The organism is Streptomyces malaysiensis subsp. samsunensis (genome assembly GCF_024519315.1).
Classification (GTDB): Bacteria; Actinomycetota; Actinomycetes; order Streptomycetales; family Streptomycetaceae; genus Streptomyces; species Streptomyces malaysiensis.
Map to the genome: position 1 here is coordinate 1 of NZ_JANIIC010000046.1, position 95,378 is coordinate 95,378.

Consider the following 95,378-nt stretch of genomic DNA (forward strand, 5'->3'; position numbering starts at 1 on the left):
GCGCGGGCACCGGATGTGCGGGTGGTCGGGTGGGCCGGGGTGGCCGAAGAGCAGGCCATGGCCTGCGGGGAGATTCGGCTTCGTCGCTCCGGCGGGGGCGGAGGGCGGGCGAGGGGGAGATCGGGTGCCCGTCCTCCGCCGCTGATCGGCCCCTGTCGCCGAGGTCAGCCGGAGATCTCCTTGCGGGAGGATTCCCCGCCGATGGCGATCTTGCGGGGCTTGGCGCGCTCGGCGATCGGGATGCGCAGGGTGAGCACCCCGGTGTCGTAGTCGGCCTTGATCTTCTCGGTGTCCAGAGTGTCGGCCAGCACGATCTGGCGGGAGAAGACGCCCAGCGGCCGCTCCGACAGTTCCATGTGTACGTCGTCGGCCTTCGCCACGGGCCGGCGCTCGGCCTTGACGGTCAGCATGTTCCGCTCGACGTCGATGTCGATCGCCTCCGGGCTGACGCCCGGCAGGTCGAACGCCACCACGTACTCATCACCCTCGCGGTAGGCGTCCATCGCCATGGCGGACGGCCGCGACCAGGTGCCCGGGCCCGTCAAGTGCTGAGCCAGCCGGTCGAGTTCACGGAAGGGGTCGGTGCGCATCAACATCGTGAAACACCTCCAGAAGGTTTGGGCAGTACCTGCCAATGCGCCTCACGGAAACCGTTGCAGCATGTCATCCAATGGATGACAAACATGGGGTCATCGAAAGGATGACGCAGCGGAAGGAGACGCCCATGGCAGCAGCCGATCAGCCGGCCTCTTCCAGCACCGATACCCAGAGCCCGGCATCGTTTCTCGCTGCCGCGGCAGCCCTGGAGGCCATCGACAACGCCCTGCGCGCCGCCCAGGACGAGGCGCCCAGGGCCCCCCACGGCGAGGCGGCCGGGCCGCAGCAGGCCCTGGCCTCCCTCCTGCTGCTGCGGCAAGTGCGCGAGCAGCTCGCCGGCTGGGAAACCGGCCTGATCGAAACGGCACGCGACGCGGGAGCCAGCTGGGCCGACCTCGCCCACCCCCTCGGGGTCGCCAGCCGCCAGGCCGCCGAACGCCGCTACCTGCGCAACCGGCCCGGCCCCGCCGGAACCACCGGCGAACAACGCGTCCAGGCCACCCGCGAACGCCGCGCCGCCGACCGCACCCTCACCGCCTGGGCCCGGAACCACGCCGCCGACCTGCGCCGCATCGCCGGCCAGATCACCACCCTCACCGACCTCCCCACCGCCGCCCGCCTTCCGCTCGGCCAACTCGACGAGGCCCTCGCCCAGGACGATCCCGCCGCCCTCATCCGCCCCCTGAACGCCACCCGCCCCCATCTGGCAGCCACCCACCCCGACCTCGCCGCCCGGCTCGACACCCTCAGCAAATCCGCCGAAGCCACAAGTGCCGCCCCCGGCTGAGACCGATGTCTCCGACGCGCTGCGCGGGTTCCGTCGTCATCGGCACCGGTGTGACCGTTTCCGTCAGGGTCGATCAGGACCAAAGGGAGTGGCCCCCTCTGGTCCTGCCCGCACTGATCGGCCCGGCGGCCTCCCGCTGAGCACGGCTGCCGCAGATGCCAGGGCATGGACTCCTGTCCCTTGCATAAGCCAGTCCATCAGCCTGATGGCATGGCATATGCGTTTGTACGGGGATAGGTGTTCGGGTACGGATCAGCCAGGAGGTGGTACCCCGTGAGACAGTCCCTCGCCGCTGCCGGCACGACCACTGGCCCGGTGGCTGAACTCGTGCTCACCGGCGATCCGACTCGTCCGGCCCGGCGGGCGGTGTCCGATCTGCCGGCCCGGCCCCAGCACCGGGCCCCCGTTCTGCTCGCGGTCACCATCGACGACACCCCGCTCGACCGCCGGGGTCCCCAGCCCGTGCTGCCCCAGGACCGCTGCGGAGCCCGGCACATCAGCGGCATCGACGCGGCGCATGTGGACGGTGGCTACACCGCGTGGACGTGAGGAGAGCAACCGAGTGAGCCATGCTTCCACCGTGGACGTGCTGATCGTGGAGCACGTGCCGCAGGAAGGCCCGTATGCCATCGGTGCAGCGCTGGGGGCGGCCGGGCTGCCGGTCCGGGCGTGCCGGACATGGGCGGGGGACCCGGTGCCCGACTCGCTGGGCGGCGCCGCGGCGCTGGTGGTGATGGGCGGTCCCGCGGCGGCGCACGAGGACTTCCCCGGCCGTACGGCGGAGCTGGCTCTGCTGCGGACGGCGCTGGAAGCCGAGGTTCCCGTGCTCGGGGTCTGTCTCGGCGCCCAGCTCCTCGCGGAGGCGGCCGGCGGCCGTGCCCTCCCGGGGCGGGTGCCGCGGATCGGCTGGGGCGAGGTGCGAACCGCACCGGCCGCGCACACCGATCCGCTGTTCGCCGACGCCCCGGAACGGCTGCCCGTCCTGCACCGGCACGGCGACGGCGACACCGTGGACCTGCCCGCCGGGGCGACGTTGCTGGCCTCCTGCGACCGCCATCAGGTTCAGGCGTTCAGGATCGGCGGCTCGGCGTGGGGTCTGCGGTTCCATCTGGAGGTCGACAAATCGGCCGTGGACGCCTTCGCCGCGGCCTTCCCCGATGAAGCGGATGAGGCGGCCACCGCCCCGGGCCTCATCGCGTCCGCCCCCGGCCACCTGGCCGACCTCGCCCCGCACCGCGACGCCGTGTTCGCCCGCTTCGCCGCACTCGTGGCGACCCGTGCCGCGCGGAGCGCGACCCGGACCTTCTTCACACCGATGGCGGCGACATGGGAAGAACGCTTCGCCGCCGACACCCCCAGGTACGCGGCAGCCGTCGCCCGCATGGGCCTGCGGTCCGGCCAGCGGGTCCTGGACGTGGGCTGCGGCAGCGGGCGTGCGCTGCCCGCGCTGCGCGCGGAGGTCGGCGACGAGGGTGCGGTCGTCGGTGTGGAACTCACTCCGGCGATGCTCACCGCCACCGCCGCCGTGGAAGGGCGCGCGCGCCTCGCCCGGCTGCTCATGGCTGACGCCTGCCGACTGCCCTTCGCGGCCGGGGCGATGGACGGCGTCTTCAGCGTGGGCTTGATCAATCACGTGTCCGACCCCGCGGCCGCGCTGTGCGAGTGAGCCAGGGTGACAGCCCCGGGAAGCGTGCTGCTGCTCTTCCACCCCTCCGGCCGCGCCGAGCGGGCCGCCCGTCACGGCCGTCCGCTCGACCCGGACGACCCGCTGGCCGAGGAGAACCTGCGGCCCGCGCTGCACGCCGCCGGATGGGCCCTGGATTCCTACGAGGACGCCACTCGCCACTTCCTGGCGCGTGCGGTCCGCGTCCGCTGATGCGTGGACGGAATTTCCGGCCATGAGTTGAGAGGAAGACCGCATGCCGCACGTGACGGGCGATACGGACTACGGGCCGGTCGGCGCGGGTTGCACCCGCGTCCGCCGTACCGACCCGCGGACCGCCGCTCTGGTCCACGCCGCCCTCGGCGACGCCCGCACGGTCGTCGACGTGGGCGCGGGAGCCGGCTCGTACGAGCCGGCCGAGCGGCACGTTCTCCCCGTGGAGACGGTCCATCAGTGGCCGGACCCGGTGGCCGGGCTGCGTGAGACGCGCCGGGTCGCATGCGGGCCGCGGTCCGTCTGGCCCAGCCGGCGTGGGGGTTCATCGAGCCCGGGGTGGCGGAGCGCGCGATGGCCACGCCGGCCGCCGACCTCGCCTCGGGTGCCTGGGACGAGCGGTACGGGCACCTGCGCACCGAGCCGGAGTTCGATGGGGCGGTGCGGCGGATCGTGAGCGGCTGACCCGCGGTGCGTGTCTCTGATTCCTGGAGTATCTGACGTTGCCTATGAACGCTCCGGCGCGCCGAACGGATGCGGTGCGGAACCGGACCCGCATCGTGGAGGCCGCCCGTGCGGCCCTCGCCGAGTCCCACCTTGTCCGCCTCAACGAGATCGCCAAGCGCGCCGGTGTGGGGCAGGGGACGCTGTACCGGAACTTTCCCAACCGCGAAGCGCTCCTCGCCGAGGTCTACCGGCGCGATGTCGAAGAGCTCGTGGCCGCCGCCTCCGCCCTGCTGGTGGAACACGAGCCCGTGGAAGCCTTGCGCCACTGGCTCGACCGAGTGATCGACTACGCCGCGATCAAGCGCGGCGTCCTGGCGGCGCTCGAGCCGGTGGCGTGGCAGGACGACCTTGTCGCCCACAGCCACAACCCCGTCGAAGGCGCCCTCGCCCACCTGCTGGACGCCGGGAAAGCGGCTGGTTCCCTCCGCACGGACGTGGACGCCCACGGGGTCCTCCTGCTCATCGCCTGCCTCGGCCGACTGGAACGGGATGAGTGGGAATCAAAGGCACGGCTTCTGATGAACGTCATCCTCGACGGTCTCCGCCGACAGGACGCGGACCGGTGAGGGCGGAGGAACGGACGATGTGTCTACGGGCCGACGATCAAGGAGCTGATCCATGAGCAGTGCGGCGACGGCATCATGAGCGCGATCAACTTCCGGCTCGACGTCCAGCGCGTGCCCGACCCCGCGGGCGACCGGGTCGTCATCACCCTCGACGGGAAGTACCTGCCCTACCAGTGGTAGTGAGCGTGGCGCAGCAGCCCGATGAGTAGCGCGAGGCCATGTCGCACACGTGCCGGGGGAGTGGTCCATGGCCCGTCCGGGCGCGGGTGGCGTGCCGGCTGACGAGGGGGCTCACCGGGCGGCCGAGGCCGCGAACGGTGCGCAGCGGCTGTGTGAAAACCGTGAGAAGCATGGTGAACAGATGAGGAAGGAACGGACTTTGGGGCACCCCGGGGCTGGTCGAATTGTCTCTACGCGCGTAACTTTCACCTTCCCCTCACCTGCCCATCCGCACCTGACGGCAAGACCAGGAGAGTCCTCGTGTCCCCATCCACCCCCTCGCACCCGCCACGGCACAGATCCGGCCGCCGCAACAGGCTGATCGCACTCGGCATCCCGGTCGGCCTCGCCATGGCCGCCGTCCCCTTCGTGGCGCAGGGCACCCCGTCCGCCGACGCGGTCATCTCCGAGGTCTACGGGGGCGGCGGCAACTCCGGCGCCGACCTCACGGGCGACTTCATCGAACTGGGCAACGCGGGCGGCGCGTCCTTCGACCTGAGCGGCTGGTCGGTCCAGTACCTGAGCGGCTCGCCCGGACCCTTCTCCACATGGCAGGTCACCCCGCTCAGCGGCTCCATACCCGCGTCCGGCCGTTACCTCGTCGCCGAGGCCAAGGGCGCCGGCGGCACCAACGCCTCGGTGCGCCTGCTCCTGTCGCACTCCCGGCTCGCCGGGCGGACGGGGTCGCTCGCGGACAGCGTCGACGTCCTGCACCTGGACCGGGTGCGGGCGAGGGTGGCCGAGCAGTTGCCCGGTCGGCTCGGTCCCCCGGCCGTCGGGGAACCGGCCGACGACCTCTGCTACGTCATCTACACCTCCGGCACCACCGGCAGACCCAAGGGCGTGGCCGTCGGCCATGCGGCGGTGTGCAACTTCGTCCGGGTGGCCTCGGAGGTCTACGGCATCACCGGCGAGGACCGGGTCTACCAGGGCATGACCATCGCGTTCGACTTCTCCGTCGAGGAGATCTGGGTGCCCTGGATGGCCGGTGCCACGGTGGTGCCCAGGCCCGCGGGGCCCGGTCTGCTGGGCGCCGAACTGGACGCCTTCCTGCGAAACCGGCGGGTCTCGGCCCTGTGCTGCGTGCCCACCCTGCTGGCCACGCTGGACGAGAACGCCTCGGAGCTGCGTTTCCTGCTGGTCTCCGGGGAGCCGTGCCCGCAGGACCTGGTCACCCGCTGGTCCCGGCCCGGCCGCCGGTTCCTCAACGTCTACGGACCGACCGAGGCGACCGTCACGGCGACCTGGACCCCGCTGGCGCCCGGGCGGCCGGTGACGATCGGTGTCCCTCTGCCGACATACTCGGTGGCCGTCCTCGACCCGGAGCGGGACACGGTACTGCCGCCGGGGGCGCTGGGCGAGATCGCGATCGGCGGCATCGGGCTCGCCGGGGGCTATCTCAACCGGCCCGAGGCGACCGCACGCACCTTCGTCCCCGACTTCCTCGGCATCCCCCAGAACCCGTCCGGCAGGATCTACCGCACCGGGGATCTGGGCCGGATCAACGCCCGCGGCGAGGTCGAGCACCACGGCCGCATCGACACCCAGGTCAAGATCCGCGGTTACCGGGTGGAGCTGACCGAGATCGAGTCGGTGCTGCTGCGCGTGCCCGGGATCGCCCAGGCGGTGGTCAGCGACCGGGAGACCACCTCGGGGACGGTGGAGCTGTGCGCGTACTACACCACCTGCCGGGGCGCGACCGTGGATCCCGGGCGGGCCGTGGCCGAGCTGCGCGAGCGGCTGCCCGGCTATATGGTCCCCGCCTACGTCGAACGGCTCGCCTCTATACCGATGCTGCCCAGCGGCAAGGCCGACCGCCACCGGCTGCCACCGCCGGCCGGGCCGCGCCGCCACACCGTGCGGGGTGACGGCGCGGCTCCGCGTACCGCCGCCGAACGGGCGCTGGCCGAGCGGCTGGCCGGGGTGCTGGGGGTCGAACGGGTCTCCGTCGACAGCCACTTCTTCGACGACCTCGGCGCCAACTCCCTGCTGATGGCCCGGTTCAACGCGGAGGTGCGCGGGTGCGCCGGGCTGTCCGGGGTGTCGATGAAGGACGTCTATCTGCATCCCACGGTGCGTCGGCTCGCCGCGGCCCTGACCGAGGCGCCGGCCCCGGCTAAGCGCTCCGCTGGAAGTGCCCTGACCTGCCGTCGATCGTCCGCGGCGCCGTCGTGGCTGGTCGCGCAGTTCCCCGCGCCCCTTCGGGGCGCCACCGAACCGCAGCCGACTTCCGCCGATCTGCTTAGGGACACGCCAACGGAGCGTGCCGCACCGCCGCGGTTGGCCGCTCCCGACGCTTCGGCCACTCCGGTCGTCGGCACGCTCCGGTACGCGCTGTGCGCGGTCCTCCAGCTCCTGGCCTTCCTGGTGTACGTGTGCCTCGCCTCGGTGGCGCTGGACGTCGGAACGTCCTGGATGGCGCGCGGGCAGGGATGGCTCGGTGTCTACGAACGCGCCGTCGGTCTCGGCGCCGTGGCGCTGATCGGCGCGAGCCTGCTGCCGATCGCGGTCAAATGGGCGCTCGTCGGGCGGTGGAAGCCGCGGCGCATCCGGCTGTGGAGCCTGGCCTACGTCCGCTTCTGGTGCGTCAGAACCCTCGTCGCAGCCAATCCGCTGGCCCGGCTGACGGTCGGCACACCGCTGTACACCCTGTATCTGCGGGCGCTCGGCGCCAGGATCGGGCCGCGTGCCCTGGTCTTCACCCGGTGGGCGCCGATATGCACCGACCTGCTGACCGTCGGGGCCGACACGGTGATCCGCCAGGAGTCCTTCCTCAACGGCTACCGGGCGTGCGACGGGGCCATCGAGACCGGCCCGGTCACCATCGGCGCCGGCGCCTTCGTCGGCGAGCACAGCACGCTCGACATCGGGGTGCGCCTCGGCGACGGCGCCCAGCTGGGGCATGCCTCCTCACTGCACGAGGGCCAGTCGGTGCCCGCCGGGGAGCGCTGGTACGGCTCTCCGGCCCGGCCCGCGCCGGAGGGGTACGAATACCTCACCGTTCCGCCGGCGCGCTGCGGCCGTCTGCGGCGCGTGTGCCACAGCGTCGTCATGCTGCTGGTGCTCACGGCCACCGTGGGTGTGGCCGAGGTGGTCGTCGCCGCGCTGCTGGAGTCCCGGCCCGCGCTGGTGCACACCGTCACCGGAGCGGTCGGCCCGGACAGTTGGCGGTACTACGCCGACGGCCTGGAGATCGCGGCGGGCATGGTGCTCGGCCTCGCCCTGCTGGGCTCGGTCCTCGTACCGGTCCTGTCGCGTCTGCTGTCCCGCCTCCTCGCGGCCGGCACGGTCCACCCGCTGTACGGGGTGCGTTTCGCGCTCCAGCGGACCGTTGCCCGGCTGGCCAACATCCGGTTCTACATCTTCCTGTTCGGCGACAGCTCGGCGATCACGCACTATCTGAAGGCCCTGGGATACCGGCTGGCGCCGGTCGAGCAGACCGGGACCAACTTCGGCACGATGCTCAGGCACGAGGTCCCCGCGCTCAGCCGCGTCGGCACCGGGACCATGGTCTCCGACGGACTGTCCGTGGCGAACACCGAGTTCTCCAGCACCTCCTTCCGTACCGCCCCGGTCGCCATCGGCCGCCACAACTACCTGGGCAACAACATCGTCTATCCGGCCGGCGGCAGGACCGGCGACAACTGTCTGCTGGCCACCAAGGTCATGATCCCGGTCAGCGGTCCGGTCAGGGAGAACACCGGACTGCTCGGCTCGCCCCCCATCGAGATCCCGCGGTCGGTCGAACGCGACCACCGCTTCGACCACCTCGGTACCGGGCCCGAGCTGCGGCACCGCCTCGCGGCCAAGAACCGCCACAACGCCGTGACCATAGCCCTGTTCCTCGCGGTGCGGTGCCTGTACGTCTGCGGCCTGTTGCTGATCGCCATGTTGCCGCTGGCGGGCGATGGCGCGCTGTACTGGCCGGAGACGGTCGGCACGGCTCTGCTCGAACTCGCCTTCACGGTCGGGTTCTTCGTCCTCGTGGAACGGGCCGTAGTGGGCTTCTACGCCCTGCGGCCGCGCTTCTGCTCCGTCTACGAGCGGTCCTTCTGGCGGCACGAGCGGTACTGGAAGGTGCCGTCCATCGTCTACCTGCTCCTCTTCAACGGCACCCCCGTCAAACCCCTTGTCTGGCGGATGCTCGGCGTCCGTATGGGACACCGGGTCTTCGACGACGGATGCCGGATCCTGGAGCGCACCCTCACCCGGATCGGCGACGACTGCGTCCTGAACGCCGGCAGTGTCCTCCAGGCGCATTCGCTCGAAGAAGGCGTCTTCAAGTCCGACCACATCGCGATCGGCGACGGCTGCACGATCGGCACCAGCGCCTTTGTGCACTACGGCGTCGTCGTCGAGGACCACGCCCGCCTCGACGCCGACGCGTTTTTGATGAAGGGCGAACACATCCCGGCGCACGCCCGATGGCGCGGCAATCCGGCGGCAGCACTCGTTCGCCCGCCATGACGGCCGAACCCGGCGTGGACGGAGCGGAACACCGGCCCGAGCGGGGCTGCGGCAGGCGGTCTAGCCGTGCGTCTTGGAAGGTGGTCGTGGCCGGGATCGCACCGGCCCCGAGCTGGTCCGTCGCAGCGGCAGCGCGACCAACGCCGTGAGGACGAAGACCGCGGCCTCGTAGGCCATGGCGTGGCCGAACGCCGCGTTCGCACCATCCGCCGGCGCGAAGTAGGCCAGCCCGGCCGTCGTCACCCCGAGCGAGCCGCCGAGTTGCTGGGCCGTGGGCAGCAGGCCGGAGACCGAGCCCGCCGCGGCGCCCCGCACCCCCGCCAGCACCAGAGCGAACACCGCGGCTGTGAACAGGCCGAACGCCGCGCCCCCTGCCGCCAGCACCGGCAAGGCCACCAGGCGCCCGGGCCCGGTGCCGATGAGCCGCGCGAGCGCCAGGGCCATACCCGCCAGGACCAGCGCCGCGGCCGTCAGCACCGTCGGACCCAGACGGCGGGAGAGGGCCGGAGCGGCATGGCTGCCCAGGACGGCTGCGGCGGCGAACGGCGCCGACACCAGCGCGGCGGACAGCACCGGATACCCGAGGGCGGACTGCAAGTGCAGGAACAGCAGATAGGTGAACGACGGCACTCCGGCGTTGAACACGAACACCAGCAGCACACCCCGCCGCGCGGTTCCGTCTCGCAGGACCGACGGGTGAACCAGAGGGGCCGGCCGGTGCCGGAGGGTGAGGACGAAGCAGGCGAGGGTCGCCGCGGCCACGGCGAAGGAGGCCCATGTCCACCAGGGCCAGCCGGCCTCCCGGCCCAGCGCGCACGGCAGCACCAGCGCGCCGAAGCCAATGGTGGTCAGAGCCGCCCCGGCCCAGTCCACGCGCTGCCCGTCCGCACCGCGCGTACGGGGCAGCAGGACGGCCCCCGCCAGCGAGACAACCGCCACCGGCACCGTGACCAGGAAGACCGCACGCCAGCCGAGGCCGAAGAGGTCGGCGCCGAGGAGAAGTCCACCGACGAGCGGTCCGGCCAGTGAGGCCACGCCCATCGTCGCGCCGTAGAGGGCGAGGGCTCGTGGGCGACGCTCGGGGGACACGCCGGTGCGGATGAGCGAGAGGACCTGCGGGGCGACCAGGCCACTGCCCGCGCCCTGCACCAGCCGGGCCGCGACCAGCCATCCGGCGCCGGGCGCGGCGGCGCAGGTCAGCGAGCCGACCGTGAACACCGCGGTGCCCAGCACGAACAGCCGCCGGTAACCGTAGCGGTCGCCCAGCCGTGTGGCGGTGATGAGCAGACACGCGTACGCCAGGGTGTACCCGGACAGGACGAGCTGCACCGCGCCGGGGCCCGCGCCCAGGCCGGACTGGATGGCCGGAGCGGCGATCTGCCCGATCGTGACGTTGAGCAACTGCACGAAGGTCGCACTCAGCACCACCGGCAGCAGGAACCGACCGCCGTTCACCGGACCAGGGCCCCGGCGAGCCACGACCTCCCGGTCAGCGGACCGGGCCGGCCGGACAGCGGGTACTCGCCGGGCAGGGGAGTGCCGAAGCCGTGCCCGTACAGGTCGCCGGCCCCACTCGCGGCACCGGCACCGGCACCGGCGCCGTGGACGAGAACGGAGACCGTGTTGTTCACATCGGTGTTCAGGGAGGGCGTCATGGCTCCCATCCCAGTCGGCGACGGCAGCGTCATCCACTGAAAGATGTGACAGGCTGGGTGGCGATACTTCTCAGGTATGGAAGGCTGGTCATGGAGGCGCGGCATCTGCGGTACGCGCTCGCCCTCGCCGAACACGGACACTTCGGCAGGGCGGCCCACGCGCTGGGCATCGCGCAGCCCCCGCTGTCCAAACAGATCGCCGATCTGGAGCGCGAGGCCGGGGCCCGGCTGTTCGACCGTACGCGCCAGGGCGTGTTCCCGACCGCCGCGGGCGAGGCGTTCCTCAGCCGGGCGCGGCGGGCGCTGGAGGAAATGGCGGCGGCCACGGTCGACGCCGGCCGGGCGGCGCGCGGTGAGACGGGCCGGCTGCGCCTGGGGTTCATCGCCTCCGCGCTGCTCGACCCGCTGCCGGACGTCCTGGGCCGATTCGGCCACGAGCGGCCCGATGTACGGCTGGAGCTGCACGAGATGGCATCGGGCCGCAGCGTCGCCGCCCTCCTGGCCGGAGAACTGGACGTGGCCATCACCCTCGGATCGCCACGGGGCGCCGGGGCCGAGCACCTGGTGTCCGTCCCGGTCGGGCACGACCACCTCATCGCCGTCGTCAGCAGCGCACACCCCTACGCGGGCCAGGCGTCGGTGAGCGCGAACCAACTGCGGCGGCAGCCGCTGATCGTGGCCCCCGGGGAGGACGAGCCCGCGGTCGCCGCCGGACTGCGCACCCTGCTCGGCGAGGACGCCGCCGCGCTGGACGGTGCGACCGTCGCCAGGGACGTGCACACGATCATCGGCCTGGCCGCCTGCGGGGTCGGCGTGGGCCTCGGGCCCTCCCGCATGCTGGCGGCCCCCCGCCCAGGCATCTGGTTCTGCGAGGTGACCCCGCGCACGGCACTGCCCGACCTGGTCCTGTCCTTCGCCGACCGGCACCGCTCCCCGGTACTGGACGCCTTCCTCGACACCGTCCGCAGCAACTGCCCCGACGTCGGCGCCGCGCTCGACCGGCGGTTCGGCGGTGTGCGTTAGCGTCAGGGCCTGCCGTGTTGTTGTGGCGGTGGCGGTTGTTCCGGGGAGGGGACTGGTAGTGCAGACGGCGTTTGACGAGTCCGAGCGGCGAGCATGGACGGGGCAGGCTGACGCCTATGCCGCGAGTTTTGCCAAACTCTGTGCGTATCCGGTGCCCGGGCTCCTCGACGCTGCCGGAGTCGGAAGGGGCGTGCGGGTCCTCGATGTGGGGACGGGCACCGGTACTGCCGCCGCGGCCGCGTGCGAGCGGGGAGCGAAGGTGACAGCGGTGGACGCCGAACCCGGCATGGTCGCCCGGGCGGCGCTGGCGGCCCCGGAAGCTGACGTGCGGGTCGCTGCCCTGCCTCGCCTGCCGTTCGCCGACGACGAGTTCGACGCCGTGGTCGGCAACTTCGTCCTCAACCATGTCGGACGGCCCCGGGAAGCCCTGAGGGAACTGCGCCGGGTGACGCGGCCTGGCGGGCGGATAGCCGCCACCATCTGGGGGGTACCCGCGGCTGCGGGGCAGGCCCTGCTGGGCAGGGCTGTTCAGGCGGCGGGCGTCACCCGTCCCGCTCACCTGCCGACTCTTGCGCCAGAGGAGGACTTTCCGCGCACTGAACAGGGCTTTGCCGCGTTGCTGGGCGAGACGGGTCTGATGGATGTCGTCTGCGAGCCCCTGTCCTGGGACCATCGGACAACTGCCGAGGAGTGGTGGAGCGGGCCGGCCGCCGGAGTGGCGACGATCGGACAGATCGTGGCGAGTCAGGATCCGGCGGTCATCGCGGTAATCAAGGACCGTTTCCAATCGCTGTGTGCGGAGTTCGCCGGTCCGGACGGCGTATTGATGTTGCCTCACATGGCCCTGATGGCGCATGGCCAGGCATGACGTTGCCCTCCCAAGGTGGGCAGGGTTGGGCAGGTGGGGGTGCTTGAGGGCACCGTCAGGGAATGTCGTAGGTCAGGTGCGTCGCTGTCGATGTCGGGGTTACTGTCCGCTGTACCAGTGTGTGCCGCGCTGTGCCGGTGAACAGTGGTGTCCCGGCGCCCAGGATGACGGGCGCGAGGTGGAGTGTCAGCACGTCGGCCAGCCCGGCGTCCAGCGCCGAGCCGACCGTTGCGCCGCCGCCCATGAGGACGACGTCGAGGTTCTTGCCGCAGGCGGACGATGCCGCCTGGGCACGTTCGCGAGCCGTGGTGATGGCGTCGGGCAGTCCGGTGGTGACGAATGTCCAGTCGAGGTCGGTGAGCCGCACTGACTCCGGTGGTGAGCTCGTGACGACGACGAAGGCCGGTTTGCCGACCTCGGCGGCTCCGTAGCCGGTGGTGTCGTTCCAGCCGTTCGGCCCGTCGACCAGGTCGAAGAGCCGGCGGCCGAGAACGACCGCGCCGGAGCGGGCGGTCGCCTCGCGCAGGACCCGGCGGTCGTCGGGGTCGTCGGAGAATGCCCAGGTGTGCAGGGCTTCGCCGCCGGTGCCCAGACCGTTGTCGGGGCCGGGGTCGGGCCCGGTGACGAAGCCGTCGAGGGAGACCGAGATGTCGGCGATGATTCGTGTCATGCCAGGGCAGACCCGATCCGCCGCCCAAACTCATCGCTCCCGCGAGAGCGTTCGTTGCTGTGGTGAGGGATCGGAGCGTTCCCGCGGCCGGTTCTCGCTCCGGGCTGATCGGTGTGATCGTTGTACGCGCTATCGCAGCCTCGGGTCCGGTGGCGGTGCTACATCCTTCGGATTCGGATATTCGGGGTCTTCCCGGCAGTTCAACTGGGACGTTACCTTCTTCGCTGAGGCGATGAGCAGTTTGGCGTGTGAGTGGTCGCTGAGGGTGAAGTAGTCGCGCATGTCGAACTCCAGGGAACGGCCCCCTCCCGATTGCGTCCCGCTGCCGCTGTCCATGTCACATGTGACGAGGAGTCTGCCGGCGTTCTCCGGACCGGTGGTGGTCGTGTAGTGCACCGACCGGGCCGACGGGGGCGAGTGGGGAGTCCACGCCACGGTGATGGCGAGCAGCTCTTCGCCATCGGCCTTGTCCGTCAAGGTGCAGAGGTGCTCGGGCGCGCCTCTCCTGGCCGACTCCTCCCGTAGGGCCTTCGCGGCGTGACTGGTGGGCTCGGTCTTGACCGGATAGACCTTGCTGGGCCCGTTCGGCTCCCGGGCTTCCTTCGCGATGGCTTCGTCGAACAGGCCATCGCAGGCTTGGGTGACGGGTATGAGCCCGGCGTTGGCGGTCGGTTTCCGAGTCTCGGAGTCGTTGTCGCCGCTGCCGCAGCCTGTGAGGGCGATGACGGACGTGCAGGCAAGGGCTGTCAGTCGCCCCAGAGTCAGGCGAAAGTCACACGGCACGATCTCTCCTGTCGGCTTCATCAACTGCCGCTCCTGGCCAACTGGGTGTCCCCCACGCCGCATATGTAGTCGGCCGTTACGCGCTTGCTGGCCTGGTTATATCAAGCGCTGCCGTGGAGTTCAGGACGGGCGGCGGTAGCGGTATCGAGTGGGTGACAGTCCCGCGCTCGGTCCCGGACGGCGAAGGCGCCAACCTGGCCATGTGGATTCACCCCTGCGAGACCGCCGGTCAGGGAAGGCCACTGTGGAAAACCCGACTTTGAGCCCTCGGGCTGGCCGGATGGTTGTCCGGCATGCCCATTTCTACGCTGGGCGCATGTCGATGACTCGTCGCAGGACCACGTGTCGGGCAGTGACCGTCGTCGCTGTCGCGTCCCTCGTCACACTCGGCCCGGCGGGGGCCGGTTTCGCGGCCACCGCCCGCACACCGCCGGGTGGAACGTCCCAGCTGCAACGGGACACCGATACGCTTCATGACGATGGTGTCACGGGGGTGTCGGCGACCGTGGAAACGCCCCGGGGAGTGCGAACAGCCCGCAGCGGGGTCGGTGACCTCAGCACCGCGCGGCCAGTGCCTCGGAACGGGTATACGCGGATCGGCAGCACCACGAAGACGTTCGTGGCGACCGTGCTGCTCCAACTCGCCGGTGAAGGGCGGCTGTCGCTGGAGGACCCGGTGGACAGATGGCTGCCGGGTCTCGTCGACGGCCAGGGCAACGACGGGCGCCGGATCACCCTGCGCCAACTCCTCCAGCACACCAGCGGGCTGCCCGACTACATCAGTGACGTCGTCCCGGACCTCAGCACAGCCGGGTATCGCAAGAATCGCTGGACCACCTATAGCTCCGAGGAACGCGTTGCCTTCGCCATGCGGCACCCGCCGTCCTTCGAACCCGGTGCCGGCTGGGAGTACTCCAACACCAATTACATCCTCGTGGGCATGGTGATCAAAGCGGTCACGGGCCATTCCTGGGCGCAGGAGGTTCAGACCAGGATCGTGCGTCCGCTGCGGCTCGCGCACACGCTCATCCCCGGCAACCGGCCGTTCCTTCCCCGCCCGCACGCCCGCGATTACCAGCAGTTCGAGCCGGGTGGTGCCATGACCGACACCACGGTCGCCTACTTGCCTTTCGACGGTGACGCCGACGGGTCGATGATCAGCACGGCGGAGGACACCAACAGGTTCTTCACCGCGCTGGCGGCCGGCGAGCTCCTGGCCCCTGCCCAGCTGGCTGAGATGCGGCGCACGGTCGAAGTACCCGCCGACCACGGTGCCCCGCCGGGCACGCGCTATGGCCTCGGCCTCGAGTGGACCCCACTGTCCTGCGGCGGCGGGTACTGGGGACACAGCGGCAATGGATTCGGCTATACGGCGTGGCCCGCCTCCGACGGGCGAAGCGCCGTCACCGTATCGCTGCACAGCCGACCGGGCGATGAGAACACCGAGGCGCGACAGCTCCGGGATGTCGCCACCCTCGTGGACCACGCTCTGTGTTCCTCACATGACGAGGGAACCCCATGACATCGGTGGGTGCCGGTCAGTGCCGATGCGGATCAGTGCCGATGCGGATCAGTGCCGATTCGGGTCGAACTCCAGCACCTGCGTGAGCCGGATGTTGTTGCCCGACGGGTCCCGGAAGGACGTGTCGATCCCGTACGGCTGCGCCGTCGGCGGGTCGTTGAACTCCACACCACGGGCGGACAGCTCGTTGTAGGAGGCATGGCAGTCGTCGGTCTCCAGGAACAGCGTGCCGCCCGCGCCCTTGGCCACCAGCTCCGACAACTGGGCGCTGCTGGTCTCGTCGAGCATCGGCTGCCCCGGCACCGGCATCAGCACCAGCGCCGGGCCCCCGCCGGGCGGGGCGACGCACAGCCACCGGAAGTTCCATGCCTCCATGCTCACATCTGCCCGGACCTCCCAGCCGAGTTTCTTGGTGTAGAAGTCGAGCGCCTCGTTCTGATCGTGCACCCAGAACTGCGCATTCGCGATCCTGATCGTCGTCATGGTCGCTCCTCGTCGCTCCTTGGCCGGTTGCCTGGAGTCGACGCTAAGCAGCCGGCGAGGCCGTGTCTTCTCGAAACGTGCGGTTCCGCGGCCGTCCGTAGGTCATCGCCACGCAGCGGGGGATGCGTACATGCCGTGCGGCGGGCGGGTGCGCCGCACGGTACGCCTGCGGGGTCATCCCGTACATTCTGCGGAAACTCGTCGTGAACGACCCGATGCTGTGCACACCGACGGCGACGCCGATCGCGGCCGTGGTCCAGTCGGTGGCGAGCAGCAGGGCGGCGGCCCGCTCGAGGCGACGGGTGAGCAGGTACTGGTGCGGCGACTCGCCGAACGCGGCTTTGAAGCGGCGGCTGAAGTGGGCGGGGGACAAGGCGGCGGCCGCGGCCATGTCGGCCACCGTGAGTGCCTGGGAGTAGCGGGCGTCCGCGAGATCCCTGGCGCGCACGAGATGGCGGGCGATCGGAACATGGGCCATGGGACCCATTGTGCGGTCACCGGGGCCCGCCGCTCCGGGAGGCTCGGTGGCCACGTCCTTGAGGGTGACCGCTGACATCCCTCGCCGCGTGAAGAGCCGAGCCGCTGCGTCGCGGATCTCTCGTCTCATCACCGCCTGCCGGGGCGCCGCAGGCGGGAGATCACCAGCCATTCATCAGTGGGCCCCGCTCACGCAAGGCCCCACGACGGGATCAGATGGTCAGGACGAGCTTGCCCTGGAGGTGACCACCGTCGAGCAGCCGGTGCGCGTCGGCGACGCGCTCGAACGGGAACGTCTCCTGCACATGGACCCGGAGCCTGCCCTGTTCGACGAGTTCGACGAGACCGCGCAGGGCGACCGGATCGGGGTCGACCGCGATGCCGCTGAAGCGCATGCCGGCCGCCTCGTACTTGGCGACGAGCTCCGTATCCCCCTCGGCGACCGCCGTCACCAGGTGACCGCCCGGCCGAAGCACCTCGAGCGACCGCTCGACGGTGTCGCCGCCGATCGTGTCGAGCACGACGTCGATGTCACGGACCGCCTCGGCGAAGTCGACCGCCGTGTAGTCGATCACCTCGTCGGCGCCGAACCCCTCGACGAACGTCCGCTTGCTCCCACTGGCGGTCGCGATCACGTGCGCGCCGAGCGCCTTCGCGATCTGGATCGCGACATGGCCGACCCCGCCACCACCGCCGTGGACCAGGACGCGGTCGCCCTCCCTCACGCCGCCGAGGTCGACGAGGCCCTGCCACGCCGTCAGCCCGACGACCGGCAGCGCCGACGCCTCGACGTGCGAGAGCGATGCCGGCTTGCGTACCAGGTGCAACGCCGGCGCCGACACGACTTCCGCGTACGCGCTCGCCGCCCGCGGGAACAGCGGCATCCCGAACACCTCATCGCCGGGCCTGAACCGATACGTCAGCGACCCCTCCTCGACCACGCCGCTGATGTCCCAGCCGAGGACGAACGGCGGCCGACCGAGCAGCGGGGGGAACTCGCCGGCGCGCACAAGCGCCTCCAGCGGGTTCAGCCCGATCGCCTTGACGCGGACGAGAACCTCGGTCGGGAGGGGCTGGGGCTCGGGCGCGTCCACGATGGTGAGCACCTCGGGACCGCCGAGCCTCTGCTGGGTGATGACTCGCATGACTCTCCTGGCTTTGGATGGGGAGAGCACCCAGGCTATGTTTCCGATAGGAACCAGCAGGTACCTTTGGCGCCATGAGCGGTTTCGGTCCCGGTGGGCCCTTTCTCGCCGACTGCCCGGCGCGTCTGGCGGTCGAGCTGATCGCCGACAAGTGGACGGTGGTCGTGCTCTACGGCCTCAGCCAGGGCCCGGTGCGCCATGGCGAGCTGATCGAGCTGATCGGCGGCATCTCCCGCAAGATGCTCACCCAGACGCTCCGACGGCTCGAGGCGCACGGACTCATCCGCCGCCACGCCTACGCCGAGGTGCCGCCCCGTGTCGAGTACGAGCTCACCCCGCTCGGGGCGACGCTGATCGATCCGATCCACATGCTGACCGAGTGGGCGAGGGCGAACGGCGACGCGGTGCTCGACGCGCTCGACGCCGGTCCCGAGCCGGTCGCCCATGGCGACTGAGGCCCCGCCAGGGCACTGAGTATCCTCTCGGCCGCTGCCCGGTATCGGCCCGGCCGTGCTCGGTCCGAAGGCTCTCGACGCGTTGGACGATCTGTCACATCGGGGTGGTGGCCCTGGCCACGACCACGAGCGTGTCGCCGATCTCACCCCAGGTGCGGTGCACGAGGTCAGCCGCGTGGTCCACGGCGGACGTGACATCTCCGTCGGCGCCCGAACGCGGCCAGGTGCGCAGTCCGTCGACGACGCTGCGCACGGCACGGGGTCATAGGCCCACGTCGGCGGGGCGGTATGTCGGGGCTCTGCGGACCCGGCCGGCCTGCTCGTAGGCGTAGGCCAGGCGGAGCAGGGTCGGCTCGCTCCACGCGGTGCCCATGAACGTCAGGCCGACCGGCAAGCCGAAGGCGAAGCCCGCCGGGACGCTGATCGCGGGGTACCCGGCGAGTGCGGCGGGCGTGGACGCGCCGCCGCCGTAGCTGTCCCCGCGGACCAGGTCGATCTTGGCCGGTGGTCCGGTGGTCGGCATCACCAACGCATCGAGGCGGAAGCGCCGTAGCACCGCGTCGATGCCTTCGGCGCGCGACAGCCGGTGGTTGGTGGCCAGCGCCTCGCGGTACTCGCTCTCGGTGAAGTCCAGCTGATGCACCGCCTCCAGCCCGTCCTGCCGCACATAGCGGAGCTCGCGGTCGGCGTGTGCGCGGTTGAACGCGATCAGCTCCGCCAGGCTGCGCGGGTGGTCGCCGGGGGCGTCGGCCAGATAGGCGTTCAGCGCACGCTTGATCTCGTACACCTGAACGATCTTCGAGCTGGGGAGGTCCTCGAGCTGCTCGGCCTTCGGGATGTCGGCCGGGTCGACCACGGTCGCGCCGGCGGCGCGCAGCGAGGCGATCGCCCGCTCCGCGATCTCGTCGGCGTGGTCGCTGTAGCCGAAGTACACGGCTCGCGGTATGCCGATCCGCGCGCCGCGCAGTCCATCGGCATCGAGGAAACGGGTGTAGTCACGATGGAAGTGGCCACGGCTCGCCTCGGTCGCCGGATCACGGTCGTCGATGCCGACCAGGACGCCGAGCAGAATCGCGGCGTCGCGGACCGTGCGCGCGATCGGGCCGACGCTGTCCTGGCTGGGCACGCCGGGGATCACTCCGCCGCGCCCGACCAGCCCGACGGTCGGCTTCACCCCGACGACGCAGTTCGCCGAGGCGGGGTCGATGATCGAACCGTTGGTCTCGGTACCGATCCCGGCGACACACAGGTTGGCCGCGGTGGCGACCGCCGTACCGGAGCTGGACTCGTTCGGAGACCGATCCAGCTTGTACGGGTTCCGGGTCTGCCCACCGCGGGCGCTCCAGCCCGCGTGGTGGGTGAGCGACATCCCACCGGCCCACTCGCTCAGATTGGTCTTGCCGAGGATGACGGCACCGGCCGCGCGCAACCTGGCCGCGACCGTGGCGTCCCTTGCCGGCCGGAGGCCCTCCAGGGCGAGGGATCCGGCGGTCGTGTGCATGCGGTCCGCGGTTTCCACCAGGTCCTTCAGCAGCACGGGCATGCCGTGGAGGGGCCCGCGGCGACGTCGTCCGGCATCCAGGCGCCGGGCCTCCCGCAGCGCCTCGGGATTGACCTCGATCATTCGGTACGGCGTGGTCATAGGTCGGCACGCTAGAGGTGTCACCGATGTGGCGCGCTCCGACTGCCCCCCGGCTCTTCGCTGGTGATATCCCCCTGCCGCACCGGGGGAACGCCGGAGACCGGGATGTGCCGGCGGGAATTCCCCGCCGTGATGGCCGTCAAGAGTGGGGATCGCTGCCGCCCAGCGCGCCGACCACGGTTCGGACGAGCAGGCTGACCTTTGCCTCGACCTCGTCTCCGGCGCCCGGGGAGGCCAGGGTGGGAGACCCCACGGGCAGGTCGTGGACCTCGTGCAGAAGGGCCAGAAAGACCTGGCGGCCCCAGACCGGATCCGCCGCGGTTATCGCTCCTGCGTCTCGCAGACGAGCGAAGAGCAGGTCGAGGCCGTCGAGGACGGCCGGCGTGATGGCCGCGGAGAGCTGGACGGCGAAGCGGTGGCTGAGCTTGAGGTCGAAGACGATCTCCGTGAGGCGGTGCAGCGCGATAAGGGGCGGCGCGGTCTCCACCCGTGCTTTCGCCAGTCCGAGCAGATAGCGCTGACTCAGCTGCTCGGCCAGGGCGTCCAGAAGCGCGGTGCGCGAGGCGAACCGGCGGTGGACGGTGACGCGGGCAAGCCCCGCGGCGTCCGCGATCCGCTCCAGGGACGCGGCTGAGTCCACGGCGAGCACGGCCTCGGCTGCCTCCAGGATGCGGGCCGTACTGCGTTCGGCGTCTGCTCGGATCCGCCGCGGAGGACTGTCCCCGCCCATGCCACTTCCTCCGTCGGTGTCACCCTGCCGGCAACAAGTGAAACAAGTATGTCACAGTTGACAGAAATGATGCAGCGCTGTTTCACTTGCGGCGCTTGAACCTCTCTCCCCGACAGGAGCGCGTCATGGATCTTCAGCTCGCTGACAAGCGTGTCCTCGTCACCGGTGCGAGCAGGGGCATCGGTCTCGCGATCGTTCGGGCGTTCCTCGCGGAAGGGGTGTCGGTGACCGCGACGGCCCGGCGCGGCACGCCCGAACTCAAGGCCACCGGAGCCGCTTTCGTTCCCGCCGGCTCACCGGACCGGGCGGCGAGCGGCTGCCCTGGGACGGCGAGCGGTCGATCTGGAGAACGCCCTGATGTCCCACCCGGATGTCACCGAGGCCGCCGTGGTGGCCGTACCGGACGACAAGTGGGGCGAGCGCCCCTGGCCACAGTGGAATCCCGTTTTGCCGACGAGGGCGCTTCTGTGGTCTGAGGAGAAGGCAATGGAGTGGTCCGACGAATCCTGCCCGCACGACCCTCCCCATTTGACGCTCATGGGAAGTTTCGACTTGCGCTGTGAGGGAAAGTCCGTGCCGATTTCCCCGGGGGGTCAGAGGCTGCTGAGCCTGCTCGTACTGAGTCGCCGCACGCTCACCCGTGAATACACCGCCGAGAAGCTATGGCCGGACGCCACTGGGATCCGAGCCGCCGGCTGCTTGCGCTCGGCCCTGTGGCGGTTGCCCAAACTGAACCGGCCGCTGGTCATCGCCACACCGAGCACCCTTCAGGTGTCACGGGACATCGAAACGGATCTGGTGTCGACCGAGGACATTCTGTACCGGGCAATTTCCTGGTCGCAGCCGTCGGGTCGGCACAGCCCGCAGGAAATGCCGCTCCCGGACGTGGAGTTGGCGGACCAAGCGCTGAGCAGCGACCTCTTGCCGGAGGCTTGGGACGAGTGGGTCATCGTCGAGCGGGAGTGGCTGCACCAGATGCGCCTTCACGCTTTGGAATCGCTCGCCTGTATCCACCGATCGGCGGGCCACTTCGGCCAGGCACTGGACGCGGCACTGAGGGCGGTGGCCGGAGAACCACTGCGTGAGAGCGCCCATCGGCAGGTCATCGAGACCTACCTCGCGGAGGGGAACACCGGCGAAGCCATTCGGCATTTCGAGGAACTGCGACATCTTCTTCATGCCGAACTCGGACTCGAGCCGTCACCGCCGCTCTGCCGACGCGTTGAAAGCGCGGTCGGCGCCATCCGCATACGGCAGTGACGTTCAGGTGGCGGGGGTCCGGGACGCTGGGGTCATGGCTGTTCATGACACTCGCACTGGAGTCCTCATACTTCGCGTGTGGTGGGAGCCGGAGCAAACACCGGCTCTACGGGCACGCTTGCTGGTCGCCATAAACCCTCAGCAGGCCCCTGCCGTGTATTCAGTCGCGGCGGGCCTGGACGACGTCTGCGACCAGGTACGTGCATGGCTTCAAGAGTGGAGTCGGAGTATGGAGGCCCCGGACAAGTGACATCAAATGAGGACCACCAGTGGATCCAGGTCGACCTCGGATCCTCGCAGGCGTTCGACCGCGTCGCCGTCGTCTGGGAGACCGCGTACCCGAAGACGTACGTCATCCAGGTGTCCGACGACGGCGAGAACTGGACCGATGTGAAGTCCGTGTCCAACGCTCCCGAACCGCTGAAGATCAGCGTCAATGGTGTGCGCGTGCTGGCCCGCGGCGGTAACTGGGGCTGGGACGAGCTGCTGCGCCGCATGCCGGCCGAGCGCATGGACGTGGCCGTGCGTATGCACCGCGACATGAACTTCACCGTGATCCGTAACTGGGTCGGCAGCAGCGACCGGGAGAAGTTCTTCGCCGCCTGTGACCGGCACGGCATCCTGGTGTGGAACGACTTCCCCAACGCATGGGGCATGGACCCGCCGGACCGCGAGGCGTTCATCTCGCTCGCGCGCGACACCGTGCTGCGCTACCGCATCCACCCCTGTGTGGTCATCTGGTGCGGGGCCAACGAGGGCAACCCCCCGGCCGCCATCGACAAGGGGATGCGCGAGGCGGTGCGGGAGCAGGTGCCCGGCCTGCTCTACCAGAACAACTCGGCCGGAGGAATCGTCACGGGCGGCGGCCCGTACGGCTGGGTGGAGCCGGAGAAGTACTTCGACCCCATGACGTACGGCAGCAAGGACTTCGGCTTCCACACCGAGATCGGCATGCCCGTCGTCTCCACCGCGGCGAGCACCCGCAACATGACGGGTGACGAACCGGAGTGGCCGATCAGAGGCGCCTGGTACCACCATGACTGGAGCGAGCGCGGGAACCAGGCACCCCACGTCTACAAGGCGGCCATCGAAGCACGCCTCGGCGAGTCGGGGGACCTGGACGACTTCGCCCGCAAGGCGCAGTTCATCAACTACGAGAACACCCGCGCCATGTTCGAGGCGTGGAACGCCAACCTGTGGGACAACGCCTCCGGCCTGATGCTGTGGATGTCCCATCCGGCCTGGCACAGCACGGTCTGGCAGACCTACGACTACGACTTCGACGTCAACGGCACGTATTACGGTGCCCGGTCGGCCTGTGAGCCCCTGCACGTCCAGGCCGACCCGGTGAAATGGCAGGTCGTTGCGGTCAACCACACTGCGACCGACCTGCGTGGCGCCACTGTCACCGGCCGGCTGTTCGACCTGAGCGGCCGGCAGCTCGGCACGGCCAGGACGGCCCGGGTGGACGTCGGGCGGGCCGACACCGCGAAAGCCTTCACCGCGGAGTGGACGAACGGCCTTCCGGACCTGCATCTGCTGCGGCTCACACTGACGGACGCCAAGGGCAAGGAAGTGTCACGGAACACGTACTGGCGCTACCGCGACACCTCGTCCCTGCGGGAGCTGAACAAGGTCAAGCAGGTGAAGCTGACCGGCGACATCACCAAGGTGTCGAGCTCCGGGGACCGCCACGAGATGACGGCCGTGATCCACAACCGCGGATCGGCGGTGGCCGCCATGGTCCGGCTGTCCCTGCTGGAGGAGGCCCACGGCCGGCGGGTGCTGCCGACGCTGTACAGCGACAACTACCTGTGGCTGCTGCCCGGAGAATCCCGCACCGTCGGTCTGTCCTGGCCGTCGGAGGCCGGCTCGTCCCGGCGCCCGGTGCTGACGGCACAGGCATACAACAGCCCGGTGACCACGCTGCGCGGCTGAGAGCCCCGTGCCCCGGTCCCGGCCCCGCCCACACCGGGACCGGGGCACGGTTCCGACCACCGTCGAGGGGCCGCGTCCGGCCTTTGCCCCCGATGCCGGAGCCGAGATTCTGCCCGGCAGAACCTTGAGTGGCCGCGCAGGAAGTCATGGAGCACGGCCGGGTTGTCCCGGGCGGGGGCGACGGTGATGACCTGGCCGTGTGCCGGTCAGCGGCTCAGCGCAGCGCGGCCACCAGTGCGTCACCCGCCGAGCACCAGACCTGCCGCGCCTCGGCGAAGCCCTGCTCACGCAAGGTGTCGAGATGCCAGCTCGTGGCCGTGGGGCGGTCAGGCTTCGTACCGGCGGGCCGGGGCTCGCGCGGGTCGCCCAGCAGAGCGAAGCGGCGCGCCGCCGGTTCGGCGAGGGCGGGGTTGTCGGCGACCCGGCTCCACCAGTCGGTCCAGTCGAGCGCGCCCTCCCGGCGCTGCCGCGCCTGGCGTTCGGTGAGCAGGGCGTTCATGGCGGCGTTGAGTCGGGGAGCCGACTCGTCGTACATGTGGTCGGCGTTGAGGAACACGCCGCCCTCGCGCAGCAGCCCGGCCAGCGTGCCGTAGAGCCGGCGGAGCGGTTCGGTGTCCAGCCAGTGCAGGGCGGTGGCGGTCACCACGGCGTCGAAGGACGTGACGGGGAGCCGCTCGGTCCAGTCGGGGCCGGTGAGGTCGGCCTCGGCGAAGGTGACGCGTTCGTCACCGGCGAAGTGGCCGCGGGCGATGGTCAGCAGGACCGGGTCGATGTCCACGCAGACGGTGCGGGCGCCGGGGAGCCGGCGCAGTACGCGGTCGGAGATGCTGCCCGTGCCGCAGGCGAGGTCGAGGACGAGCGGGGTGCGGCCCGCCACCGCCTCGACCGCGTCGATCATGACGCGGAAGCGTTCCTCCCGGTCCGGCATGTACCACTCCTGCTGGCGGTCCCAGCTCGTCTGCCACTGCTGCCAGTCGGACGCGGTCGATGTGGTGGTCATGGGCGGGGGTGTTCCTTTCACTGGATGCCGGGCGGGGCCGGTGCGGAGGGCGTCGTGGTGGCGCCCAGGTGCCGGGACCGCAGCAACAGGCGGGTGGTCTCGGAGCGTGGGCAGGAGAGGACGGTAGCGGCGGCGCCGCTCTCCACGACCCTGCCGGTGTCGAGGACGACCACGTCGTCGGCCAGCCGCTCGACGAGCGCGAGATCGTGGCCGATCCACAGCACGGCCGTGTCGCTCTCCGCACGGAGGCGGGTGAGCTCGGCGGTCACCAGCTCCGTGCTGACGGCGTCGAGCGCGGTGGTGATCTCGTCGCAGATCAGCACCTCGGGCTCGGCGAGCAACGCCCGTGCCAGCGCGGCCCGTTGCAGTTCGCCGCCCGACAGCGAGGCGGCGTGCCGCGTCGTGTGCTCCGCTGTGAGACCGAGCCGCTCCCACAGCTGCCGGGCCCGCTCCTCCGCCTCCGGCACTGTGAGGCCGCGCAGCCGTACGGCGGTGCGGGCGACCTGTTCCAGAACGGTGCGCCGCTCGTCGAAGGAGTTGCGCACCTCCTGCCAGACGTACTGCACGCCCCGGATCTGCCGGGTGGTGCGGTGGCGCAGCACGGGCAGTGGCTCACCGCGGAACGTGATGTGTCCGCGGTGGCGTTCATGCAGCCCGGCGAGACAGCGCGCGAGGACGGTCTTGCCGCTGCCCGAGGGGCCGACGACCGCGGTGCAGCCCCCTTCCGGCACCCGTACCGCCACGTCGTGCAGGATCTCGCCCCGGCCGCCCGGGCGCAGCCATGCGGTCAGGCCCCGTGCGTCCAGGAGGGACCGGGAGCCCACGGGCGCGGCTGCCGCCGGGGGAGGGGGCGGCACCGCGGGGGGTGGCAGTACCTCCGAGGTGCGGCCCGTCGCGGTCACCCGGCCGCGCTCCAGCAGCACCGTACGGGCGGCCACCGCGCGGACCAGGCCGTGGTCGTGGCTGAGCAGCAGGAGGGTGTGTCCGTCGGAGGCCAGCCGGGTCAGCTGCTCCGCCAGTCGCCCTCGCGCCACGGTGTCGAGGCCGGTGCTGGGTTCGTCGAGCACCAGGACGCGGGGTCCGCAGGCCAGTACCTGGGCGAGGGCCACGCGCTGTCGCTGGCCGCCGGAGAACTGGTGCGGGAAGCGGCGCCGGGTCGCCGTGTCGTCGGGCAGGCCGGCGGTGCGCAGCGCCTCTGCCGCGTGTTCCGTGGCGGCGGACCGGCCGCGGGCGCCGTCCGGCCGGTGCAGACGGGCGAGTTCGGTGAGGACCGAGCCGATCCGCCGGGCGGGGTTGAGGGCGTGGGCCGGGTGCTGGGGCAGGTAGGAGACGACACGGCCACGGACGTGCCGGGCGGCGCCCGTCTGTCCCTCGTCGCCCACCACCTGAATCCCGGCGACCCGTACCGTGCCGCTCAGCCGTACGCCGGGTGCGGCCTCACCCAGCAGGGCCAGCGCGGCGGTGGTCTTGCCGCTGCCGGAGGGGCCCACCAGGGCGGTCACCTCGCCGGGCGGGACGGTGAGGTCGACGCTGTCCAAGAGCCGGGCCGTTCCGGCGTGTGCCGTCAGACCGCTGACCTCGATCACCGGTTCCACGCCATCGCCTTCCCTCCGGTCCGCCCGGCGCGCGGCAGCAGGCCGTCCGCCAGCAGATTGACGCCGACGGTGAACATCACCAGCATCAGCGTCGGCGCCAGGACCGCCCACGGCTGCACGAACAGCGCCTCCCGGCTGGCGGCGATCATCACGCCCCAGTCCGGGGAGGTCGGATCGAGGCCGAGGCCGAGGAAATTGGCGGCGGCCACGGTGAAGACCGCGCCGCCGACACGGGTGCCGGCGTCGGCGGCGGCGACCGGCAGTACGGCCCGTCCGACGTGTCCGAAGAGGACCCGTGCCGAGGACTCGCCCTGGAGGCGCATCGCCTCGGCGACGGGTCCGCTGGCCGCGTCCAGCGCCGCGGCCCGCAACAGCCGGGCCACGGCGGGCACGTTGAGGGCGGCCACCGCCAGTGCCACCGCGACCGGATGCCCGCGCCAGCCGACCCCGACCACGCTGATCACCAGCAGGGAGGGGAGTGGCAGCAGCAGTTCCACGGGCCGGATGAGCAGGTCGTCCAGCCATCGGCTGCGGGAGGCCGCCGCGGCCAGGCCGAGCGTGGCCCCGATGGCGACGGCCAGTGCCACCGCGGCACACGCCACGCCCAGGGCGCTGGCCCCGCCGCGCAGCACCAGGGCCAGGACGTCCCGGCCCAGGGCGTCCGTGCCGAGCGGATGCCCGGCGCCGAGGGCGTAGGGCATGCCGTCGGAGGGGATGTCGGCGTCCGTCACGAGCGGGCCGACGACGGCCGCGGTGACCGGCAGCAGCAGGAGCAGCGCCCCTCCCGCCGTATGCCGGGTACGTCCGCCGGCGCTCATCGCAGTACCTCCGAACGGGGAGCCAGCCGCTGGCTGACGAGATCCGCCGCCAGATTGAGCAGACACGCCACCGCCGCCAGGGCCAGGGTGAGCGCCTGCACCGTCGGCACGTCACGGTTCTGTACGGCCTCGACCAGCGCGGTGGCGGTGCCCGGGATGGCGAAGACGGCCTCGACGACGAGCACGCCGCCCAGCAACTGGTCGCCGGTACGGGCCAGTTCCTGTATGCCGGGAACGGCGGCATTGGGCAGGACGTGCCGCAGCACGAGCCGGGTGGGCGGCACCCCCAGACGGCGGGCCTGCACGGTGTAACCGGCGTGCAGCGCCGTGACCGTACCCGCCCGGATCTGCCGGGACAGCACGCACACGGTCCGGGCCAGCAGCACCGCCACCGGCAGTACGAACAGCTCCGGCCGCTGCCACCACCCCTCGTCCGCGCCCACCCAGGTCGACGGCAGCCAGCCCAGTCGTAGCGCGAAGACGCTGACCAGCAGCAGGGCCAGGACGAAGTCCGGCACCGAGGTGAGCGTCAGCGTCACGGCGGAGACGACGCGGTCGGTACGGCTGCCCGCCCGAAGCCCGGTCAACAGGCCGACCGCGACGGCCAGCGGTACCAGCAGCACGATCGTGACGGCGGCCAGCGCGGCCGTCACCGGGACCGAGGACGACAGCACCTCGCTCACCGCACCCCCACCGACCAGCGATGTACCGAGGTCACCGGTGAGCAGACCGTGCGCCCAGTCGGCGAACCGCTCGGCGAGCGGCCGGTCGAGACCCATCTGCTTCCGCAGCTGGGCGACCTGGTCCAGGCCGGCCTGCTCGTTGAAGTCGACGGTGGCGGCGTCGCCCGGCAGCAGGTTGGTCAGCAGGAAGATGATGACACTGAGCGCGGTGAGCTGGACGAGTGTCCACCCGCACCGCCGTAGGGCGAAGCGCAGCACCCTGACTCAATCCAGCCACACCGTGTCGAACCGCGCCCAGTCCACGGTGTTGGGCGGGGCCTCCTTCACGCCCTGGACGGTGTGGGAGATCGCGTTCAGCCACTCGGGATGCCCCCACAGCACCAGACCGCCCTGGTCGCGCAGTGTCGTCTGCACCGACCGGTACCGCTCGGTGCGCTTGTCGTCGTCCACCACGGCCCGCGCGGCGGTGAAGGCGTCGTCGAAGTCCTGGTGCTTCCAGGCGGTGGCGTTCTGCGGGGCGTCGGCGAGCAGCCGTTCGCTGATGTAGGTGGGGATGGTCATGGCGCCGCACCGGTGGTTGGTGACGGTGCCCTTGCCCAGCACGTCCGTGAAGTACGACTCCGGCGGCCCGTTGACGACCTCCACCTTCAAACCCGCCTCCCCGGCCTGGTCGGTGAACAGGTGGGCGGCCTGGGCGAAGCCGTCGGCCGCCGTGGACGTGTAGAAGGTCACCTTCTTGTTGTAGAGACCGGTGCGCTTGAGCAGCCGCCGGGCCTCCGGCACGTCCCGCTCGCGCTGCGCCAGTCCCTCCGGGTAGTACGTGTAGCCCTTGCCGTACACGTCGTTGCCGATCTCGGCGCGGCCCGCGCAGACCACCTCCACCAGCCGCTCCCGGTCCACGAGGAGTTTCACGGCCATCGCCGCGTCCGGGTCGTCGAACGGTGCCCGGTCCGTCTTCAGCGCGAAGCCCTGCACCCCGCTGCGCCTGGTCGCCACCACCCGCACCCGGCTGTTGTGCTCCACCGTGCGGGCGAAGGTGGGCGTCATCTCGTGCGCGAAGTGCACCTCGCCACTGCGCACCGCGGCGGCACGCGCCTCGGTCTCCGCGGACAGGATCCGGACCTCGTCCAGGTGCGGGGCCCCGTTCCAGTGGTCGTCGAAGCGGCGGCCGGTGAAGCCGCGCCCGGCGGTGAAGGAGACGAACCGGAACGGGCCGGTGCCGACGGGCTTCTTCGGGTCGTCCCAGCCGTCGCGGACGATCGGCGTGCCGGTCATCGCCAGCTGACTGGGGAGTTCGGCGTTGGGCCGGGTCAGCGCGATCTCCACGCCCCGCCTGCCCACCTTGCGGCAGTTGGACAGGTCGATGTGGGAGAGGGAGTTCTTCGCCAGGTGGTCGGCGGCGTCGGGGTCGAGGATGCGGGAGATGCTGTACAGCACGTCGTCGGCGTCGAGGACGTGCCCGTCGTGAAAACGGGCCTCCCGCAGCTCGAACCGCCACACCCGAGCGTCGTCGTCGCTGGACCAGGAGCGGGCCAGCCTCGGCACCGGCCGCAGGGTCGAGTCGAGCTCGACGAGCTTGTCGAAGACGGCCTTGTGCCGGGCGATGTCGACGAACTGCCGTTGCGCGTGCGGGTCCATCGTCTCCTTCACACCCGCACCGGGGAAGGCCGCACGCAGCGTCCCGCCCTTCTTCGGCGAGGAGGAACCGGAATCCGCGGACGAACAGCCGGTGAGCAGACCGGCGCCTGCCGCGGCCGCCACGGTGAGCACACTCCGGCGGGTGGGGGTGACCGGCATGTGGACGCACCTTCCTGCCTGTTGCTCCAGAACCACAGCACACGCATCCAATATGTTATTGCAATCGATATGCAATAGGGGCTGCTGTGGGGCTGGTCACTCGGGCCGAGACCGTTGTCGCAGGTGTCCTGGTCACGTCGTCGGGGCGCCGTGATCTCAACGATCGATGAGATGCGATCGCATCGCCTCGGCCCCATGCCGTCCCGTATGAGGGTGATGTCGGCCGCGCCGATCGCGGCGTCGGTGCCACTGCCCCTCGCCATGCCCAGGTCGGCGGAGGCCATCGCGGCGGCGTCGTTGACCCCGTCCCCGGTCACGGCCACGCACCGGCACTCCGTGATCACGGCGGTGTGCGCGGCGCCGCCGGTGTCAGCGAGCGTCCGGGAGCGCCCCGGCGCCGCCGTCCGGACGACGGCGCCGGGGGTGAGGCGAGCGGGTCGCCAACCGGGCCCTGGGCGCGGCATGGGGAGTGGACCGCATGCCCGGGCGTCGTCGTGGTCGCCGACTCCTGCTCGCGCGCCCTCCCGGGCCTGACGCCGGCCGGCGGCGGACCAGCACGTCGATCATGTTGGGCAACTCCGATTTTCACGATTCACTCTTTCCGGCGCCGGAGTCGGCGAGGCCGGCGAGCCGGCGCAACACGGCCAGGCTGTCGCTCTGCGGTGGCGCCGTCATGACCATGAGCAGTTGCTGCTCGCCGAGGGTCTGGAGAACCTGCCAGTCGAGGACGTAGTCGCCGGTGTCGGGGTGGGTGAGGTGTTTGGTTCCGTTGGTCTCGTAACTGGTGTGCTGTTCGGCCCACCAGGTGCGGAAGTCGGCGTCGGTGAGGGAAAGTTCGCCGATGAGAGAGGAGATTCTGGGTTCGCTGTGTCCGTTGGTGGTGACACGGACGAAGCCGACGCAGATCCGGGCGAGGGGTGCCCAGTCGGTGTAGCGGCCGCGGATCTGGGGGTCGAGGAAGAGCATGCGCAGGAAGTTGCGTTCGAGGCGGGGCACGCGGGCGAAGTCGCGGAAGACGGCGTGGCGGCCTACGGCGCCCGGCTCGCTGAACTCGGGTATGCGGCCGTGGCGTTCGACCACACCAGCTACGGCGACAGCGAGGGCCTGCCTCGCTTCGACGAGGACCGCTATGCCAAGTCCGAGGACATCAAGAACGCGGTGACGTTCCTCGTGGGGCGCGAGGAGGTCGACCGGGAGCGGATCGGGGCGGTCGGCGTCTGCGGCGGGGGCGGCTACGTCCCCTACGCCGCCGTCGCGGACCGGCGGATCAAGGCGGTCGCGACGGTCAGCGGCCTGCCCGACCTGCGCGCCACCATCACCAGCGGCTACGCGGGCGACTGGCGCCAGACGATGGGCGCCGCCGCCACGGCACGCGAGGCGTACGCACAGGGCGCGGAACCGCGGTACGTGCCCTTCATGCCGACGGCGACGGCGGTGAGTGGGTCAACAACGGCAAGAAGTTCTACCTCACACCCGCGGCCAAGGACCGGGACCGGGACCGGGACACGATGGAGGCTGCCGGGCTTCCGGCGCACAGCCGACGGCGCCGGTAGGCGCGGCCGACCTTTTGACGACCCGGATTGACGACCCGGATCAGGAGACCATTCGACATGGACGACGCCACCGCACTGGAAAGCCTCGGCGCGGGCAAGTACCTGCTCGTCACCAGCTACCGCAAGAACGGAACCCCCGCCCCCACGCCCGTCTGGGTCGTACGCGACGGCGACACCCTGGGCATCTGGACCCCCGCCGACTCCTACAAGGTCAAGCGCATCCGCGCCCGCGGCGACATCCTCGTCGGCCCCTGCGACCTGCGCGGCAACCCCCTCGGCGGCCAGGTCCCGGCCACCGCCGAGATCTGCGACCCCGACACCACCGGCCGCTACCGCAGGCTCATCGCCCGCAAGTACGGCCTCATCGGTCGGCTCACGCTGTTGAGCAGCCGGCTCCGCCGAGGCCCACATGGCTCCACCGGTATCCGCATCACCCTCAGCCGGCAGTGAACCCATCGAGACGGGGCGCCGCCGACGGGTCATCGAATGTGTCCTGGCTCACCGGCTACCGCCGACTCGACCACCGCCAGGAACGCTGCCCCCGCAACCAGGTGGCTCCGCGGGCGTGTCCTGGTCACCGGCGGGACCCACGGGCTGCGTGCGCGGATCGTCGCGCGGCTGGCTCGGGCCGGGGCCACGGTGATGACCACGGCGCGGAGCAAGCCGGACAATCTTCCAGATCCTGAGCTGTTCGTCGTTGCCGACCTGTCCACCGTGGCGGGTATCGAGACGGTGGTGTCACGACACGGGCATCACGATCCTGGCCCCGGCGGCCGTCCTCGGCCTCCGCGCGGCTACGGTTGGCCACGGGCACGCCGATCACGGCGGAGTCCTGACCGGAGCGGCGCATCAGAACCGCTCCGAAGGCTGCGTACAGGGCACTGAAGAGCGTGGTCCCCTCGGCATGGGCGAGAGCACGCAGCCGCTGTGCGGTTTCCGGGCCGATCCGCCCGTGCAACAGGGCGCCGCCGCTCGCGGTGGCCGGTCGCGGCCGATCGGTGGGCAGGTCGAGCGTCGGGGGCAGGTCGGCCAGGGCCGAGGTCCAGTGGGCGAGCTGGTCGTCCAGCGCGCCGTCCTTCAACCAGGCCGTCTGCCAGGCGGCGTAGTCGGCGTACTGGATGGGCAGCGGCTTTTGGGGCTCGCCGGTGTAGGCGGCGTGGAGGTCACGGATCAGCACGCTGACGGACCACCCGTCGAAGACGATGTGGTGTGTGCAGATCGCCAGCAGGTGCTCGTCCTCGGACAGCCGGGTGAGGGTCGCCCGGACGAGCGGACCGTCCCGCAGATCGAAGGGTTCCCCGGCGTCGGCGGCGGCCCGTTCGAGGGCCGCCCGCTCCGGAGACTCCCCGGGGCCGGGCCGCACTTGGTCGAACCGGATGCGCGGCTCCTCGGAGGCCCGGGCCACCGGCCGCCCGTCCTGTTCCTCGAACCGGGTGCGCAGCACTTCGTGCCGTTCACCCACCGCGGTCAGCGCCCAGCGGAGCCGGCTCAGGTCCAGCGGCCCGCGCAGCCGCAGGGCGATCGGCACGTTGTACGACGGGTTGTCCGGCTCCAGCTGGTCGAGGAGCCACATGCGTTCCTGGGCGTGGGAGAGCGGGAGTTCACCGGTGCGGCCGACCGGGGCGATCAGGGGCAGCGCCCGCCGCTGTTCGGGAAGCAGAGTGCTGAGCTCGCGTGCGGTGGGGCGTTCGAAGACCGCGCGCATCGGGAGTTTGATGCCCAGGCGGGCCCCGATCCTGGTGACCAGCCGGGTGGCGAGAAGGGAGTGGCCGCCCAGGGCGAAGAAGTCGTCGTCCGGCTCGACCGACGGAACCCCCAGCAGGTCCGCCATGAGCGCCGCCACCTGCCGCTCCCGCGAAACGGGGGACCGGGGCGGGGCGGGTAACTCCGCCCCGTCGTGTGGCCCGGAGGTGGAGGGCGTGGTGGGACTCATGGGCGGCTCCATGGGAAGGCTGGGCGGGCGGCATCGCGAACCGGCCCGAAGACAGGCGGGCAGAGCGCAGACACACGGCGAGAACACGAGTGAGCGGGGAGCGTGACCTACAAGGGGGGAGCGTGACCTACAAGTCGCCGAGGCTTCTAGGAACGCGTGCGGCGGGCGCGCTCGCGGAACGCGATACGACCTCGGGTGAGCGGGCGGGCTTCCGGTCCGTCAACAGCTTTCGCGGCCCGGACAGCGCACTGCCTCGGTGGGAAAGCGGTGGATACGGGGGAAAGGCCCGACTCGCATGTTCCTCCCGACCTCGCTGGTGGAAGACGCACGAACAGCTGGCCGACCGCGTCGGCGGTCGACGGCGGCGCTATGTCGCACACCTCTTTCATATATACAACGAACTCCCTTGCCACATACGGTCATTATGAGATCTCTCATGTCACTTCAGAACTGCTTGATGCATGGCTTGGCGTATGTTAGAGGGTCGTTCTCCGCTACGGGCCGTCATTTGAGGACGGCCGTCGCCCCACGCGGTGCCGCCGGGACCGTGTCAGCACCATGGCGGACACCAGTGGTACGACGGCGACCAGGGCGAACCCCCGGTCGCCGAAGGCGTGATAGACGGGCAGCCACACGGGCGTCGCTATCGCGCCCCCGAAGAACTGGGCGGACATGGCCAGGGACGCGGCACCGGCGCGGTTGTCCGGGACGCCGGTGACCGCGAGGGAGCTGCCGGCCGAACGCAGACCGGTCACCGCGGCACCGACCAGGACGATGCCCGTGACCACGACCGGCAGGGTGGTGCCGAGGGACGCGCACAGCAGACCCAGAACCATGGCCGCATCGGCGGCGATGCCGGTGATCAGGGGTCCCTTGGCGTGCAGGACGTGACCGACCAGCGGTGCCACGGCGGCGCCCGCCAGCCCGAATGAGGAACCGGCCAGCCCGATCTCGACCGGTCCCAGGCCGAAGCGGTCCTTGATCCGCAGGACGACGAGGACGGTGAGGCCGACGGCGGCGAGGTAGGCGAGGAAGGACACCGCGCAGGCCAGGACGAGCTGTTTGTCGGCCAGCGACCGCCAGGAGGCACGGACCATGGAGCCACGCCGGGTGGCCGACCGGGACGGCGGGAAGCACACCAGCAGCAGACCGCACACCCCGGGTATCAGAAAGGCCAGTCTCCAGTTCAGGGCTGCCGCGGCACCGCTGAACAGCGGGCTCACCCCCTGTCCCGCGGCCTGTGCGGCGGCGAACCGGCTCAGCGCCTTGGCCAACCGGGCACTGCCTACAAGGTCGGAGATCATGGCCACCAGCAGCGGAGTGGTGAAGGCGTTGGTGGCTCCCTGGAAGGCGCGGGCCACCAGGAAAAGCCGCATGGTGGGCGCCAGCGCGCACAGCGCTGTGGCCGCTGTGAACGCCATGAGCGCCGTGCGCAGTACCCGTCGGCGTCCCCACCGCTCCGCGAGCGTCCCGCTGACCAGCATCAAGGCCGCGAAGGGCACCATGTAGACGGTGACAGCGGTGGCCGCGAGTCCGGGAGTGCTGTGCAGTGCGGCCGCGACCTCGTGCACCATCGGCGTCACCATCGTGCTTCCGTAAGGTCCGAGGAAGCCGCCGACGTACAGTGGCCACGCCCGGTGCCTGTCGCCACAGTCCCGGCGATGGTCGTGCACGGTCGTCCCCCGAGTCGGTAGGAGGTCGGGAAGTGGAGGATGCCGACGCATGCGGGGGCGTACGGCGGTAACGGCGCCGTACACCCCCACATGATCCTCCGGCGGCCGGCGGCCGGCGGGCCCCCGGGACGTGGGCCGTGGCCGCCTCGGTCATGCCGACAGCAGGTTGTCCACGAGGGAGTTGTACGTCGAGCCGTCTTCCGCGATCAGATTCCAGCCGCGCATCCAGTCGTAGGTGCGCTGGAACTGGTCCTCCGGGTAGGGCGCCGGGTCCACGAACCGCAGCCGCCAGCGGGCGAAGTCGCTGGGCCGGAGGTCGGGGTCGATCTCCTTGGGCACCTCGCCGATGAGGTGGTGCAGATAGGGGTAGGGGTCCTCCTGGAGCTTGTGGACGGCCTTGACCACCGCACGGTTCAAGGCGTCGTAGGTCTCCGCGTCGATCTCCGGCGAGGCGATCTCGGAACCCACATAGAATGCCTCGGTGAGCAGCTGGTAGCCCTGCTTCTGGGCGACCGTGATCCACGGTTCCATCAGTGCGGCGGCCGGAACGGCACCGTCCCGCAGTGCCTCGAAGCGCTGCTGCGGACCTCCGACGTGCACCACCTTGATCTCCGCGCGGGGCAGGAAGCCCTCCAGGGCTTGCAGGGCGAGGTAGTGCGAGCCGTGGTGGAAATTGACCGCGACCGCCTGACCCGCCAGATCCTGCGGGTGCACGGCGGTCGAGCCGGGCGGGACCAGGATGGCCTGGCTGCCGACCGCGGCTCGCTTGCCGATCACCCGGCCGCCGATCCGGGTGTCGTGGGAGCGCCGGATCTGGCCCCACTCGCAGGCCCGGTACAAGGAGGCGTCGCCGCTCTCGAAGTTGGAGCGGACGGTGCCGAAGGAGCTGACCAGTTCGTGGTCGTCGAGATAGGAGACGTTGGCGTCATAGCCCTTGGGGACGAAGTCGACGTCCAGGCCCTCTTCCTCGTAGAAGCCCTCGTCCTTGGCGACAAGCTGCGGCAGGGAGAAGACCAGCGAAAGGGTCTCCATGGTGATTTTCTTCCGGGGTGCCATCGAGGACACGTTCCTTCCGGTCGATGAGGTGTGGCATGTGCGGTGTGGTCGGCGGCGCGGGTGGGTCCCCGGCTGGACCGTCAGCCGAGAGCGGCGAGGATCTCGTTGTGGCGGGCGAAGATCTGTGGGTCCTCCGGGGAGCGGGGTCGGGGCAGGCCGACTGTGAACTCCGCGCGCACCCGCGCGGGGCGACCGTCGAGGACGATCACCCGGTCGGCGAGGAAGGCGGCTTCCAGGGGATTGTGAGTGACCAGCAGGCCGGTACGCGGACGTGCCGTCCACAGCTCCTGGAGCAGCAGCCGCAGCCGCCGCGCCGTGAGCTGGTCCAGGGCGCTGAACGGCTCGTCGAGCAGGATCAGTTCGGGCTCCACGGCGAAGGCACGGGCGACCGCCGCACGTTGGCGCTGGCCTCCGGAGAGCACTGAGGGATACCGGTCCGCGTACTCCGCCAGGCCCACGTCGGCGAGCGCCCGCGCGGCACCGGCGGGATCGAGCCCGGCACTGGTCAGGGCCAGTTCGACATTGCGGCGCACGGAGATCCAGTCCAGCAGCCGAGGCTGCTGGAAGACCACGCCGAGCCTGTTCCGGGCGCTGCCCGCACCCGGACTCCGGATCCGTTGCCGACCGGTGCCGTCGGCCAGTCTGATCTCGCCGGAGTCCGGCTCCTCCAAACCTGCCACCAAGTGCAGCAACGTGGTCTTCCCGGTGCCCGAGGCCCCCACGACGGCCACCAGTTCACCCTGACGCACCGTCAGCGTGAAGTCCTCGAAGACGGTTTCGCGCTCGCCGGTCCGGGTGCTGGTGAACACCTTGCCGACACCGTCGAGGACGACATACGGCTGAGCGCCCGCGGCCGGGGCCTGCGTCGCCTCCGCCCCGTTCATACGGCCGTCGCCTTCCGCCAGCGCCCGAGGCGTCGTTCCAGGCTCTGGAGGACGCCGTACTCCAGGACCGCCAGGACGGCCGCGAAGAGCAGCGTCCAGCTGAGCACCCCGGCCACGTTCTGCGCGGCGAACTGGTTGTTGAGCTCGTAGCCCACTCCGCTCGACATGCCGAACATCTCCACCAGTACGATCACCTTCCACGCCAGGGACAGGCCCAGACGGGCGCCGGAGAACAACGCGGGCAGCAGCGACGGCAGCCACAGATAGCGCAGGCTGGTCCAGACGGAGAAGCGGTACACATGCGCCATCTCACGCAACGCGGAGTCCGTGGCGCGGGTGCCCTGGTAGATGCTGAGAGTCAGCGCGGGAGCGGCGGACAGCGCCACCGCCACCACCGGGTTGGTCAGCGAGACCCCGAACCAGATCACACACAGCAGCGCCCACACCAGACCCGGCACCGTCAGGCCGATCAGCACGGCCGGTTCGAAGAAGCGCCGTACGAACTCGACCCGGCCCATGGCGATACCGACCACGACGGCGGTGACGAAGGCCAGCGCGAAGCCGAGGCCGACGCGGAGCAGGGTGGCGCCGAGGGAGTCGTAGAACAGCGGCTGGGTCACGATGTCCGTCAGGGCGGACCAGACGGCCGGGACATCCGGTATCAGGACGCTGCCACTGCGAACGGCCACGATCTGCCAGCCGCCGACCAGCACCAGCAGGAATGCCGCGACGGGCAGCGCGCCCCGGCCGAATGCCCGGACGCGGCGGGAGAGGGTCCGGCGGGTGCGGGCCGTCGCGGGCGGGGTGCCGGATCCGGCACCCGGGGGCGGCGCGGCGGTGGCCGGGCGGACCTCGGCCATCGCTGTGGTGTGGTGGGTCATGACTCATCACCCCAGGTTGCGGTAGACGGTCTTGTCGGGCACGGCCTTGATCAAACCGACCTTGGCAGCGACGCGGAGCTGATCGCGCATGCTGGTGAAGGACGCTCCTGCCCACTCGGTGGGATAGATCCCGACGAGGCGTTCGGGCAGCAGCGCGATGGCCTTCTTCTCGGCCGCCGGGATGCCGTAGTACTGGTGCAGCTCGGCGAGGATTCCCGGCCGGTCGTGGATGTACTGGTGGGCCCTCAGACGCAGCTCCGCCAGGGCTGCCGCGGTCCGCTCGTTCCGCTCCACCCAGCCGCGTTTCGCTCCTTGTCCGTTGAGCAGGAGGTCGGAGTCCGAGCCGGAGCCGTGCCGCCACAGGTCGGTGACGGTGGTGAGCTGGCGTGCGCCCTTCGCGACGAGGCGGGTGGCGTTGGGTTCGATGGTGACGATGGCGTCCACGTCACCGCGTTCGAACAGGGAGAGCCCGGCGAGAACGGCACCGGGGTGGGCGTGGTACTCCCGCTCGAAGTCGATGCCGCCCACCGCGGAGGCGAGCTGGGTGGAGCGGTAGGCGTCGCTGTTCTTCGGCGGTGTGGCGATCTGCTTGCCACGCAGGTCCTCGATGCGGCGGTAGGGACTGTTCTCCGGAACCAGCCACCGCACGTGGTTGGCGAGGCTGGTGGAGAAGATCAGCACATCGGCGCCCGCGGCGAGGGAGACCGCTGCCCCGATGGGGCCCATGCTGGCCACGTCCAGGGCCCCGGAAAGCAGCTTGTTCTGCACATCGCCGGGGCCCGTGCCCGCGATATAGCTGAGCCGCAGGTCGCCGAGCAGATGGCGGCGCTCGCTTATCGGTCTGATGACCGCGCCCGCGGTACCGGCCTGGGTGTCCTCCACCCGGGCCGCAGCGCCGCTCCCGCCGCCCTGGGATTCCCCGCACGCCGCCAGCAGCGGCCCGAACCCAGCGGCGGCCAGGGCCGCTCCACCCGAACGTAGCAGCGTACGGCGGGTGGGGACCGCCCGGCCGGTGATGGCTCCGGGCCTGAGGACTTGACGGGCGGTCATCGCGGAGTCTCCCCGGGAGAGGTGCGGAGAGCGGGGGCGAGCGGGCCGCGCGGTGCGCGTGGGCACGGCCGGGGCAGGGCGCTGAGCATGAGGGTCTCCTCGGAGCGACATGAGACAAGGGGAGAGGAACGGACGGTGCGGGGCGACCGAGTGGCCCGACGCGCGCGGTTGGGGCGGCGGCGAAGGTGTACGGGACCGGGCCGCGCCGACGAACGGGGCGGCTGCCGTGGGCCCGTGCAGCGGTCACCTCGTGCGAATGGTCACCCGATCGGCGCGGCGGGCGGCGACCGGCGATCGTGCCGGGCCGGTACGGCGGGGGAAGGGGCGAGCGTTCGCTCAGGTCAGGACGAGCCCGGCGTGCCGCCCGCCGGTACACAGACCGCCGGCGAGGAAGCAGAGATCGAGGTGGTGGCGGCGGGTGAGCGCTACCGGATGCCGCATTTCGTCAGCCATGACCATCTCCTCGCCTACCGCAGGGCGAGCAGCGTGTCGTAGCCGCCGCGGCCGTCCGTGAGTTGCCAGGAATTCATCCACGCGTAGCTCTCCGTGAAGCGCTCCCGCGTGAGGGGCGTGGCATGGGTGAAGCGATGATATTCGGAGCGGAGCCGCTCTGGTGCGAGACGGCCCGCGGTTTCGTCGACGATGAGGTCGGCCCAGGCCGTGCGGTCGGCGTTGATGATGTCGACGGCCGCGTTGACCGCGGTCATGAAGGTGTCGAGCCGTTCACGGGGCAGATGCGGCGCCACCACCTGCACACCGCGGTAGAAGTAGCAGCCCAGCAGGTGTGCCCCGGATTCCAGCGCGAGGCTGAGGTAGGGCTCCATCAGCATCACGGCCCGCACGCTGCCGGTGGCGGCCGCGTCCAGACGCGCCGATGGAGGCCCGGTGTGCTCCAGCACGATCCGATCGCGGGGGACTGTGCCTTCGAGGAGGTGCAGGGCGGTGTAGTGGGAGCCGGTGAACTTGTTGACCCCGATGGGCACACCGCTCATGTCGTGCGGTTCGTTCAGCTCCGGGTCGAAGCTGATCAGAGCCTGGGCGACGACGGCCGGGCGCAGATACCCGAGGTAGCCGCCGCGCCGGTTGCGCTCCAGGCGGTCGATGCCACCCCACTCGCACAGATTGAACAGGTCGGCCCGCTCGGACTCGAAGAGCGCCTCTTTGCGGCGCGCGATCGGGTCGCGCGCCTCACGTTCCTGGGCCGGGGCGTTCTCCGCGAGGCGTACGTCGAGACCAGCCCGGTCGAAGAGCCCGTGCTCCACCGCGACGATCTCCGGGAGGTCGAAGACGGGGTGGTTACGGGATATGACGATCGCGGCATCGCTTTCCGCTGTTGCCATGACCGCCCCTCTCCTGCCGTTCCATCCGCTGTACGGGCCATCGCCGGGTGTGTCCGAGCGGTTTCCTCAGCCGGGCTGTCGATGACAGTAGGCCAGTGGAACAGGCTCGTCAACGCGCTCATCTCGCGATGCGCGAAGCTCTTTCGCTCTGCGGGAAAGGTCATGTCCGCCTGTAGTGGGGCAAGTTGAGCTCGCTCCGATGCTCACGGATGGGAATCCGCGACATATGCCGTACGGAAGCTGCAACATGCTCGCCACAAACGCCCTCGGTGCGCGGGCGGGGTGCGCCATGGGCACGGCCCGGCCGGAGCCTCACGGATCGGTGCGGGTGGGGCTCACCGCGGCGGCGGGCCGACGACTGCCGTCGCCGGAGCCGAGGAAGCCGTCAGAGCTGTCCCAGCGCCAGCGCGACTGGCAGACCGCGCAGACTGTCGGCGGCCGCTGTCACCCGGGCACCCAGCCCGTCCAGCCGGGCGTCGGCCATCCGTCCTGCCGGGCCCTGGATGTCCACCGCGAGTTGGACGTACGGGGACCCGCTGTCCACGGGCGCGGCCAGCCCGCGCAGCCCGCTGTCCTCGGCGCCGTCGAAGACGGCGTAGCCCCGGAACTGGGCGGCCAGCAGCCGCACCCGCAGCGCCCACTGCTCGGGCGCCGCAGACCATTCGGCGCTCCGGCCGTCGTGGGCACCCCGGCCGTTGTAGTCGGCATCCCGGCTGCCGCGATCGGCGCCATCGCCGGGGCGGTTGCCGGTCCGGCCCTGGGCGAACGTCTGCGTGGTCACGCCCCGCGGCAGCGCCCGCCCCGCCCTCGGCGTAGCGTCGAAGGCCATCATGGCCAGGCCCATCGCCGACCCGGCCAGCGGCACGGACACCCCCGGCTCGCCCAGGTAGCGCAGCGGTTGTTCGGATTGGACGGAGACCAGCACCAGCACATTGTCACCGCGCCTCATGCCGATGCTCGCGGTCTCCCCGGTGCCGTCGGCCAGTTCCTTGAGGATCGCCGTCACCTCCGGCAGCCCGCTGGCCGCGAGCGATCTGCGGCCCAGCCGGAGCAGAACGGGACCGGGCAGGAACCGGTCACCCTCCCGGGACCGGCACAGCAGCCCCTCGGAGCAGAGCGTGCCGAGCAGCCGGTGCACGGTACTGACATTCAGCCCAGTGATCTTGGAGAGTTCGGTGAGGGTCACCCCGCTCGACGAACTGTCCACCACGGCGCCCAGCAGCACCGAGGCCCGGGCGACCGACTGGACGCCGGAGGCGCGTGAGGTGCGCCCGTCGGCACCAGCGGAGGAAACACTCATGCCGGGACGGTAGCAAGACCCGAAGAAGCTGACCTCGGTGTGCAGAGATATGCGCTGTCCAGCGGCACGGGCCTGCGCGAGATCGAGACCTCGGTCGTCCGCCAGGTGCACGTTGAACACCGCTCCGCCCCGGCTGGTGTCCCGCCAGTACATCCAGACTTCGGGCGCAGGATCTTGTCGATCAGCCGCTGCATCGTCGGCTGGAAGTCGAGGAGGGTCTCGCGGCGAGAGACCCGTGACAGGGGCTGTCCGCGGTGATCGAGAAGCTGGCTTGTGACCGCGTACGGTGGCGACCCGCGGGTGCGGCCCACCCCTCGCGCAGCTCTCCGCGGCGCCGAGTTCACCGCTGACCACGGCCGGACGGTGCGCGGGCCGCTCGAGCTGATCACGCACCAAGGAAAGCGGCGAACTGCGGACGGGCATCGTCTTGGAGGACATCGTCCTCACCATGCAGGCCGGTCACGGCATCCGCGCAGGCTCCCCCGCGGCACGGGCGGCGGCGACGCGCCGACTCGCGGCGCTGATCATCCAGTCGTTCCGGGCACACTCCGTGGCGCCCCGGGGGCGGGGCCTTGCAGCACCCTTCGCGCCCACGCCCATTCGGTACGGACGGCGCGGGAACGCGGAGTGCGTCCCCTGGTCCACGCTCGCGGGTCGGTTCGCGCTACGGCGACGGTCTCGAAGCGGTCGAGGTCGAACATGTCGACGGTTCCCGCACGGCTGAGTCATGTCGCCGTGGCCCTGACGTTGTTCAGCGGCCCCAGCATGTTGGTCTGCGGTGGCCCCGTTCCATGAAGGTTCTGTGCATTCCGGACGCGCTGAAGCGGCTCCGTGTGCGGTGTGAACTTGCCCCTGGGATGCGGTTGTTGTCGCGGCCGGGCCTCGGCATGATGGATGTCGCATGCCGTGAACCGACGCCGACCATCGCCTCCCCGCGATGGGCTCAGCCGGGATCATGTCGCGATATAGCGTTAGCCTTCAACTCGCGCCGCCGCCTGCGTCGCGCGTAGAGGCTTCGACAGGACCAGGACGGAAGCATGTCGGGAGAGAATTCGCCCACCGGGAAGCGCTCCGGCTCCGGCTCGTCGCCCGAGCTGCGGGCCTCTCATGCGGACCGGGACCGGGTGGTGGATGTGCTGCGTATCGCGGCGGGGGACGGTCTGCTGACCGCGGACGAGTTGGACGAGCGCCTGGAAGCTGCCCTGTCGGCGCGGACCGTCAGCGCGCTGGCCGAGCTGACCGCTGACCTGCCGGCCGTGTCCGTTTCGACCGGCACGGCCGTAGCGGAGATCAAGGACGTACTCCGGATCAACGGGGTTCACAGTGGTGCGGTCAAACGCGTGGGGCGCTGGGTGGTGCCGCGGAGGCTGGAGCTGGCCACGGCATGGTGTGAGGTGACGCTCGACTTCACTCAGGCAGCGATCACGCAGGACACCTTGCAGATCGACATGAACATGGCGGGCAAGAAGCTGACGCTGATCACCAAGCCGGGCATCGTGGTCGATGCCGGTGCCCTGAGCCTGGTACACAGCAAGATCAAGAGTCGTCAGGCTCCAGACCACGGGACGCCGATCACACTGCGCGTGGAGCTGGTCGGCACGATGATGCACGGCCGCGTCGTGGTGCGGCCCCCACGTCGGACGTTCGGGCAGTGGCTGCTGCGCAGGCCCACGTTCCTTTCTGCGGGCGATTGACTCCATCGCTGTGAACGGTCGGCGGGGCGGTCGCTGAGGTCTCCCGGGCTGGGCGACGCTCGGATATTGCGGGTGCGGCCGCCGCCGAAGTGGGCCTGGTCCCTCGCCCCACGCTCAGTGAGAACCTGCAAGAGCATCTCCGCGCCGCGGCGGTCCAGTTCGAGAGAGCCGAGCTTGTCGATTTCAAGAAGGTCAACGCGCCCGTAGCGGGCGAGGTCCGGGCGATCGTGTCGGCTGCCCGGGCCCGCATGGTGGGCAGCCGTAGCAGGCGGCAGGCGGTGTCGATCGCCGCGTCTGATGCCTGTGTGGTCAGCCGCCGGACGCCACCCGGGTCGTGTACTGGCTGATCGTCGACGGCTGTGTGGTCTGGGTGCCCGGGTCGCTCATGAAGCCGCCGCTGCCGGACTGGTAGGTCTGCCCGGCGTACAGCGGCGGCGTCCGGAACACATGGCGATGACTCCGTCGGCTTGACCAGCGCACCACTGACTTACCGGTTCGATCCGTAGTGCCATTCCAATAGGTAGATCCGAGGGTGTCACGACAGGAGGACCGTCGCATGCCGGCAGCAGGCGAGACGGAGCGCGCCCCGAACATCGCCAAGGACGTATGGGATGCCGCGGGCCACCGCGCCAAGAACGAAGGTCTACCTCTTATCTGGGTAGCGTCCCGAGCCCTCACCGACTACGCCGCCGGGACCCTCACACTGCCGCGCACCTCTCCGAATCCTGAGGCGCGCAACCGGCGGGGCCGCACCATCTTCACCGCTGATGCCGTATGGCACGCGGCCGACGAACGCCGCGTCAAGGACACGGTCCGGTCCATGTCCGCCCTTGTTGAGATCCTGCTGGACGCCTACGCCCGAGGTGAGGTCCACACCCACGTCCGCATGGTCACCACCGACCAGCGCGACGCCCTCGCCTCGCCGGCACCCCTGACGGCCCCACGGGCACCACGAGTCCCACACTGGCCGTAGCCTGACCGCCACTACCAAAGGAACGCCGCTCATGACCGCCGCGCCGCTCGGCTCAGGGGCCGTGCCCCCCATGCCGGACAGGACGCCCAAAGCGCTCCGCGCCGCCATCGCCCAGCACGCGCCGCAACTCCTTGTCGACTTCGACCGGCACTGGCGTCGCGACATCGCCGACGCATACGACCTCGCACCGGTCCCCGCCTTCATGGCCCGCTGGTGGGGCGAATACGCCGTCTCCCGCGACCCTCGCCTGGAGGCGAAGGTGCACGGCCTGGAGGACGAGGCCGACCGGGAGCCCGACTACGACCGCGCCAAAGCCCTCATCGAGGAAGCCGGAAACCTTCGCCGCCAGGCAGCCAAGGCGGAACCCGGCCAGTGACCGACGGTTTCATGGGGCCGCCATGGCAAGCGGACTGGACCAAGAAGGCCGAGGAAGACCGCGACGCTCTCCCAGCAGCCGCCCGCACCCTGGTCCACGCCGCCCGCGCCGAACTGGTCACCGCCGTCGACCCGTATTTTCGGGGTATCGACACCGACCGGGACCTTCTGGCCGGGATGAGTGCGGAACCGGCCCAGTCCACCCGCCCCGGCGGTCAGCACGGCCTCTACTTCGACCACGGACGTGGTTGGCTGCGGTACCAATTCAGCAGGCGGACCGCCGACCCTCAGCTCGTGATCGAAGAGTGCTTCTGGCAGTGAGCCGATCCCACCGCTCGCTCCCCGGCGCCGGGTCCGGTGAGAACCGAAGTAGCCCAGGGCTTTCAGCCGCTGCCCCGCTGCCTGCGAGCTCAACGGGGCCTCTCCGGTCCCCAGCCGTGGCACCACCGCGTCCAGCAGCGGCCGGTGGAACAGCATCACGTCGGCCGAGGACCCGAGGCTGGGTTCATGGTCCGATCACGCCCCACCCGGGCGTCGATGCCCGCTCCTCCACCGGCATTCGATGAGAACACTTCCCCGCCCTGTTCTGCTCTCCTCGGGCGGTGACGCCGCCCATCCCATCGGATATCCCGGCCGGTCGCTGCCTCAACGGCAGCTACGGTCGAGAAGGAGCAGGTAATGCGTACCTCTGCACGCCGCACCAGCCGTGTTCTCGTACTCGTCCTCGGCGCCGTAACAGCCCTGGCCGCTGTGTCCGGCAGCGCTTCGGCCGACGGTATGGACGCCCCGTACGCCCGCGCCGCCGCGAAGGTGGCCCAGGACGCCACGCTCCTCGCCTCCAAGAACGTCGCATCGGTCACCCGGGGCACTGGCACGACCTTCGCGGGCGTGTACTGCGTCAAGGTTTCGGACCTCAACGTCAGCGATGATCTGGCCGACGCAGCGATCGTCGCCACGCTCAGCAACTACCGGGGCGAGATCACCGCCATCGGCGCGCCGCATGCCTACTGCGGCAACGCTGCGGACACGATCACGATCGTGACCAGCGACAGCGGCGGCAACCCTGCGGACAGGCCATTCACCGTCGCCGTGCTCTAGCCTCGCTCCTTCGTCTTCGTCGACGGCCCGGCTGGTGTCGGGCCCTCGGCTGTTTGCCACCTACCGTCGTCCGGGGCCGGGGAGGTCGCGGGCCGTTGCGGTGTCGTTCCCGTGGCGCCGCGACGGCTCGTACCGCATGAGTTCTTGTGCGCGGCCGCAGTTGGGAGCCCGGTTGTCCGAAAAGGGTCCTCCGGCACACTGAACCTCCCCCGGGTATCGCACATCTTCAGGTGCGTAGGCGCGCATCGACTTCGCGCGCCGATTCGTATGTGAGGGGAACCCGAAACTTCATGAAGAGCAAGCTGACCGCCGTGGCCCTTGCGGCCGTCGTCGTCGCCGGCACTGCCGCTACCGCCATCCCTGCCTCGGCCGCCACCGCCAAGGCCGAGCCGACCCGCTGTCACACCGCCGACCTGAAGGCCGGCTTCGCCATGGGGGATGACGCGAAGCCGGAGATGGAGCAGAGCGAGAAGCAGACCCAGGCGTACATCTGGTTCACCAACCAGAGCCAGCGCACCTGCACCCTGTCCGGCTTCGCCGGTGTCGACATGACCGGCGCCCAGGCGACCGACGGCACCTGGTCGCTGGCGCGCTCCTCCGAGAAGCCCACAAAGATGACCCTGGAGCAGGGGGACACGGTGGGCTTCAGCGTCAACCTGCTCCCGGTGGCCGGGTCCACACCGCAGAAGGAGAAGTTCGTTCCGGCGAAGTTCCTGGTCACCCCGCCGGACGAGACGGAGCACTTCACCCTGAAGTGGCCGTTTGGCGGCCAGATCCTCAAGCAGGACGGCGCCACCCACCCGGGCACCTACCTCAACCCGATCGGGCTGTAACCAACTGGGCGGCCGCTGAGTCGCCCTTCAGCGTCGCAGGTGGCCACCGCAGCGATTCCCGGGGCGAGTTGAAGCCTCCGGGTGGTGCGGTGGCCACGTCCGGCACGCGACACGCCCGGCCTTCTCGCCGGGGCCTGGAGGTTGTCCGGCACCAGATCTCCTAAGGCCCCGTGGGCAAACCGCGACGACCTCCAGCAGCCATCTCCAGCCTGGTCAAGGCCGTCGCCGCGTCAGCAGAAGGCCGTAGATGCTCGCACCTCGTCGAGTGCTTGTCGTGCGATCTCGCTGAAGTCGTCCTCGGCGGCCGTCCGGCTCCAGCGTTCGAAGGCGATCGTGGAGGCCAGCGCGCCGAGCTCCGCGGCCACGCGAGCGGTCAGGTCCGCGACGCCGCGCCGTTTGAGCGCGTCGGCCATTGATGCGATGAGGGCGAGGTTCTTCAGCGCTTCACGCTCTTGAAGTTCGGGGTTGGCGGCGATCACCGCCTGTCTGCGGGCGATGAATTCGCGGCGTGCGGGCGTGAAGACTTCTCCGCCGGCCGCGTCCAGCGCGTGAGCGACCGCCTCGAGCGGGCCGGCGGTTGCCGGTGCCGCGGCTATCGCCTCGGCGAGCAGTGCGTTCATCGTGCCACCGCCGAAGAGCACTTCCCGCTTGTCCTGGAAGTGCCGGAAGAAGGTGCTCTTCCCCAGTCCCGCGCGCTGCGCGATGTCGATCACCGTCGTGTTCTCGTAACCCCGCTCGGCGAATAGCTCAAGGGCGGCGTGAGCGAGCCGTTCTGCCGCGTTCGGTTCCCAGCGAGCCATGGACGCAGTGTACGGGACTCGGTCCCGTCACTCATGTTACGGTGATGGAACCAAGTCCCATCACTCGTTCTGTGAGGAGTCTGCCAGTGGGCCGAGCTGTGATCTACGAGACGTTCGGAGGCCCCGAAGTGCTGGAGCTACGGGAGGTTCCCGAGCCGCACGCCGGCCCGGGTGAGGTCCGCGTGCGCGTGACGGCCGCCGGACTGAATCCGATGGACTGGAGTATCGCCTCGCGACCAGAGGCGGCGGCGCGATTCGGCATCACCGTGCCGTCCGGCTTCGGGTCCGACCTCGCCGGCGTGATCGACGAGGTCGGCGACGGCGCCACGGGCTTTGCCGTGGGCGACCGCGTCTACGGCGGCGCCCTGGGTAGGGCGGTAGCGGACTTCGTGGTGGTCAAGCCCGCTGTCGATGCGCTGTGGCATACGCCGGAGGGCATCAGCGACGAGGTCGCGAGCACGCTTCCGGTGGCCGGCCTCACCGCTGCCGCCGCCCTGGCAGCGATCGGCCTGCGGCCCGGCGACACCGTCCTGATCGGGGGAGCGGCCGGCGGCGTTGGTGTGTTCGCCGTGCAACTCGCCAGGCTCGCCGGTGCCACCGTGATCGGCACCGCCTCGCCGGGCACGTTCGAGTTCCTGCGGCAGTTGGGCGCCGAGCCGCTGGCCTACGGCCCCGGGCTGGCGAACCGGGTCCGGGCACTGGCGCCAGGCGGGGTGACCGCCGCGACCGACCTGTTCGGCACGGAGACGGCCGAGGCCGCGCTGGCGCTCGGCGTGGCGCCCGCGCGGATCTCCACGGTCGCCGCGGGCCCCAACCCTCCCGGCGGCGTACGCGCCACCGGCGCCATCGACGCGGCGACGGACGTCCCGGAGCAGATCACCGACGCGATCCTCGCCGGCAAGCTCACCGTCCCCATCGCCGCGGCCTTCCCGGTCGAGAAGATCCGCGACGCGGTGACGCTCCAGGCCGGACGCCACGTCCACGGCAAAGTCGTGGTCACGCTGTGACCCCACCCGAATGACCTCACGTGGGCTCCTGATGAGCCGCTCCATGCCGCACCGCGCCTGTGCGAGCACAGGCGCTCCACCTTCGTCGTCGGCGTCATGGCCGAAGGCGCCGAGGGCCACCGGCCCCTCGCCGAGGAACCGGCCGATGTAGTGGACCGTGCGCATCCGCGCCGCCAGCCCAAGCCGCTGGAGCAATAGCGTGTTGACGCTTGAGGCCCGTCCGTGCGCTGTCCGGTCACCTGGCGGTGGCCGTTCCGGTGTGTCGGCTGCTGTCAGTGGCGCAAGGACAGTGCGAAGGTGTCGGTGCTAGCTCCTCCTCCGCAGCTGGGGGAGCCGCCGACGAAATAGGCTCGGCCGTCCAGGTGCGCGGCGCCGAAACCGTGCCTGCTGCCCGGCAGGGCGGTGAGGCTCCTCCAGCGATCGACGCGCGGGTCGTAGAGGGTGACGTCGTCGAAGGTCTCGGTGCTGCTGCCGGGCCGGCATTCCCCGCCCGCGTAAACAACGCACCCGTCCATGACGACGGCAGCACCGGCGGATCGGGCCACGGGCAGAGGCGCGGCGCGCAGCCAGCGACGGGTGAGGGTGTCGAAGACGTCGTGCCGGGTGAGGTTGTCACCGACGTCCTCCACGCGCCCGCCCACGACGTGGACGCTGCCGCCGAGCACCGCCGTGCCGGCGTGGTCGCGGGCCTCGCCCGGCAGCGGCGGGGCCTGGCGGTAGGAGCCTGTGTCCGGTTCGAAGACATGGTGGGCCGATACGGTCCCGAACCCCAGTGACACGGGCGATCCCTCAGGTGTGACGACGCGGTGGGAATCGCGCCCGCCCATCAGATGCAGCCGTCCGTGTACGGCGGCGACCGCGATCGATCCGAGGGCGGTCGGCATGTCCGGCAACCGGCGCCAACGGTCTTCACGTGGGTCGTAGACGTAGGCGTCCGGCTGCGGATTCAAGTGCACGGCGTCGGTGAATCCCCCGAACGCGTACAGGCGTCCGCCCGACGCGGCCACACCCACGTGCGTGAGTGGCTTGGGCAGGGGAGCGTGGACCGACCACCGATCGCGTCGGGGATCGTAGCTGTGGACCGCCGTCGATGCCCAGACGGGGTTGGCTTCACCCTCCTGCACGGTGCCGCCCACGACGAACAGCCGCCCGGCGAGAGCAGCCGTGCCTACCTCCGCCCGCTTGACCGGCAGCGGCGCCCGCGGCTGCCAACGCCCACTCGCGCGCCCGGAGGGCGATCCTGGCCGGGCAGCGGCTGAACCAGCGGTGCTGGACAACGCCGTGGCCCCGCCCGCGCCGGCCAGCACAGCCGCGACGAAGCGACGTCGTCGCATGCCGGGATCCGTCATCATTCAACTCCATTTCCGAAGAACGAGGAGCGCGTCAACCGGGCGCCACCTGCGTGAAGAAAAGTGCACCAGTCGGCCGCGGAGGCTGTCCAAGACCTCTTCGGGTGCCGCGATACCCGCCGGGTATCGTGCGGGAACGGCCCGCGCCTGCTGCGGAATGCGCCCACGAGGGCGTGGTCGCCCAGGACGCTGCCGTCGGCCATCGTGCCGATGGTGAGACGGCCGGGACCCGTGGCCGCTGCGACGCGTGCGCGCATGTCCTCGGCCCGGTCCAGCAGCGCGCGTGCTTCCTTCTCCAGGCTCGCGCCGGAGGGCGTCGGCGCCACGCCGGCGGGACCGCGCTCGTAGAGGCAGGTGTGCGGGTCGGCTTCCAAGGCGGCTCCATGAGGAGGCCCGGTTGACCTTGGTGCTGACCGGCTCGGCGCCGATCACGGTTCCATCGATCCCCGGGGCCGTAGTACCGCGGTACGACCCGCCAGGTGCGGATCAGTCCCCGGTACGACCGAACCGGTGCGAATCGGAACCTAGCGTGGCCGGTGAGGCGTCAGGGGCGACGGACGGGCGCCGGTCTCCGACAGGAAGAAACGCGAATGATCGACGCACAGCGGCTGACCAAGAGATACGGCGAGAAGACGGCGGTCGACCGGCTGGACTTCGCCGTCAGGCCGGGCACGGTGACCGGTTTCCTGGGGCCCAACGGCGCGGGGAAGTCCACGACCATGCGGATGATCGTCGGGCTCGACGCCCCGACCAGCGGCTCCGTCAGGGTCAACGGCCACCACTACGCCCGGCACACGGCACCGCTCCAGGAAGTCGGCGCCCTTCTGGAGGCGAAGTCGATCCACCCGGGCCGCTCGGCCCACAACCATCTGAAGGCGCTGGCGCTGACGCACGGGATTCCGCGTCGCCGGGTCGACGAGGTCATCGACCTCGCGGGGCTCGGCAGTGTGGCGAAGAAGCGGGCCGGTGCCTTCTCGCTCGGCATGGGGCAGCGGCTCGGTATCGCGGCGGCGCTGCTGGGCGATCCGCAGACGGTGATGCTGGACGAACCGGTCAACGGACTCGACCCGGAGGGCGTGCTGTGGATTCGCAATCTGCTCAAGGGACTCGCCGACGAGGGCCGGACCGTGTTCGTCTCGTCCCATCTGATGAGCGAGATGGCCCTGGTGGCGGACCATCTCATCATCGTGGGGCGTGGCCGGCTGCTGGCCGACACCACCGTGGGTGACCTCGTCCGCGAGGCGGGCGGCGACACGGTGCGGGTGGCCACGCAGGACCCGGCCCGGCTGCGGGAGGTGTTGGCCGGTCCTGGTGTCGACATCACAGGCCGTGCCGGCTCGGAGGAGCTTCAGATAACCGGGCTGAGTGCCCGCGAGATCGGCCTGAAGGCGGCAGAGCACGGGATCGCACTGTTCGAGCTCAGTGCGCGGACGGTGTCGTTGGAGGAGGCGTTCATGAACCTGACCAGAGATGCCGTGGAGTACCACGGCTCCACGACCGGCATCGACACCCTCGCGGCCGACGGGAGAGCGGCATGAGCACCCTGGCCGCGCCCCTCGAGGCGCCCCCGGCCGGCCCAGGCCGTCCCGCCTACCGGGTGACGGGACAGCGCGTGCTGTCCTCGGAGTGGGCCAAGCTGTGGTCGCTGCGCTCCACGTGGATCACCCTGGGCCTGGGCCTGCTCTTCCTCGTCGCCTTCGGGCTGATCGCCTCAAGCCGCTACAAGTCGGGGATCGGCTCCGGTGACGTGGATCCGGACTTCGCCGACTCGACAGCCGTGAGCCTGTCCCTCTTCGGTACCAACTTCGCCCAGCTGGCCCTGGGTGTGCTTGGCGTGCTGGTCATGGCGGGGGAGTACTCCACCGGCATGATCCGCTCGACGATGGCGGCCGTACCGCGTCGGCTGCCCGTGCTGTGGTCCAAGGCGGCCGTGTTCGGGCTGGTCGCGCTGGTGGTCGGCACCCTCGGCGCGTTCATCACCTTCGGATTCGGCAGCGGCATCGTCTCCGGCACCCCCGCCGCCATGAGCCTGACGCACGCGGGGGTCGTACGGAGCCTGCTGGGCGCCGGACTCTACCTCGGCCTGGTCGGCGTGATCGGCACTGCCCTGGGCGCGCTGCTGCGGTCGGTGGCCGGCGGCATCTCGGTGCTCGTCGGCGCTCTGATGCTGATTCCGGGGCTCGTCTCCCTGCTGCCCAGCTCCTGGAGGGGCGACATCAGCCCCTACCTGCCGAGCAACGCGGGCGCGTCGATGTTCGCCCTGACCCACGACAGCACCACCCTGTCGCCCACCGCCGGGCTGCTGGTCTTCCTCGGCTGGACGGCGCTGGCGCTGGCGGGGGCGGCGTACCGGCTGGTGCGCCGAGACGTCTGACCGCCTGCACCATGGGCAGGTGACCTCCTTGACGACGACCACGTCCGCCGGCGACATCGGCGGCATGGGACCGCTGGCCGCCCGCCTCTCCCGTGGCGGCCAGCGGCTGCGGCAGGCGGACCGGGCACATCCATGGGTGCTGGACACCGCGGTGGTGGTGCTGGTCTTCCTCATGTTCTGCCTGCCGGACCTGCTGCACGGGGGCGCCGGGGACGGCGACGGTCCACGGCGGTTCCGGCTCGCCTTCACCCGGCTTCCCCTTCCGGCCATGCTGCTCGTTCAGGCGGGCCTGGTACTGCCGCTGCTGTGGCGCCGGCGCAGGCCCATGGTGGCCTTCGGAGCCATCGCGGCCGTGTTCGTCGCGCAGTGGTCGCTGGGTGCCGCGCTGCGCGCGGACGTCGCTCTCTTCGTCGCTTTCTACAGCCTCGCCCTGCACGGGCGGCTACGGCAGCTGCCGTGGGCCTGCGCGATCATGGCGACGGGGATGGCCCTGGTCGCCGTACGCGTATCGGCGGCGGTGTCCGTCTGGGACGCGCTGTTCTTCCTGCTGAGCACGGCGACGGCGGCCCTCGCCGTCGGCCTGATGATCAGGACTCGGCGGGCCCAGCTCGCCGGGCTGCGGGAGCGAGCGGCCCGCCTGGAGATCGAACGCGACCAGCGCAGCAGACTCGCGGCCGCCACCGAGCGCGCCCGGGTGGCCCGCGAGATGCACGACATCGTCGGCCACAACCTGGCCGTCATCATCACACTCGCCGACGCCGGCGCGTACGCCACCGACGCGGCTCCCGAACGCGGCAAGGAGGCCCTGCACCTCATCGGCGACACCGGTCGCACGGCCCTCGGTGAGCTACGGCGGGTACTCGGCGTTCTGCGGGAGGCGTCGGACGGGGCCGTCAGGGCGCCCGAACTCAGTCCGCAGCCAGGTCTCGCGGACATCGAGACGCTGTGCGACGGAGTGCGCACCGCCGGCCTGGACGTGGTCTACCGGACCGTCGGCGACGTGGACGCCCTCGATCGCGGGATGCAGCTGGCCGTTTACCGCATCGTCCAGGAAGCCCTCACCAACACCCTGAAACACGCCGGCGCCGGCACAGCGGTGAAACTGTCCGTCATCGTCGAGGACGTCCGGCTGGTGATCCGGGTCCGCGACGACGGTCCGGCCGGGCGTCCCGGACCATGGAACGAGGAAGGACACGGACTGGTGGGCATGCGAGAACGAGCGGCGCTCTACGGAGGCGACGTCAACGCCGGACCCGCGGCCGGCGGCGGATGGGCGGTGGAAGCCACCCTGGATCTGACACCCCAGGCGGGCGGCGCGCGATGACCACGGTGCTCGTGGTGGACGACCAGCCGCTCCAGCGCTACGGCTTCCGGGTGCTGCTCGACTCCATCCCCGAGACGGAGGTGGTCGGCGAGGCCGCGCACGGCGCCGAGGCCGTCCGCAAGACCGCCGAGCTGCGTCCCGACGTCGTCCTCATGGACGTACGCATGCCCGGTATGGACGGCATCGAGGCCACCCGCCGCATCGTGGAGTCGGGCGGCCGCTCCCGCGTCCTCGTACTGACCACCTTCGACCTCGACGAATACGCGCACGCCGCCCTCCGGGCCGGAGCCAGCGGCTTTCTCCTGAAAGACGCGCGCCCCGAGGAACTCCTCGCCGGCATCCGCGCCGTCGCCGGCGGCGACGCCGTCATCGCACCGGCCCTCACCCGCCGCATCCTGGACGAGTACGCCCGGCACGTACCAGCCGACCGGAGCGACCCGAGCGAGGACCCGCGGCTGGCGTCCCTCACCGACCGCGAGCGCGAGATCCTCGTCGCCATCGGCAAGGGCTGGAACAACGGCGAGATCGCCGCCCGCTTCGTCGTCTCCGAGTCCACCGTGAAGACGCACGTGGGCCGCGTCCTCGCCAAGATCGGCGCCCGCGACCGCATCCAGGCCGTGATCTTCGCCTACGACCTCGGCCTCGCCCGCCCCGGTGCTGGGTGAACTCCGGTGGGGGCCCGGCCTCGGCCGGGACGAGAGGGGCTACCTCCGATCTTGCGGAGTGCTTCGCCTTTCAGGGCGCGGGGAGTTCTCGATGTACTGGTGTACGACGGTCGGGGGCGCCCCTCGGCAGCTTCCGGCGAAGTATGAGCCGGACCAGAAGTGGCCGCCCCACAGGTAGCGGCGCACGTGAGCGTCGTACACCTTGCGCAATAGCCGGGACTTCCTGTAGAAGGCTGCGATGTCGGAGGTCCTGTCCGACGTGCCCCGGTACCCGATGGCGCGGGGCCGCCATCCCCCCCCACGGTGTCCGGCGGGAGGTCGAGGACCTGGAGCACCGCACTGGCGAGTTCAGGTTCGGCTCTGTCCGCCGCCTACGCCTCCGATGCCGCGGAGGCCGTGGCGCCAACCTCATGAGACGGCACAGCTGGGTGAGACTCAGATCGCCTGGGCTGAGCGGGAGTTGGAACGTGACGACCTGCGGGCTCATGGGCCGGCGGATCGGCGATGGACGCCAACACGGATCACGACGCTGATCGGCAGGCTGTTCCACGTCTCCCACACTGCGGAGGGCATCCCATACCGCCCCTACCTCATAGACGGCTGTCTCACAGAGACCGGACTCGCCTCCCAGCCACCTGACCATCCACACGACACCACGAGTTCAACCTCAGTGAGCGCGCTCGCGCGTGGCGTACACCATCGAAGCGCGCAAGACTTCCGGAATGTTGACCGCGCTCTCCGTCGTCACCGTGAAACCCTGGGCGTCGAGAACCCCGAGGACCGCGTCCAGGCGGCCGTCCAGGTCCTGTACCTCGATCACGCACTGCCGCACTCGCTGCCAGTCCGCGGTGTCGAGGCCCTCCATGACCTCCAGCTCCGCGCCCTCCACATCGATCTTGAGCAGGTCGATCGGGCCCTCGGGCGCCCAGTCGCGCAGCTCGTCGGACAGCCGACGCACCTCGGCCTCCACCTCGACGCCGCCCATGATGCGGTCCACTGCCTCGTGGCCCATCTGCTCCGCGATCAGCTCCTTATTGAGCTTCTTCTGCTCCGGATACCGCGTGGAGTTCCCGGGCAGTCCGGGGTAATAGGTGAACCTCACGCGCTCCTCGGGCCGTCGGCCGAGCGCTGCACGCACCACTTGCACGTCCTTCGCGCCGTGGCTGTCCAGGTTCTCCAGGAGCGCCTGGTGGATCGCGGGGATCGGCTCAAAGGCCAGGATCCGCGCGCCCGGGCACTCCTGCATGACGAACAGGGAGAACATCCCCACGTTCGCGCCGACGTCCACGATCCGCGCGGAGTCGGAGAGCCGGATACCGCGTTTGAGATAATCGCGTTCGACGAATACCTCGTGGTAGATGAAGTGGATCTCGGAGAAAAGCGCGTCCTTCGGCTGCGGTACGGAGACGGAGAATCCGTCAGCAACCTGAACTGATTCGAGATCGGTCATGAATGCTCCCTGAGTCGTGATCGCCGTACCCCGTACCCCGTACCCTGTGCAGGTTCTGCCCAAGCCACGGGCCCGCGCCGACCGTTGCCCCCGGCAGCCGCAAGTACGTCACGGACCAGGTCGGACGGGAAGCACCCTTCCTTGAGTGGCTCGCCGGTCACGAGCAGACGCCCGCCACCCGTGGCCAGGCCGACATCGACCTCTGGCACGTGGAGCACAACCAACACGAACGGAACACCATCCGGCCGTTCCTGCTGTGGTGCCCGACCACTGCGCTCACCCGACGTTGCCGCCCTCCCCGGTCCCCGCGCCGTTCGTGGCACTCCTCCTCGTCTGGATCGACGGCCGCGACAACGTGAACACCACCACCGACGGTGACTTCCGCCGGCTGCTCCCCGGCCGATGACCTGGTCAGCCAAGCCATGGCACCCCTACGCCCTGTCCGAGCCGATCAACGACCTCGGTGTCCCCACGACCGTCAGCCGCACCGCGGCGATCCGTCGGCAGGTCCTGGAGGTTGCCCGCCTCCGCCCCGTCGTCGCCGACGCGCTCGGCTACCACCACGTCACCACGACCCCCCTCGCGTCCGAGGCCGGAGCCAGCTGGCGCCGCTATGCCTCCGGCGGCCATACACGGTCACCAACAGGGTGCGTTCCTCGGGAACTGACGGCCGTTGAATGGGCGAGGTGCGACACGAGATCACAGACAGAGGAGTGAGGATGGCCCTATGAAGGGAAGTTGCGGGAGCCGGACTTCGGGCCAGTGTCCAAGACCCCTCCCCGCGGACCGGTGCCCGTGCGCCCCGGCAGGGGCACGATTGTCGACACGCGCTGTCTCAACTAACGTTCGCTCCATGAGCCATCTCGCCATGGTCAGCATCGCCCACCACGGTCACGTGAATCCGAGCCTGGGGATCGTGCGGGAGCTGGTCGCCCGTGGCCACCGGGTCAGCTACGCCATTCCCGACGAGGGCGACTTCGTCGAGAGGGTGCGCGCCACCGGCGCCGAGCCGAGGGTGTGGAAGTCCACGCTGCCCGCCGCCGGGGACGACCCGGAGGCGTGGGGCGAGACCCGGCTCGACCTCTCCGAGCTGTTCCTGACAGACGCGGTGCAGGCGCTCCCGCAGCTCGCCGCGCTGTACCGGGACGACGTCCCCGACTTGGTGCTCAGCGACATCTCCGGCTGGGCAGCACAGGTTCTCGCGCACCGTTGGGGCGTGCCCTACGTGCAATTCTCCCCCAACCTGGTGCCCTGGGAGGGGTATGAGGAGGAAATCGGCGCGCAGCTGGCGCGGGAGCTGAAGTCCTCCGCGCGCGGCCGCGCCTACTACGCGCGCTGGCACTCCTGGCTCGCCGAGAACGGCCTCGCGGGCACCGACCCGGACACTTTCATGGGCCGCCCCCCGCGTTCGCTCGTCCTCATCCCCCCGGCCCTCCAGCCGTATGCCGACCGGGTGGATACCCGCCGGTACAGCTTCGTCGGCGCCTGCCAGGGCGACCGGGCGGGCCAGGGCGTCTGGCGGCGCCCGGCCGCGGCCGCGGGCAAGCGGGTCGCGCTGGTCTCGCTCGGCTCCAACTTCACCAAGCAGCCCGGCTTCTACCGCGCCTGCGCGGCCGCCTTCGGTGGGCTGCCCGACTGGCATCTGGTGCTCCAGGTGGGCAGGCAGGTCACCGAACAGGAGCTGGGCACGCTGTCGGACAACGTCGAGGTGCACTCCTGGGTGCCGCAGCTGGACGTGCTGCGGCAGGCCGACCTCTTTGTCACCCACGCCGGGGCCGGTGGCGCCCAGGAGGGCCTGGCCACCGGCACCCCGATGCTCTGCGTGCCGCAGGCCGCCGACCAGTTCGGCAACGCCAACAGGCTGGTCCTGCTCGGTGTCGCCGAGTGCCTCGACACCGCCGACGCCACCGCTGAGGCACTGCGTGCCGCTGTCCTGCGGCTCGCCGACGACCCGGCCGTCGCCGCGCGGTGCGCCGCGGAGCGGGAGCGAACCGCGGCGGGGGACGGCTCCCGGCGGGCGGCGGACCTGGTGGAGGCGGAGCTGCCAGGCTGACCGGTGCCGAGCCCCTCCGGCGGGGCGGGGGTGACGCCGGTGCATATGAGGCTTGTCCGTTCGGTGATTCCCCTGCGCGGCGGTCCGTGCCTCTGTGCAGTGAGGTGAGATGCCCCTAAGGTAGGCGTTCGCCGAGTACGGGCGCATCGCCAAGCCCCTGCACCTGCTCGCCGTTGTCGGCCCCGTCGACGACACCTACCGACGGCAGACGCACAAGCGGCTCACTGTCCAGGAGCTGTCTCACAAGTCGGCCCGGGGTATCTGCCAGGGTAAGAAGGGGGCCATCCACCGGGTATACCGGGGCGGGATGGAAGGTCAACCAGGGTTGCTGGGACTGGTTTTGAATGCCGTGCCCTGTAGGAGAGCCGCTACATCGGCGCTGCCGTGGTCCAGTTGTGTGCCGAGGGCCACGCGATCGAGCCATGGGGAGAGGGGGCGGCGGTCAGGTCGTGGTGAAGGTTTGGCGGTATTCGCTGGGTGTGGTTCCTGTGGTGCGGCGGAAGTGTTGTCGGAAGTTCGCCGGGGTGCCGAGGCCGCAGGTTTGGCTGATGTGGCTGATGGTGGCGTGGGTGGTTTCGAGGAGTTCGCGTGCTCGGTCTATGCGTGCGGTGTTGAGCCATTTCATCGGGGTGGTGCCGGTTTCGGCAGCGAAGCTGCGTGCGAAGGTTCGGGTGGAGAGCCGGGCGTGTGCGGCCAGGTCGGCGACTGTCAGTGGTTTGTCGAGGTGTGTGAGCGCCCATTCCAGAGTGGCGCCGAGGCCGGTTTTGTTCGACGGTGTTGGCGGTCTTTTGATGAACTGTGCCTGGCCGCCTTCCCGGTGTGGTGCGGCGACGATCTCTCGCGCTATCGCGTTCGCGACGGCCGTGCCGTGGTCGCCGCGCAGAAGGTGCAGGCAGAGGTCGATGCCGCTGGCCACGCCCGCGGAGGTGAGGACGTTCCCGGTGTCGACGTAGAGCACATCGGGGTCGACTTCGACTTTCGGGTAGAGGCGGGCGAGGTCATCCGCGTGGCGCCAGTGTGTTGTTGCGCGTCGCCCGTCGAGCAGTCCCGCGGAGGCGAGTGCGAACGCTCCGGTGCAGATCGAGGCGATGCGGGCGCCGTTGTGGTGTGCCTGACGTAGCGCGGCTGCCGCGTCGTGGGGTGCGCCGTGGAGGAATCCGCGGAAGGCGGGCACGATCACGGTGTCCGCGGTCCTGACGGTGTCGAGGCCGTGTGTGGCGGTCAGGGGCCATCCGTTGTGCGTTTCGACGGGGCCCGGGGTGCGGCCGCAGAGCATCAGTTCGTAGGGCAGTTCGGGCTGGCCGAGGATGTGGAACGGCATGCCGGCTTCCATCGGCAACACTCGCTCGAGTGCGAGGACGGCGATGCGATGTGGCCGGGTGGGGTGTCCTGATGCCCTCGGAACGGTCATGGCAGGAATCTATCCTGGTCGGCCTCTTCTGCCACTTGTGGGTGTGGTGGTGGCCCTGGAGGATCGAGTGGTCCGACATCGTGTCGGACCACGTCGTTTGTTCTGCCTGGAGATGTTCGAAAAACCATGACTGACGCACTTGGGTATCGAGTCACCGTGCTGTTGTTCGACGGTGTTGAGGAGTTGGACGCGATCGGCCCGTGGGAGACGCTGCGGTTCTGGCAGGTGTTGACCAAGCGGGATGTGGTCGTCCGCACCGCGAGCATCGACGGGCGGCCGGTGCGTTGCGGCATGGGTTTGATGGTCACGCCCGATGGCGCGGTCGATGATGGGCCGAGGCCGGACCTCCTGGTTCATCCTGGCGGTGCCGGAACCGATCTCCTCCGGGCCGACCAGGGGCACTTGTCACGGCTGCGGTCTCTGGCGGCCGGGGGCACGCTCTTGGCGTCGGTCTGCAACGGTTCCCTGGTCTTGGCGGCGGCCGGGCTCCTCGATGGGCTCCCCGCGACCTCTCACTGGGGTGTTCTCGATGAGCTTGCGTCGCGGTACCCGGGCGTGGATGTGCGCACCGAGCAGCGCTGGGTCGACGCCGGACACATTGTGACCAGCGCGGGCGTGTCCGCCGGGATCGACATGGCGCTTCATCTCGTGGACCGCCTCGAGGATGCCGAGATGGCCCGGTCGGTGGCTCACGCGATGGAGTACCCGTGGTCACCCCAGACTCCCGTCACCACCCCGGTGGGGAACGGCGAAGCGTGACCGGGGAACGCGAACAGTGGCAGCCATGACGGCCCGTGACGGCCGTGTCAGCCACCGCGATCGCACTGGCAGGATGCTCCTACCGTACGCGGCCCCCACGTCGTCTGCCGAAAGCCGCTCTCCGGCGGCATGTCCGCGGCAGAGGCGTGGGCGGCAGGGCCGGACGCCGAGGGGCCGGCCGAGTGCCCGGCCACGGCGGAGTCGTCCTCCGTGCCGAAACGGGGGTCGTCACGCTGGACACCGCGGCCGCCTCGTTCCTGATCGAACTCGGCCGGGCAGATGCCGATGACCGGACCGCTGGTACCGGCCGGAAGCGGAGTTGCCGTGCGCCTGGCTGTCGTGTGTCACCCGTCGGCGAGGCGCTGGATGGTGGTTCTCAGCCAGGTCTGGAGATCGGCGGGGTCGCCGAGTTCGGAACGCAGGACCCGGCGGCGGGTCGAGACGCCGAGCACGAAGGCGTCGATCGCGGCGGCTCGGCTGCGGGCCTCCGTATCGTCCAGGCCGCTGTCGCGCAGGTAGCGGTGGAGCGGCTCCAGTGAGTTCGTGTCGAGGAAGGCGGCCAGCGCCTCCGCCGCCTCCGGGCGTTCGCCGGACGCGCGTTGCAGTACGAGCAGCGGGTCCTGGCCGGGTGCGCCGAACCAGCGCTGGACGATGCTCGCCGCGAGGCGCGAACCCAGTGTGGAACGTCGCCGTCGAAGGAGGTGGAGACCGGGATCTCCACCCGGGCCGCCGCCAGGAAGAGGCCGTCCTTCTCGGCCCGTGGGCGCCCGCTGTCGGACATCAGCTGGAACAGCCCCGGGCGCACGTTCTCCGCGAACCGCCGCCACCGGCCTTCTGGTGCCTGAGGGAACTCAGCCTTCCGCGACCGCCGACTCAAGCAGGGAAAGCGTCCGGTTGTCCGCGTCCACGTGTGCGCGGATGCCGAGAGGCAGCGGCAGGTTCGGCGAGGTGTGGCCGAAGTCGACCTGGGCGAGAACCGGGATGTCACGCTGCGCCAGGACATCGAGTACCACGTCGCGTAGATCTGCGCGCTCTCCGCCACCCTCGTAGGGCGTGACCTCGGTCGGGATGCCGACCACCATGCCCGCGATCCGGTCCAGCACACCGGACAGCCGCAAGGCATGCAGGTCGTTCCAGATCCGCGAGACCGGCCGCTGCACCTCCTCCCAGAACAACACGGCGCCCTCGAACCGTTCGGCGGCCGGCGCGAACGGTGTCCCCTGAAGCAGAACCAGGCGGTTCAGCAAACCGCCGAACAGCGGTCCCTGCGCGCGGCCCGGCCGCCAGGTTTCCCAAGCCCCCATCGCCGGCAGGACGCCCGGCGCCTCGGCCTTGGTGAGCACACGGGTGTAGAGGTCGACGAGCTCGGAGCGGCGGGCCTCGTCGCCCAGCGTGTACCAATCGCCACCGAAACCGTGGGTGGCGATGTCGGCGTGGAAGCCGACGAGGCCGGTCTTGGCGTGCAACGCCATGTGCAGCAGCGAGATATCGCTGTAGCCGAGGATCGGTTTCGGGTCGGCCCGGATCGCGTCCAGATCGATCAAATCGAGATAGCCGATGGTCGCCTGTCCACCGGTATGCGCGACGATGGCCCGCACCTCCGGGTCCCGGAGCAAAACATTGAGTTCATCGGCCTGCTCCGCCGGAGTGCCCGACGCCCACCAGCGATTCCGCGCCGGGTTGACCATCGGGCTGACCCGCACGCGGAAACCCATCCGCTCGAGCATCGCCACACCGCGGGCGAGCAGTGGTTCCTCACCCGGCTCGAGCTGGCCCGAGGGCGCGGTAACGACCACGAGGTCGCCGGAACGTAGCGCGCGGGGCCAAAGGATCGCAGGCATGGGGCCTCCTCCTTGTTGATCAATAATGCCGAGCAACAAGGTCCGTCCCGCCGATATTCCGCCTCACCGACGTGATCAGTTCAAGCCCCGAAACCCCGGCTGGGCCCACCGACCGCCTCCACGCGGACAACCCAGGAAGGACGGGTGCCGATGACGGGTTCGTCAGCACCCCGAGGACTCCTTCGACTGTGCAGCACTACTGCGGGGTCGCCGGACCCACCACAGCCAGCCGACGGAGACGGACCACCACAGCTCTGTCAACTTCCCCGCGGGTATTTATCCTTGTCCGTAAGAATCGCTGATTTTTTCCATTACTCTTTCCTGACCCATCATCACCATCCGCCCGACCCAGGGCGGGACACTCCACGGGGGAGGAGTCCGTGTGTGAAGACCTGGGCTTCGAGAAGCTGCTCGGCGAGGAGGGTTTCTTCGCCTGTCTGCTCGGGCGGTCGCCATCGGGCGCCGGCCGGGGACCGCTGTACGGCCCCGACCTGCCGGTGGTGCTGCTCACCGGCGGTCCCGGCATGGGGAAGGGACGGCTGCTGCGCGCGGTGCGGGACCACTTCGCGACGAAAGTGCCGGTGGTCTACCTCGACTGCGGTTCACCGGTGTACGCGGACCGGGCGGAGCCCGAGCCGGGCGCCCGTGCGGCCGCGACCGAGGCCCTGGTCGAGATCGCCCGGCGGCTGTGCACCTGGCAGGGGACGGGCGGCCCGTTCGCCTTTCCCCGGCTCTTCGCCGGCCTGGCGGTGATCGCGACCGGCGCCGCGGACGGCACCCCCGCGGCGGTCGCGACGGAGATCGAACGGTACGAGGGGCTCCCCCAGAAGCGGCGCCTGCCCGGTCTGCGGACAGGTGACTTCTGGAAGGGAATGGTCTCCGGGTCCATCCAGAACCTGCTGGCGGCCCTGGCGGGGCAGGCGCTCGACCCGTACTCCGCGGCGGTGAGCAACGCGCTGCTGGACGCCCTCTTCCAGTCCTTGGCGCCCCGGGGCCGGGTGGAACTGGAGCGGATCTACGGCGGGTATCCCGGCGCGGCCGGCCAGCCCCAGCACGGGCTGCGGAATCTCGCCGCCGACTTCCAGGCGCGCGGCGAGGCACGGGAGCTGGCGGAGGGCTTCCTCTTCCGGGCGCTGCGCGAGGATCTCGAGGCCGCGTATGCCTCGGCGTCCGGCTGGCTGCGCCGGGTGGGCCGTCCGGGGCTGCTGCTGGACCACGCCGAGTCGCTGCTGGGCGAACGGCTGCTGCGTGCCGTGCTCACCGACCGCCGGGGCGGGCAGCGCGACCGCGTGGTGATCGTGGGCACCGCGCGCCGGGCGGACGGCGGCGCCTTCCTTTACGGCGGTCTGCCGCCGGAGGAGGTGGTGCCCGCGGCGGAGTTCCGTCCCGCCGACGGCGGCCCGCCCGCCTGGTCGCGCGCCGGGGACGGCAGACCGGACCGGGCTCCGCTGGCCGGCGGGGCCCTGCTGCTGCGGATGCCCTTCCTCACCGGGGACCAGCTGCGCCGGGAGACCGAGCGCAGACAGACGCGCGTGGAGCCGGAGGGCGGCGCGAACCGCCGGCGTATCGACGCCGCCGTGGCGCGGCTGAGCGGCGGACGGCCGCATACGGTGATCCGGCTGGCCGCCGCCGCGGCCGCCTTCCGGATGCCCCCGGACGCCAACGACCGGGACGTGCTGGAGGCCCCGCTGCGGCTCCCCGGCGACGGCGCCCCGGAGCGGCCGGTGGCCGAAGTGCTGCTTCAGGAGCTGCTCATGGACCAGCTGCCGGTGAAGCTGCCGACCGAGCACCGCGACGAGTGGCTGGATCTGCTCACTCATCTGTCGGTGGCACACGACGAGGAATGCGCCGACGTCCTGCTGCGCCATCATCAGTCGGGCCATGTGAACCGCTTGACCGCCCACCAGGTGGCGACGCTGCTCACCGACACCGGATGGCCCCGCTGCGGACGACACTTCATCGGGGACTTCGGACTGCGCCAGATGCTGGTGCACCGGCTGTACGGGCTGCGCCCCGGTGGCGCCGCCTGGTACGCCGACCACCACCTCCTGCGGGACCATTACGGGCGAGGGGCGGCGGACGGGGAACCGCCGGGCGGAGAGGCGTTCGGCTCGGTCGTCACCCACCGTATGAACCACCATCTTGTGTCCGGCGGTGCGGACGATGTGGCCGGCCATCTGGCCGCCACGCTGCCCGGACGCCCCCGCGAGTGGTGCGCGGAGCTGCTGGAGATCGCCCAGGCGCCGTATCCGGGTGGTGCGGACGCCCGGCGGGAGCGCGCCCAGGGCCTGGTGGTGGCGACCGGACCGGCGCTGCGCCGCACCGTCGACCAGCTGCTGCACGCGGTGTGGCTGTGCGAGGAACGGACCAGGCCGACCGGTCAGGAGACGGCCCGCACCTTGGCCCAGCTGCTGGGCCTGCTCTCGATCATGGAGTTCGAGGGGGCGGGGCAGCTCGGCAAGGTGGCCACTCAATGGAGCGATCTGGCGGCGAACGAGCAGCCGTTGCTGCGCTGCGCATGTACCGAGCAACTGGGTCGAAGGAGGTAACGGGGGATGCCCAGGTGGAAGAAGATCCTCTATGCCCTGCTGACGGTGGGGGCGGTCGCGGTGTGCTTCTGGCTCGTCTGGTCCTTCGTCCAGAAGCCGGACACCTGTGCCGACGGGGTCGAGCGGACCGGTGGCGAGTGCATAGGCGTCAATGGGGAGGGCTACGACTTCGGCACGCCCGAGATCCACGAAGTGTCCCGGGCCATCGCCGAGGAGAACAAGAAGATCGACGGTCGCCCGCATGTCACGGTGGCGCTGATGCTGCCGCTCCAGGCGGACAAGCCCGCGCTGCGCCGGCAGATGCGCAGCGACCTCCAGGGCGCGTATCTCGGGCAGCGGCAGGCGAACGAGGGCGAGGGGGAGCCGCCGAAGATCCGGCTGGTGCTGGCCAACCCCGGACGGGCCTACAAGCAGCAGCAGAAGGTCGTGGACACCCTGCTGCGGATGGCCGACTCGTCCAAGGACCGGCTGCGCGCGGTCACGGGCTTCAACCTCAGCCTCGATGACACGCGGGAGGCGGTCGAGCGGCTGACGCAACACAAGGTCCCGGTCCTCGCCTCGCGGATCAGCGGGGACGAGATCGCGAACGCGGACCGCACGGACGGGACGGCGAAGCCACGCTTCCCCGGTCTGGCCCGGTTGATCCCCACCAACCACGACGCGGCCCAGGCGCTGGCCAACTTCAACGGCGAACGGGGCCGGCAGAACCGCAAGACGGTGCTGGTCTACGACAAGCGCAGCGACGGCTACAGCGAGTCGCTGGCGAAGGCGTTCAGCGGCATCGAGGAGCAGGGCCCGCCCGGCCCCGCCGCGATGCCCTTCGAATCCCCGGCCATCGACGAACCGGGCTCGACCGGCAACCAGTTCGCCCAGACGGCCAACAACATCTGCGACTCGGGCGCCGACACCATCTACTTCGCGGGCCGCACCCTGCATCTGCGGATCCTGGCGCTCAAACTGGCCCAGATGGACTGCGAGAACCGGCACTACACGATCGTCAGCGGCTCCGACGCGGCCTCGCTGCGGCAGGACATGACCGAGAAGGACTGGCAACAGCTGCGCGGTGAGGGAGGCAAGGCCAAGGTGACGGTGCAGTACGCCGCCCCCGCGCATCCGGACGCCTGGCGCACCGAGCTGGCCGACTGGAAGAAGGAGTGGACCGCCCACCACGACCGCGAACCCGCCAAGGAGGAGCTCCCGCAGTACCTCACCGAGCCCAAAGCGGCCCTGGACACGCTGAAGAAGCGCATCGAGACCACCCGCGACGAGGACATCGAGCTCGGCTCCACCCCGAGCCTGGAGGACTCCCGGACGATGCTGGTGTACGACGGCCTCATCACCATCGGAAAGGCGCTCCACCAGGCGCAGGAGGGCAGCGCCGAGGCGGCGCCCAGCCGTGCGGACGTCGGCGCGCAGTGGCCGCTGCTCCAGTCCCGGCACCGGGTGCAGGGCACGAGCGGCCTGATCTGCCTGACCAGCAGCGGAAACGCATACGACAAACCGGTCGCGGTGGTCGAGCTGGATCCGGGCCGGGAAGGACTTGGCAAGCTGAAGTTCGTCGGCCTGGGCTGGCCCACCGGCCAACCCCAGCCGAAGAACTGCGTGATTCCCAGCAGCGCTCCCTGAGGGACCGGTTGGCTTCCCCCGGACCGTGGGGGGCGTTGCGATCAGGGGCGACCGAGGCCGGGGGCGTCCGACCGCCCTGCGGCCTCGCGCCGCACCGAAAGTCAGGACTCGGTGCTCCGGCCGGGTCGGTGCTCCGGGGGGATCGGTGTTTCTGCGGAGGTGGTCAGGCGCACGAGCAGGCCGTAGCCGGTTGCCATGACGAGGGCGAGGGCGAGCACGGCAGGTCCCAGGGCGGTCGCGCCCAGGTGCTGGATGAGCAGTCCCATCCCGGCTGGGAGAACAGCGGCACCGATCTTGGACGCGGCGACCTGGAAGCCGATGGTCTTGTCCGCGTGGTCATGCCCGACTCGTCCGGCCGTTGTGAGGGTGAGCAGGGGGAAGATCGGCGCTGCCGCGAGTCCGAGGACCAGCATGCCGGCGAGGGCGAGGACCGCCGGTCCGGGCAGAGCCATCATGGCCGCGCCGCCGCCGATTCCCCCGACGGCGCAGGAGAGGACGCGTGCCGCACCGACGCGTTCGGCGATGGGACTGAGGATGACTCGGCCTATGAACATGGATGCCCAGAAGCCCGACACCGCCAAGCCCGCGGTCTCCGGCGGGAGCCCGCGGCCCGTGGTGAGGAAGACGTAGGCCCACAGCCCGGTGCCGGATTCGATGCCGATGTGGATGGCGAAGACTGCCGCGCTCAGCGCGAGGACATACCGGCGTGGTCCGGCTGGGCCGCCGAGGCCGCTCACCGGGGCTGCCGCGTGCCTACGGACCGCTGTCGCCACAGGGACGTCCGGGCGGGCGGCCCAACGCTGCCCGTTTCGCAGGAAAGCGCAGGCGAGCGTCATCTGCACCGCGGCGATGATGGCGTATGCCCATCGCCACCGCATGCCGGAACTCAGGGCGATGCCGACCGTCGCTGGTCCTATGGTGGCGCCCAGCCCGTAGCAGGCGTGCATCCAGGTGATGTGACGGGCGCCGAAACGGCTTGCGGCGTAGGCGTTGAGGCCGGAGTCGACCGCGCCCGATGCGAGTCCGAGGACGACAGTCGCCGCCACCACTGCCCACAACGACGGCGCGAGACCGTAGCCGAGCAGGGCGACCACGGACAGGACGGTGCTTGCGGACAACAGCTGGCCGATGTGCATGCGGGCGAGAATGCGCCCGGTCATGGTGCTCGACAGCACCGCCGCGGCGACCCCGAACGGCAGGAGCAGCCCCAGCGCTCCCAGGGGCTGGTGGAAATCGGCGCTCATGGAGGGCCAGAGGATGCCGAGCACGCCGTCTGGCAGCGCCATGCTCACATAGGCCAGGCAGACGAGAACAACAGGAAACATGGAGTAGTAGCCCTTCGGGCCGCAGGCACGACTCATCCCACGCCCGATGCGGGCTGATGAGCCGAGGGGAAACGCGAATCAGGCGACGCCACCAGGGACGTCGCCGCGTCGTGCCGCGGAACCGAGCGGCACGCGACGACAGGTCACAGCCGAAACCACGTCAGCGCGTGCGGGGTTGCCCGGGTACCCCATCTCCACCCATGCCTGAACCTCCGGCCACTGAGCATACTCCCGAGGTGTCAGCGACGGTTCTGTTCGTCCGATCCCGTCGGGTGCCGAGCGCTCATGTCATCGTGGCAACGACCCGCGACCTCCGACTCCACCCCGGGCCGGTGGGTCCGCGGAATGAACGCGTTCACCGGTCCACGAGGCTGCGCATATGCGGCAGTGCGACGGAACGGAGCAGCGCGGTCCGGGACAGGGAATGCGCGGCGAGCTCGAGGACCGGACCGGACCGGCACGGTAGACGCGGGTCTCGTCCTGCACCGCGAAGTCGCGGTAGACGAGCATCTGGAGCAGCCGGTGCGCGGTTGACTGTGCGACCCCGAGCCGCTCGGCCGCCTCGGCGACTCTGAGCGAGCCCTCGAACCGGAGCATCGTCGCGAGCCGGAGGGCATGGTCGACGCTGGCGATGGCGTACGTCGGCGGAGTCTTCATGAGCAGCCTTTCCGCACAGCGGAATAGCATGTTCTGCTGTCGCCTCGAGGCTCACCCTGAAGCACATGACCGTCACCGAAAGCCCTGTGAAGCCCTGGTCATTCACCGCAGCGATCCGCACTCGAACTGGAAGGGCCTGACCTTCTACCGGCCCAGCAAGAGCACGGAGTACGTGCATATCGGCGCCCTGTTCGGCGAGGCCGGGAAGAACGTCATCGACTGGGACTTGGTCGAGTCCCCGTTCCGGCACCTGATGCGGGTGGCCGTCTCCGTGCGTGAGGGTGTCATCTCCGCGGCGACGCTGCTGAAGCGGCTGCGCTCCGGGTCGCACAAGAACGCCACGTACACCGCCTTCCGCGAGGTCGGCCGCGTGATCCGCACCGTGCAACTGCTGCGTTATCTGACGGACGCGCCGCTGCGTCGGCGGGTGACGGCGGCGGCTAGCAAGGTCGAGTCGTTCAACCGGTTCTCCCAGTGGGTTGGCTTCGGCAACCGCGGCGTCATCGCCGACAACGACCCCGTCGAGCAGGAGAAGGCGACGAAGTTCAACGCGCTGCTCACGAACGCGGTGGTGTTCCACAACGCTCTGACATCGCGGAGATCGTCCGGCAGATGCTGGAGGAGGGCTGGGAGATCGGCCCGGAGGACCTGGCCCACATCTCGCCGTATCTGACCGAGCACATCCAGCGGTTCGGCGAGTACTCAACGCATGAGCTCGGTATCCAGCCCGAGACGTACGACCCGAAGCTCGATGTCGACTTCACCCCGCTGCGCGACCAGGACCTGCCCGCTGCCGGCTTCGGGCAGGCTGCCTGACCTAGCCGCGGCCGGGTCGGCATCACGAAGGGGTCTGGTGAAGGACGCCGTGGACGAGGCCGTGCACGGGCTCGACCAGCGGGTCGCGGCTGCGTGACGGAAAAGGTGCCGCTGCTCGGCGCCGAGGGCTACCACGCGCTGTGGAACGCGCGGGCGCGCACGGCGGCCCGGACGGGCCTGCACATGGCGCGGATTGAGCACCTGCTTAACCGGTACGGCTCGATGACGGAGGAGCTGCTGGACCTCGTCGCCGCCGATCCCGGACTGGGCGAGCCGATCGCCGCCGCGGAGGACTATTTGCGGGCGGAGATCGTGTACGCGGCGTCGCACGAGGGCGCCCGGCATCTGGACGACGTGCTGACGCGGCGCACCCGGATCTCCATCGAGACCTTCGACCGCGGGACGCGCTCCGCGCGCGAGCGCGCGGAGCTGATGGCGACGGTCAGTGTGCCACCGGGCCGGGCGCGAAGCCGCGCGCCCGGCCCGGTGCGCTTACGCGCGGCCGCGCAGCAGCAGCGCGGCCGCCGTGGCCGCGGGAGCCACCATCGCCGCGACGGGCGGCGCCCACACGAGGAGCAGTCCGCCCGCCACGCCGCCCGCGAGCAGGGCGGCGAGGACGGCGGTGCGCAGGCCCGCGTGGGTGCGGCCGCCGCCGGCCAGGCCGGAGACGAGCGACGTGAGGGTGCCGGTCACGAACGTGGTGGTGATCCCGGCCCGGTCCATCCGGCGGGCGGCGGCGGTCTGTAGGCCCATGGCGGCGGCCGACACCAGGATGAGGCCGGCGCCCACGGCGGTGCCGGGGTCGGTGCCCGTCGCCGCCCAGCCGGTCAGGAAGAGCAGGTGCAGGACGAGGGTGCCGTACAGCGCGGCCGAGCCGGTGCGGGCGGGGAGGCGGAAGCCCGCCAGCATGCCCGCCGTGAAGCCGGCGAAGGACGCGGTGCAGCGCAGCACGTCGCCGTGCAGGATCTCCGTCCAGGACTCGCCCCGGCCGGCGGCCATGCCGACCATGACCAGGTTGCCGGTCATGTTGGCGGTGAAGACGCTGCCGAGGCCGAGGAAGGACACCGCGTCGGTGACCCCGGCGGCGAGGATGAGGAGCAGGATTGCGAGGTCGGTACGGCGGTGAGCGGCCCGCGCCGGAGAGGGGGGATGATCTCTCCGGCGCGGGCCGGGTCGCGCCGGGGGCCCCGTCGGGGCCGTGGTGGAGGCGGCGGTCACGCGGACTGTACGGCGACCTTCCGCTCGAAGGCCGCCAGCGCCGCGGCACCGACCGCCTTGTCCTGCTCGCCGTTGCCGCCGCTGACGCCGACGGCACCGATCACCTGGCCCTCGTACACCACCGGGAAGCCGCCGACGAACGCGGCGAAGCGGCCGGGGTGCATGTGCTGGATGCCGAACGCCTCGTTGCCGGGCAGGGCCGGGCCCTTCGGCTCCTCGTTGAACAGGTGGGTGGCGCGCTGGTGGCCCGCGGCCGTGAACGCCTTCGCTATGGCGATCTCGACGCCCGTCAGCCGGGCGCCGGTCATCCGGTGCAGGGCGACCGGGTGGGCGCCGTCGTCGGCGATGCAGATGGTCTGCTTGACGCCAATCCGGGCGGCCTCGGCCTCGGCGGCCTCCAGCGTGATCAGGGCGTCCTCGAGGGTCAGGCGCTGGACGGTGTGCATGGTTCTCCCGTCGGGTGGGGGTGGTTCAGGCGCTTTCGTACGGGCCGTCGTCAGGCCAGGACGTTGCAGTACACGGTCTTGGTGTCGGTGAGGAAGTCGAGCGCGGTGCGGCCCCCCTCGGGGAAGGCGCCGGAGCTGGAGGCGCCCCAGCCCCCGAAGGGGGGTGCCACGCCGTTGCCGGTGGTGCGCTCGTTCACCTTGACAAGTCCGCAGCGGGCCTCGCGGACGAAGCGGCCCGCGGTGGCCAGGTCGCGGGTGTGGACGGCGGTGACGAGGCGGTGGTCGTCGGCGTTGATCTCGGCCAGGGCCTGGTCCGGGCCATCGATGGGGACGACGGACAGCAGCGGGCCGAAGATCTCGCCGGTGATCGCCGGATGGTCGGCCGGTACGTCCGTGAGCACTGTGGGAAGCAGCCAGTGGCCGGCCGGGTCGGTGCCGGGGGCGAGGGTGCCCTGGCCGGCGATCTTGGCCCCGGCGGCCGTCGCGGAGTCCAGGAGGGCGGTGACGCGGTCCCGCTGCGCCGCTGTGGCCGCGGGGCCCATCGCCGCGGCCGGGTCGTCGCCGCGGCCCGCGGTCAGCTTCGCGGCCAGGTCGGCCAGCAGCTCCGTGAACTCCGCCGCCACCGCGCGGTCCACCAGCACCCGGTCCGTCGCCGTGCACACCTGGCCGGTGAGCCCGAAAGCGCCCGCGGCGACCTCGGCGGCGGCGCGCGGCAGATCCGCGTCCGCGCAGACCAGAGCGGCGTTGTGGCCACCCAGCTCGAACTGGACGCGCACCCCGGGCCGCACCGCGCGGTGCAGCGCGGCGCCGGTGCGGTCCGAGCCGGTGAACGTGACCGCGCGTACCTCCGGGGCGCCGGCCAGCGCCGCCATGGCCTCCGGGTCGTCGCCCTGGACGACGCGCAGCGCCTCCTCGGGCACACCGCCGCGGTGGCAGGCGGCGGCCAGCCGCTCGCCCGCGCCCGGCGTGACCGGCGACGGCTTGAAGACGACGGTGTTGCCGGCCGCCAGCGCCGGAGCGATCTTGCGGGCGGCGAGGGACAACGGGAAGTTCCACGGGGTGATGGCCACGACGACGCCGAGCGGCACCCGCAGCGTCCACGCGGACACCCCGGCCGACTCCGCGGGGTAGGTGCTGCCCTCGGCGAGGAAGGCGAGCTGCGCGGCCAGCCGGAACTGCTCGACGGTTTTGGCGACCTCGGTGCGGGCGGCACCGAGCAGCTTGCCCTCCTCCCGGGAGATCAGCTCGGCCAGCTCCGCCGACTCGGCGGCCAGCTGGGCCGCGCCGCCGTGCAGCGCCTCGGCCCGCTTGCCCGCCGGGGCGGCGGACCAGCCGGCGAAGGCGCTTTGGGCACTACGCACTGCCTCCGCGGCGTCCGCGGGGCCAGCGGCCGGCACCTCGGTGACCAGTTCAGATGGGTTTGCCGGGTTATAGGACCTGAGCGCCCTCATGGAGTGGCCCTGGGGGTGGTCTGGTGCACAAGTAGGTTTCCCGTCAAGATGACCTCCACGTCCTCGTCGGCCGTGACCCGGCGTCGCTGGCTCGTATCGCTGTCTTCGTACGACCCAGCATTCGCCGCGCACGGCCAGGCCGCTTCGTACAAACCGCATTTTCGCCGCAGGAGGATGTAGGCAGATGGCACAAGACGTACTGCACAAGAGGGGCCACGAACAGGGGCTTACGGTCGAGTCGCTGCTGGCCGAGCCAGTGCTGCGCGGGCGGCTGCTCGGCGGCAAGGCGGGGCTGAGGCGTCCGGTCACCTGGTGCCTGCCGCTGGCCGAGCTGCCGCCGGGACCCGGCCCGCAGCGGCTGGCGGCCGGGGCGGACCTGGTCGGGATAGCCGTATACGCGACGGCCGCCGAGCTGGTCGCCGCGCACGACTGCCGGCGGCTGCTGGCCGGGCTCGCGGCGCGCGGGGCGGCCGTGGTGCTGGCCCGGCTGCGGCCGGGGACCGAGCCGGACTTCGGCCCGCTGATGCGGGGGGCGGACAGCGCCGGGCTGCCGCTCGTCCGGCTGGCGCCGGAGGCCGACTACCACCGCGTCAGCCGGCTGGTGGCGGTCAAGGCGATCGCCGACACGGCGCACGTGCTGGAGTACAGCGTGCGCGTGCACCGCACCCTCGGCGAGGTCTTCGCCGCCGGCTCCGGACTGCCCGCGCTGGCCCGGGCCATGGCCACGCTCTCCGGCGGCTCGGTGATGATCACGGACCAGCACGGCGAGCTGCTGGCCCGGGCCGAGCGCGACCGGGCGGCCTCCGACGCGGAGTGGCAGGAGCTGTCAAAGGCGGTGCACGAGCAACAGGGATACGCCGCCGAGCCGGTGGACGACCCGCCGGCCGACTATACGTCCGACCACGCGTCCGGGCACGGCCATCCGGGTGCCCACGACCTCGTCGCCGCCGCGCCCTGGGGCGAGCGGCTGCACGTCGTCACCGCACCGGTGCGGGTGGCCGGCGAGCCGTACGGCACCGTCGCCGTCGTCGAGCCCGTGCTGCCGCCCGGGGAGCACGCGCTGGCCCAGCACCGGGTGATCGTCGAGCAGGGCGCGCCGCTGGTGGCGTCCGAGATCCTGCGGCAGCGCTCGGTCACCGAGGCGGAGGAGCGCTCCCGGGACGACTTCCTGGACACGCTGGTGCACGGGCGGTTCACCGACGCGCATGAGCTCCGGGCCCGCTCCCGGCACTACCGGTTCGACACCGAGGCGGCGCACGCCGTTTTCGTCGTCCCGATGCAGGCGGTCGGCCCGGCCGCGTGGGCGCAGTCGCTGCCGCGCGCGGTGGGCGCGCTGCGCGGGATGTCGGGCTTCACGATGGCGGCGCTGATGGGTCACCTGCTGGTGGTCGTGGCGGAGTTCGGCGATCTGGGCGAGAAGGCGGAGCTGCGGCGCTTCGGACGGCAGCTGCACCGGCTGGTGGCGGATCGTACGGACGGCGCGGCGCAGGTGGCGTACGGACGGGCGGCGCAGGGCGCGGCGGGGGTGGCCGCGGGCTACCGCGAGGCGCGGATCGCGCTGGAGCTGTCGGGGCGGGTGCCGGTGCCGGAGGTGTGCGGGTACGAGGAGCTGCGGGTGTTCGCGGCGGTCGAGGCGGCCGCGAACTCCGCGCAGGGGCGGGAGTTCGCGGCCGAGGTGCTGGAGCCGCTGCGGCGGGCTGATGGGCAGAGCGGGAATCTGGAGGAGGTCGTGCTGGCGTATATCGCGGAGTCCGGGAATTTGAATGCCGCTGCGCGGCGGCTGCAATTGCATCGGAACACGATGCTGTACAAGTTGGAGCGGGCGTCGCGGGCTTTGCAGATGGATGTGCGGTCGGCGGAGACCCAGTTCACGGTGTGGCTGGCCCACCGCATCGAAACCCTCAACGATTCCCTGCGAGTTCTACAGGCCGAGTTGTCGCCGCCGGCGTAGGTGTTGCGGTCAGCCTCTTCGCACGGCTGCGCCGCCCGGTGGCTCGGGCCACCCCTCTTTGGGCGGCTGGGCCGCCCAGAGGGCGGGGGTCGGCTCGTGGGCGGGGGGTCGGCTCGTGGGCCTCTTTGCCCGCCCGTCCCGTTGTGTGCGCCACGGTCAGTCCCGGTGCCGGAAATGTTGGCGGCCGCCGGAGGCTGTGCCCACCCGTTCCGCCCCCCGGGCGGACCCGTTTGCCCACAGCCCTGGGCGCCGCTGCGCCCAAAGCCTGGGCGACCCCTGCCGTACCCACAGCCTTGGGCGCTACCCGCTCCTCAAGTGGACCGGTTGCCCACAGTCTTGATGTCCATCGCCCCTCTGGCGGGCCGATTGCCCGCAGACGGGGTGGTGCCGCCTGTCTTTGGGGCGGCGAAGAGTGGCGGCTGCGCGAGCTGCTGCGGCCCGGCGGCCGGCTCGTCATCGTCGGCGCCGGCTTCGTCGGCTCGGAGGTGGCCTCGACCGCGGTGGCCCGCGGCGTCACGCCGGTGGTCATCGAGCAGGCGGCGGTGCCGCTGGAGCGGGTGCTGGGCGCCGAGATGGGGCAGTTCTGCGCGGACCTCCAGCGGGCGAACGGGGTGGAGCTGCACACCGGGCAGGCCGTCAGTTCGGTACGGACCACCGCTGACGGCGTCGTGGTGCGCACGGACGGCGGGCTCGAGGTGACGGGCGACGCGGTCGTCATCGCTGTCGGCGCGCAGCCGAACACGGATGTCGCGCGCGCCTCCGGGATCTCCGTCTCCAACGGCGTGCTGGTCGACGAGCACTGCCGCACCAGCATCGAGGGCGTCTACGCCGCCGGCGACGTGGCCAACCACCGCCACCCGCTCTATGACCGCTGGCTGCGCGTCGAGCACTTCGACAACGCCAACAAGCAGGCCATGGCCGCCGCCAAGAACATCCTCGGCGGGGCGGTGGTGTACGACGACCCGCACTGGTTCTGGTCCGACCAGTTCGGCCTCAACCTCCAGCACTGCGGCGACGCCCACGGCTGGGACCGCCTCGTCGTGCGCGGCTCGGTCGCCGAGAGCGACTTCATCGCCTTCTACCTCGCCGGCGGCGTGCTGCGGGCGGCCTTCACGGCCGAGCGGGGCGGCGACGTGTACGCGGCGAAGGAGCTGATCGCGCGTCAGGCGGCCCCCGATCCGCGGCGGCTGGCGGACGAGGACGTGGACCTGATGGACCTCATGGACGAGTTGCCGGAGGCCGCGGAGGCCGCCCCGTCGGGAGGGAACTGACCATGGAGAGCGAGACGACCTTGGAGAGGGAGAGGGCCGTGGAGTATGTGAGGGTGGCCCGCTCCGGGCAGGTCCCGGAGGGCGTCGTACGCCGCTTCTTCGTCGACGACCTGGAACTCGCGGTGTCCCGCTTCGAGGGACGCGTGTACGTCAGCGCCAACTACTGCACCCACCTGGCCTGCCACCTCTCCGCGGGCAAGGTCACCGAGGACGGCCTGATGTGCTCCTGCCACGGCAGCATCTTCGACTGGGACACCGGCGAGCCGCTGTCCCCGCCGGCCCTCAAGCCGATCAAGGTGTACCCGGTCCGTGAGGAGAACGGCGAGATCCTGGTCGGGGGCCTGGAGGGCTGACGGTGCGGCCGGTGTCCCAGCACCACCGGCCGCGTACGCCACAAGCACGTCCCGTTCCGCGGACCCAGCGCCCCGACCGGGCGCGCTGCGCTTCCGGTCGCCGGGCTGCCCGCGGTAGCGGGGTCCGAGGAGTATCCGAGCAGAGATCACCGCTACGGCGTTCAGTTTCCTGAACGCTTCGGGCTCACTGGTCAGTGGCGGCCTTGGCGGAACGGGCTGTACGCCTCGAAGGGGTCCTTGTCGGTTTCCCCGCGCTGTCGGCGCTCGGCCTGCTCCAGCCGCCACGCAGCCCGCTGCACTCGCGCCAACGATGCTGGTCTCTCCCGGTTGCGACCCCTCCAGAGGTGATGACGGCCCGGCCGACGATCTGCTTGGCCGGGTCCTTGCCCCGGTTGCGAACCCGCCAGGGCCGACGGCGACGTGCACAAGGCTACGGGCCAGGTCTGGCGGTACACGTTGCAGGCTCTTGCTCTATGACCACACTCTGGTGTGCTCTCCTGGAGTCGCTTATCATCCGAGAACTGATTGAGGGCGTGACCTCGCGGCTGCGCGGACCTATAACGGCCCGCCGCTTCCCAGGGGTTACACCGTCTCAGCCAACCATCGTGCTTCGGTGGTCGGGCTGAGGCGGCATGTCTCGGAACGGCCACCCTCACAGAAGGATGTCGGCCGTTGAGTCCCGGACCTTTGACGCGCCTCTTGCTCGTCGCCCTGGCAACTGTCCTGTCTCTGCTAGTCGCAGTCATCGCTGGTGTGCTGTCTTGGGCAGCGGACGGAAGCATGCCACGCGCAGTGCTCTGCGGCGGCGGGGCTTTCGTCGTATGGATGGCCCTCTCCATCTCCCTGTACTCAGCTCTGGGCTTGCTCGACAGGGGCGTCGGGCAGGGAAGATGTGTAGCGCAGCCGACCGGGGTGCTCGCCGTGCTTTCCCGATAGACCGGGCAGGGACCTGGGGGTTGCGCAGCCAGATCAGGCGGCTCTTGGGCCGCTCCATCTTCACCAGCAGGTCGTGCAGGGGCACCAGGCGGGGATGGATGCGGCCGGTGCCGTCGTCCAGGAGCACGGCGAGTTGGTCGGCGAGCGTGCAGCGTTCGCAGAGGCGTCCGCCCAGCAGTATGCCCTCGAATCCGCACCGGTCGCAGAAGAAGGTGCGGGTGATGCCGGCGCGGTCGCGGCGGATAGCGGTCCCGTCCAGGGCCTTGCCGGGAAGAAGCCGTGTGGTGCCGCAGTCGGGGCACTGCCCGGGGTGTGCATGGCCCGTTCGAAGCAGGTACGGCAGATCGGCCCGTCGCTCCACTCGGCGGCCTTGGCTGCCCGTCGGCCGCAGCGTGTGCAGTCGCGGACGTGCCGGCGCTCGTATTGCTCGCGGTTGCTCGCGGTTGCTGTAGGCGGGGCTCATGACTCCGGGGTGAGGCGGACGCGCTTGGGCCGTCGGGCGGACAGGTCGATCGGAGCCTCTTCGCCGGCTGCCCGGCGGGCCGGGAGGCCGGCTGGAAGCTCGCCCGCGTGCTCACCGGCGAGCTGGGGGAGGAGTGGCTCGACACCTACGAGGCCGAGCGCCGTCCCAACGCGGATTTCTACACCGGCCTCGCGGTCGGCCTGGGCCGCGTCATCAAGCAGGAGGCGACGCCGCAGGAGATCGAGGCGATGAACACCATCCCCGAGAACACCGTCACGCCGTGGGAGCCACCGTTGACCGCCCCGCCGGTGCTGGCCGGAGGCTGGCTGAATGGCGAGCAGGGCGATGGCAGCGCCATCGGCCGGATGGTGCCACAGCCGATCTGCGGCGACGCCGTGGGCGCGATGGCCCGCCTCGACGACCTGCTGCCCGACGGCTTTGTGCTGCTCGGCGCCGACCTTGATCCGGCCACGCGGGCCGACCTTCTCCTCGTCGACGGCGACCCACTTGAGGACATAGTCGTACTGCGCGACCCGTCACGTCTCGCGGTGATCGTGAAGGACGGTCGTATCGTCAAGTCCACGCATCGCGGGCTACTCCTCGGGCGGCTGGCTGGCGCACGACCTGGCCGCGCACCTGGAGCGGACCGGCGCCCCCGTCACCGCGCTGCTGTTGAACCACTGCACGGCCGACCCGGCGGCGCCTTTGTCAGGGTCAAGTCCAGGGGTTCGACGGGAGTTCGGGCCGGAGGCACTGCTCAACTACCAGGAGGTGAAGTCGATCCACCGGTGACCACCGCGCATCGGTTGTAGCCGCGCGCTCCCCGTGAACGGCGGGAAGTTCCACTACTGCCGACAAGACCGGTGGGTCATGACCGCTCAGGGGATCCTGGCGACGCCGACGTGGAAGCCACTGCGCTCGGGTGCCGGTGCCGGGTTTTCCCGGTACCACTCGGTGGCGGACACCAGCCCCGGTGCCACGAGTTCCAGTCCCTCGAAGAAGGGCTCGACCTCACTTTTGGTACGCAACCGCAGCGGGATCGCGGCCTTCTTGTACGCGGCCTCGATCTTCCCCTCCCACTCAGGATGCTGGTCGGCCGTCCCGTGCGAGAGGAGCAGGAAGCTGCCTGAAGGAAGTGCTGTCACGAGGGTGCGCACGATGCCGTACGGATCCTGGTCATCGGGCAGGAAATGCAGCAGGGCGAACAGGGACAGGGCGACGGGGCGTTTGAAGTCGAGCTGCTCACTGGCGCGTTCCAGGATGACCGCGGGCTGCCGCACATCCGCGTGGAGGAAGTCGGTCACCCCCTCCGGGGTGCTGGTCAGCCGCGCTTCCGCGTGACGCAGGACAATCGAGTCGTTGTCCACGTAGACGATCCGGGCGGCGGGCGCTATCGCCTGCACGGTCTCGTGCAGGTTGGGTGCGGTGGGGATGCCGGAGCCGATGTCGAGGAACTGGTCGACGTCGTTCTTCGCCAGCCAGGCGACGGCGCGGTGCATGAACGCCCGGTTCCGGACCGCGTTGCCACGAGTCTCCTCGGGCAGTGCCTCGCATACGTTCTGGTCGATGGCGTAGTTGTCCTTCCCGCCCAGCAACCAGTCGTAGACGCGGGCGGGGTGAGGTTTGCCGGCGTCGGTGCCGGCACGGGATATATCGGTCACGGGACTTCGTGCGCGGAACCCCGGACGCGATGGGTGCAAGCCCATCCGCCCCTGGTCGCATAGGTGTTGTCAGCGCCCGCCGAGACTGTCCAGGGCTGTAGGCCGGAAAGGTTCACCGGCTCGCGACGCCCGGTGCGACACGCCCCCACCCTGCCGCCGGGAGGTGCCCCAACGCGGCGTTGCCGCATCGCCCACGTACGTCCCGTACGAGGACGATGCTCCGCAGAAGATTGTAGCGTACGCTCTATACGGCGCGCACCTCGTCCCCACCATCGCGCTGGCTGGGCCATCCGGAACAGGCGGTGTTCGCAAGGCGGGTGCCGGTGCCGGGCCGTCGGAGCTACCGCTGGTCGCCGCTGTGGGGGATCGGATCAGGCGGTGTGGCTGACGGATCCGGGGCGGTGAGATTCTGGTGTCCTATGACGCGCAGCAGTTCGAGCTGTCCCACGGCATCGCTGCCCGGGCGGGGGGTGAAGACGAGCAGCCGCTGGTCCTGCCGGGCGGTGGCGAGTACTTCGCAGTCGATGGAGACGATGCCGACGGCGGGGTGGACGATGCGCTTGCGGTCGCTGCGGCGTACGGCGACGTCATGGCGCTCCCACAGATCGTCGAACTCGCTGCTGGCGGCGCGCAGGGCGCCCACCAGCTTCGCGGCCTGCGGGTCCCGGGGACGTAGCGCGACCGCGGCGCGCAGGTCGGCGACCTGAACCCGGCTCTGGTGTTCGTGGTCCTCACCGGGGTAGAGCGCCCGGGTGGCCGACTGGGTGAACCATCGGTAGATGAAGTTGCGGGCGAGCCCGGTGTATGCGGTCTGCTCGCCGAGCAGTGCGACCGCCATCCTGTTCTGTGCGAGGACCTCACCCAGGTCGGAGACGACCTGGGCAGGCAGTTCCGTGAGCGCGTCCAGCAGTCGCAGCAGGCCCGGGCTGACATGGTCGTCGGCGGCGAAGGCGGGTGGAGAGTGGTGACCGGCCAGGTGGAACAGGTGGTCGCGTTCGTCGATACCCAGCCGCAGCGCTCGGGAGAGCGCGGTGAGCATCTGCGGTGACGGCTGCGGACCGCGAGCCTGCTCCAGCCGGATGTAGTAGTCCGGGGACATCCCCGCGAGCTGGGCGACCTCGTGCCGACGCAGCCCCGGGGTCCGTCGGCGTGCGCCTGTGGGAAGGCCCACGTCGGCGGGGGTCAGCAGCTCGCGGCGGCGCCGCAGGAAGCCCGCGAGCTCCTTCTTGTCCATGCATCCGAGTATGAGCCTCTCGGGCGCGGGCAGGGAGGGACTGCCGATACCTGTCTTCGCGGGTCTCTCCCGGACCGGTGCGTGCCGCCGCACCGTGGTGGGGCGAGCCCATCGCACCGAGCCAACCGAGTAGAGGGAAGAACCTGATGAAGATCCTCGTCACCGGCGCCACCGGAACCGTCGGCGGCCATGTCGCCCGACAGCTCTCCGGCAGCGGCCACCAGCTCGTGGCCCTGATCCGTGACCCGTCCAAGGCCGACCTGCCCGCCGACATCACGATCGTCGAGGGTGACCTGACCGACGCCTCCGCCGTGCGCCGAGCCTTGGACGGCACCGACCGGGCGTTCCTCAACATGGCCGACGACAACGGGGCCGTCTTCGCCGACGCTGCCGCCGAGGCCGGGCTGGGACACACCGTGCTGCTCTCCTCCTTCGCCGCGGTCACCGAACTGCCCTCCGGCCCGGCGAACATCATCACCGCCCGCCACCAGGCGGGGGAGCAGGCCCTCATGCAGGCCGGTGTGCCCTCGACGTCGCTGCGGGCAGCCGGGTTCGACTACAACATCCTGATGTGGGTCGCCGGCGCCGCCGACGGTGTCGTGCGCGCCCCGAACGCGGACGTGAAGCTCCCGGTGGTCGACCCGGCCGACATCGCCGCCGCGGCCGTCGCCGTACTCACCGCCACCGACCCGAAGCCCGGGGCATACTCGATCACCGGGCCGCAGCGCCTGTCCGTGCGCGACCAGGTCGCCATCATCAACGAGACACTGCACCGCTCGTACACCGTGCAGGAGATCAGCCAGGCCGAGGCGGCCACGGCGGCGTTTGCGCACGGCACCCCGGACTTCGTCACCACCTCCGTGCTGGAGACCATGGGCCCCGGCGCGGCCGTACTCGTCCCCAGCGGTGACGTCCAGACCCTGACCGGCAAGCCGGCCCGGCCCTTCCGGGCTTGGGTCGCCGACAACGCCAAGGCCATCGCGTGACAGCGCAGATGGCAGGAGTCAGGTTGCCTGGACTGTGGTGTTGGTGATGGAGGGGGACGTGTCTGCCGCGGTTGCGGTTGCTGTGCCGGTGCGTGCGAGGAGGAGTCCTGCGACGCCTTGCAGAAAGGTTTCGGAGACCAGTTCGGGGTCGAAGAGGCAACCGGCGGCCATGGCACCGTCCCTGAGCATCACGAGGTGCCGGGCTGCCGGGGCGGCTGGTGCGTCGCTGGTCTGTGCCAGCAGGTCCGTGATGGTGTTCAGGAACCACTGGCGGTGAGCCAGGATGAATTGGTGGATCGGGTGGGCGGGATCGGGGTATTCGGCTGCCGCGTTGAGGAAGGCGCAGCCGTGGAAACCGGGGGACAGGATGCCCTGGGTGATGGATTCGGCGACGGCCTGGACCTTGCCGACGGCTGACTCGCTGCTTGCCTGGGCGGCGGCGACCTGTCCTCGGATTCCCTGGTCGGCCTGGTTAATGGCGGGACCGAACGTTCTCTCTCGCCGTGCACATGTGTCCGTGCCGGGCGAGGCGGCGGCGTCCAGGTCCACGTGGAACAGGGGCGGCCCTCCGCACCTCGAAGCAGCACCTCCGCACCTCGAAGCAACAGTCGAACCGAAAGGCCACGCCATGCGAATTCGCATCCCCCGTCGCGTCGCACTTGCTGCCGGCGCCCTCGTTCTGCTCGGTGCGACCACCGCTCCGGGCGTGGCGCTGGCGACCGACGACGGGTCCTCTGCCGCATCCGCTTCCCCGAAGCCGACCGTTGTCCTCGTCCATGGAGCGTGGGCGGATTCCTCCAGCTGGCCGTCGGTGATGGAGCGACTGCGCAAGGACGGCTATCCGGTGCGAGCCATCGCCAATCCGCTGCGGGGGCTCGCCAGCGACACTGCCTACGTTTCCAGTTACCTGTCCACGATCGACGGCCCCGTGGTGCTGGTCGGCCATTCCTACGGCGGTGCCGTGATCACCAACTCCGCCGCTTCGGACCCCGATGTGAAGGCCCTGGTCTACGTCGCCGGCTTCATCCCCGCGAAGGGTGAGACGGTGGGCGATCTGGCTGCCAAGTCCTCACCGCCCATCCCGCTCATCTCGACCGCCATCCCGGGCGGTACGGACGTGTCCATCGACCCGGCCCACTTCCGGGAGGTCTTCGCCGGCGATGTCGACGAGACCACAGCCGCCAATCTGGCAGCGGTCCAGCGGCCCGCCAACACCGAAGCGGTCTCCGAAGCCGGCGTTGAGGAAGCGTTCCGCACCATCCCCTCCTGGAGCCTGATCACCCGCCAGGACCACGCGATCGCTCCCGACGTCCAGCGTTTCATGTCCAAGCGAGCCGGTTCGCACACCGAAGAGGTCAACGCCTCCCACGCCGTGATGATCAGTCGCCCCGGCGCGGTCACGCACATGATCGAGGATGCTGCCCGCGACACCCGGTGAAACCACCGCGTTGAACCCCGAGGCGAACCCGCCTCTCCGACGCTGTCACAAAGTGCGGCGGTGGGTGCCTCGGGGCCGCCACGGGCTGCCCCCAACCCCGGCGGCGTGCGTGGTGGCGACTACTACATCCCGGGCGGACAATGGGCCGTCAATTCCCGGTTCGACACGGGAAATCAGCTCGATGCCGCGCCTCGCCCACACCGGCGACCGCGGACGCGCACGCCGGTGGTCGGCCGGTGGCGTGGCCGTCCATGGAACCTGAATCTCGCCGGTCGGTCCGCCGTGGAACCCCGACGGTCACACCGGTGGGGACCGACCGCGGTTGTCGGTACCGCACGGCGTGATACCTGACTCACATGTCGGCCGGCTCGGTGTAGGAGGGCGCGGCGTGGGCTTTGAGGAGTCCTTCGACTCCGCGTAGGAAGGTCTCGCATACCAGTGCGGGGTCGAAGAGGCAGCCGGCGGCCATCGCGCCATCCCGCATCATCACGAAATGGCGGGCGGCGGGTTCCGCGGGCTGCTCTCGGATCTTGGCCAGAAGTTCGGTGATGGTGTCGAGGAACCACTGGCGGTGCGCGAGGACGGCCTGGTGTACCGGGTGATCGGGGTCGGGGTACTCGGCGACGGCGTTGAGGAAGGCACACCCTCGGAAGCCGGGGGACCGGATGCCCTCGGCGATGGACGCACTGATGGTCCGGATGGTGTCGGCGGCCGGGAGCCCCGCGGCGACGGCCGCGTCGGCCTGGCCGCGTATGGCGCGGTCGGCCTCGTTCAGGTAGGCGACGACGAGGCTTTCCTTGCTCGGGAAGTGGCGGTAGAAGGTGGCCCGTGTCACCTGGGCTTCCGCGACGATGCGGTCGACGCCGACGGCGTGGATCCCTTCCGCGTAGAACACCCGGATGGCCGTCTTGAGCAGCCGGGACCGGGCTTCGGACGGCCTGCTTTCGGATTCGCTGCGCACCATGCTGTCATTCTAGGTGTAGAACGTTCGGTCTTGACAAGGTGCGACGTTTCTTGCCAGGCTACGAAACAGAACGTTCAGTCTCGCAGAGCCGGGCGTCCAGTGGCTCATCGCGTTCGGCGGTGGCCCGGTCCGTCACCCGCCCTGGCGCCGGCAGGACCGGGCGATCGCGCCGGTCCGGGAGACATACGGCGGGCCCGATCGTGAACGCCGACCGCGGGAAGCCCTGAACTTCTTTCTCCTTCGCATATCCACCGAAAGGATCAACGTGACCACCATTGCTGCTCCGTCCGGTACCACCGGGACGGCTTCTGCCCTGCGGCAGCTGTACTTCGTCCGGTTCGCGTTCGCCATCGTCTGGGCCCTGGTGATGTTCACCATGGCCTCGAAGCTCAGCCCGGTCGCGATCGTGCTGCTGGTGCTGTATCCGCTGTTCGACGTGGGTGCGGCCGTCGTCGACGCGAACGCGTCGCGCACCACTCGATCGCCGGTGCTGCTCTACGTGAACATGGCGGTCAGCTTTGTCGCGGCCGTCGGCGTGGGCATCGCCTCCGCGTCCGGCATTCCGGCGGTGCTGCGGGTGTGGGGAGCCTGGGCGATCGTGTCCGGGCTGGTCCAGCTGATCGTGGCCGTTCCCCGTCGCAAGATGGGTGGCCAGTGGCCGATGATCCTCAGCGGCGGTATCTCGGTCCTGGCCGGTGCGTCGTTCGTCGCGTCGGCCGGCGCGGACAAGCCCACGCTCACCAGCGCGATCGGCTACGCCATCCCGGGCGGCGTCTTCTTCCTCATCTCGGCCCTGCGCCTGGGCCGCGCCGCCAAGGAAGACTGACATGGACGACCACACGTACGACGTCATCGTGATCGGTGCGGGTCCGGTCGGGGAGAACGTCGCCGACCGGGTGGTGCAAGGCGGGTTGAGTGCCGCCATCGTCGAGCGGGACCTGGTCGGTGGCGAGTGCTCCTACTGGGCCTGCATGCCGACCAAGGCGCTGCTGCGGAGCACGGCCGCGCTTCGGGCGGCCCGGCACGTGCCGGGATCGCGTGAGGCGGTGACCGGTGACCTGGACGTCACGGCCGTGCTCCGCCGTCGTGACTCCTTCTCCTCGCACTGGAAGGACGACGGGCAGGTGTCCTGGCTCGACTCGGCCGGGATCACGCTGTACAGGGGCCAGGGGCGGATCCGTCCCGACCGGGTCGTCGAGGTCACCGATGAGGCAGGTGTCGCGACGTCCCTGACCGCGCGGCATGCGGTCGTGATCGCGACGGGCAGCGCCGCGCTGCTGCCGGACATCCCCGGTCTGCGCGAGGCGGAGCCGTGGAGCAGCCGGGAAGCCGCCGCCGCAAGTGCGGTACCGGGTCGGCTCGCCGTCATCGGCGGCGGCGTCGTGGCGTCGGAGATGGCGACGGCGTTCGCCGCCCTGGGATCGTCCGTGACGATGCTGGCCCGTGACGGTGTCCTGCCGCTCGCGGAGCCGTTCGCCGGAGAACGGGTCACCGAGTCGTTGCGGGAAGCCGGTGTCTCGGTGCTTCTCGGCGCGGAGGCCGGGACCGTGAAGCGCGACGGCGACGGTACGGTGCACATCACGCTCACCACCGGCGAGGACGTCGAAGCCGACGAGGTCCTCGTCGCGGTCGGCCGCGCACCGAACACCCAGAACATGGGGCTCGGCACCGTCGGTCTGACGCCGGGTGCCTGGCTCGCGGTGGACGACACGCTGCGGGTGGTCGGAGATGACGGGGCGCCGCTGGCCGGCGGGTGGCTGTACGCCGCCGGTGATGTCAACCGGCGCGTGCTGCTGACTCACCAGGGCAAGTACCAGGCCCGTGCGGTGGGTGATGTCATCGTGGCGCGTGCCAAGGGCGAGGCGGTCGACGACAGCCCGTGGGGCCGCCACGTGGCCACGGCCGACGAGCGTGCGGTGCCTCAAGTGGTCTTCACCGAACCGGAGATCGCCTCGGTGGGACTGACGGCGGCCGCGGCCGAGACCGCCGGGTTCCGGATCCGCGTCGTCGACTACGACCTGGGTGCCGTCGCGGGATCGGTCCTGCACGCCGACGGATACCGGGGGCAGGCCCGCATGGTCGTCGACGAGGACCGCAAGGTGATCGTCGGCTTCACGCTCGTGGGTCCCGATGTGGCGGAACTGCTGCACGCCGCGACGATCGCGGTCGTCGGTGAGGTGCCCCTCGACCGGCTGTGGCACGCGGTTCCGGCGTTTCCCACCGTCAGCGAGGTGTGGCTGCGGCTGCTGGAAGCGTACGGCCACTGATCGCCCGGCCGATGTCTCGTCCCGACGCGACCGCGACGGGACGAGAAGGCGGTTTGGGGCCGGCAGCTCGACACGACATACGACGCACCACCGCGGGCCTGTCCTGTCGCCGCCACCGATGTCTGATGCGGCTGGTGGCTGTATCCGGCCACGCGCCGCCGTCAGTGAGGCCGAGGTCGAGGCCTCCGTCTCGACCGACCTGGACACCGTCCGCGCCGTACGGCGGCAGATCTTCTCCTGGTTCCGCACGGCCCGGTCGGCGGGGGCCGTTTGACGTGCCGTCACCTTGCCTACGTGGATCCCGCGGAGCCGTTCGACGGGCTCCTCGTGGCCCCCGGGTTGTACCGTCGGCCCTGGGCGCCCCCGGCACCAGCGGTACGGCACCGTGGACGCCGACGGGTTCGGCGTCCTGGCCCACCGGGAGTCGCCCGTGCGCGACGTGGCCACGGGAGCCACCCGGTTCAGCACAGTCGCGGCGGACGTCCTGCCCACGATGCCAAGGCTTGGGTCGAACGGATGCGGCGGAGATGAACGCAACCCGTCTGCCCTCGATGGTGCGAGGGCAGACGGCATGTGTTGAGTCCGGTCAGCGAGTGGGCAACTCGAACCCGAGTGTGGCCAGGGCCTCCTCGGCAGCCTGCATATCCTGCTCGTAGCTGCCACCGGAGATCCCGAGACCCCCGACGCACTGGCCGTTGTCGATGATCGGGTAGCCGCCGCCCACGGCCATCACACGCGGGTGGCCGCCCAGCGGCGCGATGCGCTGGTTGGCCAGGTAGTCGTTCCACACATGGGTCGGGGTGTGGAACGACGCCGCGGTCCACGCCTTGTCCACGGCGACTTCGGCGGTGAGGAAGGGCGCATCGTCGGCGCGGTCGAATGCCTTCTGTTGACGATCGGACCGATCTCGTTCTTCCACCGGTTGTGCTGGTAGACGGCCGCGTACAGGGCGTCGCTGTCCGACTCGTCCTCGAACCGGCGCATCCACACGTAGCCGTCCTCGTCCTGGTCGTCGATGAAGGAGGCGGTCACGTTCATACCCTGCGCGGTCTGGAACGGGATGATCACCTCTTCCATGTATCGGACCCACTCCTCGCGGCGTCCGGCCTTGGTCTGGTAGCGGCGGATTTCGTAGTACATGGTGCTGCTCCGGGGCAGGTGCGAGGGTCAGTTGACGGTGAGAACGAGCTTTCCGCGGGTGCGGTTGGTCTCGCCCAGGCGGTGGGCCTCCGCGGCCTCTTCCAGTGCGAAGGAGCGCTCCACCTCGACGCGGACCTTGCCGGAGTCGACCAGACCGGCGATCGTGTGCAGGGCGGTGGCGTCCGGCTCCACCAGAAACGGGCTGGTGCGCACCCCGGCTTGCCCGGCCACGGTGGCAAGACGCTCCGAAACACCGCCGGGAATCGCGACGACCAGGCCGCCGGGACGAGTCACCGACACAGAACGTGCGTCGGTGTCATCCAGGGTGCCGATCAAGTCGATGACGACGTCGATGTCGCCGGTGACGTCCTCGAACGGCTGCCGGGTGTAGTCGATGACCTCGTCCGCACCCAGTTCCTTGAGCCAGGCGTGCCGGGGTTCGCGGGCGGTCGCCACCACCTCGGCGCCGAGGTGCCTGGCGAACTGCACCGCCAGGTGCCCGACGCCGCCGGCCGCCGCATGCACGAGGACGCGCTGCCCGGCCTTCACACCGGCGGTGTCGACCAATGCCTGCCACGCGGTGAGCGCGGCGAGAGGCAGGCCCGCGGCCTCGACGTGACCGACCGAGGCCGGCTTGCGGGCGAAGTGGCGGGAGGGCGCCGTAACGAACTCGGCGTAGGCACCGGCGGCCCTCGGGAACCAGGGCATGCCATAGACCTCGTCACCGGGCGCGAGTGTGGTGACGCCGAAGCCGACCTCCTCGACGACGCCGGAGACGTCCCAGCCCAGGATCATCGGCAGCGTCTGCAACCCGGCCATCCCCTGGCCCGCACGGGTCTTCCAGTCCACCGGGTTGATCCCGGCGGCGTGCACACGCACCAGCACCTCGGTCGGCAGGGGCTCGGGCCGGGCGACCCGCTCGGCGGTCAGCACCTCGGGCCCGCCGAATTCCCTGATGGTGACAGCACGCATGGTGTGCTCGCTCATGCTTCCTCGCTCATATCCGTTTCGTGGGTTCTCGTGCCGGACCGCGGCCCGGCGAGATCCACTCTGGCGTGTGCCCGCTGCGGCGGGTGAGTGGCCTGAGGGACACCTGTCGTACCATTCCGGCCATGCCACATCATGTTGCCGTCCTCGCTCTCGACGGGGTCCTGCCGCTGGATCTGGGCATCCCGGCCCGGGTGTTCAACGAGGCGTGTACCTCCGACGGGACCCGTCTCTACTCCGTGAGCACCTTCTCGCCCGGAGGCCGTACGGTCCGTACGCACGAGGATTTCCGGATCCTCGTCGACCACGACGAGTCCGTGCTGAAGACCGCGGACACCGTGGTGATTGCCACCCAGGAGCCCGGTGAGCACCTGCTGGCCACGGGGACACTGCCGGGCGACCTTGCCGCGACGCTGGATCGGATACGGCCGCGGACCCGCATCGTGAGCCTGTGCACCTCGGCCTTTCTCCTCGCGGCAGCCGGTCTGCTCGACGGCCTGCGAGCCACCACCCACTGGGCGCTGTGCGACACCTTCGCGGAGCTGTTCCCCGACGTCGAGGTCGATCCGAACGTGCTGTTCGTCGACAACGGGCGCATCCTGACGTCCGCCGGCGGGGCCGCGGGCATCGACATGTGCCTTCACCTGGTGCGTCGGGATCACGGAGCGGCCATCGCGGCGGCCGCGGCACGCCGGTGTGTGGCAGCCCCGTGGCGCGAGGGCGGGCAGGCCCAGTTCATCGAGCACTCGGTCCCCCGAGACGCCGACCGGTCCACCTCGGCAACCCGGCAGTGGGCACTGAAACGGCTGGCGGAACCGATCACGCTGGAGGACATGGCACGGCACGCGCACATGAGCGTACGCACCTTCACCCGCCGGTTCCGGAGCGAGGCAGGCATCAGCCCACTCAAGTGGCTGGCCCAGCGCCGGCTGGCACACGCGCGCCTGCTCCTGGAGTCCACCGACCTGCCCGTCGCACGGATTGCCACCGCCTGCGGCTTCGGCGACCCGGTCGCCCTGCGCAAACAGTTCCACACCCACCTGGGCCTGTCCCCGGTGGCCTACCGCCGCGCCCACAACGCACCGGAGCCGACGACAGCGCGGTGACTGTCCAGAGGGCCGACGGCCCGACCCCGCCGGGCGGAGTGCCCCCGACAACCTTCACCGGACCGACGCCGCACTCGGCGCCGGGCCGCAGCCCTGGCCGAATCTTCCTGACCGGTATCGTCGCCCTGCGCTGATCAGCTCCCGGCGAGGGCGTTGATCAGGTTGTGGGGTGTGCCGTCGCCCAACATCACGTGAAGATCGGGGGCCCCGGCGTTGGACGCGACGCTGCGCACGAACATGGCCCGCTCGTATTCGGTGAGCGCGGTCTCGATGTCGTCGGGGTGTGCGGCGATGGCCTTGCCCAGTTCGGCGCCGTCGTACAGGGCCAGGTTGGCGCCTTCGCCGTTGGGGGCCGCGAGGTGTGCCGCGTCGCCGAGCAGGGTCACCCCCGGTGTCCGATCCCACTGGTGCTCGACGGGCAGGGTGTGGATGTTGCGCAGGATCGGCGCGGTCTCGCCGTCGGTGATCAGCGCGGTGAGCTCCGGCGCCCAGCCGTCGAACTCCCGTGCGATCTGTGCGGTGGCCGCGGCGGGGTCGGCGAAATCGATGCCGGTGAACCAGTCCTGCGGCCTGGCGAGAATCACCCAGGTGTGGAGGTTCCCGCCGCGCTCTCGGTGAGCCAGTATCCCCTTCCCCGGCTCGAGCACCATCATCGTTCCGCCGCCGACGGTTTTCGCGCTGGTCGGGTGCAGGTTGTCGCCTTCGAACAGGTGGGTCTCGATGAACGAGACGCCGGTGTACTCGGGTGTCGCTCCGGAAAGCAGTGGCCGGACTCGGGACCAGGCGCCGTCGGCGCCGACCAGCAGGCTCGTGGTGGCGGCAGTGCCGTTGGCGAAGGCCACCTCATGGCGGCCGTCGCCGAGGGCGCGGACGCCGCTGACCTTGTGGCCCCACCGGACGGTGCCGGCCGGGAGCGAGTCGAGCAGCATCTGCCGCAGTTCGCCGCGCTGCACCTCGGGCTTGCCACCCGTACCGTCGTCGGGCACGTCCAGCAGTACGTTCCCGTCCCGGTCCAGAAGCCGCATCGCCTGGCGTCCCGCCAGGATGATCTTGCGGAACTCCTCGGTCAGGCCCGCCGTCTGAAGCGCCGGCTGGCCGTTGTAGTCGCGGATGTCGAGCAGACCGCCCTGAGTGCGCGTCGACGGGGAGGATTCCGCCTCGTAGACCGTGGACGGGACGCCGTGCACGTGCAGCACGCGGGACAGCGCCAGGCCGCCCAGACCTGCTCCGACGATCGTGACCGGTGTCGTCATGGGTTTCCTCCCGAAGTCGCAGGACCGATCCTGATTGGATCGTCGCTCCAACAAGCTAGCACGACGTTGGAGTGGCGATCCATTCATGCGATGATGAGGACCATGAGGAAGAAGACCGCGACGCGATCCCAGCGGGCCCCGCGGCGCACGGACAGCCTGTCCAGAGAGCTGATCATCCAGACCGCGATCGAGCTTCTGGACAGCCGTGGCGAGAGCGCGTTGACCCTGCGCGCGCTCACCGTTCGCCTCAGCACCGGCTACGGAGCGATCTACCACCACGTCGCGGACAAGAGCGACCTGCTCGCGGCCGCCACCGACGACATCATCACCCGCGTACTGTCCGGCGCCGGCATGGATACGGACCCGCGGGAAACCCTGCGCCACCTCGCCCTGGGCCTGTTCGACGCGATCGACGCACACCCCTGGGTCGGGGCAGAACTCTCCCGGCAACCGTGGCGACCCGCTCTGCTGGACTTCTACGAGAGCATCGCCAGACTGCTGGACGCACTGGCCATCCCCGAACGATCGCGCTTCGACGCGGCCGGCACGCTCATGAACTACGTCCTCGGCGTCGCCGTGCAGAACGCCGCGAACGCCCGGCGCCTCGCCGACAGTGACACGGACCGAGCGACTTTCCTGGACACCGCTGCCGCGCAATGGGCGCAAGTGAACCCCAGCCGGTACCCGTTCGTCCACGCGGCGGCGGCGCAACTGCGCGAGCACGACGATCGCGAGCAATTCCTCGCCGGTGTCGACATCTTTCTGACAGGTATCGCCGCCCTGCGCCAGTCTTCCGAGTCTTGAATACGGTTCAGATATGAGGCGAGGCGTGACGGATTTCGTCACCGGTCGCTGGATGCTTTGCGGTCCGGACCCGGCGTGGGTCGCGCGAACTACCTGCGGGGCGGCCGAACCCCGTCCGGGAGCGTCCCGGGCGACTCTCGTGGCGGAAAGGTGTGCGGCCTGCCCGGGCGTCAGTCGAGCAGCCCCGCCTCCTGCGCCAGCACCGCCGCCTGGACGCGGTTGGTGCAGTCAGTGCGGGTGAGGATGCTGCTGATGTGGGACTTGACCGTGCTGGAGCTCAGATGGAGCTGTGCGGCGATCTCGGCGTTGGAGAGGCCGGTGCCCAGCAGCCGGAGGACGTCCCGTTCGGCCGGTGTCAGGTCCGCGATCCGACGTGACGCGGCGTCGGTGCCGTGGCTCAGCCGGGTCCGGAAGTCGACGAGTTGGCGGGTGACCTGCGGGGCGAGGACGGGTTCTCCGGCGGCGGCGCGGCGTACGGCGTCGATGAGGTCGCGAGGGCCGGTGTCCTTGAGGAGGTAGCCGTGGGCCCCGGCGCGCAGGGCGCTGGTGACGGTCGATTCCTCGCCGAAGGCCGTCAGCATCACCACCCGGGTGCGGGACGAGTGCCGGGTGATCTCGGCGACGGCGGTGATGCCGTCCCCGGGCATGCGGACGTCGAGGAGGGCGACGTCGACGGGGTGGGCGCGGCAGGCTTCGACGGCCTCACGGGCGTTCTGTGCCTCGGCCACGATACGGACCTCGTCGTCGGTCTCCAGGATCAGCCGGATCCCGGCGCGCATCAGCGCCTCGTCGTCGGCGATCAGGACTCGGATCATCGGTTCAGTGTAGGACCGCCATGATCAGCAGGGCGATGGTGGTGCCGACCGTCGGCAGCAACACCAGTATCGCCACGCAGCCGCCGCCCAGGAGGCGGGGCCACGTGAGGACCTCCGTGGACAGCGGTGGTCGGGAGCCCGCCCCGCCGGACACCGGCCTGGGCGAAGTGGCGTACACGGGCGGCGAGTCGGGCCGGAGGGGTATCCGCGCGGAGAGGACGAAGCCGCCCTCCGGGCGCGGTCCGGCGTGGAGTGCGCCCCCGAGCAGGCTGATCCTTTCCTGGAGGCCGATGAGTCCACTGCGGTTCCCGTCCCCGGGCGGACGGGGCACCGGCGGGGCATCGTTGACGACGGTGATGACCACCGTTTCCCCTTCGTCGTGGAACGTCACACGGACAGGCGCGCCGGGTGCGTGCTTCAGTGCGTTGGTGAGTCCTTCGCGGGTGACACGGTGGACGGCCTGACGGGTGCGGGCGTCCGTGCCCGTCTGCCCGGTCGCGTTCCAGTGCAGTTCGGCGTCGGCCCCAGCGCTCCGGGCATCCGCGACCAGGGCCGAGAGGGACTCGTGGGTCCCCCGCTCGCCGATGTTCTCGCCGGACGGGTGACGGAGGACGCCGAGGATGCCGCGCAGTTCGTCCATGGCCGTTCCGGCGGTGGTGTGCAGGAGTTCGGCCTGGGAGGCCAGCGGGGGCGCCTGTCGTTCGGCGGCGAGCTGGAGGGCTCCGGCGTGCACGGAGATGAGGAGGATGCGGTGGCCGAGCAGATCGTGCATCTCGGAGGCGATGCGCGCCCGTTCCTCCATGCGGGCCGTCTCGTCGGTGAGCAAGCGGGCCTGTTCGAGGTAGGCGTTGCGTTCCCGCAGCAGCCTCGTCAGCGGGCGGCGACGCCCCAGCATTATGCCGGACAGCGCGGGCAGCAGGATGAACAGCGCAGCCACGCCGGCGCCGACGGCCAGGTACGGCATCTTCGGGAGTCCGCTGAGGGATTGGGCGGCAATTGACAGGAGCGCGGCGCCGGCAGCGCTCGCCCCGACCACTGCCCAGGCGCGCCGTGCGGGGGTGATGCGGCGCACGGCGGACCACACGACGCACGGCACCACCACCATCGCCCACACGTTGTCCCCGGCGATCAACGGCACGCAGCACAGCACCGTGAGGGTCGGGTACATCCGCCGCGCGGGCACGAGCAGCGCCGCCCACACCCCCAGGAGGGCCACCGACACCGGGTGGGCGGGCGGAACCAGCGGAACCGGCGCCAGCGAGCACAGCAGGACCAGGCCGGCGAGTACGGACTCGGTGACGACCGTCCGTCGGGGCGCGGTGCGCACCGCCTCCCGGATCGCGGCGGCCTCGCGGCGCGCCCGACTCCAAAGTCGCACTGCCGGGCTCATGGTTTCCTCCGTGTGGTGTGGATGCCGTTCTCAACCGCTGCTCTGGTCAAACGCGTTGGCGGACCACCGCGGCCTCAGGACGCCTGGGCCGCTCCGCCCGGGACCCGGAGCTCCGGCTCCGCCCGCAGCCCGGCGACGTCCGCCCCGCACTCGGTCAGCACACGCTCGATCTCCGCCGCGGATTCCGCGTCCGTCCCTTTCTCGTCCAGCAGCGCGGCCAGCAGATGGGTCGTGCCGACTGTGGACGAGCCCTGGGCGGAGGCGGTGAGCTCCGTGACGTGCAGGAGCCGCCGGCCGGAGTCGCCGGTGTCGCCGGCCTCCGGGGGCTCCCCCTCCGCGACCCCGGTGGTGGGAAGCAGTACCCGGGTGACAGCATCCTGCCGTACGCCGTGCCGGCGAAGGAGTTCCGCCCCCCGGTTCGCCTCCGTCAGCTTCTCGGGCAGCTCACGCCCCGCGACGGTCAACGACCGCTCCAACGCCAGAATACTCAGCAGCACATCGACGGGTTCCACCTCCGACGCCCCGCGCCGCACCGCCTTCCGTTGTGCCTCCGAGTGCACCACGCCCACGACCGCGGAGCCGAATCCGGCACCGCCCCCGAATATCCAGGCAGTGAAGTTCCGGGTCAGCGGATTACCGCTCTTGCCGAACGTCCCCGCCTTGCGCAGCACCAACACCGCAGTGGGCTCCGGCGCTTCGTCGCTCTCCCGCAACGCGTCGAGCGCCCTTGGGACAGCCGAGACGTCCAGCTTCTTCACCGCCATGGCCTCGCGGGCACGCGTATCGGGCAGCTCGACCAGCGCGCGCGCCACATGGCGGACGCGCACCGAAATGGTGCCCTCCTCCCGTGCGGCCTCCAGCGCCTTGCGCAGACAGGTCCGCAACGCACCGGTCATCGGCGGGAGTTCGAGACTTTTCTTCTCTTCCTCCTTTTTCTTCCGGTTCTTCCGGCGCAGCCTCTTGGCCTCCTCCTGCCGGACCACCCGCCAGAAGGCGTCGATCTCGCGCTCGTCGTCCGGGCTTCCCACCACACCGTCACCCGCGTCGTCGCTGACCCACACGGATGTCCCCCGGCACCCGATCGAACCGCCGAGCGAGCCGGCGGCCCTCATCCCGGGTGCGATCGCGGAACCCGCGGCCCAGTCACCCGACACGAGCGCATACAGCACGCTTTCCGTACCGACGTCCTCGCGTTCCTGCTTGTCCACCGCGCGCATCGCCTCCAGTAACAGCTTGACGACGTCCCTCTCGAACTCGGTGGTCACACCGGCGTTGCGGTCGGACATTCGCTGATCCATCCCTGCCTCCCTCTCCGTGGTGTTACCTGCTGAGGAGGACGCTAGTGCGCGTTTTCCGGCTCCGCGTCGCCTGACCGGCCATGCCTCAGGTCCGATCGGCCGGGTTCTTCCGTCCGGGCGGACGAGAGGAGGCTTTGCGGTGCGGGCCCAAGTGGGTCGCCCTGCCGCTGGGGTGGCCGCTGCTGCGTTACGCGCGGACGGCAGACGACGGTCGATCGTGAACCCGACCGAGTCCCGTGGCGGCGACAACGCCGCCCGGTTCCGCGTAGAACCGGTCGGCGTCCAGCGGGGGTGGCAAGGGCGGCGCGGAGCAGGCCAACAGCGGCGGTGACACCAAGGAGGGCGCGCGCTCGACGACCGCCTCGGGCGGGGCGGACGAGGTCGCGAGCAAGGCACAACCGCTGGCGCCCAGCCGTGCCGCGGCGACGAGATGCTGGTCACCGTGGTGCACCGGTTCGCCGGGCAGCAGGACGACCGCCTGCTGGCCACCGACTCGAACGAGGGCACCGAGCCATGCTGGGTCACCTCGTACCGGGCCGTGAGGCCCGGTGAGCAAAGGCGAGGACGACGCGGAGAGTGGGCAGTGTTGCGCGAATTGTGCTCGTGACCCTCGCCTCGGTCACCGGACTCCTGGTCCGCGGCGCGGGGCCGTCGGTCCGTAGTGCACCTGGAAGCTGACGGTCCGCCGGTTGCCGAAGTCTGCGATCACGGAGTAGGGCGAGAACTCGCGGATCGGCTCGTGCGCCCATTCTGCAAGGAACGAGCGGGACTGTCGCAGTAGATCGCGGTCCTCGTGCTGGACGCGCAGTGTGTGCGGGCGTAGTTGAGCGACTTCGTGGTAGCGGCCCAGTCGGCGCTGCCAGAGGGTCAGTTGGTCGCCGTCGTCGATCGCCACCAGTCGCCGCCGCGCCAGCCGGGCGAGCACGGTGAGCGGAACCCCGCCGATGGCGTCGAACGTGCAATCGGACTGTCGGCGGCGCCGCGCGTCGAGCCCTGCGATGTCCACGATCCGTACCCAGCGGATCCGCAGGTTCGCGGCGCTGCCGCCGTGGCGGCGCAGATGGGCGCGCGTCCGCGCCCCGCGCCCCGAAGACGAGGAATACCAGGCCGTGGCCTACGAAGCGGTGCAGATCCTGTTCGACGCGGTCGCCGGCTTCGGGCTGACCGACGAGCGCGCCATCGACGCGGTCCGAGCCCTGCGCACCATCATCCACGGCTTCGCCGGCCTCGAAAGCGCCGATGCCTTCCAGATGGAGCGCGACCCCGCCGACAGCTACCGGTTCGTCGTCGACATGCTCATCAACAGCATGCGCGCAGAGGCCGCCATCAGCGGGCCCGACACCGCGCCGCTCCATGTCGGGGAGGGACCATGACCCAGGCCGCCGACTCTCCGAACCGCACCAACGCCGCCTCCGGGCTGCGGTTCCTGACCGAACTGATCGGCTGGACGGCCACCCCATGGGCGCTGCACCGGATCGACTGGGCGGTCGCGATCGCCGCGCTGGTCCTGCTGATCGGAATGCCGGCCGTCGTCGGGACACCCGGCGACCGCCCCTTCGACCCGCCGGTGGCTATCCCCGGCGCGGCGATGCTCCTGCTCGTGCTCCTCGAAGTGGCCGCCGCAGCGGTGGCACCGTGGTTCGCGTGGCCCACGTGGGCGGCGGTCGTCGCGACCGGGCTGGCCGCGACGTCCGTCGTGCTCGAACAGCCTCGCTGGCGTTGGCTGTTGCGCCA

At 70.6% G+C, this 95,378-nt stretch carries 92 protein-coding genes and 11 pseudogenes; 52 read left to right on the plus strand and 51 right to left on the minus strand.

What is annotated here, in order from left to right; translation table 11 throughout:
* Positions 1 to 164 precede the first annotated feature (164 nt).
* Positions 165 to 596, minus strand: coding sequence for an Hsp20/alpha crystallin family protein (locus NQU54_RS32040; RefSeq protein ID WP_167499602.1), 432 nt, complete (start codon positions 594 to 596; stop codon positions 165 to 167).
* 128 nt (positions 597 to 724) lie between these two features.
* Here NQU54_RS32040 and NQU54_RS32045 point away from each other — a divergent pair, with 128 nt between their 5' ends.
* The 8 genes and pseudogenes from NQU54_RS32045 to NQU54_RS49450 all read left to right on the plus strand — a co-directional run bounded on the left by NQU54_RS32045 (position 725) and on the right by NQU54_RS49450 (position 9,019).
* Positions 725 to 1,384, plus strand: a complete 660-nt coding sequence (locus tag NQU54_RS32045; protein WP_257634078.1) for a type III effector protein — start codon at positions 725 to 727, stop codon at positions 1,382 to 1,384.
* Positions 1,385 to 1,657: 273 nt separating this feature from the next.
* On the plus strand, positions 1,658 to 1,933 hold the full coding sequence (locus NQU54_RS32050) for a hypothetical protein (protein ID WP_257634079.1): 276 nt from the start codon (positions 1,658 to 1,660) through the stop codon (positions 1,931 to 1,933).
* A 13-nt stretch (positions 1,934 to 1,946) separates the two neighbouring features.
* Entirely contained in the window at positions 1,947 to 3,050 is a 1,104-nt protein-coding gene (locus NQU54_RS49440; protein WP_308408516.1) for a glutamine amidotransferase-related protein, read from the plus strand.
* 6 nt (positions 3,051 to 3,056) lie between these two features.
* A complete protein-coding gene (locus tag NQU54_RS49445) occupies positions 3,057 to 3,260 on the plus strand; it encodes a hypothetical protein (RefSeq protein WP_306279280.1) in 204 nt (67 codons plus the stop codon).
* A 285-nt stretch (positions 3,261 to 3,545) separates the two neighbouring features.
* Positions 3,546 to 3,725, plus strand: coding sequence for a hypothetical protein (locus tag NQU54_RS32070; RefSeq protein WP_257634157.1), 180 nt, complete (start codon positions 3,546 to 3,548; stop codon positions 3,723 to 3,725).
* 74 nt (positions 3,726 to 3,799) lie between these two features.
* Positions 3,800 to 4,333, plus strand: a complete 534-nt coding sequence (locus NQU54_RS32075; RefSeq protein WP_257634080.1) for a TetR/AcrR family transcriptional regulator — start codon at positions 3,800 to 3,802, stop codon at positions 4,331 to 4,333.
* 21 nt (positions 4,334 to 4,354) lie between these two features.
* Positions 4,355 to 4,513 (plus strand): annotated as a pseudogene (locus NQU54_RS32080) (cyanase); the annotation flags it as partial.
* 300 nt (positions 4,514 to 4,813) lie between these two features.
* Complete coding sequence (locus tag NQU54_RS49450; RefSeq protein WP_308408517.1) at positions 4,814 to 9,019, plus strand: Pls/PosA family non-ribosomal peptide synthetase; 4,206 nt, start codon at positions 4,814 to 4,816, stop codon at positions 9,017 to 9,019.
* Positions 9,020 to 9,079: 60 nt separating this feature from the next.
* On the opposite strand, the gene NQU54_RS32100 is transcribed toward NQU54_RS49450, so the two are convergent.
* Together NQU54_RS32100 and NQU54_RS32105 are read right to left on the minus strand one after the other, a co-directional pair.
* Complete coding sequence (locus NQU54_RS32100; protein WP_257634081.1) at positions 9,080 to 10,474, minus strand: MFS transporter; 1,395 nt, start codon at positions 10,472 to 10,474, stop codon at positions 9,080 to 9,082.
* The gene (locus NQU54_RS32105) at positions 10,471 to 10,674 is read right to left on the minus strand and encodes a hypothetical protein (RefSeq protein WP_257634082.1); all 204 of its coding nucleotides are present in this window, start codon (positions 10,672 to 10,674) and stop codon (positions 10,471 to 10,473) included. The genes NQU54_RS32100 and NQU54_RS32105 overlap by 4 nt, the downstream gene beginning before the upstream one ends.
* A 90-nt stretch (positions 10,675 to 10,764) precedes the next feature.
* Here NQU54_RS32105 and NQU54_RS32110 point away from each other — a divergent pair, with 90 nt between their 5' ends.
* Both NQU54_RS32110 and NQU54_RS32115 read left to right on the plus strand, forming a co-directional pair.
* Positions 10,765 to 11,697, plus strand: a complete 933-nt coding sequence (locus tag NQU54_RS32110; protein WP_257634083.1) for a LysR family transcriptional regulator — start codon at positions 10,765 to 10,767, stop codon at positions 11,695 to 11,697.
* A gap of 52 nt (positions 11,698 to 11,749) precedes the next feature.
* Positions 11,750 to 12,565: a class I SAM-dependent methyltransferase gene (locus NQU54_RS32115; RefSeq protein ID WP_257634152.1), complete on the plus strand. Its 816-nt coding sequence runs from the start codon at positions 11,750 to 11,752 to the stop codon at positions 12,563 to 12,565.
* Positions 12,566 to 12,620: 55 nt separating this feature from the next.
* On the opposite strand, the gene NQU54_RS32120 is transcribed toward NQU54_RS32115, so the two are convergent.
* Together NQU54_RS32120 and NQU54_RS32125 are read right to left on the minus strand one after the other, a co-directional pair.
* A complete protein-coding gene (locus tag NQU54_RS32120) occupies positions 12,621 to 13,235 on the minus strand; it encodes a dihydrofolate reductase family protein (RefSeq protein WP_257634084.1) in 615 nt (204 codons plus the stop codon).
* Between the two features lie 129 nt (positions 13,236 to 13,364).
* Entirely contained in the window at positions 13,365 to 14,042 is a 678-nt protein-coding gene (locus tag NQU54_RS32125) for a hypothetical protein (protein WP_257634085.1), read from the minus strand.
* Positions 14,043 to 14,340: 298 nt separating this feature from the next.
* On the opposite strand from NQU54_RS32125, the gene NQU54_RS32130 reads away from it, so the two are divergent.
* Complete coding sequence (locus tag NQU54_RS32130) at positions 14,341 to 15,540, plus strand: serine hydrolase domain-containing protein (protein ID WP_257634153.1); 1,200 nt, start codon at positions 14,341 to 14,343, stop codon at positions 15,538 to 15,540.
* 48 nt (positions 15,541 to 15,588) lie between these two features.
* Here NQU54_RS32130 and NQU54_RS32135 read toward each other — a convergent pair whose 3' ends face one another.
* From NQU54_RS32135 to NQU54_RS32145, 3 genes are all read right to left on the minus strand, one after another.
* Entirely contained in the window at positions 15,589 to 16,023 is a 435-nt protein-coding gene (locus NQU54_RS32135; RefSeq protein WP_257634086.1) for a VOC family protein, read from the minus strand.
* A gap of 43 nt (positions 16,024 to 16,066) precedes the next feature.
* Positions 16,067 to 16,501, minus strand: coding sequence for a helix-turn-helix domain-containing protein (locus NQU54_RS32140; RefSeq protein ID WP_257634087.1), 435 nt, complete (start codon positions 16,499 to 16,501; stop codon positions 16,067 to 16,069).
* A 211-nt stretch (positions 16,502 to 16,712) separates the two neighbouring features.
* Positions 16,713 to 17,645 carry an NADP-dependent oxidoreductase gene (locus NQU54_RS32145; protein ID WP_257634088.1) on the minus strand — a complete coding sequence of 311 codons (933 nt, stop codon included), beginning with the start codon at positions 17,643 to 17,645 and terminating at the stop codon, positions 16,713 to 16,715.
* Between the two features lie 74 nt (positions 17,646 to 17,719).
* Between NQU54_RS32145 and NQU54_RS32150 the strand changes: the two genes are divergently transcribed.
* Complete coding sequence (locus NQU54_RS32150; protein ID WP_257634089.1) at positions 17,720 to 18,100, plus strand: winged helix-turn-helix transcriptional regulator; 381 nt, start codon at positions 17,720 to 17,722, stop codon at positions 18,098 to 18,100.
* A 94-nt stretch (positions 18,101 to 18,194) separates the two neighbouring features.
* Here the strand turns inward: NQU54_RS32150 and NQU54_RS32155 are convergent, their stop codons facing one another.
* The 3 genes from NQU54_RS32155 to NQU54_RS32165 form a co-directional block, all read right to left on the minus strand.
* The gene (locus tag NQU54_RS32155; RefSeq protein ID WP_257634090.1) at positions 18,195 to 18,353 is read right to left on the minus strand and encodes a hypothetical protein; all 159 of its coding nucleotides are present in this window, start codon (positions 18,351 to 18,353) and stop codon (positions 18,195 to 18,197) included.
* A 9-nt stretch (positions 18,354 to 18,362) separates the two neighbouring features.
* The gene (locus NQU54_RS32160; protein ID WP_257634091.1) at positions 18,363 to 19,742 is read right to left on the minus strand and encodes an amidase; all 1,380 of its coding nucleotides are present in this window, start codon (positions 19,740 to 19,742) and stop codon (positions 18,363 to 18,365) included.
* A gap of 139 nt (positions 19,743 to 19,881) precedes the next feature.
* The gene (locus tag NQU54_RS32165; protein WP_257634092.1) at positions 19,882 to 20,472 is read right to left on the minus strand and encodes a TetR/AcrR family transcriptional regulator; all 591 of its coding nucleotides are present in this window, start codon (positions 20,470 to 20,472) and stop codon (positions 19,882 to 19,884) included.
* Positions 20,473 to 20,597: 125 nt separating this feature from the next.
* Here NQU54_RS32165 and NQU54_RS32170 point away from each other — a divergent pair.
* From NQU54_RS32170 to NQU54_RS32185, 4 genes and pseudogenes are all read left to right on the plus strand, one after another.
* Positions 20,598 to 20,711 (plus strand): annotated as a pseudogene (locus tag NQU54_RS32170) (SDR family NAD(P)-dependent oxidoreductase); the annotation flags it as partial.
* A 94-nt stretch (positions 20,712 to 20,805) separates the two neighbouring features.
* Positions 20,806 to 20,898: pseudogene (locus NQU54_RS32175) on the plus strand (AMP-binding enzyme); the annotation flags it as partial.
* A 111-nt stretch (positions 20,899 to 21,009) separates the two neighbouring features.
* Positions 21,010 to 21,732: an AfsR/SARP family transcriptional regulator gene (locus tag NQU54_RS50255; protein ID WP_372506115.1), complete on the plus strand. Its 723-nt coding sequence runs from the start codon at positions 21,010 to 21,012 to the stop codon at positions 21,730 to 21,732.
* 246 nt (positions 21,733 to 21,978) lie between these two features.
* Positions 21,979 to 23,670, plus strand: coding sequence for a galactose-binding domain-containing protein (locus NQU54_RS32185; RefSeq protein WP_372506111.1), 1,692 nt, complete (start codon positions 21,979 to 21,981; stop codon positions 23,668 to 23,670).
* A gap of 214 nt (positions 23,671 to 23,884) precedes the next feature.
* Here the strand turns inward: NQU54_RS32185 and NQU54_RS32190 are convergent, their stop codons facing one another.
* The 6 genes from NQU54_RS32190 to NQU54_RS32215 all read right to left on the minus strand — a co-directional run bounded on the left by NQU54_RS32190 (position 23,885) and on the right by NQU54_RS32215 (position 30,643).
* Positions 23,885 to 24,670 (minus strand): class I SAM-dependent methyltransferase, encoded by a 786-nt coding sequence (locus NQU54_RS32190; protein WP_257634093.1) that lies wholly within the window; start codon positions 24,668 to 24,670, stop codon positions 23,885 to 23,887.
* A gap of 17 nt (positions 24,671 to 24,687) precedes the next feature.
* Positions 24,688 to 26,265, minus strand: a complete 1,578-nt coding sequence (locus NQU54_RS32195) for an ABC transporter ATP-binding protein (RefSeq protein WP_257634094.1) — start codon at positions 26,263 to 26,265, stop codon at positions 24,688 to 24,690.
* Positions 26,253 to 27,083 carry an ABC transporter permease subunit gene (locus tag NQU54_RS32200; RefSeq protein WP_257634095.1) on the minus strand — a complete coding sequence of 277 codons (831 nt, stop codon included), beginning with the start codon at positions 27,081 to 27,083 and terminating at the stop codon, positions 26,253 to 26,255. Before NQU54_RS32200 ends, NQU54_RS32195 begins: the two co-directional genes overlap by 13 nt.
* Positions 27,080 to 28,024 (minus strand): ABC transporter permease, encoded by a 945-nt coding sequence (locus NQU54_RS32205; protein WP_257634096.1) that lies wholly within the window; start codon positions 28,022 to 28,024, stop codon positions 27,080 to 27,082. The genes NQU54_RS32200 and NQU54_RS32205 overlap by 4 nt, the downstream gene beginning before the upstream one ends.
* A 6-nt stretch (positions 28,025 to 28,030) precedes the next feature.
* Positions 28,031 to 29,563 carry an ABC transporter substrate-binding protein gene (locus tag NQU54_RS32210; protein WP_257634097.1) on the minus strand — a complete coding sequence of 511 codons (1,533 nt, stop codon included), beginning with the start codon at positions 29,561 to 29,563 and terminating at the stop codon, positions 28,031 to 28,033.
* 585 nt (positions 29,564 to 30,148) lie between these two features.
* Entirely contained in the window at positions 30,149 to 30,643 is a 495-nt protein-coding gene (locus NQU54_RS32215) for an MmyB family transcriptional regulator (protein WP_257634098.1), read from the minus strand.
* Between NQU54_RS32215 and NQU54_RS32220 the strand changes: the two genes are divergently transcribed.
* Positions 30,629 to 31,147, plus strand: a complete 519-nt coding sequence (locus NQU54_RS32220; RefSeq protein WP_372506112.1) for an alpha/beta hydrolase family protein — start codon at positions 30,629 to 30,631, stop codon at positions 31,145 to 31,147. The two genes, NQU54_RS32215 and NQU54_RS32220, sit on opposite strands and share 15 nt — an antisense overlap.
* Positions 31,148 to 31,173: 26 nt before the next feature.
* Complete coding sequence (locus NQU54_RS32225) at positions 31,174 to 31,566, plus strand: PPOX class F420-dependent oxidoreductase (protein WP_257634100.1); 393 nt, start codon at positions 31,174 to 31,176, stop codon at positions 31,564 to 31,566.
* 124 nt (positions 31,567 to 31,690) lie between these two features.
* Here the strand turns inward: NQU54_RS32225 and NQU54_RS32230 are convergent, their stop codons facing one another.
* The 8 genes from NQU54_RS32230 to NQU54_RS32265 all read right to left on the minus strand — a co-directional run bounded on the left by NQU54_RS32230 (position 31,691) and on the right by NQU54_RS32265 (position 41,233).
* Positions 31,691 to 33,049 carry a condensation domain-containing protein gene (locus NQU54_RS32230; RefSeq protein WP_257634101.1) on the minus strand — a complete coding sequence of 453 codons (1,359 nt, stop codon included), beginning with the start codon at positions 33,047 to 33,049 and terminating at the stop codon, positions 31,691 to 31,693.
* Positions 33,050 to 33,543: 494 nt separating this feature from the next.
* Positions 33,544 to 34,722, minus strand: a complete 1,179-nt coding sequence (locus NQU54_RS32235) for an MFS transporter (RefSeq protein WP_257634102.1) — start codon at positions 34,720 to 34,722, stop codon at positions 33,544 to 33,546.
* 150 nt (positions 34,723 to 34,872) lie between these two features.
* Positions 34,873 to 35,778: an ABC transporter substrate-binding protein gene (locus tag NQU54_RS32240; RefSeq protein WP_079255803.1), complete on the minus strand. Its 906-nt coding sequence runs from the start codon at positions 35,776 to 35,778 to the stop codon at positions 34,873 to 34,875.
* A gap of 80 nt (positions 35,779 to 35,858) precedes the next feature.
* Positions 35,859 to 36,662 (minus strand): ABC transporter ATP-binding protein, encoded by an 804-nt coding sequence (locus NQU54_RS32245; protein WP_257634103.1) that lies wholly within the window; start codon positions 36,660 to 36,662, stop codon positions 35,859 to 35,861.
* Positions 36,659 to 37,543 (minus strand): ABC transporter permease, encoded by an 885-nt coding sequence (locus NQU54_RS32250; RefSeq protein WP_232636070.1) that lies wholly within the window; start codon positions 37,541 to 37,543, stop codon positions 36,659 to 36,661. The genes NQU54_RS32245 and NQU54_RS32250 overlap by 4 nt, the downstream gene beginning before the upstream one ends.
* Positions 37,544 to 37,549: 6 nt before the next feature.
* A complete protein-coding gene (locus NQU54_RS32255; protein ID WP_257634104.1) occupies positions 37,550 to 38,593 on the minus strand; it encodes an ABC transporter substrate-binding protein in 1,044 nt (347 codons plus the stop codon).
* A 467-nt stretch (positions 38,594 to 39,060) separates the two neighbouring features.
* Positions 39,061 to 39,933 carry an ABC transporter substrate-binding protein gene (locus NQU54_RS32260; RefSeq protein WP_257634105.1) on the minus strand — a complete coding sequence of 291 codons (873 nt, stop codon included), beginning with the start codon at positions 39,931 to 39,933 and terminating at the stop codon, positions 39,061 to 39,063.
* A gap of 385 nt (positions 39,934 to 40,318) precedes the next feature.
* Positions 40,319 to 41,233, minus strand: a complete 915-nt coding sequence (locus NQU54_RS32265) for an IclR family transcriptional regulator (protein WP_257634106.1) — start codon at positions 41,231 to 41,233, stop codon at positions 40,319 to 40,321.
* A gap of 1,037 nt (positions 41,234 to 42,270) precedes the next feature.
* Here NQU54_RS32265 and NQU54_RS32270 point away from each other — a divergent pair.
* The gene (locus NQU54_RS32270) at positions 42,271 to 42,927 is read left to right on the plus strand and encodes a DUF1707 SHOCT-like domain-containing protein (protein WP_257634107.1); all 657 of its coding nucleotides are present in this window, start codon (positions 42,271 to 42,273) and stop codon (positions 42,925 to 42,927) included.
* A gap of 110 nt (positions 42,928 to 43,037) precedes the next feature.
* Here NQU54_RS32270 and NQU54_RS50260 read toward each other — a convergent pair.
* Together NQU54_RS50260 and NQU54_RS32280 are read right to left on the minus strand one after the other, a co-directional pair.
* Positions 43,038 to 43,142: pseudogene (locus tag NQU54_RS50260) on the minus strand (IS21-like element helper ATPase IstB); the annotation flags it as partial.
* A gap of 94 nt (positions 43,143 to 43,236) precedes the next feature.
* Positions 43,237 to 43,374, minus strand: a complete 138-nt coding sequence (locus NQU54_RS32280) for a hypothetical protein (RefSeq protein WP_257634108.1) — start codon at positions 43,372 to 43,374, stop codon at positions 43,237 to 43,239.
* Positions 43,375 to 43,483: 109 nt separating this feature from the next.
* On the opposite strand from NQU54_RS32280, the gene NQU54_RS32285 reads away from it, so the two are divergent.
* The 5 genes from NQU54_RS32285 to NQU54_RS32305 all read left to right on the plus strand — a co-directional run bounded on the left by NQU54_RS32285 (position 43,484) and on the right by NQU54_RS32305 (position 46,206).
* The gene (locus NQU54_RS32285; protein WP_257634109.1) at positions 43,484 to 43,900 is read left to right on the plus strand and encodes a hypothetical protein; all 417 of its coding nucleotides are present in this window, start codon (positions 43,484 to 43,486) and stop codon (positions 43,898 to 43,900) included.
* A gap of 31 nt (positions 43,901 to 43,931) precedes the next feature.
* A complete protein-coding gene (locus NQU54_RS32290; protein ID WP_069869505.1) occupies positions 43,932 to 44,276 on the plus strand; it encodes a hypothetical protein in 345 nt (114 codons plus the stop codon).
* Positions 44,273 to 44,596: a hypothetical protein gene (locus NQU54_RS32295; protein ID WP_257634110.1), complete on the plus strand. Its 324-nt coding sequence runs from the start codon at positions 44,273 to 44,275 to the stop codon at positions 44,594 to 44,596. Before NQU54_RS32290 ends, NQU54_RS32295 begins: the two co-directional genes overlap by 4 nt.
* Before the next feature lie 357 nt (positions 44,597 to 44,953).
* Complete coding sequence (locus tag NQU54_RS32300; protein WP_167499546.1) at positions 44,954 to 45,373, plus strand: hypothetical protein; 420 nt, start codon at positions 44,954 to 44,956, stop codon at positions 45,371 to 45,373.
* A gap of 290 nt (positions 45,374 to 45,663) precedes the next feature.
* Positions 45,664 to 46,206, plus strand: coding sequence for a DUF4232 domain-containing protein (locus tag NQU54_RS32305; RefSeq protein WP_257634111.1), 543 nt, complete (start codon positions 45,664 to 45,666; stop codon positions 46,204 to 46,206).
* Positions 46,207 to 46,436: 230 nt separating this feature from the next.
* Here the strand turns inward: NQU54_RS32305 and NQU54_RS32310 are convergent, their stop codons facing one another.
* On the minus strand, positions 46,437 to 47,006 hold the full coding sequence (locus NQU54_RS32310) for a TetR/AcrR family transcriptional regulator (protein WP_079255794.1): 570 nt from the start codon (positions 47,004 to 47,006) through the stop codon (positions 46,437 to 46,439).
* Between the two features lie 86 nt (positions 47,007 to 47,092).
* Between NQU54_RS32310 and NQU54_RS32315 the strand changes: the two genes are divergently transcribed.
* The gene (locus tag NQU54_RS32315; protein ID WP_257634112.1) at positions 47,093 to 48,013 is read left to right on the plus strand and encodes an NADP-dependent oxidoreductase; all 921 of its coding nucleotides are present in this window, start codon (positions 47,093 to 47,095) and stop codon (positions 48,011 to 48,013) included.
* 272 nt (positions 48,014 to 48,285) lie between these two features.
* Here the strand turns inward: NQU54_RS32315 and NQU54_RS32320 are convergent, their stop codons facing one another.
* Both NQU54_RS32320 and NQU54_RS32325 read right to left on the minus strand, forming a co-directional pair.
* Positions 48,286 to 49,347, minus strand: coding sequence for a Kelch repeat-containing protein (locus NQU54_RS32320; protein WP_257634113.1), 1,062 nt, complete (start codon positions 49,345 to 49,347; stop codon positions 48,286 to 48,288).
* A gap of 14 nt (positions 49,348 to 49,361) precedes the next feature.
* Complete coding sequence (locus NQU54_RS32325; protein WP_257634114.1) at positions 49,362 to 49,736, minus strand: hypothetical protein; 375 nt, start codon at positions 49,734 to 49,736, stop codon at positions 49,362 to 49,364.
* A gap of 216 nt (positions 49,737 to 49,952) precedes the next feature.
* Between NQU54_RS32325 and NQU54_RS32330 the strand changes: the two genes are divergently transcribed.
* The 4 genes from NQU54_RS32330 to NQU54_RS32345 all read left to right on the plus strand — a co-directional run bounded on the left by NQU54_RS32330 (position 49,953) and on the right by NQU54_RS32345 (position 53,725).
* Positions 49,953 to 50,900, plus strand: a complete 948-nt coding sequence (locus NQU54_RS32330; RefSeq protein WP_257634115.1) for an ABC transporter ATP-binding protein — start codon at positions 49,953 to 49,955, stop codon at positions 50,898 to 50,900.
* Positions 50,897 to 51,736 (plus strand): ABC transporter permease, encoded by an 840-nt coding sequence (locus NQU54_RS32335; protein ID WP_257634116.1) that lies wholly within the window; start codon positions 50,897 to 50,899, stop codon positions 51,734 to 51,736. Before NQU54_RS32330 ends, NQU54_RS32335 begins: the two co-directional genes overlap by 4 nt.
* Positions 51,737 to 51,800: 64 nt before the next feature.
* Complete coding sequence (locus tag NQU54_RS32340) at positions 51,801 to 53,060, plus strand: sensor histidine kinase (RefSeq protein WP_257634155.1); 1,260 nt, start codon at positions 51,801 to 51,803, stop codon at positions 53,058 to 53,060.
* A complete protein-coding gene (locus NQU54_RS32345; RefSeq protein WP_257634117.1) occupies positions 53,057 to 53,725 on the plus strand; it encodes a response regulator in 669 nt (222 codons plus the stop codon). Before NQU54_RS32340 ends, NQU54_RS32345 begins: the two co-directional genes overlap by 4 nt.
* A 39-nt stretch (positions 53,726 to 53,764) precedes the next feature.
* Here NQU54_RS32345 and NQU54_RS32350 read toward each other — a convergent pair.
* Positions 53,765 to 53,944, minus strand: a pseudogene (locus NQU54_RS32350) (transposase); the annotation flags it as partial.
* Between the two features lie 169 nt (positions 53,945 to 54,113).
* Between NQU54_RS32350 and NQU54_RS50575 the strand changes: the two are divergent.
* Positions 54,114 to 54,296 (plus strand): annotated as a pseudogene (locus NQU54_RS50575) (IS630 family transposase); the annotation flags it as partial.
* A 96-nt stretch (positions 54,297 to 54,392) separates the two neighbouring features.
* Here NQU54_RS50575 and NQU54_RS32355 read toward each other — a convergent pair.
* Positions 54,393 to 55,175: an FkbM family methyltransferase gene (locus NQU54_RS32355; RefSeq protein WP_257634118.1), complete on the minus strand. Its 783-nt coding sequence runs from the start codon at positions 55,173 to 55,175 to the stop codon at positions 54,393 to 54,395.
* Between the two features lie 259 nt (positions 55,176 to 55,434).
* On the opposite strand from NQU54_RS32355, the gene NQU54_RS32360 reads away from it, so the two are divergent.
* The 3 genes and pseudogenes from NQU54_RS32360 to NQU54_RS50265 form a co-directional block, all read left to right on the plus strand.
* A complete protein-coding gene (locus NQU54_RS32360; protein WP_257634119.1) occupies positions 55,435 to 55,581 on the plus strand; it encodes a peptidase associated/transthyretin-like domain-containing protein in 147 nt (48 codons plus the stop codon).
* A 447-nt stretch (positions 55,582 to 56,028) separates the two neighbouring features.
* Positions 56,029 to 57,228: a macrolide family glycosyltransferase gene (locus NQU54_RS32365; RefSeq protein WP_257634120.1), complete on the plus strand. Its 1,200-nt coding sequence runs from the start codon at positions 56,029 to 56,031 to the stop codon at positions 57,226 to 57,228.
* Between the two features lie 124 nt (positions 57,229 to 57,352).
* A pseudogene (locus tag NQU54_RS50265) lies at positions 57,353 to 57,645 on the plus strand (Tn3 family transposase); the annotation flags it as partial.
* Positions 57,646 to 57,670: 25 nt separating this feature from the next.
* Here the strand turns inward: NQU54_RS50265 and NQU54_RS32375 are convergent.
* Positions 57,671 to 58,639: a GlxA family transcriptional regulator gene (locus NQU54_RS32375; protein WP_257634121.1), complete on the minus strand. Its 969-nt coding sequence runs from the start codon at positions 58,637 to 58,639 to the stop codon at positions 57,671 to 57,673.
* Positions 58,640 to 58,765: 126 nt separating this feature from the next.
* On the opposite strand from NQU54_RS32375, the gene NQU54_RS32380 reads away from it, so the two are divergent.
* Positions 58,766 to 59,398: a DJ-1/PfpI family protein gene (locus NQU54_RS32380; RefSeq protein WP_306279283.1), complete on the plus strand. Its 633-nt coding sequence runs from the start codon at positions 58,766 to 58,768 to the stop codon at positions 59,396 to 59,398.
* 344 nt (positions 59,399 to 59,742) lie between these two features.
* Here the strand turns inward: NQU54_RS32380 and NQU54_RS32385 are convergent, their stop codons facing one another.
* Entirely contained in the window at positions 59,743 to 60,225 is a 483-nt protein-coding gene (locus NQU54_RS32385) for a TetR/AcrR family transcriptional regulator (protein ID WP_257634123.1), read from the minus strand.
* A 24-nt stretch (positions 60,226 to 60,249) separates the two neighbouring features.
* A complete protein-coding gene (locus tag NQU54_RS32390; protein ID WP_257634124.1) occupies positions 60,250 to 61,239 on the minus strand; it encodes a S66 peptidase family protein in 990 nt (329 codons plus the stop codon).
* Positions 61,240 to 61,619: 380 nt separating this feature from the next.
* On the opposite strand from NQU54_RS32390, the gene NQU54_RS32395 reads away from it, so the two are divergent.
* Together NQU54_RS32395 and NQU54_RS32400 are read left to right on the plus strand one after the other, a co-directional pair.
* Positions 61,620 to 63,788, plus strand: coding sequence for a hypothetical protein (locus NQU54_RS32395; RefSeq protein ID WP_257634125.1), 2,169 nt, complete (start codon positions 61,620 to 61,622; stop codon positions 63,786 to 63,788).
* A 6-nt stretch (positions 63,789 to 63,794) separates the two neighbouring features.
* Complete coding sequence (locus NQU54_RS32400) at positions 63,795 to 65,414, plus strand: ABC transporter substrate-binding protein (protein WP_257634126.1); 1,620 nt, start codon at positions 63,795 to 63,797, stop codon at positions 65,412 to 65,414.
* Positions 65,415 to 65,515: 101 nt separating this feature from the next.
* Here the strand turns inward: NQU54_RS32400 and NQU54_RS32405 are convergent, their stop codons facing one another.
* Complete coding sequence (locus NQU54_RS32405; protein WP_257634127.1) at positions 65,516 to 66,775, minus strand: MFS transporter; 1,260 nt, start codon at positions 66,773 to 66,775, stop codon at positions 65,516 to 65,518.
* A 252-nt stretch (positions 66,776 to 67,027) separates the two neighbouring features.
* Complete coding sequence (locus NQU54_RS50270; RefSeq protein ID WP_372506114.1) at positions 67,028 to 67,426, minus strand: helix-turn-helix domain-containing protein; 399 nt, start codon at positions 67,424 to 67,426, stop codon at positions 67,028 to 67,030.
* Between NQU54_RS50270 and NQU54_RS32410 the strand changes: the two are divergent.
* Both NQU54_RS32410 and NQU54_RS32415 read left to right on the plus strand, forming a co-directional pair.
* A pseudogene (locus NQU54_RS32410) lies at positions 67,425 to 68,212 on the plus strand (Tn3 family transposase). The gene NQU54_RS50270 and the pseudogene NQU54_RS32410 sit on opposite strands and share 2 nt — an antisense overlap.
* Positions 68,184 to 68,656: pseudogene (locus tag NQU54_RS32415) on the plus strand (glycerol-3-phosphate dehydrogenase C-terminal domain-containing protein); the annotation flags it as partial. The pseudogenes NQU54_RS32410 and NQU54_RS32415, both read left to right, overlap by 29 nt.
* Positions 68,657 to 68,704: 48 nt before the next feature.
* Here the strand turns inward: NQU54_RS32415 and NQU54_RS32420 are convergent.
* From NQU54_RS32420 to NQU54_RS32430, 3 genes are read right to left on the minus strand one after another with little or no spacing between them, the layout of a single operon-like run.
* Positions 68,705 to 69,430: a YoaK family protein gene (locus tag NQU54_RS32420; protein WP_257634128.1), complete on the minus strand. Its 726-nt coding sequence runs from the start codon at positions 69,428 to 69,430 to the stop codon at positions 68,705 to 68,707.
* Positions 69,427 to 69,876, minus strand: a complete 450-nt coding sequence (locus tag NQU54_RS32425; RefSeq protein WP_257634129.1) for a GlcG/HbpS family heme-binding protein — start codon at positions 69,874 to 69,876, stop codon at positions 69,427 to 69,429. The genes NQU54_RS32420 and NQU54_RS32425 overlap by 4 nt, the downstream gene beginning before the upstream one ends.
* Before the next feature lie 50 nt (positions 69,877 to 69,926).
* Complete coding sequence (locus NQU54_RS32430; RefSeq protein ID WP_257634130.1) at positions 69,927 to 71,327, minus strand: aldehyde dehydrogenase family protein; 1,401 nt, start codon at positions 71,325 to 71,327, stop codon at positions 69,927 to 69,929.
* Positions 71,328 to 71,511: 184 nt separating this feature from the next.
* On the opposite strand from NQU54_RS32430, the gene NQU54_RS32435 reads away from it, so the two are divergent.
* The 4 genes and pseudogenes from NQU54_RS32435 to NQU54_RS32450 all read left to right on the plus strand — a co-directional run.
* Positions 71,512 to 73,278: a PucR family transcriptional regulator gene (locus NQU54_RS32435; protein ID WP_257634131.1), complete on the plus strand. Its 1,767-nt coding sequence runs from the start codon at positions 71,512 to 71,514 to the stop codon at positions 73,276 to 73,278.
* 143 nt (positions 73,279 to 73,421) lie between these two features.
* Positions 73,422 to 74,549, plus strand: a complete 1,128-nt coding sequence (locus tag NQU54_RS32440) for an NAD(P)/FAD-dependent oxidoreductase (RefSeq protein ID WP_257634132.1) — start codon at positions 73,422 to 73,424, stop codon at positions 74,547 to 74,549.
* A 2-nt stretch (positions 74,550 to 74,551) separates the two neighbouring features.
* The gene (locus tag NQU54_RS32445; RefSeq protein ID WP_079153606.1) at positions 74,552 to 74,902 is read left to right on the plus strand and encodes a Rieske (2Fe-2S) protein; all 351 of its coding nucleotides are present in this window, start codon (positions 74,552 to 74,554) and stop codon (positions 74,900 to 74,902) included.
* Between the two features lie 1,497 nt (positions 74,903 to 76,399).
* Positions 76,400 to 77,113 (plus strand): annotated as a pseudogene (locus NQU54_RS32450) (hypothetical protein); the annotation flags it as partial.
* Between the two features lie 66 nt (positions 77,114 to 77,179).
* On the opposite strand, the gene NQU54_RS32455 reads toward NQU54_RS32450, so the two are convergent.
* Both NQU54_RS32455 and NQU54_RS32460 read right to left on the minus strand, forming a co-directional pair.
* A complete protein-coding gene (locus NQU54_RS32455) occupies positions 77,180 to 77,962 on the minus strand; it encodes an SAM-dependent methyltransferase (RefSeq protein ID WP_257634133.1) in 783 nt (260 codons plus the stop codon).
* Positions 77,963 to 78,302: 340 nt separating this feature from the next.
* The gene (locus tag NQU54_RS32460) at positions 78,303 to 79,196 is read right to left on the minus strand and encodes a helix-turn-helix transcriptional regulator (protein ID WP_257634134.1); all 894 of its coding nucleotides are present in this window, start codon (positions 79,194 to 79,196) and stop codon (positions 78,303 to 78,305) included.
* 146 nt (positions 79,197 to 79,342) lie between these two features.
* On the opposite strand from NQU54_RS32460, the gene NQU54_RS32465 reads away from it, so the two are divergent.
* Positions 79,343 to 80,182: an SDR family oxidoreductase gene (locus tag NQU54_RS32465; RefSeq protein WP_257634135.1), complete on the plus strand. Its 840-nt coding sequence runs from the start codon at positions 79,343 to 79,345 to the stop codon at positions 80,180 to 80,182.
* 18 nt (positions 80,183 to 80,200) lie between these two features.
* Here the strand turns inward: NQU54_RS32465 and NQU54_RS32470 are convergent, their stop codons facing one another.
* Positions 80,201 to 80,659: a hypothetical protein gene (locus tag NQU54_RS32470; protein ID WP_257634156.1), complete on the minus strand. Its 459-nt coding sequence runs from the start codon at positions 80,657 to 80,659 to the stop codon at positions 80,201 to 80,203.
* Between the two features lie 151 nt (positions 80,660 to 80,810).
* On the opposite strand from NQU54_RS32470, the gene NQU54_RS32475 reads away from it, so the two are divergent.
* A complete protein-coding gene (locus tag NQU54_RS32475; RefSeq protein WP_257634136.1) occupies positions 80,811 to 81,620 on the plus strand; it encodes an alpha/beta fold hydrolase in 810 nt (269 codons plus the stop codon).
* 352 nt (positions 81,621 to 81,972) lie between these two features.
* Here the strand turns inward: NQU54_RS32475 and NQU54_RS32480 are convergent, their stop codons facing one another.
* A complete protein-coding gene (locus NQU54_RS32480) occupies positions 81,973 to 82,584 on the minus strand; it encodes a TetR/AcrR family transcriptional regulator (protein WP_069869538.1) in 612 nt (203 codons plus the stop codon).
* Positions 82,585 to 82,849: 265 nt separating this feature from the next.
* On the opposite strand from NQU54_RS32480, the gene NQU54_RS32485 reads away from it, so the two are divergent.
* The 4 genes and pseudogenes from NQU54_RS32485 to NQU54_RS32500 form a co-directional block, all read left to right on the plus strand.
* On the plus strand, positions 82,850 to 83,410 hold the full coding sequence (locus NQU54_RS32485; protein WP_257634137.1) for a DUF308 domain-containing protein: 561 nt from the start codon (positions 82,850 to 82,852) through the stop codon (positions 83,408 to 83,410).
* Position 83,411: 1 nt separating this feature from the next.
* Positions 83,412 to 84,851 (plus strand): dihydrolipoyl dehydrogenase family protein, encoded by a 1,440-nt coding sequence (locus NQU54_RS32490; protein ID WP_257634138.1) that lies wholly within the window; start codon positions 83,412 to 83,414, stop codon positions 84,849 to 84,851.
* 118 nt (positions 84,852 to 84,969) lie between these two features.
* Entirely contained in the window at positions 84,970 to 85,125 is a 156-nt protein-coding gene (locus tag NQU54_RS32495) for a hypothetical protein (protein ID WP_257634139.1), read from the plus strand.
* Positions 85,122 to 85,260: pseudogene (locus tag NQU54_RS32500) on the plus strand (class II glutamine amidotransferase); the annotation flags it as partial. The gene NQU54_RS32495 and the pseudogene NQU54_RS32500, both read left to right, overlap by 4 nt.
* Positions 85,261 to 85,437: 177 nt before the next feature.
* Here the strand turns inward: NQU54_RS32500 and NQU54_RS49830 are convergent.
* Together NQU54_RS49830 and NQU54_RS32510 are read right to left on the minus strand one after the other, a co-directional pair.
* The gene (locus NQU54_RS49830; protein ID WP_257634140.1) at positions 85,438 to 85,770 is read right to left on the minus strand and encodes a GlcG/HbpS family heme-binding protein; all 333 of its coding nucleotides are present in this window, start codon (positions 85,768 to 85,770) and stop codon (positions 85,438 to 85,440) included.
* A gap of 248 nt (positions 85,771 to 86,018) precedes the next feature.
* Complete coding sequence (locus NQU54_RS32510; RefSeq protein ID WP_257634141.1) at positions 86,019 to 86,978, minus strand: NADP-dependent oxidoreductase; 960 nt, start codon at positions 86,976 to 86,978, stop codon at positions 86,019 to 86,021.
* A gap of 125 nt (positions 86,979 to 87,103) precedes the next feature.
* Between NQU54_RS32510 and NQU54_RS32515 the strand changes: the two genes are divergently transcribed.
* The gene (locus tag NQU54_RS32515) at positions 87,104 to 88,084 is read left to right on the plus strand and encodes a GlxA family transcriptional regulator (RefSeq protein WP_257634142.1); all 981 of its coding nucleotides are present in this window, start codon (positions 87,104 to 87,106) and stop codon (positions 88,082 to 88,084) included.
* A 134-nt stretch (positions 88,085 to 88,218) separates the two neighbouring features.
* Here NQU54_RS32515 and NQU54_RS32520 read toward each other — a convergent pair whose 3' ends face one another.
* Entirely contained in the window at positions 88,219 to 89,337 is a 1,119-nt protein-coding gene (locus tag NQU54_RS32520; protein ID WP_257634143.1) for an FAD-dependent oxidoreductase, read from the minus strand.
* Positions 89,338 to 89,439: 102 nt separating this feature from the next.
* On the opposite strand from NQU54_RS32520, the gene NQU54_RS32525 reads away from it, so the two are divergent.
* Positions 89,440 to 90,141 (plus strand): TetR/AcrR family transcriptional regulator, encoded by a 702-nt coding sequence (locus tag NQU54_RS32525; protein ID WP_257634144.1) that lies wholly within the window; start codon positions 89,440 to 89,442, stop codon positions 90,139 to 90,141.
* A 170-nt stretch (positions 90,142 to 90,311) separates the two neighbouring features.
* Here the strand turns inward: NQU54_RS32525 and NQU54_RS32530 are convergent, their stop codons facing one another.
* From NQU54_RS32530 to NQU54_RS32545, 4 genes are all read right to left on the minus strand, one after another.
* Positions 90,312 to 90,956, minus strand: a complete 645-nt coding sequence (locus NQU54_RS32530; protein WP_257634145.1) for a response regulator — start codon at positions 90,954 to 90,956, stop codon at positions 90,312 to 90,314.
* A 4-nt stretch (positions 90,957 to 90,960) separates the two neighbouring features.
* On the minus strand, positions 90,961 to 92,346 hold the full coding sequence (locus tag NQU54_RS32535) for a sensor histidine kinase (protein WP_257634146.1): 1,386 nt from the start codon (positions 92,344 to 92,346) through the stop codon (positions 90,961 to 90,963).
* Positions 92,347 to 92,420: 74 nt separating this feature from the next.
* The gene (locus NQU54_RS32540) at positions 92,421 to 93,644 is read right to left on the minus strand and encodes a Clp protease N-terminal domain-containing protein (protein WP_257634147.1); all 1,224 of its coding nucleotides are present in this window, start codon (positions 93,642 to 93,644) and stop codon (positions 92,421 to 92,423) included.
* A gap of 619 nt (positions 93,645 to 94,263) precedes the next feature.
* The gene (locus tag NQU54_RS32545) at positions 94,264 to 94,650 is read right to left on the minus strand and encodes a hypothetical protein (RefSeq protein WP_257634148.1); all 387 of its coding nucleotides are present in this window, start codon (positions 94,648 to 94,650) and stop codon (positions 94,264 to 94,266) included.
* Here NQU54_RS32545 and NQU54_RS32550 point away from each other — a divergent pair.
* Both NQU54_RS32550 and NQU54_RS32555 read left to right on the plus strand, forming a co-directional pair.
* Positions 94,643 to 95,017 carry a TetR-like C-terminal domain-containing protein gene (locus NQU54_RS32550; RefSeq protein ID WP_257634149.1) on the plus strand — a complete coding sequence of 125 codons (375 nt, stop codon included), beginning with the start codon at positions 94,643 to 94,645 and terminating at the stop codon, positions 95,015 to 95,017. The genes NQU54_RS32545 and NQU54_RS32550 overlap by 8 nt on opposite strands.
* Positions 95,014 to 95,378, plus strand: a 365-nt coding sequence (locus NQU54_RS32555; protein ID WP_257634150.1) for a hypothetical protein, incomplete at its 3' end; no start/stop codon positions are given. The genes NQU54_RS32550 and NQU54_RS32555, both read left to right, overlap by 4 nt.

Bases quoted from the DNA above. Each gene is read 5' to 3' on its own strand.
- NQU54_RS32040 (WP_167499602.1), bottom strand. From the start codon at position 596: ATGTTGATGCGCACCGACCCCTTCCGTGAACTCGACCGGCTGGCTCAG.
- NQU54_RS32045 (WP_257634078.1), top strand. From the start codon at position 725: ATGGCAGCAGCCGATCAGCCGGCCTCTTCCAGCACCGATACCCAGAGC.
- NQU54_RS32070 (WP_257634157.1), top strand. From the start codon at position 3,546: ATGCGGGCCGCGGTCCGTCTGGCCCAGCCGGCGTGGGGGTTCATCGAG.
- NQU54_RS32105 (WP_257634082.1), bottom strand. From the start codon at position 10,674: ATGACGCCCTCCCTGAACACCGATGTGAACAACACGGTCTCCGTTCTC.
- NQU54_RS32110 (WP_257634083.1), top strand. From the start codon at position 10,765: ATGGAGGCGCGGCATCTGCGGTACGCGCTCGCCCTCGCCGAACACGGA.
- NQU54_RS32120 (WP_257634084.1), bottom strand. From the start codon at position 13,235: ATGACACGAATCATCGCCGACATCTCGGTCTCCCTCGACGGCTTCGTC.
- NQU54_RS32130 (WP_257634153.1), top strand. From the start codon at position 14,341: ATGACTCGTCGCAGGACCACGTGTCGGGCAGTGACCGTCGTCGCTGTC.
- NQU54_RS32135 (WP_257634086.1), bottom strand. From the start codon at position 16,023: ATGACGACGATCAGGATCGCGAATGCGCAGTTCTGGGTGCACGATCAG.
- NQU54_RS32140 (WP_257634087.1), bottom strand. From the start codon at position 16,501: ATGGCCCATGTTCCGATCGCCCGCCATCTCGTGCGCGCCAGGGATCTC.
- NQU54_RS32145 (WP_257634088.1), bottom strand. From the start codon at position 17,645: ATGCGAGTCATCACCCAGCAGAGGCTCGGCGGTCCCGAGGTGCTCACC.
- NQU54_RS32150 (WP_257634089.1), top strand. From the start codon at position 17,720: ATGAGCGGTTTCGGTCCCGGTGGGCCCTTTCTCGCCGACTGCCCGGCG.
- NQU54_RS32160 (WP_257634091.1), bottom strand. From the start codon at position 19,742: ATGACCACGCCGTACCGAATGATCGAGGTCAATCCCGAGGCGCTGCGG.
- NQU54_RS32165 (WP_257634092.1), bottom strand. From the start codon at position 20,472: ATGGGCGGGGACAGTCCTCCGCGGCGGATCCGAGCAGACGCCGAACGC.
- NQU54_RS50255 (WP_372506115.1), top strand. From the start codon at position 21,010: ATGGGAAGTTTCGACTTGCGCTGTGAGGGAAAGTCCGTGCCGATTTCC.
- NQU54_RS32190 (WP_257634093.1), bottom strand. From the start codon at position 24,670: ATGACCACCACATCGACCGCGTCCGACTGGCAGCAGTGGCAGACGAGC.
- NQU54_RS32200 (WP_257634095.1), bottom strand. From the start codon at position 27,083: ATGAGCGCCGGCGGACGTACCCGGCATACGGCGGGAGGGGCGCTGCTC.
- NQU54_RS32210 (WP_257634097.1), bottom strand. From the start codon at position 29,563: ATGCCGGTCACCCCCACCCGCCGGAGTGTGCTCACCGTGGCGGCCGCG.
- NQU54_RS32225 (WP_257634100.1), top strand. From the start codon at position 31,174: ATGGACGACGCCACCGCACTGGAAAGCCTCGGCGCGGGCAAGTACCTG.
- NQU54_RS32230 (WP_257634101.1), bottom strand. From the start codon at position 33,049: ATGAGTCCCACCACGCCCTCCACCTCCGGGCCACACGACGGGGCGGAG.
- NQU54_RS32240 (WP_079255803.1), bottom strand. From the start codon at position 35,778: ATGGCACCCCGGAAGAAAATCACCATGGAGACCCTTTCGCTGGTCTTC.
- NQU54_RS32245 (WP_257634103.1), bottom strand. From the start codon at position 36,662: ATGAACGGGGCGGAGGCGACGCAGGCCCCGGCCGCGGGCGCTCAGCCG.
- NQU54_RS32250 (WP_232636070.1), bottom strand. From the start codon at position 37,543: ATGACCCACCACACCACAGCGATGGCCGAGGTCCGCCCGGCCACCGCC.
- NQU54_RS32255 (WP_257634104.1), bottom strand. From the start codon at position 38,593: ATGACCGCCCGTCAAGTCCTCAGGCCCGGAGCCATCACCGGCCGGGCG.
- NQU54_RS32260 (WP_257634105.1), bottom strand. From the start codon at position 39,933: ATGGCAACAGCGGAAAGCGATGCCGCGATCGTCATATCCCGTAACCAC.
- NQU54_RS32265 (WP_257634106.1), bottom strand. From the start codon at position 41,233: ATGAGTGTTTCCTCCGCTGGTGCCGACGGGCGCACCTCACGCGCCTCC.
- NQU54_RS32270 (WP_257634107.1), top strand. From the start codon at position 42,271: ATGTCGGGAGAGAATTCGCCCACCGGGAAGCGCTCCGGCTCCGGCTCG.
- NQU54_RS32285 (WP_257634109.1), top strand. From the start codon at position 43,484: ATGCCGGCAGCAGGCGAGACGGAGCGCGCCCCGAACATCGCCAAGGAC.
- NQU54_RS32290 (WP_069869505.1), top strand. From the start codon at position 43,932: ATGACCGCCGCGCCGCTCGGCTCAGGGGCCGTGCCCCCCATGCCGGAC.
- NQU54_RS32300 (WP_167499546.1), top strand. From the start codon at position 44,954: ATGCGTACCTCTGCACGCCGCACCAGCCGTGTTCTCGTACTCGTCCTC.
- NQU54_RS32305 (WP_257634111.1), top strand. From the start codon at position 45,664: ATGAAGAGCAAGCTGACCGCCGTGGCCCTTGCGGCCGTCGTCGTCGCC.
- NQU54_RS32310 (WP_079255794.1), bottom strand. From the start codon at position 47,006: ATGGCTCGCTGGGAACCGAACGCGGCAGAACGGCTCGCTCACGCCGCC.
- NQU54_RS32320 (WP_257634113.1), bottom strand. From the start codon at position 49,347: ATGCGACGACGTCGCTTCGTCGCGGCTGTGCTGGCCGGCGCGGGCGGG.
- NQU54_RS32330 (WP_257634115.1), top strand. From the start codon at position 49,953: ATGATCGACGCACAGCGGCTGACCAAGAGATACGGCGAGAAGACGGCG.
- NQU54_RS32335 (WP_257634116.1), top strand. From the start codon at position 50,897: ATGAGCACCCTGGCCGCGCCCCTCGAGGCGCCCCCGGCCGGCCCAGGC.
- NQU54_RS32340 (WP_257634155.1), top strand. From the start codon at position 51,801: ATGGGACCGCTGGCCGCCCGCCTCTCCCGTGGCGGCCAGCGGCTGCGG.
- NQU54_RS32345 (WP_257634117.1), top strand. From the start codon at position 53,057: ATGACCACGGTGCTCGTGGTGGACGACCAGCCGCTCCAGCGCTACGGC.
- NQU54_RS32355 (WP_257634118.1), bottom strand. From the start codon at position 55,175: ATGACCGATCTCGAATCAGTTCAGGTTGCTGACGGATTCTCCGTCTCC.
- NQU54_RS32365 (WP_257634120.1), top strand. From the start codon at position 56,029: ATGAGCCATCTCGCCATGGTCAGCATCGCCCACCACGGTCACGTGAAT.
- NQU54_RS32375 (WP_257634121.1), bottom strand. From the start codon at position 58,639: ATGACCGTTCCGAGGGCATCAGGACACCCCACCCGGCCACATCGCATC.
- NQU54_RS32380 (WP_306279283.1), top strand. From the start codon at position 58,766: ATGACTGACGCACTTGGGTATCGAGTCACCGTGCTGTTGTTCGACGGT.
- NQU54_RS32390 (WP_257634124.1), bottom strand. From the start codon at position 61,239: ATGCCTGCGATCCTTTGGCCCCGCGCGCTACGTTCCGGCGACCTCGTG.
- NQU54_RS32400 (WP_257634126.1), top strand. From the start codon at position 63,795: ATGCCCAGGTGGAAGAAGATCCTCTATGCCCTGCTGACGGTGGGGGCG.
- NQU54_RS32405 (WP_257634127.1), bottom strand. From the start codon at position 66,775: ATGAGTCGTGCCTGCGGCCCGAAGGGCTACTACTCCATGTTTCCTGTT.
- NQU54_RS50270 (WP_372506114.1), bottom strand. From the start codon at position 67,426: ATGCTATTCCGCTGTGCGGAAAGGCTGCTCATGAAGACTCCGCCGACG.
- NQU54_RS32425 (WP_257634129.1), bottom strand. From the start codon at position 69,876: ATGCACACCGTCCAGCGCCTGACCCTCGAGGACGCCCTGATCACGCTG.
- NQU54_RS32430 (WP_257634130.1), bottom strand. From the start codon at position 71,327: ATGAGGGCGCTCAGGTCCTATAACCCGGCAAACCCATCTGAACTGGTC.
- NQU54_RS32435 (WP_257634131.1), top strand. From the start codon at position 71,512: ATGGCACAAGACGTACTGCACAAGAGGGGCCACGAACAGGGGCTTACG.
- NQU54_RS32445 (WP_079153606.1), top strand. From the start codon at position 74,552: ATGGAGAGCGAGACGACCTTGGAGAGGGAGAGGGCCGTGGAGTATGTG.
- NQU54_RS32460 (WP_257634134.1), bottom strand. From the start codon at position 79,196: ATGGACAAGAAGGAGCTCGCGGGCTTCCTGCGGCGCCGCCGCGAGCTG.
- NQU54_RS32465 (WP_257634135.1), top strand. From the start codon at position 79,343: ATGAAGATCCTCGTCACCGGCGCCACCGGAACCGTCGGCGGCCATGTC.
- NQU54_RS32475 (WP_257634136.1), top strand. From the start codon at position 80,811: ATGCGAATTCGCATCCCCCGTCGCGTCGCACTTGCTGCCGGCGCCCTC.
- NQU54_RS32480 (WP_069869538.1), bottom strand. From the start codon at position 82,584: ATGGTGCGCAGCGAATCCGAAAGCAGGCCGTCCGAAGCCCGGTCCCGG.
- NQU54_RS32490 (WP_257634138.1), top strand. From the start codon at position 83,412: ATGGACGACCACACGTACGACGTCATCGTGATCGGTGCGGGTCCGGTC.
- NQU54_RS32495 (WP_257634139.1), top strand. From the start codon at position 84,970: ATGTCTGATGCGGCTGGTGGCTGTATCCGGCCACGCGCCGCCGTCAGT.
- NQU54_RS32510 (WP_257634141.1), bottom strand. From the start codon at position 86,978: ATGAGCGAGCACACCATGCGTGCTGTCACCATCAGGGAATTCGGCGGG.
- NQU54_RS32515 (WP_257634142.1), top strand. From the start codon at position 87,104: ATGCCACATCATGTTGCCGTCCTCGCTCTCGACGGGGTCCTGCCGCTG.
- NQU54_RS32520 (WP_257634143.1), bottom strand. From the start codon at position 89,337: ATGACGACACCGGTCACGATCGTCGGAGCAGGTCTGGGCGGCCTGGCG.
- NQU54_RS32525 (WP_257634144.1), top strand. From the start codon at position 89,440: ATGAGGAAGAAGACCGCGACGCGATCCCAGCGGGCCCCGCGGCGCACG.
- NQU54_RS32530 (WP_257634145.1), bottom strand. From the start codon at position 90,956: ATGATCCGAGTCCTGATCGCCGACGACGAGGCGCTGATGCGCGCCGGG.
- NQU54_RS32535 (WP_257634146.1), bottom strand. From the start codon at position 92,346: ATGAGCCCGGCAGTGCGACTTTGGAGTCGGGCGCGCCGCGAGGCCGCC.
- NQU54_RS32540 (WP_257634147.1), bottom strand. From the start codon at position 93,644: ATGGATCAGCGAATGTCCGACCGCAACGCCGGTGTGACCACCGAGTTC.
- NQU54_RS32550 (WP_257634149.1), top strand. From the start codon at position 94,643: ATGTCCACGATCCGTACCCAGCGGATCCGCAGGTTCGCGGCGCTGCCG.